Here is a 111,453-nt window from a genome sequence, read left to right as displayed (position 1 = left end):
CGGCCACGTGGTACGGCGGTACGGCCACGAGTGCCGCGTCGCCCTCCTCGGCGGAGGCGAACTCCTGGGTGTTGAGGACGTAGGCCAGCAGGTGCCGGTGGCGCAGGAGTGCCGCCTTGGGCTCGGCGGTGGTGCCGCTCGTGTAGAGGACCACGGCCACGGAGTCCTGGTCCTGGGTCAACTCCGGTGCGTCGGCGTTCTCTTCAGCGCTCAGCAGGGCGTCGAGGTCGGCGGGGCGCAGCACGAGGGCACCGGGGTGGCGGGCCAGGAGGCGGGCCGACTGGTGTTCGCCGAGGCGGTAGTTGAGGGGGATGAACGGGATGCCCGCCAAGGCGGCGCCGAACAGGGCCACCGGGTAGGCCAGGTGACTGGGGCCCAGGTACAGCACGGCCGGACGGCCCCGAAAACGGTGCGCGGCGGCGCGGGCGCGGGCGAGCAGGTCCGAGGCGGTCAGGGAGCGGCCGTTCGCCGTGACCACCGGTCGGTCGCCGCCCGAGGCCACCATCTCGAGAATCATGGTTATATTCATGAGAATGCTATTCTCGTCTAACTAGAGCGCTGTTCGCAAGAGAGGAAATCCTTGATGCAGATCAGTGGGAGCTCCGCGGTGGTCGTCGGCGGGGCGGGCGGCCTGGGCGAGGCCACCGTCCGTCGACTGCACGCGGCGGGAGTGAAGGTCGTCGTCGCCGATCTGGCCGACGAGAAGGGCAAGGCCCTGGAGCAGGAGCTGGGTGTCCGCTACGTGCGCACCGACGCCACCTCGGAGGACGACGTACAAGCGGCCCTGGCCGAGGCGGAGTCGGCGGGACCGCTGCGGATCTCGGTGGACGCGCACGGCGGTCCGGCGAGCGGTGGCCGGCTCGTCGGCAAGGACGGCTCACCCCTCGACCTCGCGGGCTTTCGCACGACGATCGACGTGTATCTCACCGGCGTGTTCAATGTGCTGCGCCTGGCCGCCGCCGCGATCGCCCGCCAGGAGCCGCTGGACGGCGGCCGGGGCGTCATCGTCAATACGGCCTCGATCGCCGCGTACGAGGGCCAGATCGGCCAACTCCCTTACGCGGCGGCCAAGGGCGGGGTCGTCAGCATGACCCTGGTCGCCGCCCGCGACCTCTCCCCGCTCGGCATCCGGGTCGTCACGATCGCGCCGGGCACCTTCAACACCCCGGCGTACGGCAAATCGGGCGACCAGCTGGAGGCGTACTGGGGGCCGCAGATCCCGTACCCGAAGCGCATGGGGCTGCCGGTCGAGTACGCGGGTCTCGTGCAGCACATCGTCGAGAACGACTATCTCAACGGCGAGGTCGTCCGTCTCGACGGCGCCCTCCGCTTCCCGCCGAAGTAACCGGCATGAGTCAGGTGCCGGGCATGAATGGCCAGTTGAAGGGCAAGGTTGCGTTCGTCGCGGGCGCCAGCCGCGGCATCGGCCGTACGGTCGCGGTGGCGCTCGCGGAGGCGGGCGCCTCGGTGGCCGTAGCCGCGCGTTCGGAGCAGGAGGGCCGGCTGCCCGGGACGATCCACTCGGTCGCGGACCGGATCACCGCGGCGGGCGGACGTGCCCTGCCGGTGCCCTGTGACGTGAGCGACGAGGCGTCGGTGGACGCGGCCGTCGCCGCCACGGTCGCGGAGTTCGGCGGAATCGACATTCTCATCGCCAATGCCGGGGTGCTGTGGCTGGGCCCGGTCGAGTCGACGCCGCTCAAGCGCTGGAAGTTGTCGCTGGACGTCAATCTGACCGGGGTGTTCCTGGTGACCCGGGCGGTGATTCCGCACGTACGCGCACGTGGCGGTGGTTCGCTGGTGGCCGTGACGACCGGCGGAGTGGGCATGACGGACCGGGGCGCGAACGCGTACTGGGTGTCCAAAGCGGCGGTCGAGCGTCTCTACTTGGGTCTCGCCGCCGACTTGAAGCAGGACAACATCGCGGTCAACTGCCTTGCTCCGTCACGGGTGGTGCTCACGGAAGGGTGGCAGGCGGGTGGCGGGGGCCGGGAGATCCCGCCGGAGATGGTGGAGCCGCCGGAGGCGATGGCTCGGGCCGCGGTCCTCCTCGCGGGCCAGGACGCCACCGGCCTCACGGGAACCGTCCAGCGCTCGGAATCCCTTGCCTGAAAGGCAGTTGGCCTGCGGGCTCCCTGGGATGCGCATGACTGTTCGGCATCTTCCGGGGCACTCGGGAGACAACGGCGCAGCGACCGGGATCACCGGTGGCGCGCCGTCTATCCGTAGGGGTTAACAGATGCTTGCATTCGTGGCGGCCGCACTCTTCTTCATCGCCTTCATCATCCGTGTCACCGAGACATCGACCCAGATCGTCTTCAGCTCGACGAGCCTGATGCTTCTCGGGCTCGCCTTCCTCGCCGCGCATTCGGCCGGCGTGGGGTCCGGCTGGTCCGCCCGTCGCAGCAGCGGACGTCGGCGCTGAGGAGGAGGCGCGCTGCTTCCACGGCGCGCCTCCTCCGGCATCCCCCGGCCGGTCACCGCCCGGCGCGTTCTCGCACCGCCGCACAGACCCCACCGTCGACGAGAACGTCGATTCCGGAAACGAAAGCGGCCTCGTCCGACAGTAGGAACGCCACCGCAGCCGCGACGTCCTCGGCCCGGCCCACCCGCCCGAGCGGCGTCTGCTCCACCAGAGCGGCCATGGCGGGCTGGGCCGAGGCCTCCTGTTGTCCCTGAGGGGTGTCGATGACACCCGGCGAGACCGAACACACCCGGGCACCGTACGGCCCGAGCCGCACCGCCTCCCGCCGTACGAACCGGTGCACCCCGTGCTTGGCCCACGCGTACGCGAGACCGGTGTTCTCCACGGCGGGCCCGAGGGCCTCGCGCAGCCGGTCGAGAAAGTCGTCCCGGAGCGGATCGTCGAGGATCGCCGCCACGGCGGGATCGGCCTCCAGGTTGCCGAGGAGCGGGGCCATCGAGGCGAAGCACACCAACGCGGTCCCCTCGGTGGCGAGCGGGCGGAGTGCCTCGGCCAGGCGTGCGGTGCCGACGAGGTCGACCTCGAAGATGCGCCGCCAGTCGGCCATGGTGGGCGAGATCCCGGCGGCATGGGAGACGGCCCTCAGCGGGCCCAACTCGGCGACGCGGGCGGTGAGTCGGGACAGTCCGGCCCGGTCGGTGATGTCGAGGACGAAGGGTTCGACCTCGATCTCCCCGCCTGCGGCGGCCAGTTCCTTCGCCGCGGCGGTCAGGGCCAGCTCGTCCCGGTCCACCAGCAGCAAGGTGTCCACCAGTTCGGTGAGCCGCCGCGCGCAGGCCAGTCCCATGCCACGCCCGGCCCCGGTCGCGATGCCTACGGCGGTCATGCGTCTCCTCCTCCGTGACCCCAGAGCTTCTCCAGCCCCGGCCGCGCCACCCGGTCCACGAGTTCCACGAGCAGACCGCTCGGGCCGCGCAGGAAGGCGAAGGGCGCGCCGCCGGAGCCGGACCGGCTCGCCTCGGTCACAAAGCCCTGCCCGGTGAGTTCGGCCGCGTCCGCGGCGACGTCGTCGGACCAGTAGCCGACGTGGTGCACACCGCCACCGGCCACCGGTTCCCACAGCGTTCCCGGGACACGGCGGACGATCTCCAGCCGGGGCACCGTCCGGGAGTAGGCGCAGCTGATGTCGAGAACGGCGTTTCCGGTCGGCAGCGTCAGCGGTACGGCCCCGCCGATCTCGGCGCACCACTCGTACCCGAACGCGGCCGAGAACTCGGCCAGCACCCCCTCGAAGTCCTCGACGACAAGCCCGAGATGGAACTGATCCTCCGCCCTCACGACTCGCCCACCGCCCCGGAAACGTCATGCTCACCCAGGCGGGGCGGCGGCCCGTAGTCCGGCTCGTAGCCCTCGACCCGTACGGAACTGCGCACCAGCCGGAAGTCCCCGGCCGTCACCACAGCCTCCGGTGTCGCCGCCAGCGCCTGCGGCAGCGTGCGTACGGCGGCGGCCGGCACCCCGAGCGGACGCAGCCGCGCCTCCCAGGCCGCGGCGGTGTCACCCGCCAGGGCATCCGTCACCGCGGCCAGCACCTCCTCGCGGCGGTCAGCGCGTTCGGCCATGGTGGGGAATCCCTGGACACCGGCCTCGGCGGCGAAGGATTTCCAGAAACCGTCGTGGGTGATGAAGAGCGCCAAGTAGCCCTCGGCGGTGGGAAAGAGCTGGGCCGGCACGTAGTAGGAGTGCGCGCCGAGCGGCAGCCGACGCGGTTCGACGCCCTCGTTGAGGTAGGCGGAGGCACGGTAGTTGAGCTGAGAGAGCATCACATCCCTTAGCGACACCTCCACTTGACCACCCTGCCCGGAGACGATCTGGGCGAGGAGCCCCAACGCGGCCGTCAGGCCTGAGGAGTTGTCGGCCGAGGAGTAACCGGGCAGCGTCGGCGGGTCGTCCGGGGCGCCGGTGAGGGCGGCGACTCCCGTGGCGGCCTGGACCACGTAGTCGAAGGCGGGCTCGTCGCCCGCGTCCAGGCCGTAGCCGGTGAGCGCGACGCAGACGATCCGGTCGTTCCACTTGCGCAGCACGTCGTAGGTCAGGCCCAGTCGGTGGATCGCCGACGGTTTGAGGTTGACGAGCAACGCGTGCGCGTCGGCGACGAGTTCACCGAGCCGGGCCTGTCCTTCGTCGGTCGTGAGGTCGAGGCGGATGCTGCGCTTGCCGCGGTTGAGGCTGGCGAAGTAGGCGTCGCTCACCTGTCGGGAGATGTCCCCGCCGGGCGGTTCGATCTTGGTGACCTCGGCGCCGAGGTCGGCGAGCATCATCGTGGCGTAGGGGCCGGCCAGCATGTGGCCGACCTCCAGGATGCGGATGCCGTCGAGCGGACCGGCGGTCATCGCAGGTCCGCGGCGAGGGCGGCGAGCATGTCGCGGGTGCGGTACTTGGAGGCGACCAGCTCGTCGCGGTTGTCGCCGATGGGCAGCAGCCGTACGGACAGGTCGGTGACCCCGGCGTCCGCGAACCGCTTGAAGCGGGCGGCAATGGCGTTCTCGTCGCCCGCCGCGCACAGGTCTCCGACGTCGCGGGCGTCGCCGTATTCGAGAACGCGTTGGTAGTTGGGCGAGATCTCGGCCTCGCCGAGGATCCGGTTGGCGCGTTCGCGGGCCTCGTCGACCCGGTCGGGACTGCACAGGCAGACCGGGATGCCCGCGACGATCCGCGGTGCCGGGCGTCCGGCGCTCTCGGCGGCCTTGGTGATGCGGGGGACGACGTGTTCGGCGACGGCGCGTTCGTCGGCCATCCACAGCACGGTCCCGTCGGCCCGTTCCCCGGCGAGGCGCAGCATGACCGGGCCGAGGGCCGCGATCAGGACCGGCAGCGGGGAGACCGGGGCGAGGGTGAGCGGATTGTGGACGGTGAAAGTGCCGTTCTCGACCTCGACCATGTCCGTTCCGCCGAACGCGGCGTCCAGGACGTCCAGGTAGTCCCGGGTGAAGGCGGCCGGTTTCTCGTACGGCAGACCCAGCATGTCCCGAATGATCCAGTGGTGGGACGGGCCGAGCCCCAGGGCGAGCCGTCCGCCTGCCGCTGCCTGGGCCGAAATCGCCTGCCGGGCAAGGGCGATGGGGTGCTGGGCCTGCAACGGGACGACGGCGGTGCCGAGTTCGATCCGCTCGGTGCGCGCGCCCATCAGCGCGATCGCGGTGAGCGCGTCGAAGTCGGTCGGGATCTGCGGCACCCACACGGTGTCGAAGCCCGCCTTCTCGGCCCATGTCACGTCGTCGATCATCCGTGTGACCTTGCGGACCGAGTCCCCGCGCTCGGGCCCGATCATCACTCCGATGCGCACGCTGCCTCCAGGTGTTCGGGTCGCCGCCGGGTCATGGCGAGGTGACGGATGTCAGGGCGCGCATCTTGGCCACGAGGGCGTCGAGCGGGGTGCCCGTGGGGAAGACCGCGGCGGCTCCCGCGGTGAGCAGCTTCGGTACGTCGGCCGGCGGGATGGTGCCGCCCACGACCACGGCGATGTCCTCGGCGCCCGTGGCGCGCAGTGCCTCGATCACGCGGGTGGTCAGGGCGAGGTGCGCGCCGGAGAGGATGCTGAGGCCGACGACGGCCACGTCCTCCTGGACGGCGACGGCCACGATGTCGTCCACGCGCTGCCGGATCCCGGTGAAGATGACCTCGAAGCCCGCGTCGCGCAGGGTCCGAGCGACGATCTTGGCGCCGCGGTCGTGTCCGTCGAGCCCCGGTTTGGCGACCAGTACGCGGGCTTTCATCAGAACACCACCGGTTGCTGGAACTCGCCCCAGACCGCCTTGAGGGCGGCCACCATCTCGCCGACCGTGCAGTAGGCGTTGGCGCAGTCGATCAGGATGGGCATGAGGTTCTCGGTACCTTCCGCGGCGCGGGTCAGTTCGGCGAGGCGCTGCCGTACGACGGAGGCGTCGCGGGTGGCCTTGACGTCGGCGAGCCGTTTCAGCTGCCGGTCGCGGCCCTCCGCGTCGAGTTCGTACGTGGCGAGGTCGGGCGGGGGTTCGTCCGCCACGAAACGGTTGACGCCGACGACCGGGCGGGTGCCGGCCTCGACCTCGCGGTGCAACTGGTAGGCCTCGTCGGCGATGAGGGTCTGCAGATAGCCGTCCTCGATGGCGCGGACCATGCCGCCGTAGCGCTCCAGGTCGTCCATGATCTCGACGATGCGGGCCTCGGTGGCGTCGGTGAGCGCCTCGACGAAGTACGAGCCACCGAGCGGGTCCGCGACCCTGGTGACGCCCGTCTCATGAGCGAGAATCTGCTGGGTGCGCAGGGCGAGTGTCGCCGACTCCTCGCTGGGCAGGGCGAACGGTTCGTCCCAGGCGGCCGTGAACATCGACTGGACTCCGCCGAGGACCGAGGCGAGTGCCTCGTAGGCGACGCGGACGGTGTTGTTCTGTGCCTGGGGCGCGTAGAGGGAGGCGCCTCCGGCGACGCAGCCGAAGCGGAACATGGCCGCCTTGTCGCTGTCCGCTCCGTACCGCTCGCGCACGATGGTGGCCCAACGCCTGCGTCCGGCACGGTACTTGGCGACCTCCTCGAAGAAGTCGCCGTGCGTGTAGAAGAAGAAGGAGACCTGCGGGGCGAACTGATCGATCGTCATACGGCCGCGGGCCAGCACCGTGTCGCAGTAGGTGACCCCGTCCGCGAGTGTGAAGGCCATCTCCTGTACGGCGTTGGCGCCGGCGTCGCGGAAGTGCGAGCCGGCGACCGAGATCGCGTTGAAGCGCGGCACTTCGGCCGCGCAGAACTCGATGGTGTCGGCGATGAGCCGCAGCGACGGTTCGGCCGGCCAGATCCAAGTGCCCCTGGACGCGTACTCCTTGAGGATGTCGTTCTGGATCGTCCCGGTGAGTTTCGCCCGGGGCACGCCCGCCCGTTCGGCCGCGGCGACGTAGAAGGCGAGCAGGATCGCGGCGGTGCCGTTGATGGTGAAGCTGGTGCTGATCCTGTCGAGGGGGATGCCCTCGAAGAGGACCTCGGCGTCGGCGAGCGTGTCGACGGCGACGCCCACCCGGCCCACCTCCTCGGCCACTTCGGGATCGTCGGAGTCGTAGCCGCACTGCGTGGGCAGGTCGAGCGCCACGGAGAGTCCGGTGCCGCCCTGTCGGAGGAGGTAGTGGTAGCGGCGGTTGGAGGATTCGGCGGTGCCGAAGCCGGAGTACTGGCGCAGTGTCCACAGCCGTCCCCGGTAGCCGGTGGCGTAATTGCCGCGTGTGAAGGGGAAGTTGCCCGGCGCGGGCGGCGGGGTGTCGACGTCGTCGGGGCCGTAGACCGGTTTGAGGGGCAGGCCGGACGCGGTCCGGACGAGGTCGTCGCCCTGGGGCGGTGTGGGAGGCGTCATCGCAGGAGGTCCTTCATCACTTTTCCGGTGGCGTTCAGTGGCAGTTCCGTGCGGAACTCCACGGTCCGGGGCACCTTGAACCCGGCCATGCGGAGCCGGCTCCACTCGATCAACTCGTCGGCGGTCAGCGGCTGTCGGAGGACGACGAAGGCCTTGCCGACCTGTCCCATCCGTTCGTCGGGGACGCCGATGACGGCGGCCTGGGCGACCGCCGGGTGTTCCATCAGGAAGCCCTCGATCTCGGCCGGGTAGGCGTTGAAGCCGCCGACGATGAACATGTCCTTCTTGCGTCCGACGATCCTCAGGTAGCCGCGCTCGTCGAGCGTGCCGAGGTCCCCGGTGTGCAGCCAGCCGTCCTCGTCGATGGCTTCGGCGGTGGCGTCGGGGTCGTTGAAGTAACCGCGCATCACGCTGTAGCCGCGGACCAACACCTCCCCGTCGTCGGCGACTTGGACCTCGACGCCGTCGCAGGGGGTGCCTACGGTGGTCGCGATGTCCTCGAAGGAGTCGCCGGGTCGGGTGGCGGTGGCGGTGCCCGCCTCGGTCAGGCCGTAACCGGTCATGATCGAGGTGAAGGGGAGTTCGGTCATCACCCGGCGGATCAGTTCGACGGGGATGTCGGCGGACCCGGTGACCGCAACTCGCAGTGAGGACAGGTCTCTTGTGCCGCGGTCGGTGAGCAGGGAGTGGTAGAGCGTGGGCGGGCCGGGCAGGACCGTCACCTTCTCGCGCTCGACCAGGTCGAGGACGGTGTCCACGTCGAAGACGGGTACGGGGAGGATGGTCATGCCGCGGATGAGCGAGGCGACCATGCCCGCCTTGAAGCCGAAGATGTGGAAGAACGGGTTGACGATCAGGTAGCGGTCGCCCTCCCTGACCCCGGCCAGGTCGCACCACTCGGCGTACAGCCGGAGTGTCTGGGCGTGGGTCATCAGGACGCCCTTGGGCCGGCCGGTGGTGCCCGAGGTGAAGACGATGTCGCTGACCTGGTCGCCGGTGACCTTCCGCTCGAAAGGTGAACCGCTCGCCAGGAAGCCGGACTTGAGGTCGATGACCGGCACCCCGGGCGGTGCCTCGAAGTCCAGGCCCAGGAAACCCTCCTGAATGAGAACGGCCTTCGCACCGCTGCGAACGATGATGTCGTGCGCCTCGTCCGCCTTGAACCGGGTGTTGACGGGCACCACCACACCGCCCGCGGTCATGAGACCGAAGGCGGCGACGATCCACTCCGCGGAGTTCGGCCCCCAGATCGCGACCCGGTCGCCCTGCTCCACCCCGGCCGACGCGAACGCACCCGCAGCCACACGCACCCGCTCGACCAGCTCGGTGAACGTGAGGCGGAGCGGGCCGTCCACCACGGCTTCGGCGTCACCGAAGCGGTCGGCCGCGCTCAGCACCATCTGCGGGATGCTCTCCCAGGTCATACGCCGATCAACCGGGCGAGGTTGCCGCCCATGATCTTGGCCTGGTCGGCCTCCTTCATGCCCTGGATCGCGTCGATGTAGGAGACCGGGTCGGCCAGCCCCTCGGGGTGCGGGTAGTCGGACCCGAACAGGACGCGCTCGACGCCGACGACCTCGGAGAGCGCGGCCATGTCCTCCTCCCAGAACGGGCTGATGTGGATGCGGTTCCTGACCTCTTCGACCGGGTCGCCGAGGAAGCCTTTCGGCTGCTTCTTGTAGGTGCTGCCCAGTTGGTCGAGCAGCGGCAGTAGCCAGGAAGAGCCGTTCTCGATGACCGAGACCTTCAGTTCCGGGAAGCGGAACAGGGCTCCGTGGCAGACCCAGGACGCGACCGCGTCGGTGACCGGGCGCCACTCGGACATCATCCGGAAGACCTGCGCCTGGAACGGCGTCATCTCCTGGCTCTTGCCCTCCCAGTCGCTGGAGTAGCGCGAGTAGCCGCTGTCGGAGGAGTGCATGGCGACCAGCACGCCCGCTTCCTCGACCCGCTTCCAGAACGGGTCGAACTCCGGCAGCGCGAAGGACCGCGACCCGCCGTAGCCGGGGACCGGGGCGGGCCGGACGAGGATGGCGCGCGCTCCGCGCTCCAGGCACCACTCCAGTTCGGCGATCGCCTTGTCCAGGATCGGCAGGCTGATCACCGGGGTGGTGAAAATGCGGTTCTTGTAGTTGAACTGCCAGGTCTCGTGCAGCCATTGGTTGAGGGCGTGGACGACGACGTGGATCAACTCCGGGTCGTCCCGCATCCGTTCCTCGACGAGGCTGGCGAGCGTCGGGAACATCAGGGTCTGCTGGATGCCCAGGTCGTCCATGAGCGCCAGGCGCGGCCCGGGCTCGCGGAACGCGGGGATCGACCGCATCGGCTCGCCGAACAGCTCCCGGTGGGACTTGCCCTCCGGGTTCCCCTCGCGGAAGTAGTCCTCCCACGCGCCGGGCCGGGCGACGACCTCGAAAGTGGGGTTGGGGATGTAGTCGCTGATCTGACCGCGGATGGCGATCTTCGTACGGCCCTTCACCTGCACGTACTGGATGGCGCTCGCGTACTGCTTGGGCAGGTACCGGGTGAGCGCATCCTCCGTCTCGTACAGGTGGTTGTCCGCGTCGAACAGTGGATACGGCGGCACGCGCGATGGCATGAGATCCTCCTTCGCAGATTGCGAGAATCCTATTCTCACTCCTGATGGGCGGCAATATCCTTGCGGAGAACGAACTTCCGGACCTTGCCGCTGGCGGTCCGCGGGAAGTCCTCGACGAGGTGCAGTTCCTCCGGCCACTTCTGCCGGGCCAGGCCCGCCGCGGCGAAGTGGACGCGCAGGTCGTCGAGGGTGGGTTCGGGGTGGCCGGGCCGCAGTCGCAGGACGGCTGCCGCGCGCTCTCCGAGGCGGGCGTCCGGGGCGGCCACGACCGCGGCCTCGGCGACGGCCGGCAGAGCGAGGAGAACCTCCTCCACCTCCAGTGCGCCGATGTTCTCGCCGCCGCGGATGATGATGTCCGCCTTGCGGTCGGTGATGGTCAGGTAGCCGTCCTCGTCGAACTCACCGATGTCGCCGGTGCGGTACCAGCCGTCCTCGTCGAAGGCGCGCTCGGTGAGGGCCGGGTCGGTGTAGCCGAGGCACAGGTCCGGGCCGCGGCTGAGGATCTCGCCGTCCTCGGCGAGCCGGATCTCCACCCCGTCGAGCGCGTCCCCGTCGGTGTAGAGCCGCTTGTCCTCGGGCGCGGTGTGGGCCGAGGCGGTGATCGAGGGGTGCTCGGTGCTGCCGTAGGCGCGGAAGACCGTGATGCCGAGGTCGGCGAGGCGTCTGGTCACCGCGTTCGGTACGGCGGCGCCGCCGAGGCCCGCGTACTTCATGCGCGTGAGGTGGCCGGGCGTGAAGTCGGGGTGGTCGAGGAGGCTCGTCATGTAGTAAGCGGCGCCGCCTCCGACGGTCAGGCCGTCGCGGGCCATCAACGCCAGGGCGAGGCCCGGGTCCCAGGTGTCGGCGAGGTTCACCGGGCTGCCGTCGAGGACGGGGATCAGGAAGGCGTTCACCATGCCGATGAAGTGGCCGACGGGCGCGGAGGTGAGCTGGTCACCCCGGTCGGGCGGGTAACGGCCGGCGAGTTGGCGGGTCTCGAAGCCCAGGGTGCGGTGGCTGTGCACAACTCCCTTGGGGTCGCGGGTCGTTCCGGAGGTGAAGGCGATCAGCGCGGGTCCGGACGGGTCCGTCGGTACCACGCCGACGAGCGGTTCGTCGGCGAGCAGTTCGTCGAAGTCCCGCCCTACGACGCCGACCACGGGGATCTTCGCGCTCAGCTCGGGGTCGTGGTGCAGGTGCCCGAACCGTTCGGCGGTGACGAAGACCTTGGGCTGGACCGTGTCGAGGATGTAGCCGACTTCCTTGCGGCCGTAGAAGTGGACGATCGGCACCACGACCGCGCCGAGGAAGGCCGACGCCCAGAAGACCGCCGCCGCCTCCATCCAGTTGGGCAGTTGGAGTGCCACGACGTCACCGGGGCCGATGCCCCGCTCGCGCAGTCCGGCGGCCAGTCGGCGGGCCGTCAGTTCGACGTCTCCGAAGGTCCCCTCCCAGGGTCGCACCGCCGAGTGCACGCGGAACGCGGCCCCCGGGGCGGCCGCCAGTCCCCGCGCCAGCAGGTCACCGATCGTCTCACTGGTCCACCAGCCCTCCGCCTCATAGCGGTTGACGAGTTCAGCGGGGATCGTTCGCACGACAGGAACTTCCTCTCGTCATTGAGAATTGCACTCTCTCAGAGCGAGAAGGTAAATTCCATACATGGGACGAGACCACGGGTTCCACCCGGTGCGGATCACACGGATCATCCAGGAGACGCCCGACACACGGACGTACGTACTCGACGCGCCCTTCCCGTACCGGGCGGGCCAGTTCGTGACGATCAAGGCCTGTGGCACGCTGCGCAGTTACTCCATGTCCAGTTCGCCGGAGACGGACACCGAGCTGATGACGACGGTGAAGCGGGTTCCGGGGGGTCTGGTGTCCAACTGGATGCACGACCATCTGGCGCCCGGTGACGTCGTCGAAACCACGCTGCCCGCAGGGGTGTTCTGTCTGCGAGAGGACGACGAGGCAGGCGGGGCAAGGGAGTTCGCGGCTCCGGTGGTGGCGTTCTGCGGGGGCAGCGGGATCACACCGATCCTGTCGCTCGCCAAATCGGCGCTGGCCGGGACCGGGCGTCCGGTGCGAGTCCTGGCCGCCGACCGGGACGCCGGTTCCGTCATCTTCGCCGCCGCGCTGGGCGAGTTGGCCGAGCGGTATCCGGGACGGTTCGAAGTCCGGCACCATCTCGACGACCGGCAGGGGTTCGTCGCCGCGGACCAGGTGCGGGAGTTCGCGGGCGGCGACACGGACGCGGATTTCTACCTCTGTGGTCCCGCGCCCTTCATGGAGTTGGTGGAGAACGCGCTTCTCGCCCACGGGGTCGCCCCGGAGCGGATCTTCGTCGAGCGGTTCGCGCAGACCGCCGCCGATCAGCCGCTCCACGAGAACCCCGAGCAGGAATCCGAGGAACCCGCCGAACAGGACGGCACCCTCACGCTCGTGCTCTCCGGCAAGCGGCACACGCTCGCGCAGCGCTCCGGCGAGACGTTTCTGGAGAGCGCGCGTCGGGCAGGTCTGGCCCCGCCGTTCTCCTGCGAGGCGGGCAACTGCGCCACCTGCATCGCCCAAGTCACCGCGGGCGAGGCCAAGATGCGCGTCAACAACGCGCTCGACGAGGACGAGATCGCCGAGGGCTGGGTCCTGACCTGCCAGGGCGAGCCGACCACACCGCACGTCACTGTCGAATACGAGGACTGAGGCCATGGACGTAGATCTCGAACTCGACGAGGGCCTGGCGGTCGTCACCATCGACCGGCCGCACGCCCGCAACGCCATCGCCCCGACCACGATGGACGAACTCGACAAGGCGCTCGACGCGGCCGCGGGCGCCAAGGCCCTGGTCATCACCGGTGCCGGCGACCGGGCGTTCGTCTCCGGCGGGGACCTGAAACAGCTGAGTGCGATCCGGACCGAGGAGGACGCGATGGCCATGGCCCTGCGGATGAGGGGGATCTGCGATCGCATCGCGGCCTTCCCGGGACCGGTGATCGCCGCGTTGAACGGGCACGCGTTCGGCGGCGGCGCCGAGGTCGCGGTGGCCGCCGACATCCGGGTCGCCGCCGACGACATCAGGATCGGCTTCAACCAGGTGGCCCTGGCCATCATGCCCGCGTGGGGCGGCGCCGAGCGCCTGGCCCAACTCGTCGGCAAAGGGCGGGCGTTGATGCTCGCCGGTGCCGGGACGGTCCTCGACGCGGCCGAGGCCCAGCGCGTCGGACTGCTCGAACTGGTGCTGCCGCGCGCCGAGTTCGCCGAGGGCTGGCGCACCCTGGCCAGATCCCTCGCGACCAATCCGGCACGGGAGATCAAACGCGTGATGAGCGGAGCCTTCCCGGAGGAGGAGGCGGCCCGCGCCTTCGCCCGCCTGTGGGTGTCCGACGAGCACTGGCAGGCAGCGGAGAGGGTGATGTCCCGTGGGTGACACACGAGTTGGGGCGAACGGAGCGGGCACCGACCTGACCGACGTACGGGCGGACACGGACCGTGCGGCGGCCGGCGACGGGCGGGTGCGGGTCGAGTCGAGCCCGGTGGGGCCGATCGTACGGCCGCCGGACGCGAGCGATCTCGTCATCCTGTATCTGCACGGAGACCGGCAGTTGTCGGGTTCGCCGGAGTCGGCGGTGGACCTGGCCGAGCGACTCGCCCTGCGGACAGGGGCAGTTGTGGTGTGCCCGCGGTACCGGTCGTCGTTCCCGGGGGCGTTGGACGACGTGCACGCCGTATACAGCTCGTGTCAGGCCCGCGGTCCGGTGGCGCTGGCCGGTGAGCGGTTGGGGGCCGGGCTCGCGGCCTCGCTGCTGGTGCGGCTGCGGGACATGGGGGCGCCGGAGCCGGACTGCGCCGTGCTGATGTCGGCGCTGCTCGATCTGACGCTGGACGCACCGAGTCTGCTGTTCAACGCGGCCGCCGATCCGGGCTTCGACATCGACGAACTCCGGTTGCACGCCGCCCGGTTCGCGGGTGGCGCCGACCGGACCAACCCGCTGCTGAGCCCGCTGCACGCCAACCTGCACGGGCTGCCGCCGATCCAGCTCCTGGTCGCCGGTACCGATCCGCTGCTGGACGACTCCCTGTCGTTCGCGGCCCGCGCGGCGCACTCCGGTGTCACGGTGGATCTCCGGGTACGGCCGGACGGGGTGAGTCTGCATCCGGAGAGCGTCACCGCGATGGCCGATTTCATACAGGCGTGGGCCCGAGCAGCACGCCCATGACATCGCGGATGATCTCGGGGTAGTCGGTCTGCTCCTCGTCGAGCATCCACTGCTGCTGGACCCCTTCGAGCATCGCCACCACGGCGGTGGCGGCGGCTCGGGGGGTCAGGCCGCTGGGTACGTGGTCCCCGTAGAGCGCGGTGAGGTGCTCGACGGTGTGGTCCTGGATCGACCGGTAGTAGTCGTGGCAGAACCGCTGTGCCTCGTCGCTGCCGGTGACGCCCTCGGCGACGAGAACGCTGTGGATCTGGGCGAGACCGGGATTCTTGTGGTCGTAGGTGATGACCTCGGCAAGCAGCCCGGGCAGGTCCTCGCCGGCGTCCGCGTGCAGGGCGGCCAGGTGTTCGCGGGCGAGGTCCTCGCGGAGTTGGACGAGGGCGAGGAGAAGCCGCTTCTTGCTGGGGAAGTAGTGCAGCACGCCCTGTCGGGTCAGGCCGGCGCGCTCGGCCACGGCGTCGATGGATGCCTTCTTGTAGCCCCGCTCGGCGAACACCCCCAGCGCGGCGACAAGAATCTCCTCGTGTCGGGCCGTCGTCATTGAGCACCCCTTCCACCACGGCAACACCCAGGTGACATTACGGTTGCCGTCGCGATCGGGCGACCCTTCCGGCCATGGCATTACCCTTCCGGGGCCATGCTTCGTTCGTTCTCACGCGCCCCGGGACGGTGGCTCGAAGCCCGCGATGATCACGGCGTTCGTGTCGGCCGCGGCCTGCCGCAGGGGCTTCGCCCGCCCGTACGCCTCCGACTCGTACCAGGCCCTCGCGGCTTCGACGCTCTCAAATTCGAGAACGACGGTCCGGTCGCCGTGCCACTCGCCTTCGAGGAGCTGCGGCCGGCCGTCGACCGCGAGGACGGAGGCGCCGCCCTCGGCCATCGACGCACCGGCCGCCCGGCTGTAGGCGTCCATCCCGGCCGGGTCCTTGATGGACTCGGTCAGGATGACGTACCCCTTGGGCATCCGGTTCTCCTCAGTTCACTGTGATCGCGCGCTCGGGGCAGCTGCCGATGGCGGTGCGGACCTGTTCCTCGTACTCGGCGGGGACCTCGGGGGTCAGCACCTCGGCGTACCCGTCGTCGGTCAGGTCGAACACCTCGGGGCAGATCGACCAGCAGATCCCGTGACCCCGGCAACGGTCCGCGTCCACGACGGCTTTCATCGGGCGGACTCCTCGGACGGCTCGGACTCCTCGACGAGTGTGAACTCCAGGTTGAGATGGGTGAGTCCGCGCAGGATGTACGTCGGCAGGTAACGGAAGTTCCGCGCGTCGGCGGGGCCGTGCACGCTCTCCGAGATCCTGATGTCCGTCGTACGGTCGAGCATGCGCTCGATGCCCACCCGGGCCTCGGCGCGGGCGAGCGGGGCGCCGGGGCAGGTGTGGGGGCCGCGGCCGAACGCGAGGTGGTGGCGGGCGTTGGCGCGGGCCGGGTCGAAGGTCTCCGGTTCCTCGAAGTGGCGCGGGTCGCGGTTCGCGGCGCCGTTGAGGACCATGAGGGTGGTGCCGGCGGGGATGTCGACGCCGCCTACCGTGGACGGGACGCGGGACAGCCGGAAGTCGCCCTTGATGGGGCTCTCGGTGCGCAGCGTCTCCTCGATGAAGTTCGGGATGCGGTCGCGCTCGGCGCGCAACAGCCGCTGCAGACCGGGGTCTTCGGCGATCAGCTTGAGCGCGTTGCTCAGCAGCCGGACGGTGGTCTCCTGGCCGGCCGCGAAGAGGTTGGTGGCGACGCGGGCCACGTCGGCGACGTCGGGGGTCGAGCCGTCGGCGAACGTCGCGGTGGCGAGACCCGTGATCACGTCCTCGCGGGGTTCGCGGCGGCGCTCCTCGACATAGGCCGAGAACTGCCCGTACAGGTACTCCAGCGGCGAGTGCTGCACCTCGCCGTCCGTGCTCCCGATGCCGCCCCGCGGCTGGTGCTCGAGGCCCTCGACGAACGTGTTGCGGTCCTCGTCGGGCACACCGAGCAGGTCGGCGATGACCCTCAGGGTGAACGGGCCGGCGAATCCGCTGATGAAGTCGCCCTCGCCGGCGGCGAGATACGCGTCCAACTGGGCGTCGGCGAGGTGCCACATCGACGCCTCGTTCTCCTTGAGGCGACGCGGGGTGATCAGCCGCATCAGCAGTCCGCGGTGGTCCGTGTGCATGGGCGGGTCGAGCGTCGGCAACTGGTCGCTCATCGGGAGCCGGTCGCGGTACTGCTCGATCAGCGCGCTCACGTCGTCGCCCACGAGCGGGACCGGGAACCCGGGGAAGGGGCCGGTCACCGAGAGGCAGGACGAGTAGGTGTCGGGGTCGTTGAGGACCTGGATCGCCTCGTCGTACCCGGTCACCATCGTCACGTCGTGATGGCTCTCCCGTTGCACCGGGCACTTCCCGCGCAGGGCCGCCAAGTAGGGATAGGGGTCCGCGACGACTTCGTCGTCCTGGAAGAAGTCGATCGCCTCGAAGTCCTTCACGGTGTGCACGGTTCCCTTCCGTCACCAGTCTGAAGACGAGCGACGATATCAATGTTCTCCGTTGGCGAGAAGGTCGTTTTCGCTTTCATGGAGAGGGAGTTGCCGGTGCCGTCAGACGTCCCTGGCCCATACGGTCGAGGGCCGCGTCGGCCGCCGTCAGCACAGTGCCCGTCGCGGCGCCCGCCGTGTCGGCGAGGTCGGCCAGCAACCTCACGTCCTTACGGAGCAGCGGTCCGGCGCGTTCAGCTAGACGGTCGAGTGTGCCGCCGGCGGCCTTCACGCGTTCGAGCGCGAAGCTCGATCCGCTGCCGTGCAGGACGACTTCGGCGAGGGCACCTCGGTCGATGCCGAACTCCGGTGCCAGGGCCAGTGTGTCGGACGCGGTCGCCAAGTTGGCGGTGAACAACAGGTTGTTGAGGAGCTTGGTGATCTGTCCGGAGCCGAGCGGGCCCATGTGGACGACCGGATCGCCGAACGTCTCGAACACCTTGCGGCAGTAGGCGACCGTGCCGGACTCGCCGCCCGCCATCACCAGCAGACGGCCCTCGGCGGCCGCCTTTCCGCCGCCGCTGACGGGTGCGTCGACCACGGAGACGCCGTGCGCCGCGGCGCGTTCGGCGAGCCGCCTGCACGTGTCGGGGTGGACGGTGCTGTGGACGGCGATCACCCCGCCCCGGCGCAGACCTCTCAGCACGCCCTGCTCGCCCGTGACAACCTGTTCGACATCGGCGTCGTCGACGACACAGACGCACACCAGGTCGCTGGCGGCGGCCAGTTCGACGGGGGACGCGGCCCGCTGAGCCGCCGTGTCCGCGAACGCGGAGAGCGTGGCCGGGCGGCGCGCCCAGAGCGTGGTGGCGAAGCCCGCGTCGATGATCCGGCGCGCCATGGGAGCGCCCTGGCTGCCCAGCCCGATGAATCCGACGCGCATCAGCGGGCCTCCTGGTCGACCGACTCGGGGGTGTTCTGGGGCGCCGGCTCCGCGACGAGGCTCTGAGGCTCGGCGCCCACTTCGGACTCGGCTTCGGCTTCGGACTCGGCTTCGGACTCGGCTTCGGCTTCGGCTTCGGGCCCTGCGTCGGCCTTCGGTTCCGGTCGCCAGAACGTGCCCAGCAGTCCACCGGTCGCCACCACGGCCACGCCCAACGCGGTGCCGCCGCCGGTCCAGCCGGTCAGGTCGATGCCGGCCGCGTGGTCGAGGGACCAGCGGCCGGGGCCCAGTACCGCGAGGGCCAGGGCGACGACAGCGAGCGTGAGGACGTACTCGTAGCCGTCCTTGAAGACGAAGAACCCGTTGGGCCGGTGGGCGAGCAGCCCCGCGACCAGCATCACGGAGATCACGGCGGCGCAGGCCAGCGGGGTGAGCAGGCCCAGGACGAGGAGAGCGCCCGCGCCGACCTCGGTGAGGACGCTCATCCAGGCCTGCAACACGCCCTGTCTCAGGCCGAGTCCGGTGAACCAGCGGGCGGTGCCCTCGATACGGCCGCCGCCTCGCCAGTGGTTGAGCCCGTGCATGATCATGATCAGCCCTACGGCCACGCGTACGAGCAGCAGTACCGCGACGTCGGCGTCACTCATCCGGCCCTCCTCGGGAGACGGTCGATCCCTTCGTTGTCGTATCCGCCGTTCTCGGACGCGAGAACACACTCCTCGACGAACGAGAGGATCTTCAGGTGGTAGCCGGTCGCGGTGTGCCCGATGCTCAAGTTGTGGCCGCTGTCGGCCTGTTCGTCGGTGACCACCCGCGGGGAGTCGGTGAACAGGCCCGCGATGTCGGCCATGGCCTCGGGCCCGGAACTCCACACGCGCTCGTGGTCACCGAGCGTGTAGTGCACGGGAATCCGCACACGGGCGGCGACTTCGGCGAACTCCCGCGGCCAGCGGCGGGCGACGGTCGACTCGTACGGCGGCCCGGGTGACTGGATGCGAGGGGCACCGATGACCTCGTCCGGGTACAGGCGCGACGGTTCCCACAGCAGGTCGCGCAGGCCGGGTCCGGACCGTCGCGGCACCGCCGGGTCCCGTCGCCGGAAGTCGAGGATCTCGACGGCGCCGGGAGCGTGGTGGCGTCCGGTACCGGCGATCTCCAGACCGAGAAGGTCATTCCGGCGTTCGTCACCGGCCATGTGCACACCCAGGGCGCAGCCGATCGAGTGGGCCCAGAGGAACAGTCCCGCCCCGCGCGGACGCGAGGCCAGCAGCCGGTCCACCGCCGCGTAGGCGAGGTCGACGCGCCGTGCGGGGGACGCCATGGTCTCGCCGTACGGAGCCGAACTCCCGTATCCCGGGCGGTCGATGGCGACGACCGTGAAGTCCAGTGCCGCCGCGGTGCGCAGGAGGGACAGGCGGGGCCGGCCCGGGTAGTCGAAGTAGTTCGACGTCACCGCTCCCCCGTGCAGGGCGACGACGACCGCGCGCGGTTCGCGGACCTCGCACAGCAGCCCGGACATGGGGATGCCGTCGACATCGACGACGCGCGAAACGACCTCCGTGGTACGGGAGTTCATCCGTCCGCCCGGAAGAGGATCACGCCGCTCGGGGTGAGTCCGCCACTGCTCGCCACCGCGACCCGCGCGCCGGGTATCTGGCGCGGCCCGGCCGCGCCGCGCAGTTGGGTGATCGCCTCGTGGACCAGACCCATGCCGTGGGTGCGGCCGTGGGAGAGCTGTCCGCCGTGGGTGTTCAGGGGCAGTACGCCGTCCCGTGCGATGTTCTTGCCTCCGTCCAGGAAGTCCTTGGCCTCGCCGATGCCGCAGAACCCCAGCCCCTCCAGCCAGGAGAGGCAGTTGAATGTGAAGCCGTCGTACAGCTCGGCCACGTCGACGTCTTCGGGACGCAGCGCGGTGCGGGACCACAAGTGGGCGGACTGGCCCAGGACTTGGGGTTCGTGGGTGAGCGTGCTCTGGTCCCATTCGAGGCGTTCCAGGATCTGGGTGCCAACCGCCTCGACATAGACGGGTGGTTGGGCAAGATCCCGGGCCGCGTCGACCGCCGACACGATCACGGCGACCGCTCCGTCGCAGGGCACGTCACAGTCGTAGAGGCCGAACGGGGTGGTGATGGGGCGGGCGTTGAGGTAGTCGTCCATCGTCATCGGGGCGCGGTAGATCGCCGTGGGGTTGAGTGCCGCGTTGGACCGCTGGTTGAGGGCGATCCAGCCGAGGGTCTCGCGGGTGGTGCCGTAGCGGTGGAAGTGGCGTTGGGCGTTCTGCGCGAGGGTGTGGGCGGCCGAGATCGCTCCGAACGGCTTCATCCAGCCGTCCAGTCGGCGCGGCGGTTCCTGCGCGATCCGGCCGCGGCGCACGAGTTCGCCGTACGACGCCTCCCAGACCGTGCGGAAGCACAGCACATGGCGGGCCAGGCCGCCCGCGACGGCGAGCATCGCGGAGATGAGTGAGCCGCAGGGGCCGAAGGTCTCGCTGCCGCCGTTGTACCAGGTCGGTTCCAGGCCGAGGGCCGACTCCAGGGCGGTCACGCCTCCTTCGCCGAAGCCGCCGTAGGCGGCACCGGCGCCCGGGTAGGTGGCGAGGCCGTCGATGTCGTCGACGGTCAACCCGGCGTCGGCGATGGCGCGTTGGCAGGCCTGGACGGTCAGGGACACCGGGGGGACCAGGAGACGGCGGCCGATCTCGGACATGCCGATGCCGGTGACCGCGACCTTGTCCTCGAACTTCTCCGTGGTCACCATCGGCCGTACGCGGCGGGCGAGTTGGTGGGTCTCGACCTCGGCGAGCGGCAGGGGGTCGGTGGCCGGGTGGTCGCGGGCGGGGCGGAAGAGGGGCAGCCAGGCGTCCTCGACCTGTTCGAAGACGACCTCCATCCGCATGCCCAACTCCAGCTCGTCGGGGGCGCATTGGACGGCGTTGGTGGTGAGCCGGACCCGGGGGTCCTCTTCGACGGCGACCTGGGCCACGACGTAGGGCGCGGGCAGGCCGGGCAGGGCGAAGCGGTGGTTGACGGTGAAGCCGATCAGCGTCGCGCGGCCGGAGACGGCCCGGACGCCGATGTCGTGCCCGTGGCAGTACCGGCAGACCGGCTGCGGCGGATGGATGAGGGCCGCGCAGGACCCGCACTCCGCCAGCCGCAGCCGGCCGTCCGCGCCGGAGGCCCAGAAGAATTCGTTCTCCTCGGTGACCAACGGCCCCGGGCGGATTGGGGAGTTCATGTGCCGATCCGTGCCTTCGCCGTGCGGACGGTGACCGGTTCGGCGAGGCGCTGTTCGTCGCAGGCCTTCTGGAGTTCGGCGAGGGTCTCGTCGAGTCCGGCGCCGAGCCGCTTGCCCGGGGTGAAGGTCGCGGGGAGGTGGCGCATGCCCTGGATGACGCCGATGGTCTCGTAGTGCACGGCGCCTTCGGGGTCGCACGCGTAGTCGGGCATCCGGTCGAGTACGGCCGTGACCATCCGCTTGAACACCGTGCGGGCCACGTTGGAGCCGATGCAGCGGTGGATGCCGAGGCCGAAGCTGCTGTGCCGGTTGCCCTTGCGTTCCATGTCGATCGAGTCCGGGTCGGGGAAGACCGACGGGTCCCGATTGGCCATCGCCCAGGAGAGCCAGAGGCGTTCGCCCTCCTTGAACTCGGTGCCGGCGATCTCGCAGTCGGCCGTGATGGTGCGTCCGTCGCCGGGGGCCGGGGTGTAGAAGCGCAGGAACTCCTCGGTGGCGGAGTCCAGCAGGGTCTTGCGGTCGCGGCTCAACCGGGCTCGTTCGTCGGGGTGTTGGGAGAGCCATTCGAGGGAGTGGGCGGTGAGCGCAGTCGTGGTGTCGAAGCCGCCGCCGATCAACAGGGCGCACACGCCGAGGAGTTCGCCGTCGTCGGGGTTGCGGCCGTTGATGTCGGCGCGGACCAGCGCGTCCACCAGGCCCGGGCGGGGGTTTCGGCGGATCTCCGCGAGCTGGGCCATGAGGTCCATGCCCATCTTGCGGCTCAGGTCCAACACCCTTGGCATGTCAGGCGAGTTGGGCGGGGTGTAGACGGAGGCGTGGGCCGGTTCGTTGTAGATCGTCCAGTGCTCCAGCGGGATGCCCATCATCGCGAGCGTGAGTACGGCCGGGACGATGTTGGCGAGGTCGTCGACAAAGTCGATGCGGCCCGACTCGATCTTCTCGTCGATGCTGGCGCGCACGATCTCGTCGACGAACGGGATCCAGCGCTGGATGGCCGCCGGTGACAGATACGGGTTGAGGGTCTGCCGGTAGTAGCGCTGGTCCGGCGGGTCCATCTCCAGGAACCCGCCCCGGCCCTTCCGCTCGGGGGGCGGCGCGGGGATGGAGATCCCGTTGTATCCGCGCCGCTCCCCTTTCACGTCATGGTCGTTGGAGAGGAACTCCGCGGACCTCGCGAGTTCGAAGACCTCGCGGTTGCCGCTGGCGACCCAGTGGCCGCCGTGGGTCTCCGTCCAGGCGATCGGGCACTGCCCGTGCAGCTCGTGGGTGATGTCCTCGAACCGGTCGCGGTAGTCGGGTGTGTGCCGGTCGAAGTGCACCTGGGGGTGCTTGCGGCCGGCGTCGTCGTCGACGGCCGCGTCTTCCGTGGTCATGCGGAATCCTCTCCTGCTCGGTGGATGAGGTGGGGGTTCAGGAGATGAGGGAGATCGCCCGTTCCGGACAGGACAGGACCGCCTCGCGGACGGCCGACTCCTGGTCGGCGGGGACTTCTTCCTGGACGACCGAGGAGTGTCCGTCGATCTCGCTGAGTTCGAAGGTGTCCGGAGCGCGCATCGCGCAGAGCGTGTGGCCCTGACAGCGCTCCGGGTCGACTCGTACCTTCACGGTCCTTCCTTCCTGCCGTGGTGAACGCCGGCGTGGTGAACGGGGGTTCTGGCGTGGCTACTTGAGGTCGGCGAGCGACTTGCCGACATCGGCGAGCGTCGGCGGCTTGCCGTAGTTGCCCTTGTACTTGTAGACGGGCGCGTCGCAGCGGTAGGCGCCGTCGGTCGGCTTGAAGTCCGCGGGAACCCAGCCGCTGGTGGTGGCCTTCTCGACGTTGAAGCACTTCACGGGCTCGTCGGGCTTGGTCAGGTTCACCGGGGCCTGGAGGCCTCCCCCGGTCCACTCGCTCTGCTTCTTGGCGTTGGCGAGGACACAACTGCGGGTCAGTTCGGCGCAGTCACGGGCCGAGGTGGCGAACAGCAGCCAGGTGGAGAAGGCGTGCACGGCGGGCAGGGTGATCTGCGCGTCGGGCGCGTACTTCTTGAACAGGGCGACCATTTCCTTGGTCGCCGGGTTGTCGTCCGCCTTCTCCAGCGGGTAAGTCCCGTCGATGCTCGCGAAGTTGGTCTGCGAGCTCAGCGCGGTGTCGGCCAGCTTGAGGAACGCGGGGCCGTAGGCGTTGTTGTTGGCGTCGATCCAGTCGAGCTTGTAGTCGATGTTGGTGAGCGCCTGCTCCAGCTTCGCCAGCTGGGTGAAGTCCCCCAGGAAGACAAGGCCTTTGACCTTCTTCGTCTTGATGGACTGGGCGTACGGCGTCCAGTCGGAGACGCCCTGCGCGGGGTAGAGGTCGGAGTAGGTGACCTTGCCGCCCATCGCGGTGAGGACTTCCTTGTCCTGCGCCGCGATGACCTTGGTGACGGGCACGTCCCCGGTGATGATGCCGACGCCGCTCGCCGACGAGGGGTAGGCCTCCTTCAACAGCCAGGAGTAGTAGCCGGCGTAAGGCGCGTATCCGGACGAGGCCCCCTGGGTCATGACCTGGAGATCGGCGCCGACCTCGGAGGTGACCTGAGCCGGGAACTCGGGGAGCAGGCACTTCAGCCGGGTCTTGACGCCGAGGCCGTCGAGGGCCGCGCCGCCTCCGACCTCGAAGAAGTCGGTGCGGCAGGCCGAGATCATCTGCTGGTTGACCTGCATGAGCGCGGAGTCGTGCGTCACGGGGGTGATCTTGCGTCCGTTGATGCCGCCGGCGGCGTTGCACCAGGAGGTGAAGACCTTCGCCGCGTTCTCGAACTCCGGGTTCTTGGTGAACCCGACGTCGGTGAAGACGCCGACCTTGATGTCGGAGCTGGTGACACCCTGGCTGGTGACGGTCTTGGCCGTCCCCTTCCCGCACACGGACTTCAGCGTGCCGAAGTCCGCGGTGGCGGTGTCGGCGGCTCCGGTGGTGGAAGGGCTGCTGGTGTCCGCGGACTTGGTGCGGCCGGAGCATCCGGCCGCGGCCGCGAGGGCCAGGACGAGCGCGGGGATGAGCAAGCGTCTCATCGGTTCTCCTCGTTGAGAATGAGTCCCGCTGTCGGGTGATCAGGTGACCGCGCCCGCCGCCTTGAGCGCGATGATGCGGTCCCAGTCCAGGCCCAGTTCGAGGAGGATCTCCTCGGTCTGGGCGGCGAACTCGGGTGCGGGCCCGAGTTGTGGGGCGTGCACGTCGAACTGCACGGGGCTGGCGACCAGTTCGAGCTCTCCGGCCTGCAGGAGGTACTCGTTCGCTCTGATCTGCGGGTCGTCGCCCACTTGCAGGGAGTCCTGCACCGGGGCCCACGGCCCGGCCAGGGTGGTGAAGCGCCCGCTCCACTCCGCGAGGGTGCGGGTGGCGATGACCTCGCGCAGGATCTTGACGGCCTCGGCCGTGTGGGAAACGAGGTTCTCGGCCGTGTCGAAGCGGGGGTCGTCGGCGAGTTCGGGGCGGTCGATGTGCCGGCACACATCGGCCCAGAACTTGCCGGGCTGCATCATGACGAACGCCAGATGGTGGCCGTCGGCGGTCTCGTACAGCCCGGACAGGGGGTTGGTGACGGAGCCGTGGGTGCCGACGGGCGGCGGGATCCAGGGCTTGCCGAGGTGCAGGGAGAGCGCGGTGGCGTGGCCCATCGCCCACAGTCCGCTGCCGAGCAGGGAGACGTCCACGACCGACGGCTCACCGGTGCGCTCGCGTTTCAGGAGCGCGGCCGCGATGCCGCCGGCGAGGTTGGTGCCGGAGATGGTGTCGCCGTAGGCCGGGGCGGGCGGGTTGATGATGCCGTCGGTGCCTTCGGGGGTGATGCTCGCGGCGGTGCCGGCGCGGGCCCAGAACGCCGTCATGTCGTAGCCACCCTTCCCCGCCTCCGCTCCGCGCGGGCCGAAGGCGCTGCCCCGGGCGTAGATGATCCGGGGGTTGACGCTACGGATGTCGTCGACGTCGATGCCGAACCGCTCCCGGTGACCGGGAAGGAAGCTGGTCAGGAACACGTCCGCGCGCCGGGCGAGGTCGAGGAGAACGTCCTTTCCCTCGGGGCGGGAGATGTCGAGGCCGAGGCTGCGCTTGCCGCGGTTGGCGTGCTCGACGTTGGGGTTGGGGTCGCCCTCGACGCGCATCGTGCCGGTCTGCCGCAGACCGCGTTGCGGGTCGCCGGTAACGGCGTGCTCGACCTTGATGACGTCCGCTCCCCAGTCGGAGAGGACGGCTCCTGCCGAGGGCACGAAGCCGTACATGGCGACCTCGAGGACGCGGATGCCTTCGAGCGGCATCATGACCGGACCACGACCGCGAACGCCTTGTACTCCAGGAACTCCTCAAGACCGGCCACACCGCTCTCGCGGCCGATGCCCGACTGCTTGTAGCCGCCGAACGGCACGTCCGCGGCGAAGTAGTTGCCGCCGTTGATGCTGAAGGTGCCGGTACGGATCCGGCGGGCGAGCGCGATGGCCCGCTCGTCGTCGGCACTCTGGATGCCGCCGGAGAGGCCGAAGATGGAGTTGTTGGCGATGCGGACGGCATCGTCATCGTCGTCGTACGGAATCACCACGAGCACGGGGCCGAAGACCTCGTCCTGGGCGATCTCGCTGTCCGGATCGACGTTGCTGAGGAGGGTCGGCCTGTAGAAGAAGCCGGGATCGATCTTCTCGCCTCCGGTAACGAGGTTCGCGCCTGCCGCTACGGCCCTCTCGACCATGCCGTCGACCTTCTCGCGCTGGCGCTCACTGATGAGCGGGCCCGCGAAGGTCTTGGGGTCGGCGGGGTCGCCGAGCGGGATGCGGCCGAGGCCCGCCGCGACCATGGCGACGATCTCGTCGTGGTGCTCCCTGGGCACGAGCAGCCGTGAGGTGAGCGCGCAACCCTGCCCCGAGTGGGAGCAGATGGTGCCGGCCGCGAACATGGCGGCGGTGGCGAGGTCGGCGTCGTCGAGGACGATCATGGCGGACTTGCCGCCGAGTTCCAGGAAGACCTTCTTCACTGTGCGGCTCGCGGCCTCCATGATGCGACGGCCGGTCGCGGTGGACCCGGTGAAGGTGATCATGTCGACGTCGGGGTGCGTGGTGAGTGTCTCGCCGACGTCGGCGCCGGAGGACGTGAGGACGTTGACCACACCGGGCGGTATGTCCGTGTGCTCCGCGATGAGTTGACCGAGGAACAGGGTCGTCAGCGGGGTGTCCGGAGCACCCTTGAGGACGACCGTGCAGCCGGCCGCGAGCGCGGGGGCGAGCTTCGCCAGGGCGAGTTGGTTCGGGTAGTTGTAGGCGATGATCGCCGCTACGACCCCGGCGGCCTCCTTCTCCACCCAGCGCCGGTGACGCTGGCCGCGGCTCTCGGACTCGCCGAGCTCCTCGGTCAGCGGGTACTTGCGCAGCAGGTCCGCGTAGTAGCGCACCAGCTTGACGGGGTCGTCGAGTTGGGGGCCGTAGGTGAGCATGCGGGGCGCGCCGACCTCGGCGATCGTGAGCTCGCGCAGTTCCTCGACGTGGTCGGTGAGCGCCTGGTGCAGCTGGTCGAGACAGCGGATGCGCAGCTGTACGTCGGTGGACCAGGCGGTGGTGTCGAAGGCGGTGCGGGCCGCTGCTACGGCTGCCTCGGCCTGGGCGGTGGTGGCGTCGGGGGCGTGGCCGTAGACCTCGCCGGTCGCGGGGTTGAGGGAGGCGAACGTCCGCTCCGCGTCGACGAGTTGGCCGTCGATGAGCAGGCGGGTCACAGCCGAACCACCTGTCCGCCGTCGACGCTGATGGTCTGGCCGGTGAGCCAGCCCGCGTCGTCGGAGAGCAGGAACAGCACGGTGGGGGTCAGGTCGCCGGGCGTGCCCATCCGTTTGATGGCCAGGGCCTGGGTCATCCGCTCCTGGAACTCGACCGGTACGACCGTGGCCGTGGCCTCGGTGTCGGTGGGGCCGGGGGCGATGCCGTTGACGCGGATGCCCCGACCGCCGAGTTCGGCGGCGAGCGAGGCGGTGAGGTGGTTGATGCCGATCTTGGCCAGGCCGTAGTAGCCGCTGGCCATGTAGGCGGCAGCGGACGACTGGTTGACGATCGCGGCGCCCTCGGTCAGGTGCGGGACGACGGCCCGGGTGACGTAGAGGGCGCCCATCAGGTTCACCTGGATGAAGCGGTTGAGGTAGTCGAGGTCGACGGTGGTCAGGCCCTCGCGCCGCATGCTGTGGTAGATCGCGGCGTTGTTGATCAGGTAGTCGATGCGGCCGAACTCGGCGACGGTGGCGGCGGCCAGCGCGTCGGCCGAGGCGGGGTCTCCGACGTCGACCTTGACGAAGAGCGCGGAGTCCAGTTCCTTGGCGACCCGCTGTCCCTGCTCCTCGTTGATGTCGGCGACCACGACCCGTGCTCCCTCGGCGGCCAGCGCCCGGGCGTAGTCCTCGCCGATTCCCTGTCCCGCTCCGGTGACGATCGCCACCTTGTCCTGGAACCGCATCCTGTTCTCCTCGCATGGATGGGCGGCTTGCTCCAATGAAGCGGAAACTACATTCTCCTTATACGCGAATCAACCATCCGACAGCGAGAATGTCATCCTGACGACTTGCTGACAGACCCACGGAGCGCGGCGAACAGCCCCCGCCTGCGCGGGACTTCCGGAAGCACCGGAGACGAGAATACGCTTCTCAGATCCGGAAGGGAGATTTTCATGATCGAGACGAAGGGGGTTCCGGCATGAGGACAGCCCTCGTCACAGGCGGCGGCTCCGGCATCGGACAAGCCATCGCACAGCGCCTGGAGGCCGACGGACTCCAGGTCGCCACCCTCGACCTCAACCCGTCCGACAGGGGCTTCTCCCGGAAGGCCGACGTCTCCGACCGGGCCCAGGTGGACGAGGCGCTGACCGAGATCCGGGAGCAGCTCGGCCCGGTCACGGTCCTGGTCAACGCGGCCGGGATGGAGGGCTACAAGCGCTTCACCAACCTCACCTTCGAGGCCTGGCAGCGGGTCATCGACGTCAACCTCAACGGCGTCTTCCACTGCGTCCAGGCCGTGCTGCCCGACATGGTGGAGGCCGGCTGGGGCCGGATCGTCAACATCTCCTCGTCCAGCGCGCAGTCCGGCCAGCAGTTCATGACGCACTACGTGGCCGCCAAGGCCGCGGTCAACGGGCTGACCAAGGCGCTTGCCCTGGAGCTCGGCCCGCAGGGCATCACCGTCAACGCGGTTCCGCCCGGCTTCATCGACACACCCATGCTGCGCCGCTCCGAGGAGCGTCAACTCCTCGGCGGGACGGTCGAGGAGCACATCCAGCGCACTCCGGTACGGCGGGTCGGGCGCCCGGAGGACATCGCCGCGGCCTGCGCCTTCCTCGCCTCCGAGGAGGCCGGCTACATCACCGGTCAGATCCTGGGCGTGAACGGCGGGCGGAACACGTGAGCGAGCACGACCGGCACGACGAGAACGGCGAGACGGCCACCGGGCACAGCGGGCACGGCGACCACGGCGGGTCCGCCGGCGAGAACGGCGTCCGCATCCCACCGGTGCCGTACGAAGACTGGGACCACGACCTGTTCTCGGTCATCAACCCCCACCGGAAGCTGCCGGAGGCCAACGTTCTCGGGATCTTCCAGCGGCATCCGGCCCTGGCCCGCGCGTTCCTGACGTTCAACATGCACCTCAACACCACGACCCTGCCGGTGCGCGTCCGCGAGCTGGCCGTGCTGCGCGTGGCCTGGCGGCGGGGCAGCAGGTACGAGTGGGCGAGCCATGTCCTGATCGCCCGGAAGGCCGGGGTGACCGAGGTCGAGATCGACGAAGTCCGCACGGGCGCCGACACGTTGCTCAACCGGGCGGTGGACGAACTGGACACCGACTCGGGCCTGTCGGACGCGAGCTATGCCGCGCTCGCCGCCGACCTGGACGAACACCAGCTGATGGACCTGGTGTTCACGATCGGCGCCTACACGATGCTCACGATGGCCCTCAACACCTTCGGCGTGGAACTCGACCCCGCGATCTCGGAAGAGAACTTCAGTTTCCCAAAACGAGAATGGTATTCTCACAAGCGAGAGGGGTGATCCCATGCCACACTTCGCCAAGCCCGAGGCCGGGAGCTGGACCGAGAACTACCCCGAGCTGGGCACCAGCCCGGTCAACTACGAGGACTCCATCGACCCCGCGTACTACGAGGCCGAGAAGGAAGCGATCTTCAAGAGGACCTGGCTGAACGTCGGCCGGGTCGAGCAAGTGCCCAAGGTCGGCAGCTACTTCACGAAGGAGCTGGCCGTCGCCGACACCTCACTGGTGATCGTGCGGGGCAAGGACAAGGAGATCCGCGCCTTCCACAACGTCTGCCGCCACCGCGGCAACAAGCTCGTGTGGAACGACTATCCGGGCGAGGAGGTCAAGGGCACCTGCCGCCAGTTCACCTGCAAGTACCACGCCTGGCGCTACAGCCTCGACGGCGATCTGACCTTCGTCCAGCAGGAGCAGGAGTTCTTCGACCTGGACAAGGCGGACTACGGCCTCAAGCTGGTCCGCTGCGAGGTCTGGGAGGGGTTCGTCTTCGTCAACCTCGACCCGGACGCCCAGCCGCTCAAGGAGTATCTGGGCGAGTTCGCGAAGGGCCTGGAGGGCTACCCCTTCCACGAGATGACCGAGGTCTTCACGTACAAGGCCGAGATCGGCAGCAACTGGAAGCTGTTCATCGACGCGTTCGCGGAGTTCTACCACGCGCCCGTCCTGCACATGAAGCAGGCCGTCAAGGACGAGGCCGACAAGCTCTTCAACGTCGGGTACGAGGCGCTGCACTACGAGATCCACCCCCCGCACTCGATGATCTCCTCCTGGGGAGGCATGTCCCCGCCCAAGGACCTGACGATCGTCAAGCCCATCGAACGCGCCCTGCGCAGCGGCCTGTTCGGGCCGTGGGAGGCGCCCGACATCGAGGGCCTGGACAATCTGCCGACGGGCCTCAACCCGGGACGGCACCGCGCGTGGGGCAACGATTCCTTCGAGTTCTTCCCCAACATGACCCTGCTGATCTGGAAGCCCGGCTGGTACCTGACGTACCACTACTGGCCGACGGCGGTGGACAAGCACCTCTTCGAGGCCAACCTGTACTTCGTGCCCGCCAAGACGGCGCGCGAGCGGCTCAAGCAGGAGCTGGCGGCGGTGACGTTCAAGGAGTACGCCCTCCAGGACGGCAACACCCTCGAAGCCACCCAGACGATGCTCAAGAGCCGGGTCGTCACCGAATTCCCGCTCTGCGACCAGGAGTTGCTGCTCCGCCATCTGCACAAGACGGTCGCCGACCACGTCAAGGAGCACACCGATGCTGCCCAGTGAGTTCGCGGCGCTCGAGCCGTTCAGCGAGTGGGTCCTGGAGTCCGAGCGCGACCGCTACAGCAAGCGCCTGGCCAGCTCCATGGAGGAGATGCAGGCCTTCTACGACGCCGCGTTCCCGCTGCTGGAACAGGCCTCCGACCACCTCGACAAGTTCCCGCTCTCCGAACTCCCGGAGCAGGAGCGCAACTTGCTCCTCCTGATGTTCTCGCTGGTGAACGTCTCGTTCCCGGTCGAGGTCTGGAAGCAGGCCCGGGTGCCCGACAGCGGGGCCGCCTACATGGACCTCGTCGTCGAGCCGAAGGTCTGACCGGTCGTGCTCACGCTCAAGGCGGCGCGTGTACTGCACGTGGAGACGGGCGAGTTCGAGTCGCCGGGGCTGATCACGGTCGACGGCGACCGCATCACGCACACCGGCGGCGGCACAGGCACCGGGCACGGAGAGATCGAGGTTCTCGATCTCGGCGACGTGACTCTTCTGCCCGGCCTCATGGACATGGAGGTCAACCTCCTGATGGGCGGCCGGGGAGAGACGCTCGCGCTCTCCCCCGTCCAGGACGATCCCCCGCTGCGGATGCTCCGCGCGGTGGGCAACGCCCGGCGGACCCTGCGCGCGGGGTTCACCACGGTCCGCAACCTCGGCCTGTTCGTGAAGACGGGCGGCTATCTGCTGGACGTCGCGCTGGCGAAGGCCATCGACGCCGGCTGGATCGACGGCCCGCGCGTCGTGCCCGCCGGACACGCCATCACCCCGACCGGCGGGCATCTCGACCCCACGATGTTCGCCGGGTACGCCCCCGGAATCATGCCTCTCTCCCTGGAAGAGGGCATTGCCAACGGTGTCGACGAGGTGCGCAAGTCCGTCCGCTACCAGATCAAGCACGGGGCACGGCTCATCAAGGTCTGCGCGTCCGGGGGCGTCATGTCCCACACCGGCACTCCCGGCGCGCAGCACTACTCCGACGAGGAACTGCGCGCCATCGTCGACGAGGCCCACCGGCGCGGACTGAAGGTCGCGGCCCACACCCATGGGGCCGACGCCGTCCGGTCGGCGGTGGAGGCGGGCATCGACTGCATCGAACACGGCTTCCTGCTCGACGACGACACCATCGCGCTGATGGCGGAGAGGGGCACGTTCCTGGTGCCGACCACCGCTCTCATCGAGGGGATGGACATGTCCCATGCCGCGCCCGAACTGAAGGAGAAGGCCGCGGAGATCTTCCCCCGGGCGAAGACCGTGGTGGCCAGGGCCGGCAAGGCGGGTGTCCGGATGGCACTGGGCACGGACGCGCCGGCGATCCCGCACGGCCGCGGCGCGCAGGAGCTGATCGCCCTGGTCGACCGCGGGATGACCCCCTTGGAGGCGCTCCGGGCGGCGACCGTCAACGCCGCGGAGCTGATCGACGTCGACGACAGGGGCCGTATCGCGGAAGGACTGCTCGCCGATCTGATCGCGGTGCCGGGCAATCCGCTGGAGGACGTCTCCGTGATGGCGGACGTGCGGTTCGTGATGAAGGGCGGAAAGGTGTTCCGCGACGAACGCCGCTGACACCAACACCCACTTAGGATACGGGAGTTGATCACACCGGCCCGTCGAGCGGTCGCAGCATCCGCAGGATCATCTCCACCGTGCGCTCGACGGGGCGGTTGCGGGCCGTGACCGTGGACAGGAGGGTGCGGGTCAGGACGGCGCCGAGGAGCATGTCGAAGACGTCGTCCGGGTCCACGGCGGGGTCGACGGTCCCGGTCGGCGCGGCGCGCAGGATGTCCTGGAACTGCGGTCGCGCCGACACACGCAGCAGCATCTCCGGCGGCCGGGGCGTGGTCGACGTCTGGGAGTGCGCGAAGAGACCGGCCGCGGCGGCGCGCGCCGCGGGGGCGCCGAAGGCCGCCAAGTAGGCGCGGACGAACCGGCGGAGGTCGCGTCGCAGATCCCCCGTCGGACGAACGCTCAACGGGCTGAGTCCGGGGAACGTGGCCTCCTCGATCAGCTCGATCCGGGACGGCCAGCGGCGGTAGATGGCGGAGGCGTGCACGCCGGAGTGCTCCGCCACCGCCTGGATCGTCGTCGCGTCGAAACCGCGCTGGACGAGGAGTTCGCGCGTCGCCGCGAGGGCCCGTTCGTTGATGCTCGTGTCCCGTGGGCGGCCCGGGGCGCGGCGCGGTTCTGACATGCCGTGATTGTAATGACCGGGCCGTGTACGGGTGTTGCCGCGTTCTCTCAATTATAGGAGACCGTCTTCTGTAATTCCCGCTGTGTGGCTACAGTCCGAAGGGGACGGACTTCGGTGTGCGGAGGAGTGTCTGATGCGTGCTGCTGTGCTGCGGGGCGGGAGCGTCGAGGCGCGGACCGTCGACGATCCGGTCCCCGGACCGGGCCAACTCCTCGTCCGCTCACTGGCGTGCGGGATCTGCGCGTCGGATCTGCACTTCATGGACCATCCGGAAGCGGGCGCCGACGACGACAGCGGGATGTCGACGTACGACCAGGACGTCGACATCGTCATGGGTCACGAGTACTGCGCCGAGGTCGTGGACTACGGCCCCGGCACCGAGCGCCGGATCCCGGTCGGGACGCGGGTGAGTTCCCTGCCCGTACTGGCGACCCCGGCCGGGCGCAGGATCATCGGCCAGAACCCCGAATCGCCCGGCGGGTTCGGGGAGTTGTTCCTGCTGACCGAGGCCATCACCCGGGTCGTGGTGTCGGACCTGCCGAGCGAGATCGTGTGTGTCGCCGACGCGATCTCAGTGGGCTGGTCGACGGCGTCCCGTGCCCGACTCGCCGCGCACGAGGTGCCGTTGGTCATCGGATGCGGCGCCATCGCCCTCTCGGCGATCGGCCGCCTCAAGAACCTCGGCGTCGGCCCGATCGTGGCGGCCGATCTCGTGGCGTCGCGTCGCGCGACCGCGCTGGCCATGGGCTCCGACGTGGTCGTCGATCCGGCCGAGGTCTCGCCGTTCGAGGCATGGCGCGACGCGGCCGGGAGCCGGTCGAGTTGTGTCGTGTTCGAGTGCGTCGGCGTCCCGGGCGTTCTCGACTCGATCATCAGGGGGTGCGAGCGCGGTACCCGGATCTTCTCCGTCGGCGGTCCGCCGGAGGGCGATCATCTGCACACCCTGACCGCGAAGCGGAAGGGCATCAACATCCAGTTCGGGGGCGGCCCGTCGATGGATCACTGGGACGAGGCGTTCCGGGCGGTCTGTTCCGGGAGCCTCGATGTCGGGCCGATGCTCGGCCACACCGTCGGGCTCGACGGGGTGCCGGCCGCGCTCGACGCCGCACGGGACGCCGACGGGCCCGCCCGCATCATCGTCGTACCAGGGAGCTGAACGCCCATGAGCGTGACCGCCGAACTTGCCCAACTGCGCGCCATCGTCAAGTCGTTGGCGGCGAGGGTACGCGCCTTGGAGGACCAGGCCGAGATCGCCCAGCTCGTCGCCCAGTACGGGCCCGCGGTCGACAGCGGTTCAGGTGAAGCCGCTGCCGCCCTCTGGACCGAGGACGGCGTTTTCGACGCGATTCCCCACCTGCGGATGGAGGGCCGGGACGGCATCGTCGGCATGGTCCACGGCGCCGGGCACCAGAGTGTGATCCACAACGGCTGCGGTCACGTGCTGACCGCGCCGCACGTGGTCGTCGACGGCGATCACGCGACCGGCCGCAGCCACGCGCTCCATCTGCGCTGGGACGCCGACGCGGGCCGGTTCTGGGTGTTCCAGGTCTCGGCCAACACCTGGCGCTGGGTGCGGACTTCGGAGGGCTGGCGCATCGCCGAGCGGGTCAACGCCAACCTCGACGGCACCGAGGGTCCCCGCGCGATGCTGGCGCCCGCCGTCAAGGCCACCGCCTTGGAGGAGAGTTGAGGATCGGTGTGATCGGGTCGGGCCGCATGGGGCGGCCGATCGTCGACCGCCTCATGGCCGCTGGTCACGACGTCACGATGCACACGCGCCGCCCCGAGACTCGCGTCATCGCCCGGAAGGCCGGGGCGAGTTGGGGCGACACGATCGAGGAGACCGTGCGCGGCGCCGACGCCGTGGTCGTCGTCGTGCTGACGGACGAGCAGGTGCGTTCGGTGTGTCTCGGCCCGGACGGCGCCCTCGCGGCGATGGCAGCGGGGGCGACGCTCGTCCAGCACACCACCTCCGATCCCGAGACCGCCCGGCTGCTCTTCGAGGCGGGCGCGGAGCGCGGTGTCGGGGTGCTGGACGCCGCGCTCTCGGGCGGGCCGCACGACATCGCCGCGGGCCGCCTCACGCTGTGGGTCGGCGGGGACGAGGCCCAACTGGAGCGGACACGCGCGCTGTTGGAGGCCTACGCCTCGCCGATCCTGTTCGTGGGACCGGCCGGCAACGGTCAGCGGGTCAAGCTCGTCAACAACGCCCTGTTCGTGGCGCAGGTCGGTCTCGCCGTCGACGCGGTGCGGGTGGCGGGGTCGCTGGGCATCGACGAGAAGGCGATTCTCGCCGCGCTGCAGCACGGCAGCGGGGCCAGTCGGGCGCTCGGTGTCGTCGCCGGTGGCGGGTCGGTCGACTCGGTGGCGGAGCGGTTGGCGGACCTGATGAGCAAGGACGTCGCCGTGGTGCGTGAGGTGGCGCGCAGCACCGGTGCCGACCTTGGGATCATAGGGACGGTGCTGTCGTCGGACGCGGTCGAGAAGAAGGTTCTCCGCCGGTCGTCGTCATGACAGAGGTTCCTGACCTCCCTTTCCATACGGCCGAGTTGCTCTGAACACCCCGGAACAAGGAGTACGAAGTGGCTGAATCACTCACGAGCAGGTACGGGCCGTGGGGTGTCATCGCCGGTGGGTCGGACGGGGTGGGTGCCGCGTTCGCCCACCGGTTGGCCGCCCAGGGGATGAACGTCGTGCTGGTGGCCCGGCGCCTGCCCGTGCTGGAGGCGTCCGCCGACGAGATCCGGGCCCGGTACGGCGTCGAGGTCCGTACGGTCGCGCTCGACCTCAGCTCCTCAAGTGCCTTGGCGGAGTTGGAGGATGCGACCGCCGGTCTGGAGGTCGGGCTGTTCGTGTACAACGCCGGCAGCGACGACCGCAGCGTGCCGTTCCTCGACAAGGACCTCGACATCCATCTGGGGCTGGTGCGGCGCAACTGCACGGCCGTACTCGAAGCGGCGTACCGGTTCGGTGGCCCGATGGTGGCGCGCAAGCGCGGGGCCGTGGTCCTGGTGACGTCGGGCGCCGCGTGGGCGGGTGGCGCCACGCTGGCCGCCTACGGCGCGTCGAAGGCCTTCGACCTCATCCTCGCGGAGAGCCTGTGGGCGGAGTGGAAGGACAGCGGGGTGGATGTCCTCGGGCTGGTGCTCGGCAGGACCGACACCCCGTCCCTACGCCGGACCGAAGGCGTCCAAGGGAGCTCCTACGGCGGCGACTTGGCCGATCCGGACGACGTGGCCGCCGAGGCGCTCGACCATCTCTCCGACGGTCCGACCTGGATCTGCGGCAGCCCCATTCCGACCGGCGGTTCACCGTTCGGGGCGTTGAGCCGCCGCGACGCGGTGCTGGCGATGAGCCGGGGCGCGACCGCGCACAAGGAGCAGTGAGACCGGTCCCGGTCCGGCCCATCCGTCCGGCGGACTACTGGCCCTTGATGCGTTCCTTCATGGCGTCGAGCTGCGTGAGAATGGGATATCCGGTCACGCTCAGCGCGTTTCCGTGTCCCGTCTCATGGATGTCGAACACGGACTGGATGGCGGCGTAGAAGCCCTGGACGTCGAGGCTCTGGTTGACGGCCCGCTTCGCCTGGCGCAGTCCGAAGGACGGCATGGTGGCAATCTGGTGGGCCAGCTCCAGTGCCTCGGTGCCCAGTCGGTCCAGTGGCACGACCTTGTTCACCATGCCGACCTTCTCCGCCTCCTCGGCGGTGACGGCGCGTCCGGTGAAGAGGATCTCCTTCGCCTTGCGCGGGCCCAACTCCCAGGTGTGGCCGTGGTATTCGACTCCCCCGATGCCCATGTGGACGACGGGGTCGGAGAATTCGGCGTTCTCGGCGGCCACGATCAGGTCGCAGGGCCAGCACAGCATCAGTCCGCCCGCGATGCACTTGCCCTGCACGGCGGCGATCGTCGGCTTGGGCACGTTGCGCCAGCGCAGGGTGTACTCCAGGTACCGGCGGGTCTCGGCGCTGTAGATCCACTCCAGGGTGATCTCCTTCGGCGCCGGCCACCGGTCCTTCAGGTCGTGCCCCGACGAGAAGTGCTTGCCGTTGGCCCTCAGGAGAATGACCTTCACGTCTTCGTCGGCCGCGGCCCGGCTCCAGGCCGCGTCGAGGGCGTCGAGGAGCGCGCTGTTCTGCGCGTTGGCGACCTCCGGCCGGTTGAGGGTGATGATCCCCACCCGGCCGTCGACCTCGTACAGGATCTCGTCCATGCGTCTCGTCCTCTGTCGGCTCTGGGATGTCGGCTCTGTGGACCGACCGGCTCTAGCGGGGCAGGCCGAGGATGCGCTCGGCGATGATGTTGCGCTGGATCTCGGAGGTGCCGCCGGCGATCGTCCCGCCGAAGCTGCGCGCGTACCGCTCGAACCAACTGGCGTTGAACGTCTGCAGGTTCATATGGGTGTACGGCCCTGTCTGCACCGGATGCAACAGCGCCTCGGTCCCGTGCTGTTCGAGGGCGTGCAGCTCGGCGTTCTGCGCGGCCTCGGAACCGAGCAGCTTGAGCACCGAGATCTCCACCGGGTTCCGGTCGGGCCCGAGCAGCCGGTAGCCGAGCAACCGCAGTGCCTGGACGTCCATTTGGAGGGTCGCGTACCACTCCTCGTCGCAGGCCGCGTCCTGGATCAGGGCGTCCATCCGCTCGGCGTAGTGCACCCACAGCAGGGTCCGTTCGTGCCCGAGCGAGCCGTTGGCCACGCGCCAGCCCTCGTTGAGGGGGCCGACGAGGTTCTCCTTCGGGACGTGGACGTCGGTGAAGAACACCTCGTTGAAGTCGAGGTCGTCCGGCGCGGCGATCGACCCGAACGGCCTCCGGACCAGGCCCTCGGAGTCGGTCGGGATGAGCAGGACGCTGATCCCCTTGTGCTTGGGGGCCTCGGGGTCGGTGCGGACGAAGGTGAGCAGGACGTCGGCGTCGTGCGCGCCCGAGGTCCACACCTTCTGCCCATTGACGACGAAGTGGTCGCCCTCGAGAACCGCACGGGTGCGCAGGCCGGCCAGGTCGGAGCCGGCTCCGGGCTCGCTCATGCCGAGCGAGGCGGTGATCTCGGCGCGAAGCAGGGGTACGGCCCAGTCGCGCTTCTGCTCCTCGGTCCCGAAGGTCAACAGCGAGGCCGCGATGATGTTGAGGCCCTGCGGGTTGAAGCTGTGGTAGATCCGGCGCCGGGACAACTCCTCGAGGTGGGCGACCACTTGGGGCAGTGTCGCGTTGCGGCCGCCGTACTCGGGCGGCTTGGCGGGCAGCAGCCAGCCCGTGTCGAAGAGCTTGCGCTGCCAACGCCGGGCCCAATCCGGTATGTCCGCACTGGACCTGGAGCGGACCGTGGCCTCTTCGGGGGTGGGCAGATGGGCGTCGAGGAAGTCGCTGAAATCGGCGCGGAACTTCTCGACCTCGGGGTCGGGGGCGAGCCTCATACCAGCAGCGCCTTCCTGTGCTCGGACGCCGTACCGAGGAGCAGGTCCCCGGCCTTGGCCCGCTTGAGATGGATCTGCAGCTCGTTCTCCCACGTGTAGCCCATGGCCCCGAACAGCTGGAAGCCGTTGCGGAAACACACCCGTTGACAGTCGCCCGCGGCGGCCTTGGCCATCGCGGCGGCCCGGCCGCGGCGGGGGTCGTCCTCGGCGATGGTGAGTGCGGAGAAGTAGGCGAGCACCTTGGCTCGTTCGATGGCGACGTACATGTCGGCGGCCTTGTGCTTGACGGCCTGGAACGAGCCGATGGGGACGCCGAATTGATGCCGTTGCTTCACATGGGCGACGACCAGGTCGAGGATGCGCCGGCAACTGCCGACCGTGCTGACCGCCAGACCCGTCAGAGCCAGGTCCGGAACTCCGGCGACCAGGTCCCGCGCGTCCACCCGGGCGACATGCAGGGTCGGGTCGAACACGGACAGCCGCTCGGCCGCAAGGTCCTTTCCGTCCCGTACGACCACGCCCTCGGAGGTGAGAAGGGCGATCTCGTCCACGCGGTCGGCGTCGAGCACGAACTTCCCCTCCCCGTCGAAGACACCGGTGCCCGAACCGCGCGGCAGTCGTCCGGCCAGCGGCGCGAACCAGGTGGCCGTCGCGAGGAAGGGCGTCGGATCGGCGGCGTACCCCAACTCCTCCAGGACGATGGCCAGTTCCACCGGAGGGGCCTCCAGCCAGCCCAACTCCAGGTAGGTGTCCCAGAGTTGCTTCTCGGGCAGGGACCGTGACTTGGTGACCGTCTCGCGGACCACTCGCTGGAGCAGCCGCTGTTCGTCGTCGAACTCAAACTCCATGCGCGACCTCCAGAAGGACCTTGCCGATGGCGCTGCGCCCCAGGCTGAGAGCCTCGGCGACGTCGGCGAGCGGATACACGGCGTGGACGCGGGGCCGGATCCTCCCGGCGGCGAACAGTCCGTGGAGTTCGGTGCGGGCGGCGACCAGGTCGTCCCGCCGGTGCCGCGCCCAGCCGCCGAGGTCGAAGCCGTGCAGGCTGACACCTTTGAGCAGGGGGAGGTTGAGCGGGATCCGCGGGATCTCCCCGCTCGCGAACCCCACGCTCACGAACCGCCCGCCCCAGCGCATGGCCCGCAACGCCTCTTCCGCGTACGGCCCGCCGACCGGGTCGATCACGACATCGGCGCCGCCCGCGTCCCGCAGAGTCCGCTTCAAGTCGTCGTACGGCAGGGTCACTTGTGCGCCCTGCTCGGCGCACACCGCCCGCTTCTCCTCCGTCGAGGCGACGGCGACGACCTCCGCGCCGAGCAGCGCGGCGAGTTCGACGGCGGCGAGGCCGACCCCGCCGGCCGCGCCGAGGACGGCGACGCGTTCGCCGGGCTGTACGTCGGCGACCAGGCGGAGGGCGTCGTAGGCGGTGGCGTGGCTGACGCCGAAGGCCGCCGCGCGTTCGGTGGGGATGCCGTCGGGGATACGGCTCAGTCCGACGGAACGGGCGGTGACGCGTTCGGCGAAGGCGCCGACGAACATCGAGCCGAAGACCCGCTCGCCCTTCTCGAATCCGTTGACGGATGCGGCGACCACGCCGGCGAACTCGCTGCCGGGGGTGAAGGGCGGTTCCGCCTTCACCTGGTAGGCGCCGTCGATGACGAGGACGTCGGCGAAGTTGACGGCGGCGTAGTGCACGTCGACCGGGACACCGCTCTCCTCCTCGGTGAACTCCGGCCCTGGGAAAGGCGGTTCGGGGATGTCCTCGACGACCACCGGGCCGCCGACAGCGTTACAGCGGGCGGCTCTCATAGCCGGGTCGTCGCGGCGAGTTCGGCCGCCTGGGCGGCCATCTGCAGGACGACGTCGCCGTAGTGGGCCATCTTCGGGTTGCCGCCCTCGCCCTTCGTGTGACGGGCGTAGCCGCCTTCGAGGACGACGGCCATCTTGAAGCGGGCGAGGATCACATAATAGTCGATCTCGCTGACGTCGCGGCCGCTGACCTTGGCGTAGTGCTCCAGCAGGTCGGCGCGGTCGGGCATGCCGGTGTAGTCGACGTAGCCCTTCTGGGTGCGGTCCTCGTCGGCGTCCGGCCAGCCCATGACGACCCAGCCGAGGTCGAGCAACGGGTCGCCGACGGTGGCCATTTCGAAGTCGACCAGGGCGGCGAGCCTGGCGGGTGCGCCGTGCTGGAACATGACGTTGGCGAACTGGTAGTCGCCGTGGATGATGCCGGGTTCCCAGTGCGCGGGACGGTGCTCTCGCAGCCAGGCAGCGGCGTTCTCCAGGCCGGGTATCTCACGGAACTTGAACTTGGCGAGGTGGGCGAGCCAGCGGTCTACCTGCCGGTCGTGGAAGCCGTCGGGGCGGCCGAAGCCTTCCAGCCCCTGGGCCCGCCAGTCCACGTTGCCCAACTTGGCTATGCCCTCGACGAGTTGGTACGCGAGGCCGGGGCGCAACGACAGATCGCTGAGGAACGGCTCGGGCCAGCCGTCGGTGTTCATCGGTGACCAGCCGTCGACGTGCGCCATGAGGTAGAAACAGGAGCCGAGCACGCTCGTGTCGTCGCACACGGCGATCGCCTCGGGATGCGGGACGTCCGTGCCGTTGAGCGCGTTGAGAATGCGGTATTCACGGAGCATGGTCTCGTTGCGCCCCGGCGGAACCTTCTCCGGCGGTTTGCGCAGCACCATGCTCCGGTCGCCGCGCCGGATGCCGTAGATGTCGTTGGAGGTGCCGCCGGAGATGTACGACGTCTCGACGGGTTCGCCGGGGGCGATGCCCCGGTCGTCCAGCCAGCGGGCGAGCGATTCCGTGTTCGCGAGCGTCACAGCAGGTCCTCCAACTGCTTCCGGGCCCATTCCCGGCGGGTGGGCAGATGCTGGGTGGGCCACAGGCCGGGGGCCGCTTCGTAGCCGCGCAGGACGTCACGGGCGACCGTGATCTTGTGGACCTCGGTGGGGCCGTCGACGACCGCCATGACGGCAGCGCCGTTCCACATGTCCGAGAACGGCATTTCGTTCGACACACCGAGCGCACCGTGCAGATGCATCGAGCGGTACACGACGTCGTGCAGCACCTTCGGGGTGAGGAACTTGATGGCGGCGATGTCCTTACGGACCCGCTTGTAGTCCTGGTACCGGTCGATCTGCCAGGCGGTGTAGAGCACGAAGAGCCGGAACTGGGCGAGTTGGGCGTAGGAGTCGGCGAGGTCGGCGCGCACGAGCTGCTTGTCCGCGAGGCGCTCGCCCTGGGTCTCGCGGGACAGGGCCCGCTCGGCCATCATGTCGAGCGCCTTCTGGCTCTGGCCCACGACCCGCATCGCGTGGTGGACGCGGCCGCCGCCGAGCCGGGTCTGGGCGATCGCGAAGGCCTGGCCCTCGCCGCCGAGCAGCGCGTCGGCGGGGACGCGGACGCCGTCGTAGGCGATGAGTGCGTGCATGCCCTCGTCGGTGGCCTCGCCCATGATGCCGAGGTGGCGCTCGATGCGGACGCCGGGGGTGTCGCTGGGTACGAGGAACATCGACATGCCCTTGTAGGGGCTGACGTCAGGGTTCGTCACGGCCATCACGATGACGAACTTCGAGGTGCGGGCGTTGGAGGAGAAGAACTTGCGGCCGGTGATGACCCAGTCGTCGCCGTCGCGTTCGGCGCGGGTGGTGAACATCGTGGGGTCGGCGCCGGCCTGTGGTTCGGTCATGGAGAAGCAGGAGAAGCACTCGCCTTCGAGCAGCGGCTGGAGGTAGCGCTCCTTCTGCTCGTCGGTGCCGTAGCGGGCGATGATCTCGGCGTTGCCGGTGTCGGGTGCGGCGGTGCCGAAGATGACGGGGGCCCAACTCGACTGGCCCAGGATCTCGTTGATGAGCGCCAGCTTGACCTGGCCGAAGCCGCGGCCGCCGAGTTCGGGTCCGAGGTGCGGTGCCCACAGGCCCTCGTCGCGGACCTGTTGCTTCAACGCCCGGACTATGGGGCCGAGTTCGTCGTCGAGCGGGTGGTAGGCCCGGTCGGGATGGAGCAGGTCCAGCGGCTCGACGCGCTCGGAGCGGAACCGTCGGATCCACTCCAGTTTCTCCTCGAACTCCGGCTCGGTGGAAAAGTCCCATGCCATGTCAGACGAACCTCCTGCCAACCCGGACGGATGGCGGTGAGAATATCATTCTCATCTCACGCAAGTAAGGGTCTCGAAACTTGCAGTGCGTCCTTCGGTAGGGGAAGCCGGGGTGTTACCGCTGAAGTGGAGTATCGTTCTTCAAGTGACAGCTGTCCCCGAAGAACAACCAGCCTGGCGCCAGCGCGCCGTTGAGCGTTCCACCCGTGCCGCCAAGCTCCGCGCCGAACAACGTGTGCAGCGCTTCCTCGACGCGGCACAGGAACTCATCGCGGAGAAGCGGACGACGGACTTCACGGTCCAGGAGGTCGTGGACCGCTCCAAACAGTCACTGCGCAGCTTCTACCAGCACTTCGACGGCAAACACGAGCTGCTGCTCGCCCTGTTCGAGGACGCGCTGTCCAAGTCGGCGGCGGAGATCCGCGAATCGGCCGGCTCCCTGTCCGATCCGCTCCAGGCGCTGCAGCTCGGCGTGACGATGCTGTTCGAGCAGTCGCTGTCCAACCCCGGCGTGGAGCGCCCCCTGTTCAGCGACTTCGCGCTCCAACTCCTCGTGAAGCATCCCGCGCAGGTGGCGACCGCTCACCTCCCCCTGCACCAGGTGTTCACGGACTTGGTCGAGCAGGCCGAGGACGCCGGCGTCATCCCCGCCGGAAAGCCCCGCCGTCAGGCCTCGATCCTGATGCAGACGGTCATGTTCGTCGCACAGGGCAACGGCGTTCCGGCCGGCAGCCACGCGGCCCCGGTCACCGCCGAGGAGGTCTGGCAGTTCTGTCTCGGCGGGCTCTCGGGCGTCCCCGTGCACAACTGACGGACGGCTGACGGGTATCCGACGAGCATCCGTCGGCGCAATTGACGCTCTCCACAGCGGAGAGTACGGTTCTCGCCCACCAGAACGAGGGGTGGGCGATGACCGAGCCGCTACGGCATGGAGTGCAGCGCTACCGGGTCGTGCAGTGGGCCACCGGGAACATCGGCGCCCGCACGATGCGTGCCGTACTGGAGCACCCGAACCTGACCTTGGCCGGGGTGTATGTCCACACCCCGGCCAAAGCAGGCCTGGACGCAGGTGAGTTGAGCGGGGGCAGGCTCGGCACCACCGGGATCCTCTCGACGCACGACATCGACGAGATCCTCGCGCTCGGCGCCGACTGCGTGCTTTACACCCCGCGCACCTGTGATTTCGACGAGGTGTGCACTCTGCTCTCGTCAGGCGTGAACGTCGTGTCGACGCGCGGCGAGTTCCATCACGCGCCCAGCCTGGACCCGGTCACGCGGAAGCGGATCGAGGACGCGTGCGACCGGGGCGGGACCTCGGTGCACAGCACGGGCAGCAGTCCCGGATTCATCACGGAGGCGTTGCCGCTCGCGCTCACCTCGATCCAGCGTCGGCTCGACGCGCTGACGATCGACGAGTTCGCGGATCTCTCCCAACGGGACTCCCCCGGGCTGCTGTTCGAGGTGATGGGCTTCGGCCGGCCCCCTGCCGAGTTCGGCGAACAGCGCCTGGCAGGACTGCGCGACAGCTTCGGCCCGTCCTTGCGGCTGCTCGCGGAGGCGCTCTCGACACCGCTCGACTCGGTGGAGGCGATCGGTGAGGTCGCAACTGCCCGGCACACCACCCGGATTGCCGCGGGCACGCTGCCCTTGGGCACGGTGGCCGCGCAGCGCATCACCGTGTCCGGCCTGCGGAAGGGCCGGCCCCTGCTGCGGTTCCGCGCCAACTGGTACTGCACCACCGACCTCGACCCCGCCTGGGATCTCCGCGCGACCGGCTGGCATGTCGCGGTCGAGGGGGACGCGCCGCTCGACATCGACCTGCGGTTCCCTGTGCCGCTCGACCGGATGGCGGCGATGTCCCCGTCGTACACCGCGAACCGTGCGGTGAACGCCGTGCCGTTCGTCTGCGCGGCGGCCCCCGGAATCCGCTCGACGGCCGACCTCCCGCAGATCGTCGCCGACCTCGGGTGACGGGGCCGACCTCGGGTGACGTCGGGGACACCTGCCTCCGGAGAACTCAGACCGTGCCGGCCGGGGCGACGACCTCGGCCTCGCCGTCCTCGTCGATCGCGTACTTCAGGAAGTCGTCGACCATGCGGTGGAACAGCGTCGCCAGTTCCTGCAGTTCGTCCGTCGACCACTCCGAGAGGGCCATTTGCATGCCGCGCGCACCGGCGTCCCGGACGTTGCTGACGGCCTTCCGGCCGGCCTCGGTCAGTTCGATCCGCTGGGCGCGCCGGTCGTCGGGGTCGGGCACGCGGGTGACGTAGCCGGACTTCTGGAGCTGCTGCACCGTCCGCGTCACATGCGAGGCCTCGACCCCGAGGCGGTGGGCCAGCTCCCCGGGGCGCAGCGGGTCGGAGTCGGCGACCTGCCGCAGCAACGCCACCGCCGCGCGGTCCAGAGGCACACCGGCGAGGGCCATCAGCCGGTCGTGCTGGCGGGCGCGCGTGCTCAGGTAGGTGATCCGAGTGAGGGCTCGCTCGATCTCGGTCACCTCCGGGGAGGCGGGGGCTTCGGGGATCGGTGGTGTGGACATGGGACCCACTTTACCATATTGTTGCGTAACTCAAGTAAGTTACTGCATTCGTTTGGCGCGCGTACTGCGGAGAGAGTACTTGCCGGGCGTTCCGCCGCCTCGCCGCCCCCGCTCCCCGCCCAGAACCCGCCCCCCGCGCCCACCTCAGCGAAGCGTCACCAGCGCTTCTGGCTCGCGAAGAACCGCTCGTAGAAGTCCACCTTGGCCGCGTCCGCGAGGGCGAGCGTGCCGAAGCGGTCGCCGAGTTCCGTCGTGGTCGCGAAGCGGTGGTTGGCCGCGGGCCAGCGGGTGAGGCCGTGGCCGTTGGGGTCGCCGTGGGTCGCGAAGTTCACCACGTAGTCGGACAGGGTGTCGGCGACCGTGCGGTCCGCGTCGGTCCAGGGCAGGTTCGTGGCGTAGAGGTTGTCGAAGACGTAGTTGATCTCCGAACCGTGGTAGGCACCACGGGAGTTGGCGCCGGTGGCGGTCGGCGGGACGTGCTCCCAGTAGTACGTGAAGACCGGGCTCTTCGCCGTCTTCGCCCACTCCGCCGCCCACAGGTTCGCGGAGACGCGGGAGCCCTCACGGGCGGAGGCGTTGCGGGCCTGGCCCGCCTCCGTGTCGGTGGTGGCGGGGTAGAGCTTCAGGAACTCGTCGGCGAGAGTGCCGTACTCCTTCTCGGCGGTACTCAGATAGTCCGCGAGCTTCACGGTCGGGGTCGGGGAGGCGCCGTTCTCGTCCTTGTTGCCGCCGGCCAGCACGGGCACGTCGTTCAAATGGCCGCCCGCCAGGGCCTGTTCGTACGTCCACGGCTTGACCCAGCCGTCGAGGACCGGGCGGAACTCCGGCGGGTTGCCGTTCACCGGACCGCTGACCGAGGTGTCGTTCGCGTTCTGACCCGCCATCAACTTCGCGCTGTCCAGGGCCCGGAGAGCGGTCAGCGAGGTGGCGCCGAGCGCTGCGGCGTACGCGGTGCCCTGACTCTCGGCCGTCTCGAGCGTGCGGTACGACGCTGCCAGCGCGGCGATCTCCGGGTCGCCGGTGGCTCGGGCGCCGGCGCTCTCGGAGATCGCGCCCTGGAACAGGCCCTCGGCGAGCGGGGAGTAGATGAGGTGCATTACCGAGGCGCCGCCCGCGGACTGGCCGGCGATGGTCACGCGGTTCGGGTCGCCGCCGAACGCGGAGATGTTGCGCCGAACCCAGCGCAGGGCCGAAATCTGGTCCAGGAGACCGTAGTTGCCCGATGCCTGGTGGCCGGACTCCGCGCTGAGTTCGGGGGTGGAGAGGAAACCGAACGCGCCGGTGCGGTAGTTGAGGGTCACCACGACCAGGCCCTTGGCGGCGAGACCCGCGCCGTCGAAGCCCGGGTCGGAGGCGTAGCCGCCGGTGAACCGGCCGCCGTAGATCCAGACCAGGACCGGGCGCTTCTCGTGTGAACTCGCCGCTCCGGTCCAGACGTTGAGGTTGAGGCAGTCCTCGCTCATCGTGACCGAGGACGAACCCATCATCTGCTGGGGGCAGATGTCCCCGAAAGTGTCCGCGACGCGCACGCCGGTCCAGGGCGTCGCCGGCTGCGGGGGACGCCAGCGGTTGGCGCCCGCCGTGGTCGCCGCGTACGGCAGTCCCTTGAACACGGTCACGCCGGAGACGAGCGAGGCCACGCCGGACACGCGGCCGGTGTCGATCCGGAGGGGGCCGGTGAGCGGGATTCCGGAGGTCTTGCGGTCCGCCGCGTCGGCACTCGTCCCTGCACCGACGAGTGCGGCCGTCGCGGCGACGGTCAGCGACCCGTTGACAAAGGTCCGGCGGTTCATGGCGTTCGAAAGCATGGGGGGCTCCCTGGTCTAGGTACTTGCGAACGTAAATTCCGCCGACCTGAAGCGCCAACAATATTGTCAACTTCAGAGCGGATCCACAGCATGCTCCCGCAGCGGCCCCACGGACAGGCCGCGCATCGCGCAGGTGTCGAGGATGCGGGGCACGGCGCCGAGGGTGGCGCGCCAACTGCCGGGTGCCGAGGTGCAGTCGGAGTCGTGCAGCAGGACGGTGCCGCCGCCGCGCAGGTCCGCGGTGACCGTCCGGTGGACCGACTCCGGTGTGGCGCGCGCCCTCCAGTCCTCGCCCCATGCCGTCCACAGCACCGGCGTGAGGTCCAGGCCGCGGGCCGCGAGGTGGGCGGCGGTCGACATCACGCCGTAGGGCGGGCGGAAGAGCCGAGGCACGCGCCCGGTGAGGTCGCCGACCGTGTCGCGGGCGCGGGCCAGGTCGTCGCGGGTGGCGCGGGGTCCGCGCAGCAGCAGCGGGCGGTGGAGCCAGCCGTGAACGGCGATCTCGTGTCCGGCAGCGGCGATCTCGCGGACCAGACCCGGAGCGCGTACCGCTTGGTTGCCGAGAAGGAAGAACGTGGCGTGCACCCGGCGCTCATCGAGGAGGCGCAGGAACAGCGGGGTCGACAGCGGGTCCGGTCCGTCGTCGAAGGTGAGCGCCACATGATCCGGCCGGCCGCGGCCGGCGAGGCGGGGCATTACGCGGTTGCGCAGCGGGCCGTAGGTCGAGAGGACGGGCGCGGCGTACGCGGCGGCGAGGATCGGGAGTGCGGGGAGCGCGACGCGGGCGGTCGTACGGAGGAGACGGGTGGCTGTCATGCGTGGTGCCCCTTCGCGTGGCCCTGATGGGGCACTCGCCCCGTGTGATGTGCGTGGCTCAGGTCGTCGAGGTCAAGGCCCTGGCCTATCGCGTGCATCAGGCCCGGGCCGCTCTCGGTCGTGGCGACCGCCGTGCCGACCGCGCCCGCCCAGACCACGCAGGCCAGGGCGGTGGTGGTCGCGAGCCGTCGGGCAGCCGGACGGGCGACGCGCCGAGCGGCGGGTGGGGTGGCCCGCTGGGCCATGGGCGCGGCGATGCGCTCGGTACCCGCCCGGCAGATCCTGGCCGTCTCGGCGGCCGGGTCCCGGTCCGGGCCGTGGGGCTCGTCCGCGAACAGGGCGAGGCCCGCCTCTCGCTGCAACAGTCCTCGCGGGCCGTCGATCAACTCGCTCAGTACGTGCTTGAGTTGGGCCGGTTCCCGGATCCACGCGGCGACGCCCGCCTCGTCCAGGGCGGCCGCGTTGGTGAGGCCGTGGCCGGGTATGCAGCCGTAGCTGGCGACGGGCAGGCCGGCGGCGAAGGCCTCCAGGGAGGTCAGGCCGCCGGCGTTCTGCACCAGGACATCGGCGGCGTGCATCAGGCCGGGCATGTCGTCGACCCAGCCGTGGACGTGTTCGATGCCGTCCGCACGGAGCTGGTCGGCCAGTGTCTCGTTGCGGCCGCAGACCACGAGCGGTACGGCCGCGCCGCAGTCGCGCAGGTCCCGGGCGACCTCACGGACCGGGCCCACGCCCCAGGAACCGGCAACGAGCAGGGCCAGCGGGGCAGTTGGAGGCAGGCCGAAGCGGGCGCGGGCCGCGGCGCGTCCCGTCGCGTCCACGGGGTGGAAGCGCGGGTCGGCGACCGGGCCGCACACGCGGACGTCCCGCGCGCCGGCGGCCCGGGCCTGCGCGGCGGGGACGGCGTGCAGCGCGAGGTGGACGTCGACGCCGTCGGCCACCCACAGCGGGTGCACCGAGAAGTCGGTGAGGTAGGTGAGGACGGGGACGGTGAGCCGGCCGTCGAGCCGGAGGTTGCCCAGGACCCGGCTCGCGCCCGGGTAGGTCGACACGACGGCAGCCGTGTCGGCGGGCAGGGCGCGCAGCAGCCGTTCCTCGGCGGAGCGCAGCAGCGCCCTCGCGGCGGGCCCGCCGCCGCCCGCGCGCTCGGTGCTGCTGTAGATCCGCTGGTAGGCCCACGGCGCCCGGACGAGCAGACGGTGGTAGCCGTCCCGCACGAGCCGGCCGAGCCGGGCGGGCAGTACGTCCAGCAGGTCGAACCGGTCGACCGTGAGACCGGCCGCCACCAGCCGCCGCTCCAGTTCGGCGGCAGCGCCGTCGTGACCGGCTCCGATGCTCGCCGAGACGATCACGACACGCTCGGCCGCCGCCGGACGGCGCACCGGATTTCCGAGGTCGGGCATGGGCTTTTTCCTCCGCGGGTGGAGTGGAGCGGCGAAACTCTACAACATGTAGTAGGTAATCTCGTACAACATGTAGTAGATCGCGTCCGCAAAGCCCTTGATCGACGCCCTGGCCGATCCCTCCGGCCCTTCGGTCCATTCCTTCGAGCCCTTGGCGCACTTCCTACAGGCCGTAGTAGGTGCGCGGGTAGGCTGTGACGCCGAGCGGTGAAAGGCGGTGGGGTGAACAGTGCACGACCGGAAGAACGACGAGCCCGGCACGACGTCCGGCAGGCGGGCGCGCGGTGAGCTGGAGAGCGGGGTTCTCGCCGCCCTCTACGGTGCCGACACGCCGCAGACCGCACGCCAGGTCAAGGATCGGCTGCCCGGAGACCTCGCGTACACGACCGTGCTGACGATCCTGTCGCGCCTGTACGACAAGGGGATGCTCGTCCGGCAGCGCGCGGGCCGCGGGTACGCGTACGCGCCCGCCCGGGACGAGGCGAGCCACACCGCGGAGCGGATGCGCTCGCTGCTCGAACACGGCACCGACCGCGAGGCCGTACTCACCCGCTTCGTCTCCGAACTCTCCGCGCAGGACGAGCAGTTGCTGCAGCGACTGCTTTCCGGGCACGACGGGCCGCACCCCGCCGGCCGCGCCGACGAAGGATCGTGAGCCGGTGCTCATCAGTGTGTACGTCCCCCTACTGATCACCATGGTCCTCGCGGTGTTCGCACCCCGCGCCGCCCGCCGGCTGGCCCCGCGCCCGGCCGCCTGGTCGCTGGCCTCCGCCGCGCTGGTGGCGTCGCTGGGCTGGCTGGGTTCACTGGCGTTGCTTGCGTTCGCCGGACTGGTGCAGATCCCGGAGGTCGCCGAGGAGGGCCGGTGGTCGGTCGCGGCCGTGCGCGCCTCCGACCCGGTCTACCTCACGGTCGCCGGGGCCGCCGCACTCGCCCTCCTCGCGTCCGTCACCGGCCTCGTCGTTGCCGGAACACGTCAGCTACGGCATCTGCGCTGGGCCCGCCGAGAGTGCCGCCTCCTGCCCGGTGACACGGAGTTGGCCGTCCTGGACATCGAGTCGCCGGAGGCGTTCGCGCTGCCGGGGGCGCCCGGGCGGATCGTGGTGTCGAGTGCGATGCTGCGCTGCCTCGGCGACCGCGAACGCGAGGCGCTCCTCGCCCACGAGCGGGCGCATCTGCGCGGCCGCCACCATCTCTTCCAGACCCTCTGGCGGCTCTCCGCCGCCGTAAATCCGTCGCTACGACCGCTGTCCAACGCGGGCGGCTTCGTCCTGGAGCGCTGGGCCGACGAGGAGGCCGCGGTGCGCGTCGGCGATCGTACGGTCGTCGCGCACGCCGTGGGCCGGGCCGCGCTCGCCACCTCGGCGAACCGGTCGCGCCCGGCACTGGCCGCGACCGGCGGAGCGGTACCGCAGCGGGTGCGCGCGCTGCTCGCCCCTCCTCCCCCGCGCCGGGCCCTGCCGTTCGTCGCGGGCGCCGCCCTGCTCGTCGTGTGCTGCGTGAGCCTGGCGGACGCCGCGACCGACAGCGAGGAAATGATCGAGACGGCGCAGCGGGCGGTGTGCGTGACGACGGAGGCGCGGGCGGTTCCGGCCCCGTCGGGCCCGCAGCACGAGGGGCGCTGTGAACACGGACGGTTGAACGGGCCTGTCCAACACCGCTGAACCACCGGCCGATTTTTCCCGCCCCGGAGGGGGTGTCCCGCGGAAGTGTGACACTGACACGAGTAAGTGTCACACTTTCACAGACACCCCAGCCCCCCGAAGCCCGCCGCCCCTGAACAGCGCCGATCACAACATCCACCCGCAATACGCCCGTGTTATCGTCACCCTGCCCATCGCCAGGAATCCTGTTGATCGACACTCTGGCAACGAGACTCGAGTCCCCCGTCGCGCTCACTCCACGAATGGAGCGGCATGTCTGTTCTGGCCCGGCCGGCGGTGGCCGCCTTCGCCGCCAAGTCCCTGCAGCGTCTTTCCGTCATGGCCGACCGGCGCCCGAGCGGGCGTGGTTCCGCCGCCTCCTCGCATCAGCGGCTTCCTGAATTTCCGCGCCGGACACGGGAGTTGACCATCCCGACCAGCATCGCCCCGGCACGCGCCACGGTGTACCTGCCGGCCGGCGAAGGGCCGCCTCCGCCGGTGCACGTGAACTTCCACGGCGGCGGCTACGTCGTACCGCTGACCGAACTCGACGACCCGCTGTGCCGTTTCCTCGCGGCGGAGGCAGGCGTCGTCGTGGTCAACGTCGACTACGTCGTCGCGCCGCAGCACCCGTTCCCCGCGCCGCCCCGGCAGGCGTTCGAGGTGGTTCGGTGGATCGCGGAACACGGCAGCGAGCAGGGCTGGGACGGGGACCGGCTCACCGTGGGCGGGCAGAGCGCCGGGGGCGGGCTCGCGGCGGCGGTGGCCCGGCAGGCGCTGGAGGAGGGCGGTCCCTCGATCGCGCTCCAGGTGCTGCACTATCCGCCGCTGGACCTGGCGACCAGCGCCAAGGACAAGCACGCCGCCATCGCCAAGCCCGTGTTGCGGCCCTGGATGGCGGAGGTCTTCGACACGTCGTACGTCCCGGATCCGAAAGTGCGGGCCGACCGGCTGGTGTCGCCCGCCCATCCGTCGGACACCGCGGACCTGAAGGGAATCGCCCCGGCCCTGGTCATCACGGCGGAGTACGACCTGCTCAAGGCAGAAGGCATCGCCTACGCCGACCGGCTCCGGACGGCGGGCGCCCTGGCCGGGCATGTCGACGTCGCCGGAGCCGACCACGGCTACGACGGCAAGGACGACGAACGGGCCCTGAACACCTACACCCTGATCGCCCGTCAGCTCCGGGATGCCGTCGATACCGCCTGAACTCCCCTCCTGGGCAACGTACTTCGCCGACCATCCCCCTCGGACGGTCGGCGAAGTGGCTCAGAGTCACACCGACGGCACGGGCTCCGGAAGCGTGAGACCGAACTTCCCTGCCGCCTCGATCAGTTCGCGCCAGACCTTGGGCGCGACGGGGATGCCCTTCGCACCACGTCCCTCGGCGACCGTCGCGCTGCGCTCGCCAGGGTAGAAGACGCCCTCGGCGTCGTCCGCCGGCGGCAACTGTTTGAGGGTGGCCAGCGTTTCGTCGACCGCCGCGGTGAAGGCGGCCGGGTCGCCGAAGGCCGCCGGGTCGAGGGCGATGAGGAGGGCGTTCTGGCGGTGCTTGCGGCCCTGGGGGTCGTCCGAGTGGAACGCGGCGAAGATCGGCGCACCGACCAGCACGCTGGTGAGCAGCTCGAACGCGAGGGACATCCCGGACCCCTTGGCGCCGCCCAACGGCAGGGGCATGACGGCCAGTTCGGGGTCGGTGGTCGGGGTGCCGTCCGCGGTTGCCGCCGCGCCCTCGGGCAGCGGGGTGCCGCTCGCCTTCGCCTGGCGGATCTTGCCCAGGGCGATGGTGGCGGTGGCCATGTCGAGCAGCAGCGGGGCGTGGGACTCCGCCGGTACGGCGATGGCGAGCGGGCTGGTCGCCACCGCGGCGCCCTTGACGCCGGTGTACCCCATGTTGGGCATTCCGGAGACGTAGCCGATGCCGACGAGTCCCTGCTCGGCGATCTTCGACACGTAGTAGCCGATGGCACCGGTGTGGACGGTGCGGCGGACCCCGACGGCGGCGACTCCGCTGATCCTGGCCCGGGTGACCGCCTCGTCGGCGGCGGCGCTGAGGGCGACCGGGCCGGGGGCGCGGTCGGCGTCAATGACGGCCGCGGCCGGGGCCGTCGACTCGATCCTGATGTCAGCGTCGGGGTTGGCCACTCCCTTGGCCAGCAGTTCCAGGTAGGCGGGGACGCGGGCAATGCCGTGCGAGTCGACGCCGCGCAGTGCGGCCCACACGAACACGTCGGCGGTGGTGCGCGCCTGCTCGGCGTTCAGGCCGCCCTTCTCCAGGAGCGCGGCGGAGAGGGTGCGCAGGTCGTCGGCGGCGACAAGTACCTTGCCCGGCTTGGGCGTTGCGGTGTCGGACATGGTGGCGGGTGCCTTCCTGGTTCAGCGGGTGACGAGGACGTCGACGACGGCGGTGGTGCCCTCCGCCACGGCCTTGAGCGCACGTTCCAGCGCGGGGGCGAGGGCCTCGGGGGCGTCGACGGTCTCGGTGTGCATCCCGAACGGCTCGGCGAACGCGGCGAGTCGGGGCAGCCGGTGCAGATCGGTGCCGAGCCACTCACCGGTGTCGGCTGCGGCGCCCTCGGGGTAGAACCTGCGGTGGTTGAGGTTCATCGACTTGTAGACGCGGTTGTTGAACACCACGATCAGCAAAGGGAGTTCATAGGCGTTCGAGGCGTCGTACGACTGGATCACCGGGTTGTACGTGAACGCGCCGTCGCCGATGGTGAGCACCACCGGGCGTTCCCGCGCGGCGAGTTTGACGCCGAGCGCGACCGCGATGCCCTGGCCGAGGCCGCCCTGGACGTAGAAGTACGAGTCGGGGTCGGCGGTCTGGACATGGCGCTTGACGACACGGCTGTGGGTGATGGTCTCGTCGACGACGATCCCGCCCTGGCCGTCCAGCAGCCTGCGCAGGGTCGCGGCGACGAGGACCGGGTCAACGCCCTTTGCCTGCGCCGCCTTTGCCTCGGCGGCGGCGATCGCGGCCTGTTCGTCGGCGTGCCGTTGCTCCTGGGCCGCACGGCGTACGGCGACGGACGCCTCGTCGAGATCCTTCGCCCGCTTGGCCAGCTGGCGCAGGGTGTTGGCGACGTTGCCTTCCAAGTACGTGTCGGCGAACAGGACTTGGTAGACGACGTGCGGGCGCTGCGGCACTTCGTCGATGACGACGATGGTCGCCTTGGAGGGGCGGCGCGACGGCGGGTAGAAGGGCGCGCGGCAGTTGACGAGGAGGATGAGGTCCGCCTCGTCCATCCACGGGCCGATGTCGCTGCCGGCGTGCAGCGGGTGGGTGCGCGGGAAGTTGCCGCAGACCGCCGAGTCGGGCTCGACGACCGGGATGTTCCATGCCTCGGCGAAGGCGACGAGGGCCTCGAAGCCGCCCGCCTCACGCCCAGCCGTCTCCGTGACGATGACGGGGTTGACCGCCTCGCGGATCAACTGGGCGACAGGATCGACCTCTTCGGGCGAACTGTGCGTCGAGCCGGGCTTCACGATCGGCTTGGCCTCACGGCCGTCCCAGTCCTCCAGGAGGACCTCCAGCGGGACGTTGAGGTACGCCGGTCCCGCCGGGGCCCGCCAGGCCAGCTCCGCCGCGCGCGTCACCATCGTAGGGAGGGTGTGGACGCTGGCGGCCTCGTTGGACCACTTGGTGAAGGGCTGCGCGATCTGGTGCGGGCCGCCGACGATGGACAGGTTGCGGTACCACTGGCCGCCGGGGTCCTGGCCGGGGCCGTCGCCGTACGTGGTCGACTCCGAGGAGCTGACCACCATCGGGACGCCCGCGAGCAGCGCCCCGTGCACGGCCATCGAACCCTGGAGCAGACCGGGGGCCGCGTGCAGCAGCACGCCCTGCGGGCGGCGCTTGACGAGTCCGTAGCCGGTGGCCATGCCGACGGCCACGGTCTCGTGGGTCAGGTCCAGGTACTGCGGGCAGGGCAGTCCGTCGCGGTGCCGGCGGGCGAGGGACTCCCAGACGGGGGCCCACTCGGAGCCCGACGAGCAGAAGATGTAGTCGGCGCCGACGGCGTTGAAGGCGGTGACGAGAGCATCGCCGCCGTCGGCGCCCGCGGTGTTGGTGGTGTCGGTCATCTCTCGTCTGTCCTCAGCCCTCGATCGGCCAGTTCAGGACCTCGGAGATACCGCGGCCCATGATCCATTCAAGCTCCTCGGGCGTGAAGTCCCAGTGCTTGGTGAACTGCTCGATCGTGTCGGTGTACGTGATGCCGTGCCCGAGCAGCCGCGTGATGTCGGTGCCGTAGAAGCAGCGCTGCGGGCCCATCTTGTCGACCATCTCGCGCACGTACTTCTGGATGTTGTTGTTCGGGAACGGCTGCGTGGAGTAGCCCGGGAGCGCCGAGAGCTTCACGTAGATGTTCGGGTGGGCGGCGAGGTCGGCGGTCTCCGAGACCCAGTAGCCGATCGCGTCGTCGACACAGCGGGCCATGATGCCCATGTGGTCGATGATGATCTTCAGCTCGGGGTGCTTGGCGGCGATCTCGCCCAACTCCCGCTTCCAGATGGGCGCGTGGACCATCGTCGGGACGCGCAGTTCCTCGGCGATCGGCCAGTACCAGTCGTTGGTGCCGTCGATCATCCAGTTGCGGTCCTGCGGCCGGTGGAAGGTGAGGCGGGTGCCCTTCACATGCGGGTTCTGCGCGAAGTCCGCCAGCATCGCCTTGCCCTCTTCGGGCTTGTTCTGCGGGATGCGCGCCATGATCCCGAAGCGGTCGGGGTGGGCTTCGCAGGCCTCCAGGGCGTAGTCGATACGGTCGCCCTCCCAGGACGGCGGCAGGATCAGGGCCCGGTTGACGCCGGCCTCGTCCATCAGCTCCAGGGCCTCCTCGTAGGAGAAGGGGTCCTCGCGGTGTCCGTTGAGGCGGATGCGCTCCCGCGCGCCCGGGACCCAGGGGCGGTCCGGGGTCTCTTCCTTCCAGATGTGGATCTGCGTGTCGACAACGAACATGTCCTGAGCTCTTTCTCTCGAAGGTCTTACGAAGGTCTTGCGAAGGGGCCGGTGAGGTGGGGTTACGGAAGGAACGCTAGGCGGGTCGCGAGGCCTTGCCGAGCCCCGGGAGCGCAAGCAGTAGTTGCGCGGAACACCGCTGTACGCAGGGCATTCTCAGGTTGCGGACGGGTTGTCGAACACGGCGCCGACGATGTGCTCGGCGATCGCCATGGAGGCCGTCGCGGCGGGCGAGGGCGCGTTGCGTACGGCGGTGATCCGGCCGACCTGGTGGATACGGAAGTCGTCCACGAGGGTGCCGTCGGGGTCCAGTGCCTGGGCGCGGACGCCCGCCCCGCCGCGTACGACGTCGGCGACGCCGACACCGGGGACGTACAGCTTGGCGTCCTTCATGAAGGCCTTCGCGGACAGTGAGCCGCGGTACTCCTTGATGCCGGTCCGCCAGTGCTGGGCGGCCATCTTCCAGGAGCCGGGGTAGGCGGCGAGTCCCGCGAGGTCCTTCAGGGAGAAGCGGCTGAGCTTGTAGCCCTCCCTCGCGAGGGCCAGGACGGCGTTCGGGCCGACCTCGACGCTGCCGTCGACCCGCGGGGTGAAGTGCACGCCCAGGAAGGGGTAACGGGGGTCCGGTACCGGGTAGATGAGCCCGCGCACCAGGTTCGTGCGCTCCGGCTTGAGGAGCATGTACTCACCCCGGAACGGGACGATCTTCGGTTCCCTCTTGTCCTGGGCCAACTTCGCCACGGCGTCCGAGTGGAGACCTGCGCAGAGGATCAACCGGTCAACGCGGACGCGTAGTTGGCCCGAGGCGACCTCGATGCCGCCGGGCACATTGGTGATGGAGGTGACCGGAAAGCCGAGCTTCACCTCGCCGCCGGAGGCCTCGATGTCCTTCGCGAACTCCCGGGCGATCGCCGGGTAGTCGGTGATCGCGGTGCGCGGCGAGTGCAGAGCCGCGATACCACCGGCGTGCGGCTCCAGCTCCTTGATCTCCGCCTGGGAGATCTTGCGGAGTTCGGGCACGTGGTTGTTCCGGGCCCGCTCGTAGAGGCTCTCCATCCGGCCCAGTTCGTCCGGCCGTACGGCCACGACGAGCTTGCCGATCTCGTCGTACGGCAGCCCGCGGTCCTGGCAGTACTCACGCAGGATCGATACGCCCCGTACGCACAGGTCGGCCTTGAGGCTGCCCGGCGCGTAGTAGATGCCGGCGTGTACGACCCCGGAGTTGTGGCCGGTCTGGTGGACGGCGACCTCGTGTTCCTTCTCCAGGACCACGACCCGGGTGCCGGGGCGGCGCAGGGCGATCTCGCGGGCGGTGGCCAGGCCCACGATGCCGGCGCCGACGATGCCGATCGTCTCGTCAGCCATCGGCATCCTCCTCTCTGTCGTACCGAATCTCTGTCGTACCGACGTTCTCAGGCGCCGAAGTGGACGGCGACGGTCTTGACGCGGGTGGAGAAGCGCAGGACTTCGTCGCCCTGCTCCTTGTAGCCCGTGCCGGAGTCGTGGAAGCCGCCGAAAGGCAGGTGCACGTCCCAGCCGGGCGTGGTCGCGTTGACCGCGATCTGTCCGCACTCGGCGTCGTCCGCGAAGCGGTAGGCGGAGGCGAGGTCCCGGGTGAACACGGCTGCCGCGAGGCCGAAGTCGGAGTCGTTCACGGCGTCGACGGCCTGCGTGAAGTCGTCCACGGCGCGCACGGCCAGGACCGGGCCGAAGACCTCCTCGCGCCAGATCGCCGTCTCGGCGGTGACATCGGCGAGCACGGTCGGCTGGACGAAGCAGCCGTGCTCGTGGTCGCCCTCGGTGTCCGCGCTGCCGCCGGTGAGGACGGTGGCGCCCTGTTCCACGGCCCCGGCGAGGTGGGCGAGGACGCTGTCGCGCTGCTTGGGGCTGGACAGCGGGCACAGGGTGGTCGCCAGGTCGCTGCCCGGGCCGACCTTCAGCGCCTCGACCTCGGCGACCAGGAGTCGGGTGAACTCCTCGTACACCGGCCGCTCCACGACGACCCGGCTGGTGGCTGTGCAGCGCTGTCCGGCCTGGCCGAACGAAGCCGCTACGACCGTCTTCGCGGCGAACGGCAGGTCGGCATCCTTGAGGACGACGGAGGCGTTCTTGCCACCGAGTTCGCCCTGGAAGCGGACGTTGCGGTCGGCCAGACGGCGGCGGATACGGTTGCCGACCTCGTTGGAGCCGGTGAAGGTGATGGCGACGATGCGCGGGTCGTCGAGGAGCGCCTCCTCGATCTCGGCGGTGCGGCCGGTGACGACGTTCAGGACACCGGCCGGGAGGCCGGCGTCGTGCAGGGCGCGGGCGAAGTGCAGGCCCGACAACGGTGTCTCGGTGGCCGGCTTGAACACGGCCGCGTTGCCGGTGGCGAGCAGCGGGGCGAGCTTGCGGGCCGGGGTGATCAGCGGGTCGTTCCAGGGGCTGATCACGAGGATCACGCCGATCGGCTCGCGCTGGGTGTGCACGCGGGTGTCGGGGCGGGCGTCGTGCAGGAGGGTGCCGTAGCCCTGGCGGGCCAGGCCCGCGTAGTAGTCGAGGAAGTCGGCGGCCTTGAGGGTCTCGCCGCGGGCCTCGGCGCCGGTCTTGCCGTTCTCGGCGGTGACGTCGGCGGCGATCTCGTCGACCCGCTCGCGGATCAGCTTCGCCGCCTCGGTGAAGACCCGGGCCCGTTCGAAGGGGCTCGTGCGCCTCCATACGGCGAAACCGCGCTCGGCGTGGTCGTAGGCGCGGGTGACGTCCTTGGCGGCGAGGGCGGGGATGCGCGCGAGGGGGGTGCGGACATCGGCGGGGTTGTGCACCTCGATCCACTCGCCGGTCGTCACCCACTCTCCACCGGAGAGGGTTTCCAGGCTTCGCATGAAGATCACTTCCTTCGTCCGCCGCGGTGCGGGTCCGCGGTCTGCACAGTCAGCGGCCACAGTGGGCCGAATGCGACAACACACCATGTGGGGGCGGTGCCACCAGCCCCGCGGAGGCAGGCATTGCTTGCGCCGCGCGCAGGTCGGCGGGGGGTTGATCCGTGCTGGAATCGGCGGGCCGGACGGCGACTGCCGACATGCCGCCGGGAGCCGAGGATCCACTGAGGATTCGATGAGGAGAGACACGACATGGCCTACGCCGTCATTGCCCGCTACTTCTGCGAGCCCGCCGACGACGCGACGGTGCGCGCCGCGTTGCTGAAGGTGCGCGAGCTCACCCGTGCCGAGCCGGGGAACCTGGCGTACGAGGTGCACGCCGAGGCGGATGTGCCGGGGAGTTTCGTGCTGTACGAGCAGTACGCCGACCGGGCCGGTTTCGACGCGCACAAGGCGGCCGGGCACTTCGACGAGCTGATCGTGGAGACCATTTGGCCACTGCTGACCGACCGCAAGGTCACGTTCGCCGAGGTGCTCTGAAGGAGCCTTGCCGGGAAGCGTGGCGACGCGCTTCCCGGCCCGTGCGTCAGAACTCGTTGCCCCACACGTACCGTGCGACCGTCTCCACCAACTCGACCTTCCGGCGCTGCTGTTCGGCGCTCAGCAGTGGCCGGCTCGCCACGTCGGCGAAGCCCCGGGACGGTGCTACGGCCCCGTCCTCCAGGTCCTTGAACTCCCCCACCGCGTCGAGCCTGGCCATCACCGTGTCGATGTCCTCCAGCGCGGGCACGGTCGCGTCGACGACACCCAGGCAGAAGTCGCGGTCCTCGGGGAGGGCCTTGACCAGGGCGAGTTCGGCCGGGGTGCCCTGGTCGAAGGGGAGGATCCAGCGGTCGGCACCGATCGCGCCGTAGAGCTGCTCGGCGCGGGCCCAGTCGATCGCGGCGGGGGCGACCGGGCCGGGGGCCAGACCGATTCGTACACCCTCGGGGCGCTCCTCCAGGCGTACCGCCAGGGCGTCCACGGCGAGCGCGTCCGCGAAGGAGAGCGCGCCGGGGTCGGCCGGTTCGGTCGCCAACTGGCCCAGCAGGAGCGGGTTGTTGAGCTGGATCAGGCGTACGCCCTTGGAGACCAGCAGCTCTATCTCGGCGAGGACGATCTCGGCGAGGGCCTCCCCCAACTCCCTTGCGGAGGACGGACCGTGGCCCGGCTGGAAGGTGGTGGCGGCGAGGTACGCGGGCGAGGGCAGCGAGGCCTTCGGGGCGATCACCGTCAGTTCGGTGAGCCGGGCCGTCCAGTCCGCGAGGAGCGGGCCGTTGGCCTTGGGGAGGGACTCCGCGACCCAGCGGGTGAGTCCGTCGGCATCCGTCTCGTCCGTGCGCCGGAGACCTGACACTCCGTCAAGGACCGCGCTGCGGAAGTCCTCCCGGGGGAAGTCGCCGTCGGTGACGACGGTGGAGCGGAGCTTGCGCTGGAGGACGACCGCGTCCTTGACCGCCTGGAGCTCCGCCTCCTTCAGGGCCTCGGGGTCGCCTGCCGCGCGGGCCGCCGTCAGTTCGGCGGGGCGGACCAGGCTGCCGTGGTGGTCGATGCGGTAGTTGAACGTATCCGCCATGGGTCAGGCGTCCTTTCCGGAAGAGGACGACGGGGCCGAGGTCTCGGCCGGCTTGCCCGCGACACCCCAGGCGGCGAACTCCAGTTCGTAGCCGAGCGAGGCGAGGACCTCCTCGGCGATCAGCTGGTCCTCGTCCGCGGTGCCGCCGGCGATGCCGAGGCCGCCGATGATCTCGCCGTCCTTCTTGATGGTGAGGCTGCCCTCGGTGGCCATGATCGGCATGGCGGCGCCGGGGAGTTGGGACAGCTGGGAGAAGAAGACGGGCTGGCTCTCCTGCCACTTCTTCAGCATCTTGCCGGGGCGCTGCATGATGGCCGCCGTGTACGCCTTGGCGCGGGCGATGTCCGGGGTGAGCGGGCGGGCGCCGTCCGGGCGGCGGATGGCGATGGGGAAACCGCCCGCGTCCACGACGGCGACGCTGACCGCTTTCCCGAGGGACTGGGCGCGCTTGTGGGCGGCGTCGATGATCTCCTCGGCGGCGTCCAGGGTGAGGCTGCTCATGCTGCTTCCTTCGGTGCGGTGAGGGTGCGGCGCAGGTGGGCGACGGCGGCGTTGTACTTCACGGGCGTCTCCCAGTACATGGAGTGCGGGGCGTCCGGGACGATCTCCAGGTGCGAGCCGGCCAGCAGTTCGTGGGCGCGGGTCACGGTCTTCACGCTGAGCACCGCGTCCTTCTCGCCGGCGAGGAAGGCGACCTTGACGCCGGAGTCCCGGATGTCGTCCAGGGACGGGCCGTCGGTGTCGAGGTTGCGCAGGTCCTGCATCCTGGCGACGTTGAACGTGCCCATCTGCTGGAAGAGGAAGGTGAGATCGGCGCGTTCCTGCTGGAACCCCTTGGTCAACAGGCGGTCGATGACCGGCAGTTTGACGGCCTCGGCGCGGTCGGCGGCGGCGAGTTCCTTCAGCTCGGGGTGGCTGATGCCGCCCAGCGAGTGGCCGAGCACGACGGAGCCGACGCGCTCGGGGCGGAGCAGCCCCGCACGCAGCGCGGCGACGGAGCCGATGGACTGGCCGACCAACATGGCGTCGGTCAGGTCTTCTTGGTCCAGTACGGCGACGACGTCACCGGGGAAGTCCTGGCCGTCGAACTCGGGCATGGACGAGTCGGACTTGCCGAAGCCGCGCAGGTCCACGGTGACGACCGTGAACTCCTCGCGCAGCGCGGCCACTTGCTGCCACCACGCGGCATGGTGGCCACCGCTACCGTGCACGAACAGGATCGCCGGCCCGCTGCCGTGGCGCTCGTAGTAGATGGAGGTGCCGTCGGAGTCGGCGATGGGCATGGGGGTGAACTCCTGTACGTACGTGACTAGTTGGGGCGGCGGCCGTGGAAGACGAGCTCGATCATGGTGTGATCGGGGTCGTGGATGTAGCAGAACTTCGACTGGTTCTCGGGCCGTTCGATCGGCCGGGTGTGCCGGATGCCGAGGTCCTTGAGGTGGGCGAGGAAGTCGTCCCAGTCGTCGACCTCGACGGCGAAGTGATAGGGCGCCATGCGCTCCATCTCCTCGACGGGGGTGAAGTGCAGGTCGAAGTTGCCCCGGGTCATCAGCACCACACGGGTGTTGGACTTGGGCATGATGCGCTTCATCCCGAAGACCTTCGTGTACCACTCGGCGGTGCGGTCGGGGTCGGTGGTGGGGAAGTTGACGTGGTGGATGTAGCGGGGTGCGCTGCTCATGACGGATTCCCTTCGCTGTGTACGGGGTTGGACAGGACGCCGATGCCGCTGATCTCGATGTCCACGGTGTCCCCGGGTTCGAGTTGGCAGGTGGACTCGGCGCCCATCCACAGCACGTCCCCCGGGTGCATGGTGATGTGCCTGGTGAGTTCGACGATGTGGTCGAAGGGGTCGAAGACCATGTCGCCGGTGGCGAACGAGGCGCGGACCTCCCCGTTCACACGGAGTGTCGTGGTCTGCGCGAGGGCATCGACGTCGGTCTCGATCCAGGGACCCATCGGCTTGAACGTGTCGCTGTTCTTGCTGCGCCAGAACGAACGGTCCTGGTGCTGCCAGGTGCGGGCGCTGACGTCGTTGCCGATCGTCCATCCGAAGACCGACTTGCGGGCCTCGTCGTAGGTGGCGTGCTTCAGGGTGCGGCCGATGACCGCGACGAGTTCGGGCTCGGCCTCGAAGCGGCCCTCGACCCCGGCCGGCTTGACGATGGGTGAACGGTGGCCGGTGAGCGCGTTGTTGGCGCGGTAGCCGGCCTCGGGGCGGGTGGGCGTCTCGGCGCGGGCGTGCGCGATGTGGCGCGGGTAGTTCATGCCGACCGCATAGAACACGGGCGGTACGACGACCGGCAGCCAGTGGGCGTCGGAGACCGGCACCATGCCGATCACAGACGGGCTGCAATCGGTATGCGGCTGCCGACGCGTGGCTTCGAGCGGGGACTCGGACAGCAGCTCGATGTGCTCCTCCCCCACGCGGCCCCACACCGCCCGGCCGCCGACCTCAACGCGCGTGTACCTCATGGCGGTTCAGCCCGCCAGCAGGTGCGAGACGCGCTTGGTGATCAGGTAGGCGTCGAGGGCTTCGGGGCCGCCCTCCCTGCCGTAGCCGCTCTCCTTGACCCCGCCGGAGGGGGCCTCGGCGACGGAGCCGCCGCAGTGGTTGATGGAGAGGATGCCGGCCTCCAGCGTGTCCGCGAGCTTCTCGGCGGTGGCGGCGGACTCGGTGAAGCCGTAGGCGGCGAGGCCGTAGGGAAGGGAGTTGGCGAGGGCGAGGGTCTCGTCCAGGTCGGTGAACGGGACGATCGGGGCGAGCGGGCCGAAGGGTTCCTCGTGCATCAGCCGCGCGTCCGCCGGTACGTCGGTGAGGACGGTCGGGGCGTAGAAGTAGCCGTCGCGCTCCGGGCGTTGGCCGCCGGTGAGCACCTTGGCGCCGCGTTCCACGGCGTCGGCGACCAAGGTCTCCATGGCCTGCAGCCGGCGCTCGTTGGCGAGCGGGCCCATGGTGGTGTCGGCGTCGAGGCCGTCTCCTACGGTGACTTCCTGGGCGGCCTTCACGAACTCGGCGGTGAACGCCTCGACGATGCTCGCGTGGACGAAGAAGCGGCTCGGGGAGGTGCACACCTGGCCGGCGTTGAAGAACTTCGCCTGGGCCGCCTTGCGGGCGGACTTCACGGGGTCGGCGTCCGCGCAGACGATGACCGGGGCGTGGCCGCCGAGTTCCATCAGGGTGGGCTTCATGACCTCGCCGGCCTGGGCGGCGAGGAGTTTGCCGACCGGGACCGAGCCGGTGAAGGCGACCAGGCGGATCTTCGGCGAGGGGATCAAGTGGGCGGAGACTTCGGCCGGTTCACCGAAGACGAGGTTGAGGACACCGGCGGGAAGTCCCGCGTCGGCGTAGCAGGCGACCAGCGCGGCGGCCGTGCCCGGGGTCTCCTCGGAGGCCTTGATGACGATCGAGCAGCCCGCGGACAGGGCGGAGGAGAGCTTGCGGTTGGGGCCGCCGACGGGGAAGTTCCAGGGCACGAACGCGGCGACGGGGCCGACCGGTTCGCGGCGGACGGTGAGGACGGTGCCGGGTGCGGACGGGATGATGCGGCCGTAGGCGCGGCGGGCGTCCTCGATGTGCCAGCGCAGGGTGTCGGCTGTGCGCAGGGCCTCGGTGGTGCCCTCGCGGAGGGGCTTGCCCTGTTCCTGGGCCATGATCCGGCCGATGTCGGGGGCGCGTTCGGTGATGAGGTCGGCGGCGGCGTGCAGGATCGCTGAGCGCTTGGCTGTCGGGGTGGCACGCCAGGTCCGGAAGCCCTCGGTGGCCGCGTCGAGGGCGCGGTCGAGGTCGGCGGTGGTGGCGAGGGGTACGTCGCCGATCACCTTCTCGGTGGCCGGGTTCACGATCGGGGCGGTCCGTCCGGTGCCGCCCTGGCACCACTCGCCCGCGATGTACATGCGGACGGCGGGGTAGCCGTGGTCGGAGGTCATGAGTGGGTGCCCTCTCAGGCTGGGGAGGAGAGTCAGGTGGCGGGGGCGTCCTGCTGGTCGCGGTTGGAGCGCAGCGCCCAGATGTGGTGCGGCGGGGTCGTCTCGTGGACGCGGGTCTCGTAGGTGTCGTCGACGCGGTCCATGTCCGCCGCGTACTCGACGCGGCCGCCGCACGGGGCGTGCAGGAAGCGGAAGACGTTCGAGCCGACGGTGTGGCGGCCGAGCTTGCGGGCCTCCCGCCAGCCGCGCTCGATCATGTGGTTGCCGCCCTCGATGACGTCGTCGAAGCCGGGGACCTCGTAGGCGATGTGGTTGATGCCGGCGCGGTCGGGGCGGTGGCACAGCAGCATGGTGTGCTGGTCGTCGTCGCCCGGTGCCTGCATGAAGACGCCCATCGGTTCGACGATGTCGGTGGGCCGGAAGCCGAGCCGCTCGGTGTAGAAGGCGACGGCTTCCTCACGGCCCTCCTTGACGATGTTCAGCGCGACATGGCACATGCGCAGCGGGAAGGCCCGGGTGAGCGGTTCCAGCGCGGTGTTCCAGCGGTCGACGCTGCCCAGCGCGTTGGCGGGGCGGGGGGTGACGTCCGCGTGCTTCGGGCGGGCCAGGGTGAGTCCGACGCCGAAGCCGCTCTCGTCCACGGTGCGGAAGACCCCGTCGGCGCTCTCGTGGACCTTGCGGTCACGGGCCGCGGCGGCGACGAGCCGGGCCAGTTCCTCCCGAGTGTCGACGCCCCAGACCACCTCGCGGATGGTCGGCCCTGCCTCCACCGGCGGCGGCAGCAGGGGGCCGGGCACGGTGTCCAGGTGGAGGGTCTGCCCGGTGAGGGTCTCGAAGACCGCGTGCTCCTCGGTCCGCTCCAGCAGGAACAGCCCGAAGTCGCCGAAGAAACGGACACATTCGTCTACGTCGTCGATCCCGTACGTGACGGATTCGATTCTCTGGATTCCCATGGATGCCTCGTTTCGCGGGTCGCCCGGCGAGCCTAGATTTCGGGGCGGGAAGGCCTCAATGGTCCGGGCTCGTCTGAATTCGCAATCGTTTCTTGCGGCTAGGGCCTGTCCGGCGGATCAGGTCGCAGGAAATCATCGATGCCTGATCAGCACCGGTGAGCGGGGTGCGGTGCGTGCAGCTGCAAGGCGGAGGAGGGAGTCGACGCGGAGCGTCGGCGACCGACGACAACGCCGCTGGGGTCCCCCCACGTCTTTAAGGCAGTGGGGGAGTGCGTGCCACACCCCGCGTCTGCGACGGGATCCGCCGGACAGGCCCTACGACTCGATGGCCGGAATGGGATTCTGTGCGAACCATTCGGCGAGGAAGTCCAGGAACACGCTGACCTTGCGCGGGGTGGCCTGGCCGGGGCCGTAGATCGCGAACAGGGGGCGGTCTGGGACCGCCAGCTCGGGGAGCAGGACCTGGAGGGCGCCGGTCATCAGGTCGTCGTAGGCCGGGCGCTGGGGCAGCAGGGCGATGCCGCGGCCGTGGACGGCGGCCTTCTGGAGGGCGATGTACGAGTTGGACGAGAAGGCGATGTTGCGGATCTTGTGCAGGGTGGAGGCGTGGCCGTGGCCGATGCGCCAGACCGGGTCGTTGACGTGGACGAGGCAGTCGTGGTGCGCGAGGCCGTTGGGCTCGGTGAGCGGGCCGCCGCGCTCCAGGTACTTCTCGGAGGCGCAGAGCACGAAGGGCAGCGAGGCGATCTTCTTGAGGCGGACGCTGGAGTCGCGCAGGTCGCGGGTGTGGAAGGCGACGTCGAAGCCGCTGTCCAGGAAGTCGTACGTCCGGTCGGACATGCCTCCGAGCTCGAAGCGGACGTGGATCTTGGGATGGGCGGCGGAGAAGGCGGCGATCGCGTCCCCGAGGTCCAGGCTGCCTATCCACTTCGGGCAGATGATGCTCAGGGTGCCCTCGGCGCGGTCGTGGAGGTGCGAGATGACGGCGTCCTCGGCCTCGATCTCGTCGAGGATGCGGGCCGCGAACTCGGCGTACTTCAGCCCCGGTTCGGTGAGGCTGACCGAGCGGGCGGTGCGGTTGACCAGGCGGACGCCCACCTGCCGCTCCAGCTCGGCGACGTGACGCGACACGAGCGAGCCCGACGAGCCCAGTTTCTTCGCCGCGCCGCTGAAACTCCCGGCCTGCGCGACGGTGACGAAGCTGTGCATGAGGAGCAGTCGATCCATGATTCCTCCGGAGGCCCACGTGTGCCAGGGGTGGGCCCCGGCCGCGGTGCCGGTCGTACTGATGGGTCCGACCCCGGCCGGGATGTCCTGGTGGCGGCTCCACTTGGACATTCCGGCGATGTGACGGACAGGCGGCTCGGACAACAATGAGACAGGTGTCGCTCCCGGCACCGGACTCCCCCGCTTCAGGCGGTACTCGTTACTTCGGGCAGTACTGGGGGGCCTTGCTCAGGTTGTCCTCGGTCACCAACAAAAGAGGAATGTTGGCAATTTTGTCAACCTTTTTCTTGGCCAACAGACCGACCGCGTTCTTCACTGCGGTCTGTCCTATCGCCATGGCCGAGTTGGCCACGGTGGCGGAGAGCCGTCCGTCCTTGACGGCGGCCAGGCCCTCGTCCGTGCCGTTGACGGTGACGATCTTCACGTCCTTCTTGCCGGCCGCGTCGAACGCCTTGCGGGCGGCCAGCGCCATGTCCTCGGAGGCGACGAACGCGTACTGCAGGTTCGGGTGCGCCTGGATCATGTTCTCCGCCACGTCCTGTGCCTTCACCGGGTTGAACATGCCCGGCTGGTTCGCGACCACCTTCGCGGTGCTCGGCAGCGCCTTGGTGGACCCGCTCACCAGCAGGTCGGAGGCGGCGCCGGGCGCGCCCGCGATCACGCCGGCCTCGACGCTCTTGCCGCCCGCGTCGGTCGCGACCCAGCCGGCGTCCAGGGCGCCGACCTTGGTGAGGTCGACGACGGCCGCGCCGAGGATGTCGTTCACGTCGCTGGTGGCCACGGAGGTCAGGTAGATCGGTATGTTCGCGGCCTTCGCCTTGGCGATGTCGCCCTTCAGCGCGTCCACGTTGACCGTCTGCACGATCAGCGCGCTCACACTGCGCGAGGTCATGTCCTCGATGTTGGACAGTTCGGTGGTGGAATTCTGGTGCGAGTTGGCGGTGAAGACCTTCGCGTTCTGCGTCTTGGCCGTCTGCTCGACCGCTTTCTGGAGACAGCTGTGGAACTCGGTGTCACCGCCGTTTGACCTCGACGGTGCCGGCGTCGGACTGGTGGACCCCCGAAAGGACCTGCACCAGCGTCGACTTGCCGGCCCCGTTCATGCCCATCAGCGCGTGGACCTCGCCCGGGTACAGGTCGAGGTCCACGCCCTTCAGCGCGGCCGCGCCACCGAAGCTCTTCGTGACCCCCCGGACGCGAAGTACCGCATCTCCCCCCGGAGTTGTCACGGCCGCGACTCGGTGCCGTCGGTGCCGTCCGGGGCGACACGGCCGTAGCCGCGAATGTCCGGGAACGGGGGTTCCTTGTCGGCCTGGAGGTCCACCTGGAAGGTGTTCAGGCACATGCCGAGCATGGTGAAGTTGCCGAGCGCACCGATGGTGTCGACCAGGCCCTTGGAGCCGAAGTGCTCCAGTGCGGCGGCGAAGGTCTCGTCGGTGACGAAGTGGTCGTCGAGGATCTCCCGGCAGAACCGGTAGAAGGCCTGGTCGGCCTCGTTGTCGAAGACGGCCTCGCGCTTCTCGGCGATCGCCTTGACGGCGGCCTCCGGGATGCCGGCCTCGATCGCCTGGTGCACATGGGCGTTCCAGGAGTACTGCGCGTCCCAGTTCCGGGCGGCCATCAGCAGCGTGAGTTCGCTCAGGTGCTTGGGGAGGCTGGAGTCGAACCGGGCGAAGGCGCCGAGGGATTCGGCCCGTTCGCACATCTCCGGGCTGTGCAGCCAGACCCGGAAGGGTCCGCGGACGGCACCGCGCCGACCGGCGATACGGGCGGCCAGTTCCTGCTGGCGCGGGTCCATTTCCTCTTCGGTGAGAACGGGGAGCCTCATGGGGCCTGTACCTGCCTTTTCTTTCCGGCGCGTTACGTGCACGGTTCGTGAATCCGTGCGATGCGTGCCGACGCTACAGCCGGGTCCGGGAAGCTCACCCCCCTGGAAATGCAAGGTAAAGCTGCACGCCAGAGGGCACCCATTCCCGCGCGCGAGGCCTAATGTCATGCGACGCAGAAGCGTGTAAGCGGAAAGGAAATCCGGATGACCACGATCATCAAGGTCGCGTCCGTGCCCGTGCTCGACCGGGGCGGTGCCGTCGTCACGACACCTCTCGTCACGACGCCGTCGGCGGGCGGGGAGAACCGGATCACCAGTGGGATGAGCGTGTACCCGGTCGGCTCCGGGGCGCCGTTGCACTCGCACAACTGCGACGAGCACGTGACCATCCTGGAGGGCCGCGCGGAGGTCGTGGTCGACGGCGAGGTGACGAAGCTGGAGCAGTACGACACCACGTACGTCCCCTCGCCGATCCCCCACCTGTTCCGGAACATCGGCGACACCCCGCTGCGCATCCTGTGGGTGTACTCGTCGGGGTACGTCACGCGGACGTTCACCGAGACGGGGAAGACGGTGGAACACCTGTCGGCGGAGGACCAGATGGGCAAGGACTGAGGCACACCCTCGTCAACCGGCCCGCGTCTGCGCCCACTTGGGCCGCAGGCGCTTCTTCGTGTCCGGGCAGAGCGACGTGACCGCACAGACCGACGCCGGCCCCGCATCCCCTGCGGTGGCCGGCGTCCGGTCCTCGTCCCCGCGCACCCGGGACAGATGTCCCGGGTCAGTGACTGGCGACCAACTCCGGCTCCACGCCGGTCCGTTCGCCCTGCTTCGAGCTGCGCAACGCCGCGATGCCGATGAACACCATCGACGAGAGACCGGCGATGGCGAAGGACGTGAAGCCCCAGTCGCCGTTGCCCGAGGCGAGCAGTTGGCCGCCGAGCCACGGGCCGAAGACAGCGCCGAAGCGGCCCATGCCGGAGGTCCAACCGACCGCGGTGGCACGGTTGTCGGGGGTCGAGCGGATCGAGACCGTCGCGTAGATCATCGTCTGGGCGCTGTTGAGGAAGACGCCGGTGAGGAAGACGACCAGCATCGTGACGGCCTGGTTCATGTGGACACCGAGCAGGAAGACGCCCACGGCGGTGAGCGCGAACCAGATCGACGAGATGCGCGGGGCACCGAAGCGGTCGGCGGCGCGGCCGGCGGCGAGCATGCCCACGATGCCGCCGAGGTTGAAGACGACGACGAAGGTGAGGGCGTCGGCGAGCGCGTAGCCCTCGGAACGCATCAGGGTGGGCAGCCAGGTGGCGACGCCGTAGACGAGGAGCAGGCCGCCGAAGGAGGCGAGCCAGTACAGCAGGGTCTGGAGCCACTCGCCCCCGCGGAAGAGGGCGAGCAGGGCGTCCCAGCGGTCGGCGGCCGTCTTCTTGCCGGTGGCGGCGGGCAGTTGGACCTCGAAGCGTTCGGCGAGGGCGTGGGCCTCGTCGGTGCGGCCCTTGGCGACCAGGAAGCTCAGCGACTCGGGCAGGAACTTCAGCAGCACCGGGACGAAGAGCAGCGGAACGACGCAGACCCAGAAGGCCGCGCGCCAACCCACCGGATCCACCAGCCACTTGGCCACGTAGGCGGAGAGGATGCCGCCGGCGTGGTGGGCGGTCATCAGCATGCCGATGGTGAGGGCGGTCCGGCCGCGCGGGGCGTAGTCGGAGACCATGCTGATCGCGGTGGGCAGCAGACCGCCGAGGCCGACGCCGGCGAGGGTGCGGCCGAGGCCGAAGACCTCGACGCTGCCCGAGACCGCGCAGATGCCGGAGGCGAGCGAGAAGAGCGTCACGCAGCCGATCATCAGCTGCTTGCGGCCGATCCGGTCCGCGACCGTGCCCGCGGTCAGGGCGCCCACCAGCATGCCGAAGGTGGCGTAGCTGCCGAGGTCGCCGGCCTGGTCGGCGGTAAGACCGAAGGTCTTCGTCTCCAGCAGGTGCGGCAGCACCGAGCCGTAGATGAACATGTCGAGGCCGTCGAAGAGCACCGCCAGCCAGCACAGACCGATGACCAGGAGGGCCAGTCTGCCGGCGCGCGCGGACACGGTGGGCGAGGGGGATGAGGAGGGGGAGGAAGACATCGTTGGTTACCTCTCGTGCTTGGTGCGCTAGACGCTAAGGAGCCACCCCCTGGATAGTCAACGTTTTTGTCAACAATCTCATCGACAATCGCTGAGGGATGGCTCCCGTGTCGCGTTCAGCGGCTCTCGCGCACCGGTCAGGGCCTTCTGCGCACCGCTCAGCCGACCGGCGGAGTCCCGTGCGTATGGAAGGACTCGATGGTCTTCAGGCCCCAGGCCTGCCCCTTCTTCCGCTCGTCCTCGGTCCAGGTGATCAGCGGCCAGTCGGGCGCCAGGACGAGTCGGGTGAGCGGGTTGCACAGCTCGATGCGGTTGCCACCGGGCTCGTAGACGTAGAGGAAGAACGTCTGCTGGATGGCGTGCTTGTGCGGGCCCGTCTCGATGAACACGCCGGTGTCGATGGCGAGATCGGCCGCGCGCAGGATGTCCTCGCGGGTGTCGGTCGCGAAGGCGATGTGATGCAGCCGCCCGGTCGAACCGGTCCAGTCCTCGGTGTAGACGACGTCGTACGACTTGTTCGTGTACGTCAGCCAACGCGCCGCGATCCGGCCGCTGTTGAGCCGGATCTGCTCGGTCGGCCGCGCGCCCAGCACCTGTTGCTGGAACTCGGCACTCGACAGCACGTCCGCGGCAAGGAAGTTGATGTGGTCAAGGCGCCGAACTCCGACGCCCCGGTTGGGCTTGGCCTGCGGCTGGTTCTTCAGCGCGGGCTTCAGCTCGTCGGGGGCCTGGTAGTACTCGCTCTCCCAGTACAGGGCGTGCTCGTGGCCGTCCGGGTCGGTGGTGACGTAGAGCTTGCCGATGCCCGGTTCGTCCTCGACCCACCTGCCGGTGCCGCCCGCTTCCTCGATCGCCTTGATACGGCGCTGGAGGGCCTCCTCGCTGGAGGTGCGCAGGGCGAGGCGGCCGAGGCCGGGCTGTTCGCGGGCGGTGAGGACCAGGCTGTGGTGCTCGTAGTCGTCGTAGGTCCGGAGGTGGACGGTGTCGCCGTCCTGGCCGTTGACGGTGAGGCCCAGGTAGTCGGTGAAGAAGGCGACACTGGTATCCAGGTCCGGGGTGAAGAGCTGGGCGTGGCCGATATGGGCGATGTCACCGAGCGGCGGAGCCATCGTTGCCTCCAAGGGGGCGTGCGGGTGCGGGAGTTGCGGCGGCGGGCCGGGGGAAGACCGTGCCGTCGAAGATCTTTCGTGCAGTGCGGACGACCGCGGTTCTGCGGACCACGGGAGCGGAACCCTCGGATCCGGCGTCCACGCTAGTTTCGATGTCTAGGAATCCGCTGGGATGCTCGATGCGAATTCGGTCACTTTGTACGGGTATCTCCGCGATGCCCTCCCCCACCCCGCCGGGGACGAGGAGCCCCGCCGCCACGCTCGCGGCGCCCAGGACGCCGATGGAGGTGTGGCAGCGCACCGGAATGAAGGTGCGGGTCATCACCGCGCCGCCGTCCGTGGGCGGCGCGAGCAGGCTGAGCTTGGGGATCGTGGCGTGTTCGACGTCACCGAGGCCCATCAACTTTCCGGCCGCCAGGCGGATCTCCCGTAGGCGGGCGGCGAGAGTGGCGTTCTCCTCCAGGTCGGCGGGCGTCTCGTACCCCGCGACGTCCAGTGCGGCGGCCGGGATGAGGACGACCGGCATGCCGTTGTCGACGCACGTCACCTCGGTGCCGGCGATCACGTCACGGATGCGGCCGGTCGGGAGAAGCGGGTTGCCGCCCTGCGGAAACTCGATCACCACCGGTGCAGCCGTGCCGGGCACACCGGATATCTCCGCCGTACCGGAGTAGTCGACCCGCCCGCCCGGAGTCGGGAAGCTCGCGATCGCCAGTTCCCCGGTGTTGAGCATCCGGATGCGGACGGAGGTCTCGCCGTCACCGGGGGCCACGAGCCCCCGCTCCACGGCGAACGGGCCTATACCGGCGAGGATGTTGCCGCAGTTCTGACGATCCGTCACCTCGGGTCGGTCGACGGCGACTTGCAGGAACAGGTAGTCGACGTCGGCCTCGGGGTCTTCCGAGGCGGAGACCACGGCCACCTTGCTGGTGAGCGGGTGGGCGCCGCCCAGGCCGTCGATCTGGCGCGGGTCGGGGCTGCCCATGACGCGCAGCAGCAGGTCGTCGCGTTCGGCGGTGTCGGCGGGGAGGTCCTCGGCAAGGAAGTAGGCGCCCTTGGAGGTGCCGCCGCGCATCAGCATGCAGCGGACCTCCGCGGGCCCGGTCACGACCCGGCTCCGGTGTACTCCTCGTACGACCGGTACTCGACGCCGAGTTGCTTGAGGGTGTCGCGCAACCCGTAGCGGTCCAGGCCGAGTTGGCCCTCCAGGAAGGCGGCACGAGTGGCCGCTTCCTTGGCCTCGCGGGCCTCCGACTTCTCGGCGGTCTCGCGGGCCTTCTCGCGCGGTACGACCACGACGCCGTCGTCGTCGGCGACGATCACGTCACCGGGGCGGACGACCTGGCCGTCGATGGCGATCGGCACGTTGACCGAGCCGCCGGTGGCCTTGACGGTGCCCTGTGAGGAGACGGCGCGGGACCAGGCGGCGAAGCCCATGTCGCGCAGTTCCTGGGTGTCGCGGATGCCGGTGTTGAGGACGACTCCGCGCACCCCGCGCTTCTGCAGCGCGGTGGCGAAGAGCTCGCCGAACAGGCCGTCCGTGCACGGGGAGGTGGTGGTGACGACCAGAATGTCGCCCTCGCCGCACTGCTCCACGGCCGCGTGGATCATGAGGTTGTCGCCGGGCCAGCTGAGCACGGTCACGGCGGTGCCCGCGACGCGAACTCCCTGCTGCACAGGGCGGATTGAGGGTCCGAGGAGGCCGGTGCGGCCCATGGCCTCGCTGACGGTGGCGACACCGAAGGCGGCCAGCGCCTCGACGTCCTTCGCGTCCGCCTTCGGGGGGTTGGTGACGATCACGCCGCCCATGGTTATGCCAGCTCCTTCGCGATCTGCGGGTACGGGCGCATGTACGCCTCGGCCATCGTCTTGTGGGCCAGGCCCAGGTTCGGGCCGGCGTTGCGCTTGAGCTGGACGCCTCGGCGGACGGCCAGGTCGGTGTAGTAGTCCCACAGGTGCTGCTGGGCGCCGAGGCACTCCATCGCCATGCGCTTGGTGTCCCAGACCTCGGTGATGTCGAGGAGGACCTCGGGCTTGAAGCCGCTCATCTCGGGCTGGTGCGGCTCGAAGTAGAAGACCGGCGGGGCACCGATGATCTCGCCCTCGCCGGGGTAGCCGATGGCCTGCGCGAGGACGCGGGCCTCCAGCGCCATCCGGTTGGCGGCCGGGTGGTCGCCGTTGTACGGATCCTCGGTGGGGTGGGTGAGCACGACGTCGGGCTGCGTGGCCCGGTAGACCTCGACGAGTCGGTCGGTCAGCTCGGCGGTGGCGACCAGGGGGTAGTCGCCCGCGTCGAAGAAGCGGACCTCGGCGCCGAGGGTGGCCGCGGCCCGCTCGGCCTCGTCCCGGCGTATCGCCTTGATCTCGTCCAGCTTCTTGCCCTCGCGCCAGGCCTTCGCGGACTCACCGCGCTCGCCGAAGGTCAGACAGGCGATGGTGACCTTCTCGCCGCGGGCGGCGGCCAGGGCGATGGCTCCGCCCGCCCGCCAGACGAAGTCCCCGGCGTGCGCCGTGACGACGAGTGTCGATCGTGGGGTGGCGGGCGCGTTGCCGTGCGTCATGACTCGAATCTCCTTGATGGACAGGTGTGCGCCCGCCCCAGGTGCGCCGATGCGCCGCGCGTCAGTCGCGCAACGCCTCGATCACACTGGTGAGATGGGCGCGGACGGCCGCCTCGGCCGCCTGGGGGTCCCTGGCCGTGATCGCCTCGATCATCGCCAGATGCTGACTCAGGGACTGCTGCGGACGCCCCGGCCGCAGCGCCAACTGGAAGCGGTGACGCACCAGTTGGGCATTCAGCCGCTCCAGCAGGGCCACGGCCGTCTGCTGGCCGGAGAACTCCCTCACCTTGTGGTGGAGTTCGCTGTTGAGCTCGGAGTAGGTGACCGGCTCACCGTCGGCCACGGCCTTGGTCATGGCCCGGCCCAGGTCCGTCAGTTCGGTCAACTGCTCGTCGCCGGCCGCGACGGCCGCCTTGGCCGCGCACAGTCCCTCCAGGACCATGCGGCACTCCGTGATGGCGACCGCTTCCTCCACGGTCACCACCCGCACCCGGGAACCCCGGTTGCGGATCCGCTCGACCAGCCCTTCGGCCGCCAGATCGATCAGCGCCGCCCGGATGCTGGCCCGCGTCACATCGAACTGCTCGGCGAGTTCGTTCTCCACCAACCGCTGTGCCGGTGCCATGTCGCCCTGCAGGATCGCCTGCCGCAGCTGCGTGAGCGCATGCTGCTTGGCCTGCTCCCCGGTGCTCGGACGGGCTTCTTTCGGCATCGTTGCCCTCCCTGAGTGAGTGCCTGTCGAACCTAAATCTAGCCAAACAAGATTGTCAACAATTTTGTCCGCTGTATTGCAGGCATGCTTCCGCCCATACTTACCGCAGACACGCCACTGCCCGCCCATGGACCGGCCATGGACGGGCAGTGGACAGCGGATTTCTCCAGCCTACTCAGGCTTTCTACGGCTTGTGACGCCCGCAGCTCATCGACTTGCCGTTCTTGGTCTCGCACCACTCCTGGTAGCCGGAGGTGAAGGACCCCGCCCACTTGAAGTGGTCGTCCGGCAGCCTGTCGGGCGGGTGGGCGCGGTAGTTGGCCGCGTCCTTCTTGTCGCCCGAGCCGTCGTAGGCGACGAGTTGCGGGTACGGGTAGACGGGCCGCGTGTACTCGACGGTGGGTGCGGTGCTGCTGGCACCGGCAGATGCCTTGGTGTCGCTGCCGCCGAGCTGGCCGCCGGCCGGTCCCCCGGGCTGATTGCCCCCACTCGTCTTGGACGCGATGACGGCGCCGGGGGTCCTGCCGGTCTCCCGCCAGGAGATCAGCGGGCTCAGCAGGTCGAAGCTGTCGGGCCCGTCACCGCCGCCGCAGTGGTTGACGCCGGGGAAGAGGTACAGGCGGTAGAAGTCGTCGGCCTTGCCCTGCCCCATGGTGTCGATCACGGCCTGGCGGTAGGCGCGGGTGCCCGTGGGCGGGATGTTGGGGTCGGTCAGCCCGTGCCACTGGATGAGCTTGCCGCCCGCCTCGTGGAACTTGGTGAGGTCGGGGTCGGTGGCGTCGTAGATCCCCGAGACCTCCCGCTGGTAGGCCTTGAAGGTGTCCACGGTGAACAGGGACGCGTCGAGCTTCAGCGTGGGATCGGCCTCCCACTTGCCGACCCAGCGCAGGAAACCGAGCCCGATCCCGTACAGCTGCACCGAACTCTGCCCCTGACCGGCCTTCGGGACGAACAGCCCCTCCCAGGCGGCCTCGGAGCCGTAGGGCTGGCCGCCCGTGTAGAGATGGGTCCCGTCCGGGGCGGTCACACCCGCGTACGCCTTCCGTACGACATCGACCTGCTCGGAGGTCAGACAGCCCGAACTGTCCTTGTTGTCGGCGCACTTGAGGCTCGCCGGGTCGAAGGCGCAGGTCGCCGGGTCCTGGATGAGGTCGTTGTTCAGCTTCGGGTCGGCGCACTTCGCGATGACGGCCTTGTGCAGCATGGCGAGCTTCGAGGCGGGCAGGATCGTCGAGCCGTCCGCGCGGAAGTCGATCGTCGAGAGGTACGCCTCCTGCATGGCGTTGAGCGCGGTCTGGTTGAAGGCCGGGGCTCCGACCAGGGCGGCGCTGAAGTCGCCGGGGTAGCGCTGCACCTCCATCAGCGTCTCGCGCCCGCCGTCCGAGCAGCCGTCGTAGTAGGAGTACGTCGGCTCGGCTCCGTAGAACGCCTTGGTGATCGCCTTGGCCGCGGTGGCGAAGGCGTGCTCGGAGCGGTATCCGAAGTCGACCTTGAGCTGGGGGTTCGTCGCCCATACCTCGGCGGAGCCGCCGACCATGCCGGAGGTGGAGACATGGCCCTGGTTGTCCTGGCCGAGGGCGAAGGAGCCGTCGGTGACGGGGGCGCAGTCGGTCGAGGCGGCGGGCTGGGCGCTGACGCCGACCATGCCGCAGTAGCCGCCGCAGCCCTCCTGGAGGTAGCGCTGCCGGTACGTCTTCGTCGGCAGCCGCAGTTCGAACTGGATCTGCGGGGCGACCGTGCCCTTGACGTCGCAGTACTCGTACGCGTTCGAGCCGCTCTTGGCCACCACGCTCGCGGAGGCGACGGAGGTCGCTGCGTCGTCGAGCGTGCCGAAGTCCTTCTGCGGCAGGTCCGCACACGAGATCTTCGGCCTGGTGACCGGCAGGTTCTTGCCCACGTCACCGCCGACGGACGAACTCGTCGACACCTTCGTGACCCGCGCGCCGGCGTCGGCGTCCGCAGAGAACGTGTCGGGCAGCAGCGCGAGGCCGGTGACGAGGGCCGCGGCGATGACGGCCACCAGGATGACGATCCGCGTCCGCTTCGACGAGTGGGCATGACCAGGGCTCATGGTGTCAGCGTCGAGTCGGCCCCCGGCGGAGGCCACCGCCGTGGGCCACAAGGGTGACAGGATCAGGCCTCGCGGTAGAGGGCGGTGAGCAGTTCCAGCACGGCCTGGGTGGCGGGGTGCGGGTCGTCCTTCCACCAGGCGAGCCGTACGGCGATGGGCTCGCCGTCGCGCACCGGCCGGTAGACAACTCCGGGCCTCTGGTACTGGTTGGCGGTCGCCTCCGCTGTCATGCCGACGCTGCGGCCGGTGGCGATCACGGTGAGCCAGTCGTCCACGTCGTGGGTGTCCTCGGTGGCCGGGCGGGAGTCGGGCGGCCACAGGTCGGCGGTCGTGGTGCCGGTACGGCGGTCGACTAGGAGGGTGCGCCCCGCGAGGTCGGCCAGCCGGACCGAGCGGCGGCGGGCGAGGGGATCGTCGGAGGCCATGGCGCACAGTCGGCGCTCCAGCCCGACGATGGCCGACTCGAACCGCCGGTCGTCCAACGGCCTGCGTACTACGGCGAGTTCGCAGGCGCCTTCCCCGAGTCCTGCGGTGGCCGAGTTGACGCGGACCAGGTGCAGGTCGGTCTCCGGGTGCGTCCGGCTCCAGCGGCGCTGGAAGGGCAGCGTGTGCCGGCCGAGCGCCGACCAGGCGTAGCCGATGCGCAGATGGACATGGCCCGAGGTGGCGTCGCGGACCAGGTCGTCGACCTCGGCGAGCACCCGCCGGGCGTGTGCGACCACCCGCAGCCCGGTGCCGGTCGGGGTCACCGCCCGCGAGGTGCGCCTCAACAGACGCACGCCCAGGGCGCGTTCGAGCGAGGCGAGGGTGCGGGAGACGGCCGCCTGGGAGACGCCGAGCGTGGCGGCGGCGTCGGTGAAGGTGCCCTCGTCGACGATCGCGACGAGGCAGCGCAGCTGTCGCAGCTCCAGATCCATGACTCCAGCGTATAGATCGTCCCGCTCATGCATTTTGCGCAAGTGCCGATCAGGCGCACGATCGGACCATGCCCGGAGCCTCCTCAGCGACAACTCCCTTGCCCACCGCGTCACATGGCACCCCGCCGCCGTCCCGCGTGGGCCTGGCCGGTGTCGCCACCATGGCCGGCAGCGGGCTGTCCAACCAGCTCGGCGCGGCGATCGGCTCCCTCGCCTTCCCGGTCATCGGGCCCGTCGGGGTCGTCGCGGTGCGGCAGTACGTCGCCGCCGCCGTCCTGTTCGCCGTGGGCAGGCCCCGGTTGCGGGAGTTCGTCTGGCGGCAGTGGTGGCCGGTGCTGCTGCTGGCCGTGGTGTTCGGGACGATGAACCTGTCCCTGTACACGGCGATCGACCGTGTCGGCCTCGGTCTGGCGGTGACGCTGGAGTTCCTGGGCCCGCTGTCCATCGCGCTGGCCGCGACCCGGCGCCGCGTGGACGCCTGCTGTGCACTGATCGCGGTGGCGGGCGTGGTGACTCTGATGCGGCCGCGCCCCTCGGCCGACCATCTGGGCATGGGGCTCGGGCTGCTGGCCGCCACGTGCTGGGCCTCCTACATCCTGCTCAACCGGACTGTCGGACGCCGCATCCCCGGAGCGCAGGGTTCGGCGACGGCGGCCGGGGTGTCCGCGCTGATGTTCCTGCCGGTCGGGATCGTCGTCGCGGTCCGGCATCCGCCGACCCTCACGGCGGCCGCGTGCGCGGTGGCGGCCGGGGTGCTGTCGTCGGCGGTGCCGTATCTGGCCGATCTGTTCACGCTGCGCCGGGTGCCGGCTCCGGCCTTCGGGCTGTTCATGAGCGTCAATCCGGTGCTCGCGGCCGTGGTCGGGTGGATCGGCCTCGGGCAGCGGCTGGGCTGGGCGGAGTGGGCGGGCATCGGTGCCGTCGTGGCCGCGAACGCGCTGAGCATTCTCACGTCACGGGACTGAACGGCCGAGACCCGCCCGCCCTTGTCACTCGGCGAGGACGTCCCGCATGCCGCTGCCCTCCCGCCACTGCCTGAGCAGCGCGTGGAAGTCGATGACATGGACCGTGCCCAGCAGGTCGACCTCCAGGACTGTCCGCGCGGACGCGATCGAGGCGGAGACCCCTGCCGTGTGCGCCACGGCGATCACCCGGCCCTCACCGGCTGCCGTCTGGGCCAGCTTGTCGACGGCCGTACGGTCGGAGATGTCGGTGAGGATGCCGTGTGCCGCGTAGCCCTCGGCGGTCAACGCGGCGACGGTGCGGCCGAGTTGACCGCGTGAGGCGTCGGCGAGGAACAGGGTGCGGCCGCTGCCGAGGCGGCGTGCGATCGCCGTCCCCATGCCTCCGGCACCGGTGACCACGACGACGTCGCGGGGTTCCTCAGACGGTCGTTGCGCCATGGACGGCCTCCTGCCAGCTCGCTCCGGCCACGATGGCCTGTCGCCATACGCGGATCGCCTTGGGCGGCATGCCGACCGCGAGGGCGCCGGTGAGCCGGTCGCCGGTGCGGTAGGCGGCCACGAACCGCCGCTCGCCCCAGTCCCCGTCCACCACGGCGACTTCGTCGTGGCCGCGCAGATAGCCGTAGGCCTGGATCTTCATGTCGTACTGGTCGGACCAGAAGTACGGCACGGGCGAGAACGCCTTGCGCGCCCGCGAGTTGAGGAGGTTGCGGGCGGCGGCCATGCCCTGTTCGGCGGCGTTGGTGCGGTGCTCGATCCGCATCGAGGTGCCGAAGAGCGGGTTGTACCAGCGGGCGACGTCACCGGCCGCGTAGACGTTCTTGGCGGCCTCGCAGTACTCGTCGCACACCACGCCGTCGCCCACGGACAGTCCGCTGTCGGCGAGCCACTCGGTGTTGGGCAGCGAGCCGATCGCGACGAGCACCTCGTCGGCCTCGACCTCCTCGCCGGTCCTGAGCCGTACGCCCTCGTCGGTCACCTCGGTGACGGAGACACCGGTGCGCAGGTTCACGCCGTGGTCCACGTGCGCCTGGGCCAGCACCTGTCCGACCGTCGCGCCGACCGCGTGCGCCAGGGGCACGGGGGCCGGTTCCAGCAGGGTCACTTCGGCGCCCAGCCGCCACGCCACGGCGGCGGCCTCCGCGCCGAGGAAACCGGCGCCGACCACCACCAACTTCCGCCCGGGACCGAGCCGTTCGCGCAGCGTGAGCGCGTCGTCGAGCGTGCGCAGCACATGCGCGCCCTCGCCCGGCAGCCGCCGGGGCCGCACCCCGGTGGCGATGATCAGCCCGTCGTACGACACCTGCGCGCCGTCCGCGAGCCACACCTCCTGCGCGGCGACATCGAGCGCGGTCGCGGCGACCCCGAGGCGCAGGTCGAGGTCGAGCCCGCTCAGGTCGGCCGGGGTGCGCAGGGCGATCCGGTCGGGTTCCCACTCGGCGGCGAGGACCTGCTTGGACAGCGGCGGCCGGTCGTAGGGCAGGTGCGGTTCATCGCCCACCAGGGTCAGCGTGCCGGTGTAGCCCTCGCGGCGGAGTGTCTCGGCCGCCGCGAGTCCGGCGGCCGAGGCTCCGACGACGACGATCCGTGTCACTGCTCCACCAGTCGGATGGCCGCGGCCGGGCAGACCGCCACGGCTTCCCGTACGTCATCGAGGAGTTCGGCCCCGGGCTGCTCCTCCAGGAGGATCGCCACGCCGTCGTCGTCACGCTGGTCGAAGACGTCGGGGGCGGCGACCACGCACTGCCCGGAGGCGACGCATTTCGGTTCGTCGAGTTCGACCTTCATGGCTGGGTCCTTTGCTCTCGGTTGCTCTTGGTTCGTTCGTGAGGGGGTTGGTCACCAGGCGACGGGCAGGCAGGCCACGCCGTAGGTGGTGCCGGTGCGGTCGAAGGCCAACTGCTCGACGGGGGCGGCCAGTCGGAGGGTCGGGATGCGGCGGTAGAGGGTGCCGTAGACGACCTGGAGTTCGAGGCGGGCGAGGTTCTGGCCGAGGCACTGGTGGGGGCCGTAGCCGAAGCCCTGGTGCTGGCGCGCGGAGCGGGTGATGTCGAGGCGGTCGGCCTCGGGGAAGGCCTCGGGGTCCCAGTTCGCGGCGTGCAGGTCGAAGATCATGCCCTCGCCGGCGCGGATGGTGACGCCCCCGATCTCGATGTCCTCCTTGGCGACGCGGCGGACGCCGGTCTGCACGATGGTGAGGTAGCGGAGCAGTTCGTCGACCGCGCCGGCGATGACCTTCGGGTCGTCCGTGTCGCGCACCAGGGCGAGTTGGCCGGGGTTCTGGAGCAGGGCGAGCGTGCCGAGGCTGATCATCGTGGCGGTGGTCTCGTGCCCGGCGATGAGCATGGCGACGCCCATGTGGACGGCCTCGGTGCGGGTCATCTCGCCGTTGTTGACGCGCCCGGCCATCTCGGACAGCACACCCTCGGCCGGGCTCTCCAGCCGCAGCCCGATGAGCTTGTCCAGATAGGCCGCCAGGGCGCCGCTCGCCGCCCGCGCCTCCTCGGGCGACGCGGCGCTGTCGAGCGCGATGCTGCTGTTGCGCTGGAAGAAGTCGTGGTCCTCGTACGGCACGCCGAGCAGCTCGGCGATGACCAGCGAGGGGACGGGCAGCGCGAGCGCGGTGAGCAGGTCGGCCGGGTGGGGGCCGGCCAGCATGTCGTCGATCAGCTCGTCGACGATCTTCTGGACGGGCGCCCGCATGGCCTCGATCCGCTTGACGACGAACGGCGCGTTGACCGTCCGGCGCAGCCGGGTGTGCTCGGGCGCGTCGGTGTTGGTGATCATCCGCGGGGTGTGCGGGGCGATCTCGGCGCGGTGCGCGTTGACGTAGGGGAAGCCGGCTTCCAGGTCGTCGTCGCTGACGCGTGGGTCGGTGAGCAGGGCGCGCTGGTCGGCGTGGCGGGTGATCAGCCAGGGCGTGGTGCCGTTCCAGATGCGGACGCGGCTGATCGGTTTCCCGTCGCGCAGCCCGTGCACGGCGGGCGGCGGGGCGAGGGGGCAGCGCGCGTCCCGCTGCATCGGGTACTCGGGGGCCGCCGCCGTGTCGGGCGCGGTGTCGGTCAGGGTGTCGGCCATGTCTCTCCTCGGTGGTGGGGGGGCTCTGCGTGGGGGCGGAGCGCGCCGGGGTACTGGGATCGAGGCCTCGATGAGCACATGCAAACAGAGCGCGCTGACGCCTTCCGGTCAGCTCCCTGACAACAACCTGACGTGGCCCGGATCACATGTCAGCACTGTTGCCATGAACCGGACAGAGATGTCAGGGAGGGTCAACTCAGGTGAATTGACGGCGAGTTGACCGATGGAGTCGTGACACCACCGACGCGCGAAGGCAACGAGAAAAGGGCGGCGCCACGTCACTGTGACACCGCCCCGCACCCTGCTTCACAGGGTGTCCGTATTTGCTCCGCACATCCCATGCAACTCCCCGGCGGGGCACTCACGCGTTCACGCCTCGCCGGCCGCCCGTCCGAGCCAGTAGCCGAAACCCCGGCGCGTATGGATGAGCGCCGGGCCTTCCTGGTCCACCTTGCGCCTGAGGCGGGAGACGAGCTGCTCCATCGCGTTGTGGCCGCGGAAGTCGCCCCAGACGTACCGGCTGATCTGCTCCTTGGACAGCACCTTGTGCGCGTTGACGAGGAGGTGGCGCAGCAGTCGGTACTCCGCGGGCGTGAGGTCGAGGGTGTGCCGTCCGCGCCTCGCCTGACAGGTGGTGTCGTCCAGGACGAGGTCGGCGTAGTGCAGCGCGCCGTCCCGTCCGCCGCCCCGACCGCGCAGTAACACCTGGATACGGGCGAGCACCTCGGCGATCCGGAAGGGCTTGGTGACGTAGTCCCGCTCTCCCGCGCCCAGTTCGGGCAGCAGCTTGTCGAGGGCGTCCCAGCCGGTGAGCAGGAGGACGGGCGGGCGGTGGGTGACGAGTCGGCGGCCCTGCGCGAGGGCGTCCATCTCGGGCAACTCCGCGTCGATGACGACCAGTTCGAACCGCTGCTCCGCGAGCCGGGAGACCACCTCGGTGCCGTTGCCGGCCGTCCTGATCCGGTAGCCCGCCAACTCCAGTGTCGTGGAGAGGAGTTCGGCGTTGTCCGGCTCGTCCACGGCGACGAGCAGATGCTGCCCGCCACCGCGGGCGAGCGATCGTGTCTCACTGATGCTGTCGTACGTGGACATGAGCATCACCCTACCGTCCTGCTTGCCTGACTCAAGCAATATACATTCGATTGCTTGACTCAAGTAAGTCAGATACGCTTGCCTAACTCAAGGAAGCCCGCCGTAAGGGTGGGCCACCAGGAGTCAGGAGCACAGCTGAGCTCTCGCTCACCAGAGCCGGGGCCGCCTTGAGCGGAAGGCGGCCCCCGCGCCGAACCCGTGGGGACGGGGGTCGGCGCTGTCCCGGACCCGGTCGCCGGCCACTCCCCCAGATCGGCGCCGGGTCCGCGGACAAACCCTCTCGCCCACCTCGGGACGACCGCGGCGGACCCGCGAAGAACCAAGGAGTACGCCATGCACGGCATCGGTCTTGAAGGGCGCAGTGTCGTCGTCACCGGGGCGGGATCCGGGATCGGGCGGGCGGCCGCGCTGCAGTTCGCGCTCGCGGGTGCCCGGGTCGTGGTGGCGGACCTCGACCGGGCGGGCGCCGAGCGGACGGTCGAGGAGATCGAGCACGACGGTGGCTCCGCCGTGCGTGTCGTCGGCGAGCTGAGCGACCAGGCGGTGGTGGACGAGGTCGTCGCCACCGCCGTCGACGGGTTCGGCGGGCTGGACGTGCTGATCAACAACGCCGGGATCATGGACCGGATGTCGGCCCTCGCGGACACCGGCGACGCCGAGTGGGAGCGGGTCGTGCGCGTCAATCTGACGGCGCCCTTCCTGCTCACCCGGGCCGCGCTGCCGCACATGCTGGCCGCCGGGCGCGGCGCGATCGTCTTCACCGCCGCCGAGGCCGGCCTGCGTGGCAGCGCGGCGGGCGCCGCCTGCACCGCCGCCAAGCACGGCATCGTCGGCCTGGTGAAGTCCCTCGCCGTGATGTACCGGGGGCAGGGAATCCGCGCCAACGCGATCGCCCCCGGGGCCACCGCGACCGGCATCACCTACGACGTCGACGCGCGGGCCCACGGCCCCGGGGTGATCGGACCCGGGCTCGTGGTCTCCGACCGGATCGCCTTCCCGGAGGAGCAGGCGGCCGCGCTCGTCTTCCTTGCCTCCGACGCGGCCCGGCACATCAACGGCGCCGTGCTGCCCGTCGACGACGGCTGGAGTGCCGTATGACGGGCGCGCCGGGACTGGTCACAGGGGCCCAACGGCCGCCATGCGGCGGGCAGTTCGTGGAAGCCGTAGACGGGGCCGTCGTGTTTGAACGGGATCTAGTCGAGGCCGGTGCTCCTGCGGCAGTTGGAGACGGCGTGGACACTGAGCTCGGCGAACGGCCGCTCCGCCTTGGTGCGGATCAACTCCCTTGTGCCGCCGACCTGTTCGGGCGAACGTCAGGTCACTCGCCTGCGGGTCCGATACAGGCTGACGCCCGCGCCCAGCGCGACGGCGCCCATGCCCACGGCGGTCAGCACGGCCTGCGTGCCGTCGGCGACGAAGGGCGCGGCCGTGGCGACGAGCAGGTTGAACAGGAACAGGAACCACAGCACGGGTCTCGACGCGAGCAGCGGCGTCATGGGTGGTTTCCTCCGGATCGAGAAGACTTGGATCTTGGCTGACGTGTTGCCTCAACGATTCCGTCGTCCGCGCGACGCCACGAGGGAGCGATCTCCCGGACCCGCGGTGCAGCGGGCTACACCCGTGCCGGGTCGTCGGCCCCCGCATGCCCGGACCGATGCGCCTAACCTGATCTCCATGCGCGCTACCGTGCGGCAGGCCGCCCGAGCCACCCTCCAGCTGGTCCTCTCCGCCGCGATGGCCTTCGGGTCGTACATATTCGTCACCGTGCTCCTGATCACCGCGATCGCCACGGCCGCGGTGGTCGGCGCGTTCATGCTCCCGGAGACGGTGCTGCTGATACGGCGGATCGCGGGGGCCAAGCGGCACCAGGCGGGCAGGTGGACGGGCCGGAAGATCCCCGAGGCGTACCAGCCGCTCACCGGCACCGTGCGCGAGCGGGTGCGCACGGCGGTCCGCGACCCGAGCACGCTGACCGACTTCCGCTGGATGGTCGCCTACTACGCCTACGGCACGCTGCCCGTGCTGATGCTGCCGCTGTGGCCGCTGGGTCTGGTCGTCGACGGGGTGTGGTGCGGGCTGTTGCGTCGCCGGGCCGTCGTCCTGCCGTTGATCAGCCGGCTCGCGGATCTCGACGCGCACTGGTCCACCGTCCTGCTGAAGCCCTCACCGAAGGCCCAACTGGCCGTACGGGTCGAGGAGTTGGTGCAGACCCGGGCGGGCGCGATCGCCGCGCACGGCGCCGAGCTGCGCCGGATCGAACGCGATCTGCACGACGGCACGCAGGCGAGGCTGGTGTCGCTCTCCATGCGGATCGGTCTCGCCAAGCGGGCCTACGACCAGGATCCGGAGGCGGCGCGCAGGATGCTCGACGACGCGCAGACGCTGGCCGAGGAGGCGCTGACGGATCTGCGGCACGTGGTGCGCGCGATCCATCCGCCGATCCTCACCGACCGCGGTCTGGTCGGCGCGGTGCGCGCGCTCGCCGCCAGCAGCGCGCTCACCGTCACCGTGACCGTGGACGGGCTGACCGACGGACACGACGGGCCGCGGGCCCCGGCGGCGGTGGAGGCGGCCGCGTACTTCGTGATCGCCGAGTCGCTGACCAACGCGGCCAAGTACAGCGGCGCCGACCGCGCCGACGTCCGTCTCGCCCGCGCCCGCACCGGACTGCGTGTCCGGGTGCGCGACGAGGGCCGGGGCGGAGCCGACGAGGCGGGGGGTTCGGGGCTGCTGGGCATGCAGCGCCGGGTCGCCGCGCTCGACGGCAGTGTGACTGTGACCAGCCCCGTGGGGGGACCTACCGTGATCGAAGTGGAGCTGCCGTGCGTCTGGTGAGCGTAGTTGAGGCGGAACTGTCGTGAGAGTGGTGCTCGCCGAGGACAACGCCCTGCTCAGAGAGGGCCTGGTCCTGCTGCTGACCTCGGCGGGGCACGAGGTCGTGGCCGTAGCCGGGAGCGGGCCGGAGGTGCTGCCCGCGCTGCTCGAACACCGGCCGGACGTGGCCGTGCTCGACGTGCGGATGCCGCCGGGCTTCCGTGACGAGGGGCTGCGGGCCGCGCTGGAGGCACGGGAGAAGATCCCGGGGCTGCCGGTGCTGGTGCTGTCGCAGTACGTCGAGGAGTCGTACGCCGCCGAGCTGTTGGGCATCGGTGCCAGCGGAATCGGCTACCTGCTCAAGGACCGGATCGGCCGCGTGGACGAGTTCCTCGACGCGCTGGACCGGGTCGCGGCGGGCGGTACGGCGCTCGACCCCGAGGTGGTGACCGAACTGCTGACCCGGCGCCGCAATTCGCCGTTGGACTCGCTGACCCCGCGCGAGCGCGAGGTCCTCAAGCTGATGGCGGAGGGCCACGACAACACGACGATCGCCAAGACCCTGGTCGTCACGGAACGCGCGGTCAGCAAGCACATCGGCAATGTGTTCCTCAAGCTGAGCCTGCCACCGAGCGACAGCGGGCACCGCCGGGTGCTGGCGGTGCTGGCGTATCTGCAGAACGTGTGACGCGCGCCGCCGGTCGTCCCCGGGGATGAGGCAGCCGGCGGCGCGTACCGCGTTCCCCGTAGCGGCGATCTGCGGAGTGAGCAGCCGCGATGGTCGGCAGACGCACGACGACGGGACGGGGGGCCGGCTGGAAGTCTGGACCGGTCCCCGAGCAGCGGATGTGGAGCACTCCGTCCCGTGACCGCCCTCCTACTACTGCTGGGCCCTCCGGCGCTGCCGCCCCTCGCCCCAGGAGCCCCACCGGAGACACCCATGAACGACAGCCTGCAGCGCTACGCGGACGAGCACATCCGCACCGTCGACACCATGTCGGCCGTCCTGCTGTTCGCCATGTTCCTCTTCGGCAGCGAGCTGGGCGCCCCCGGCGGTCCCCGGCCGGACGCGGTGGGGCCCACGATCACGCTCGCCGCCGTCTCGTGCGCGGCCCTGCTCCGGCAGCGGAGTCGTCCTCGTACGGTCGTCGCGGTCACAGCGGTGGGGGCTGCCGGGGCGAGTGCGCTGGGCCACCTGCTCACCCCGCTGCTCCTGGGCCCCCTGATGCTGGCGCTGTACCGGCTGGCCGTGCTCACCGGCCGCGGCACGGCCCGCCGTTGCTTCTTCGCCTCGGTCGCGCTGGTGGTCACCACGGCCACGGTGGTGGACCCGGTGCATCACCCCTGGCCGTTCAGAACCGTCGGCCCGGCCGCCTGGCTGCTGTTGCCGGTCGTCGCCGGGAACGCGGTCCGGCTGCGGGACGCGTACCTGGAGGCGGTGCAGGCGCGGGCCGAGTACGCGGAGCGCAGCCGGGAGGAAGAAGCGCGGCACCGGGTGGCGGAGGAACGGATGCGTATCGCAAGGGAGTTGCACGATGTCGTCGCCCATCATCTGGCGCTGGCCCACGCGCAGGCCGGTACCGCGGCGCACCTCGCGCGCACGCACCCCGACCATGTGCGGAAGATCCTGGTCGAACTCGCCAGTACAACGTCCTCAGCGCTGCGTGAGATGAAGGGCACGGTGGGGCTGCTACGCCAGCGCGACGATCCCGGTACGCCTCTGTCCCCGAGCCCAGGGCTGGCCCAACTCGCGGAACTGAGCCGGGCATTCGCGTCCGCAGGGCTCACGGTGACCGTGACGACAGAGGGCGAGACGCGCCGGCTGTCACCCGGGGTGGACCTGACGGCCTACCGCATCGTGCAGGAGGCCCTCACCAACGTCAGCAAGCACGCCTCGAGTCGGTCGGCGCGGGTGCGATTGCGGTACTCCTACGACCGGTTGACCGTCACGGTGACTGATGACGGGATGGGTACCGGGGGCGGCGACGGGGCGAACGCGGTGACAGCCACCGCACCAGCACCCGCCCACGGCCTCGGACTCAACGGGATACGCAAGCGCGCCCGATCCGCCGACAGCACCCTCCGGGCCGAGCACCCTGCCGAGAGCCGCGACGGAGGCAGCCCGACGCCGGTCACCGCCCGCGGCTTCGGGCTGATCGGCATGCGTGAGCGCGCCCGGTCCGTCGGTGGCGTCCTCCAGGCCGGGCATCGTGTCGCGGGTGGTTTCGAAGTCACCACCGAACTGCCGCTGTACCCCAGCGCCCCGGAATCAGAAGAAAGAACCCCATGACCATCCGCGTGCTGCTCGCCGACGACCAGGCCCTTCTGCGGGCCACCTTCCGCATCCTGATCGACACCTGCGAGGACATGGAGGTGGTCGCCGAGGCGGCCGACGGCGCCGAGGCGATCCTGCTGGCCGGTGAACACCGCCCCGACCTCGTCCTGATGGACATCCGCATGCCCGGCACCGACGGTCTGACCGCCACGACCGTGATCTGCGCCGACCCGGCGCTGTCCGACACCCGCGTCCTCATCCTCACCACCTTCGAGGTCGACGAGTACGTGGCACAGGCACTCCGGGCAGGCGCGAGCGGCTTCCTCGGCAAGGACGTCACCGCCGACGCGCTGCTGTCGGGCATCCGCACGGTCGCGTCCGGCGAGTCACTGCTCTCCCCGCTCGCCACCCGCACCCTGATCGCCCGCTTCCTGGCCACGCCCGCACAGGGCGCCCGACTGGCCACGCCCGGCCGACTCGGCGCCCTCACCGCCCGCGAGCGCGAGATCATGGCCATGGCCGCCGAAGGCCGCTCCAACGACGAGATCGCCGAGAAGCTGTACGTCAGCCCGCTGACCGTACGCACGCATGTGCACCGCGCCATGGCCAAGCTCGACGCCCGCGACCGCGCCCAACTCGTCGTGATGGCCTACCAGTCGGGGCTGGTGCAGGCGCCGCCCTCACCCATGCCCGAGTTCTGAGTCGACGGCCGCCAAGGGGATCGGGGCCGTTCAGGCGAACCCGTACCGAAAAGCGCATGGCACCGCCCGACCCCGTCGACACCTGTGCGGTGACCCTGCCACCGCCCCTCCCCCACATCCCACCCATGCTCGCCACCCCCGGCCCCCTCCCGCCCACCGCCCAGGACTCCCAGTGGGCCTACGAGACCAAACAGGACGGCCAGCGCGTACTCGTCTACCTCGCCGGCGACGGCAGCGTCCTCCTCCGCGCCCGCTCCGGCGAGGACATCACCGCCGCGTACCCCGAACTACTCCCCCTCGCCCGGGAGTTGGGCACCACCCCGGCGATCCTCGACGGCGAGGTGCTCGCCCTGGACGAACAGGGCCGCGCCGACTTCCAGTTGCTGCAGGGCCGGATGGGCCTGGCCGGGTCGCCGGCGCAGGCGGCACGCCGAGCCGCCGAAACGCCCGTCCACCTCGTGCTGTTCGACATCCCCCACCTCGGACAGCCACTCCTCACCCTCCCCTACGCCCACCGACGCACCACCCTCGAACAGCTCGACCTCAACGGCCCGTACTGGTCAACTCCCGCCGCCCTCACCGGACATGGCGCCGAAGCGCTTCAAGCAACCCGCGAGCACGGACTGGAAGGCCTCGTCTGCAAGCGGCTGGACTCGGTGTACGAACCCGGGGTCCGTTCCCGCGCCTGGATCAAGCTCCGCAACCTGCGCAGCGAGGACGTGCTCGTCGGCGGCTGGGTGCCCGGCAAGGGGCGCCTGACGGGCCTGCCCGGCGCGGTACTGGTGGGGCAGCGCGCGGCCGGCCGGCTGCGGTACGTCGGCAATGTCGGCACCGGCTGGAACGAGAGCGAACGCGCCGAACTCGCCGTACTCCTGGAGGCGGCCGGGACCGACACGTCCCCCTTCGACCCCGTACCGCCGGTGGCCGGCGCGCGCTGGGTGGTGCCCCGGCTCGTCGGCGAGGTCCGCTACAGCACCCGCACCCGGGCCGGGATGCTCCGCCAGCCCTCCTGGCTGAGGCTCCGCCCGGATCTCGCACCGGAGGAGTCGGCGGCGGATCTGCCCGAGCGTTAAGGAAGTTGCGTAGATCAATTATTGGGCCGCCCGTTACCGAAGTGACATCCCACCCCCTTGGCGCGTACATGGAAAGTCGGCACCATGAAAGCCCTTTCCCCCCATAGCCGTTGGGCTGCATCCAAGAGGAGGACGCAGTGTCGTCCCAGAAGTCCCGCACCCGCCGCGGAAGGTGGCTCGTCGGCCTCGGCGGTGCCGCCGCGCTCGTCATCGCTTTCCCCTCCGCAGCCTTCGCCGCCCCGCCCACCGCGCTGCCCGCGAACGCCGAAGCCGCCGAGCAGACGTATCTGCCCGCCTTCGACTACGACACGGACGGCTGCTACCCGACGCCCGCGATCGGCCCGGACGGGACGATCAACGGCGGCCTGAACCCGACGGGTTCGCTCAGCGGCGAGTGCCACGACGCCTCGGACCTCGACAACACCAACAGCTACTCGCGCTACAAGTGCAACAACGGCTGGTGCGCCTACATGTACGGCCTGTACTTCGAGAAGGACCAGGCCGTCGCCAACTCCAGCATCGGCGGGCACCGCAACGACTGGGAACACGTCGTGGTGTGGGTGCAGAACGGCACGATCCAGTACGTGTCGACGTCCAACCACGGTTCGTTCACCGTGCACGCGGCCTCCGACGTCCGCTTCGACGGCACGCACGCCAAGATCGTCTACCACAAGGACGGCATCGGCACGCACGACTTCCGGTTGGGGAACGCGAACGACGAGCCGCCGGAGAACGACAAGCACACCTGGCAGTACCCGCCGCTCGTCGGCTGGAACGGCTACCCGGCGGGCCTGCGCGACAAGTTGAGCGCCTACGACTTCGGCAGCGCCAACTTCGGGCTCAAGGACGCGAACTTCGCGGCCCACCTCACGTCGGCCGAGCCGTCCGGAATCACGTTCGACCCCAACGCCTGACCGAACCGTCCAGGGGGCACCATCGTTCTCAGGGCTCCCGGAGTCATCTCGACCCCGGGAGCCCGAGAGGACGGAACGTGGCAGCTGAACGCGGGATCTCGCGGCGGGCTCTCCTGATCGCGCTGGGCATCGCCGGGGCGACGGCGGTCCCGGCGGGTGCGCAGGGCCCGGCTCCCGGGAACGGATACACCATGCCCACCCTCGCCTTCGACGACCAGGCCGTCCACCGTCGCCTCGGCACCGTCTACGCCTCCGCGCTCAGATCCGTGTCCGGCGCCAACACCATCGGCGCCGACCGCTCGGTGTACGACAAGGCGGGCCTGCTGTCCTACCCGCCCGGCACCGTCGTCCGGGCGGGCGGCGGCTATCCCGCGCCGCAGCGCTGGACCCGGGACGCGGCCGTCAACGCGTGGAGCGGGGTGAGCCTGCTGGCGCCGGACGTCGGCCGCAACACCCTGTGGTCCGTGGTCGACCGCGCCCGGGACGGGTTCGTCGTCCAACAGGACAACCAGTGGTGGGACCAGATCGTGTGGGTCCTGGCCGCGCACCACCACTACCTGGTCACCGGCGACCGGGACTTCCTCACCCGGGCCTACGACACGTCCACGCACACCCTCGCGGCCCGCCGCGCCCAGCACTACAACCCGTCGTTCGGCCTCTTCGAAGGCCCCGGCTTCATGAACGACGGCATCTCCGGCTACCCCAGCCCGCCCGCCTCGACGTCCGTGCACTCGTCCTTCGTCCTCGACCACCCCCACGCCGACAAGCTGATGTGCCTGTCGACCAACTCCCTCTACCACGGCGCCCAACTCGCCCTCGCCGCCATGTCCGAGGCCCTCGGCCACCCCGTACAGGCCGCCTCGTTCCGCTCCGACGCGGAGCACCTGCGCACGGCGATCGACAAGCACCTGTGGCGCGCGGACGCCGGCACCTACGCCTATCTCGTGCACGGCGAGGGCGCCCGTGCCGGGCACGTCGACACCTCGCAGGAGGGCGCGGGCCTGGCCCTCGCGATCCTCCTGGGCGTCGCCGACCAGGAACGCGCCGTGCAGCTCCTCGACTCCACACACTGGCAGCCGTACGGCATCGTCAACGTCTGGCCGCACTTCCCGCGCTTCGACGACCGGCATCCGGGACGACACAACGTGATGGTCTGGCCGATGGTCCACGGGCTGTACGGCCAGGCCGCCGCCGACGCGGGTCGCCCCGAGCCGTTCGCCCTCGCCGTCGACACCCTCGCCGATCTGATCACGGCGAGCGGCGGCTTCTACGAGCTGTACAACTCCGTGTCCGGCGCGGTGGACGGCGGCTGGCAGGGCGGCGCGAGCGGGCACGCCGACCACTTCGTGTCCCAGCCCGACCAGACCTGGTCGGCGACGGCGTATCTCCGTCTGATCCACGACGGCCTGTTCGGCCTGACCTTCACGGACGACTCGCTACGGCTGAGCCCGTGCCTGCCGTCGAACTGGGGGGCGGTGAGTCTGCGTGGGCTGCCGTATCGGGGGATGACGCTGGACGTGACGTTGAGCGGGGGTGGGAGTCGGGTGCGGTCCTGCACGGTCGACGGGGTGTCGGGGGAACCGGTCGTGGCCGCCGGTGGGCGGGGACGTCGCGTGATCTCTATCGTGCTGGCCGACTGAGCGCTCCGGTGGTTGGGGGGATGTGCGGCTCCACCGCGGGGCCTCGACGGGTCGTCGTTCGGCTGCCGCGCCGTTGGGGCTGGTCGCGCAGTTCCCCGTGCCCCTACGGAGCGCCGCCCAGGCCGTGCCCGAATCGCTTGGGTCCTCGGGACTAGGACCGGAGGTGGGTGCCACTTCCGCCTCCGGTCTGTTCTGCGGACGCGGCCGCGCACCTAGCGTGCTGGGCATGGATACGACCGGAACGTTGGACGAAGCATTCGGACGGCTGCACTCCACCGGGCCCGAGCGCGAGGGGTGGCTCAGTAACCACGCCCCGATGGTCGCCGAGGCGCTTGCCGCGCGCGGGCAGGCGGGGGCCGTCCATCGCTGGCTCGATCTCTATCGGGACAAGTTGGAGGACTTCCCCGATCCGGTGGCTGCTGTCACAGACGCCAACTGGGCTGCCGCGCTGGGGGATTCACGCCGGGCCGCCGACTGGATCGGCTACTTCTCCCGCGCCCTCGCCGAGCGGCCCTGGCAGGACGTGCTGGCCGTGTGGTGGCCGCGGCTGCTGCCCGGGATCGCCGCGGGCGCCACCCATCCGGTCATCCGCGTCGGGCATGCCGTACGGGCCCTCGGTGTCGAGGAGAACGAACCCCGGCTTACCGAACTCGCTCACGGGCTGGGCTATTGGGCGGCCCGGCATCAACCCGTGTCGGGGATCGCGGAGTTGGCCGCCGGTCCCACCGCCGCCGGTGCCCTTGATGACGTGCCGCCGATCGCGGGAGGGGTGGTCGGGTTCCGGGCGCGGCTGGACGCCGTACGTCAACTGCCCGTCTGGGCGGGCGAGGTGAGCGATCCGGACGTGGCGCGGGAGCGGCTCGTCGAGTTGGTGCGTGCGGCCGTGCATCGTTACGCCACCCACGGGCACGGGGAGCCGACCATGCTGGTGCACGCGGCGACGGCGCCCAACGCCGTGCTGCGCGCCCTGGACGCGCTCCCCCGCGAGCTGTGGGCGCCGAGTCTGCACGCGGCGTGGACGGCGTCGGCTGCCGTCACCGCGATGTACGCCCCGAGGGAGGCGATCGACTACGTTCCGGCCTCGCGGGTTACGGCCGCAGAGGTGATGGAGCGGGCCCTGGCGCATGGGGACGAGCACGTGATCAAGTTGACGGACACGGCCCTGGATGTCGGGGACGAGCGGGCTCTCGCCGCCGCTCTGCGGGCCGTGGAGATCAGTGAGCCCCTTGTGCGGGGGCGGGCCTGAACCTGTTGCCAGGTGTACCCATCGGTCAACACGGGCATGCCGGACGGTCTATCGTGTCCGCATGTCCGTGCCCGAACTGATCCGTATCGTCTCCCGCGACTCGCCCATGGCGCTGGCCCAAGTGGAGCGTGTGAGCGCCGAGTTGGCCGTCCTTCATCCGCAGGTGCGCACCCAGGTCGTGCCGGTCAAGACGACCGGTGACAAGTGGATGGGCGATCTGTCCCTGGTCGAGGGCAAGGGGGCGTTCACCAAGGAGGTGGACGCCGCGCTGCTCGCCGGTGTGGCGGATCTCGCGGTGCACTGTGTGAAGGACGTGCCCGCCGACCGTCCACTGCCGGCCGGTACGACGTTCGCCGCGTTCCTGAAGCGGGACGACATCCGTGACGCCCTGGTCCACCCGGGCGGGCTGACCCTCGACGAGCTGCCGGCCGGGACGCGGATTGGCACCTCGTCGGTCCGCCGGGTCGCCCAACTCGCGGCCACGCATCCAGAGTTGGAGTGCGTGCCGTTCCGCGGCAACGTCAACCGGCGGCTGGCGAAGCTCGCGGCGGGTGAGGCCGACGCGCTGCTCGTCGCGATGTCCGGCCTGGAGCGGATCGACCGGCGTGACGTGATCAGCGAGGTGCTGTCGCCCGAGGTGATGATGCCGCCGATCGGCGCGGGCATCCTCGCCCTGCAGTGCCGTGAGGGCGACACCGACGTCATCGACACGGTGAGCGGGCTCGGTCACCCGGAGACGCATCGCGAGGCGACCGCGGAGCGCATGTTCCTGCACGTCCTCCAGGGGCACTGCAACAGCCCGATCTCCGGGTACGCGCAGGTGGACCGGAGCGGTGAACTGTCGCTGCGCGCCTGTGTGTTCACCCCGGACGGCAAGACCCGGCTGAACGCCCACGAGTGGGCGGGCCGCCTCGACCCGGCGACGCTCGGCACCTCGGTGGCCGTGGCGCTGCTGCGGCAGGGTGCCCGGGAGATCATCGACGGCATCCCGCACTGAGGCGGGAGACTCCAAGGGCGCCCGGGCTCCGCGTGGTCCCGGAGTTTCAGGGCGTGCCGGGTTCCGCCTGGTCCCGGAGGAAGTTGCTCACCTGGTGCGCCAGGCCGTCCCGCCCCGCACCACCGGCGGCGACGGCCGCCTCGCACAGACCGATGCCGCCCGCCCACAGCCGCCGTTCGGTCCACTCCTCCTCCACCCGCAGCTGGACCTGTACGTCCACCTGCTTCAAGGAGGCCTCGGGACCGGCCGCGTACACGACGGCGGTGGCACGGCGCAGCGGATGGACGTCGAAGCCCTCGATGAACTGCGAGCTGCGCCAGTCGATGAAGGCGCTCTCGCCGTCGGGGCCGACCCTGACGTCGATCTGACCGTCCTCCAGGTGGATGCCGTAGTGCCGCGCGCCGCGGTTCTCGACGGTGACACGGAGCGTGAAGTAGGTCAGCCCTTCGGCGGCATCGTCGCGTCCGCGTGGCGGCTCGGCGGCGGCCAGGCTGTGGACGCGGACACGCAGACCGGCATGTTCGTCGTACTCCTGCCAGTCCCCGACCACGTTCGGCTCGTACACAGTGCACCCTCTCGACCTCAGAGAGCTGCTTCCTATCTGTGTGCTCAGCGCACTGTCAAATGAGCAGAATGCGCTGTGGCCAGCGTTTTCGACCGCTTGATCACTGATCAAGCCGTGCGCAGCAGGAATCCGCTTTCCGGCCATCGAATCCCGGTCGGGAGCGTGCCGCACATCACGTCCGCCACAAGATCAGCGGGCGAGCCGTCCGAGCAGGGAGGAAGCGGCGGCGATGCCCAGCGCGGCGGCCACCAACAACACGGCGAAGTCGGTGCCCACATGGGACGGGGTGCCGAGCAGGAGCCCCCGTAGCGCGTCCACTTCGTAGCTCAACGGGTTCACCTTGCTCACCGCCTGCAGCCAGCCCGGCATGATCGCCACCGGGTAGAGGGCGTTGGACCCGAAGAACAGCGGCATGGTGATCGCCTGTCCGAAACCCATCAGCCGGTCCCTGCTGAGCACGATGCCGGCGATGGTCATCGACAGACAGGAGAAGAAGGCCGAGCCGAGGATCACGATCGCCCCGACGCCGATCAGCTTCAGCGGGTTCCAGGTCAGTGCGACTCCGAGGATCGCCGCGATGACGACCACGACGACGGCCTGGATCAGCGACTTCACCCCGGCCGCGAAGGCCTTGCCGGTGATGAGTGCCGAGCGGGGGGTGGGGGTGACGAGGAGCTTGTTGAGGATGCCCGCGTCACGCTCCCAGATGATCTGGATGCCGTAGAAGATGGCGATGAACATCGCGGACTGGGCGATGATGCCCGGGGCCAGGTAGTCGATGTACGGGATGCCGCCGGTGGGGATCGCCTTGATGCGGGTGAAGGTCTGGCCGAAGATCAGCAGCCACAGGGCGGGTTGGACGGCGCGGGTGTACAACTCGGTGCGGTCATGGCGGAGTTTCTGGAGTTCGACCGCGCACATGGCGATCACGCGGGCGGGCAACAGCCGCCATCCGGCCCGGGGTTGGGGCGGGGTCAGGAGAAGGTTCAGGTCGTTCTCAAGGGCTGGGTCAGCCGACGCGGTTCGCGGTGCGGCGGGTGCTTCGGACATCGCGGAAACCTCCTGACTGGTCTTCGAGACCGCTGCCGGCTATGTCCCGGAAGACGTCCTCGAGGGTGGGCAGCGGATCGGTGGCGGGCGCTCCGTCGGCGCGGCGGCGTTCGCCGAGGCCCTCACGGAGCTGCTCGGGGGTGCCCAGGGCGCGGATGCGGCCGCGGTGCATGAGGCCGACACGGTCGCAGTACTGGTCGGCCTCGTCCATGTAGTGCGTGGTGACCAGGACGGTCATGCCGGTCGCCTCGCGCACGGCGTTGATGTGCTCCCACACGCTCGTGCGGGCGATCGGGTCGAGGCCGATCGTGGGCTCGTCCAGGATGAGCAGGCGGGGCGCGCTGACCAGGGCCTGCGCGAGTTCGAGGCGGCGGACCATGCCCCCGGAGTAGGTGTTGGCGAGCCGGTCGGCGGCGTCGGTCAGGTCGACCGCCCGCAGCGCCTGGGCGACGCGTGCGGCGCGTTCCTTGCGCGGCACGTCGAAGACGCGGGCGAAGAGAGCGACGTTCTCGCGTCCGGTGAGCCCGCTGTCGGCGGACAGCTGCTGCGGGACGTAGCCGAGCATGCGGCGCACCGACATCTGTTCCTTGGCCGTGTCGTGGCCGAAGACGTGGACCATGCCCGCCGGGACCGGCAGGAGGGTGGTGATACAGCGGATCGCCGTGGTCTTCCCGGCGCCGTTGGGGCCGAGCAGTCCGAAGACCTCGCCCTCCCCCACGGACAGGTCGAGCCCGTCGACCGCGGTCGTCTCGCCGAAGGAATAGGCGAGCCGGGTACAGCTGACGGCCGCGGGCCGCCCGGTGGCGATGTCAGTGGCGGTGTCGGTGGCAGCGTCGATGGACGGCGTCATGACTCCTCGGCCTCCTCGTGCAGATTGACGGCCAGTTGGCGCAGGGCCGGGATCGCCGCGCGCAGCGCGTCCCGGTCCGCCTGGTCGAGACGGTCCACCTGGCCACGGACGAGAGCCGCGCGCCGTTCGTGCCAGTCGCTGAGGCGGGTCTTGGCCGTCTCGGTGAGCTGGAGGCGGGCGGCGCGCCGGTCGGCGGGGTCCGTCTCGCGGATCAGGAAGCCGTCCCGGGCCAGCTGGTTGACGAGCGTCGACACCGAGTTGCTCGCCAGGAACAGCTCCTTGGCCGCGTCCGAGATGCCGATGCCGGGCCGGACCTCGACCAGCCGCAGCAGCTCCACCTCGGCGCCACGCAGCCGCGGCAGGGTCATCTCGCTGCGCAGTCGCCTGCGGATCAGCCGCTGGACACCGACGAGCGCGTCGGCCAGCTCTTCCGGGAAGTTCTCCGTCTCCACACTCTGGAGATTACCTCTTTAGCAGAGGTAACTAACCCAAAAGGATGGTCAAGACACCGGCTCGGGAGGCAGCGGGGCCGCTTCCGGTTGGACACTGGTGGAGACCGGTGGCCGCCGGTCCACGAGATCGGAACGCGACTGCCATGAACCACGACAGGAAAACGTCCCCCGGAGAACCGGACGCCGTCTCCACCCGTTCGGTGTTCGGCGCCCCCTGCTGGGTGAGTCTCACGAGCCGCGACGTGGAGTCGACCGAGGACTTCTACGAGGCCGTCTTCGGCTGGAAGTGGCGCTCGGCCAGTCTCGGCGACCGCTTCCGGATCGCCACGGCGAACGACATCCCGGTGGCCGGTCTGGCCGCGGTCGCCTCCATGTGGCAGGTCGCGGTGGCGTGGACGCCGTACTTCGCCGTGCCCGACGCGGATGTGGCCGCGGCCCGGGTCCGGGAGCGCGGCGGCACGGTCGCCGTGGGGCCGCTCTCCTTCCCGCCCGGCCGGGCGGCCCTGCTCGGCGACCGGGACGGCGCGACCTTCGGCATCTGGGAGGGCGACCTCATCCGCGGCTGGGAGACATGGCGCCGCTCGGCCCCCGCCTTCGTCCGGCTGCGCACCCGCGACGCCTTCGACGCGGCGATCTTCTACGGTGAGGTCCTCGACTGGGCCTCGGCGGACCCGCAGAGCTGTGACGTGCAGTACGAGGGCGGCGAGGTCGTCCTGCGCAGCGGCGGGAACGTCGTGGCCCGCATCGAGTCGGGCGCCCTGGAGGCGGCTCCCGACCCGACGGTCCGCCCCAACTGGCAGGTCCACTTCTCGGTCTCGGACATCAGGTCCTGCGCCCGGGTCACGGAGGCGCACGGCGGCAGCGTCCTGCGCGAGAACGCCACCGAGGCCGTCCTGCGCGACCCCGACGGCGCCCGCTTCACGGTCACCTCCCGCGACGCCCCCTGACCCTGCCCTCCTCCCGGGCGGGCCGCGACAACAGCACGAGACTGCGCGCCTCTACGGCCATCTCGGTGCCGGCCTTGTGTTCCGTCTCGTCCGGGCCGCCCTGCGGCTCGGCGGTGTCGATCAGGGTCGTCCAGCGTTCGCCGTAGGCGATGTCGGGCAGGCGAAAGCCGACGGGCTCCCAGTAGCTGTTCAGCAGGAGCAGGAACGAGTCGTCGACTACGGGTCCGCCGTGCGGATCGCGTTCGGCGATGGCGTCGCCGTTGAGGAACACGCCCACGCAGTGCGCGTCGGAGCGCTGCCAGTCCAGGTCGGCCATCTCGCGGGCGTCGGGCAGCAGCCACACCAGGTCGGGCAGCGGCTGACCCGCGTGCACGGCGGTCTCGCCCCGGAAGAACCGGCGCCGGCGCAACACCGGATGCGCGGCGCGCAGCCCGATGACATACCGCGTGAAGTCGGCGAGTTCACGCTGTTCGTCGCTCAACTCCCAGTCGACCCACGAGACTTCGTTGTCCTGGCAGTAGGCGTTGTTGTTGCCGCGCTGGGTACGCCCCAGCTCGTCGCCGTGGCCGAGCATCGGGATGCCCTGCGAAAGGAGCAGCGTGGCAAGGAAGTTGCGCTGCTGACGCCCGCGCAGCTCCAGCACGGCGGGATCGTCGGTCTCCCCCTCGGCCCCGCAGTTCCAGGACCGGTTGGTGCTCTCACCGTCCCGATTCCCCTCCCCATTGGCCTCGTTGCGCTTGTCGTTGTACGAGACGAGGTCGCGCAGCGTGAACCCGTCGTGCGCGGTGACGAAGTTGACGCTGGCGCGCGGTCGCCTACGGCTGTGCTGGTACAGGTCGGAGGACCCGGTGAGCCGGGACGCGAACTCGCCGAGCGTGTGCTCGCCGCCCCGCCAGAAGTCCCGTACGGCGTCCCGGTACTTGCCGTTCCACTCCGACCACAGCGGCGGGAAGTTGCCCACCTGGTAGCCGCCCTCCCCCACGTCCCACGGTTCGGCGATGAGCTTGACGCGGCTGATCACCGGGTCCTGCTGGATCAGGTCGAAGAACGCCGACAGTCGGTCGACCTCGTGGAACTGCCGGGCCAGGGTGGCCGCGAGGTCGAAGCGGAAGCCGTCGACGTGCATCTCGGTGACCCAGTAGCGCAGCGAGTCCATGATCAGCTGAAGGACGTAAGGGTGCCGCATCAGCAGGCTGTTCCCGGTGCCCGTCGTGTCGTAGTAGTGGCCCCAATCGCCGTCCACCAGACGGTAGTAGGAGGCGTTGTCGATGCCGCGGAAGGAGAGGGTGGGGCCCTTCTCGTTGCCCTCGGCGGTGTGGTTGTAGACGACGTCGAGGATGACTTCGAGCCCGGCGGCGTGCAGCGCCTTCACCATCGACTTGAACTCGGTGACCTGGCGCCCGCGTTCGCGGTGCGCGGCGTAGGCGTTGTGGGGCGCGAAGAAGCCGATGGTGTTGTAGCCCCAGTAGTTGGAGAGGCCGCGGTCCTGGAGCACACCGTCCTGCACGAACTGGTGCACCGGCATCAACTCGACGGCCGTCACACCGAGTTGGACGAGATGCTCGACGACGGCCGGGTGCGCGAGTCCCGCGTACGTCCCGCGGAGTTCCTCGGGGACCTCCGGGTGGGTGCGGGTCAGCCCCTTCACATGGGCTTCGTAGATCACGGTGTCGGCGTACGAGCGCCGGGGCGGGCGGTCGTCGCCCCAGTCGAAGGCCGGGTCGGTGACCACGCCGAGCATGCCGTGCCCGGCGCTGTCGCCGGGGGCGGGTCCGGCCGAACGCTCGTACAGCGAGGGGTCGTTGTCGATCTGGCCGTCCACCGCCCGGGCGTACGGATCGAGGAGCAGCTTCGCCGGATTGCAGCGGTGTCCGAGGGCCGGAGCCCATGGACCGTGCACCCGGTAGCCGTAGCGCTGCCCCGGCCCGATGCCCGGCAGATAGCAGTGCCACACGAAGCCGTCGGCCTCGGTGAGCCGGATGTCGCGGTGCCGGCCGTCGTCGCCGACGAGGACGAGGTCGACGCGTTCGGCGACCTCGCTGAACAGGGCGAAGTTGGTGCCCGTCCCGTCGTACGCGGCCCCCAGGGGAAAGGGGTGCCCGTTCCAGACGGGCACCCCTTTCCGGGACGGGCGCGCGGTCACTTGGCGTCCTCCAGGACGCCGTGCGCCGGACGGACCGGCAGGGCGGCCGGCACCTCGCGGGGAAGTCGAAGCGTCTCCCGCAGCCGCGGCGCGGGCGTCCTCGGGACGCGCGGGACGCGTTCGCCGCTGCGGGCGCGCTGCGAGAACCAGATGACCTTGCTTCCGGTGTCGGTGGCGCAGCAGCCCCAGCCGTCGCTCATCGCGGCGATCCGGGCGAGGCAGGCGCGCAGCTCCAGGTCCGGGCGCAGATCGCGGTCGTTGTCGCCGATGGCGGTGATCAGGTGCTGGCCGTTCCACCACAGCTCTATGGACGTCTGCTTGTCCGTGGCGTGCTCGTCGATGGCCCGCAGCAGCAGCTCGGCGCCGCGACAGACGGGCTCCACGAGGATCTCCAGGTCCCACAGCCGGAGGTGCGCGGCCAGAATCCGCCTGACCTGCCCGACCCGTTCCTGACTGACGTCCACATCGAGGTGGTAGTAGCACGGCACTGCGGTCTTCATCTTCGTTGGCTCCTCACCGGCGGAACTCTCGCTCCGCCTCTGCCCCCTGCGGGGCCCGGCCCCGAACACGAAGCGTGAGCACTGATCGCTTCTGAGTCAGCTCCACTGTGCGAGCGCTAGGCCATTCGTGCAACACGAGCGACGGGTGAGGTAGTTGAAGAACCAACAAGACGCTGGGTCATCACCTGTGCACCATGAGTGAAAGCCTCGACTGCCGTGACGGAGCCATGCCGCTCCGGGTACGGCCGCCACCCGACGGTCGGGAACCGCGGTCCGCCGAGGCGAAAGGTGAACGGCGCCATGCTGCTACCCGCCAAAGCCGAAGTCGCCCGCCAACTCCGGCGCTATCGGGCGTGGGAACGCGTGATGCTCGCATCGCCGGGCGACCGGACGGTACGGGCCACCTTCGAGGACTCGGGCTACACCTTGTGCGTGCTGATGGGTGAACGCTGCGCGCGCGAGGCCGCCGAAGCCGCCGAGCGCTTTCTGCGCGGCAGCCAGGGCACGTACCAGCAGGAGCAGAACGCCCGCCCCCGTACGGCGGCCGTCGTGCACCGCGGGCCGCCCGTCGCGGTCGATGAACGTTCCCCTGCGGGAAGGTAGTCCCCCTTCCGGCGCAGCCAGCATCCACGGCCGGGCGAACAGCCCGGCCTCCGGCACGACGGAGGTGAGACCCATGAACGCGACCCCGGCAGGCATCGGCCGCATTCCGGTACGTGACGTACGCCCGTCCGTGGACAGCGGCGCGCGCCCGGCGAAGGCGGTGGTCGGCGAGACGTTCCAGGTCACCGCCACCGTCTTCCGTGAGGGCCACGACACGATCGGCGCCAACGTCGTGCTCCACGACCCGGACGGCCGCCCCGGCCCCTGGACCCCGATGCGCGAACTCGCCCCCGGCAGCGACCGCTGGGGCGCCGAGGTCACTCCGGACGCGGCGGGCCGTTGGTCCTACGTCGTGGAGGCCTGGGGCGACCCCATCGCGACCTGGCGCCGGGCCGCCCGCATCAAGATCCCGGCCGGCATCGACATCGGCCTGATGCTGGAGGAGGGCGCGGAGCTGTACACCCGAGCCGCCACCGGGGCCCCCGAGGAACCGGCCCGCGCCACGATGCTGGCCGCCGCGGAGACACTGCGCGACGACACACTGCCGGTGGGGACGCGGTTCGTGGCCGCGTTGACGCCGGGCGTGGACCAAGTGCTGGAGCGGTATCCCTTGCGGGAGTTGGTGACGGTCTCCGGGCCCAGGTCTCTGGTGGTCGAGCGGGAACGGGCCCTCTACGGCGCCTGGTACGAGTTCTTCCCGCGCTCCGAAGGCACCCCGGCCCAGCCCCACGGCACGTTCCGCACAGCGGCGAAACGCCTGGACGGCATCGCCGCGATGGGCTTCGACGTCGTGTACCTGCCGCCGATCCATCCGATCGGGACGACCTTCCGCAAGGGCCCGAACAACACCCTGTCCGCGGGGCGCGAAGACGTCGGCGTCCCCTGGGCCATCGGCTCCCCCGAGGGCGGTCACGACGCGATCCACCCGCAGCTGGGCACGCTGGAGGACTTCGACGCGTTCGTCGCCCGGGCCGCAGAGCTGGGGATGGAGATCGCGCTCGACTTCGCGCTCCAGTGCTCCCCGGACCACCCGTGGGTGGAGAAGCACCCGGAGTGGTTCCACCACCGCCCCGACGGGACGATCGCCTACGCGGAGAACCCGCCGAAGAAGTACCAGGACATCTACCCGATCGCCTTCGACCGGGACATGGACGGGCTCATCGCGGAGACCGTGCGGGTGCTGCGGCACTGGATGGACCACGGCGTGCGGATCTTCCGCGTCGACAACCCGCACACCAAGCCCGTCGTGTTCTGGGAGCGGGTGATCGCGGACATCAACGGCACCGACCCCGACATCATCTTCCTGGCCGAGGCGTTCACCCGTCCCGCGATGATGCACACCCTCGCGCAGATCGGGTTCCAGCAGTCGTACACCTACTTCACCTGGCGCAACACCAAGCAGGAACTCACCGAATACCTCAGCGAGTTGTCCGGTGAGGCGGCTGCCTACATGCGGCCGAACCTGTTCGTGAACACCCCGGACATCCTGCACGAGTTCCTCCAGGACGGCGGCCGGCCGGCCTTCGAACTGCGCGCGGTACTGGCCGCCACCCTCGCCCCGACATGGGGTGTCTACAGTGGCTACGAACTCTGCGAGAACGCCCCTCTCCGGCCGGGCAGCGAGGAGTACCTCGACTCGGAGAAGTACCGACTCCGCCCGCGTGACTGGGAGTCCGCCGAGCGGGAAGGACGTAGCATCGCGCCATTGCTGGGCGAGCTCAACGACATCCGGCGCCGTCACCCCTCGCTGCACCAGCTCAGGAATCTCCGCTTCCACCGGACGGACAACGACGCGCTGATCGCGTACAGCAAGACCACGGATGTGGACACGGTTCTGATGGTCGTCAACCTGGATCCGCGCCACACCCAGGAGGCCACGGTCTCGTTGGACATGCCGCAACTCGGCCTGGAACCAAACGAATCCATGTCGGTGTACGACGAACTGACGGGTGAGTCCTATCAGTGGGGCAGGACCAACTATGTGCGTCTCGAACCCGGCCGGGCTCCCGCGCACGTGTTCCACGTCCGGCGGTCCACACAGAGCGGAGGGTCAAGAGCTTCATGACTGTCAACGAACCGGTCCACGACACCTTCGAGGACACTCCCGCCAAGGACCGGGACCCCGAGTGGTTCAAACGCGCCGTCTTCTACGAGGTCCTGGTCCGCTCCTTCCAGGACAGCAACGGCGACGGCGTCGGTGACCTCAAGGGCATCACCGCCAAACTCGACTACCTCCAGTGGCTCGGCGTCGACTGCCTCTGGCTGCCACCCTTCTTCAAATCCCCACTCCGCGACGGCGGTTACGACGTCTCCGACTACACCGCCGTACTCCCCGAATTCGGCGACCTCGCCGACTTCGTCGAGTTCGTCGACTCCGCCCACCAACGCGGCATGCGCGTCATCATCGACTTCGTCATGAACCACACCAGCGACCAGCACCCGTGGTTCCAGGAGTCCCGAAAAGACCCCGACGGGCCGTACGGCGACTACTACATGTGGGCCGACGACGACAAGCAGTACCCCGACGCCCGCATCATCTTCGTCGACACCGAAGCCTCCAACTGGACCTTCGACCCCGTCCGCAAGCAGTACTTCTGGCACCGCTTCTTCTCCCACCAGCCGGACCTCAACTACGAGAACCCGGCCGTGCAGGAAGAGATCCTGGCCGCCCTCCGCTTCTGGCTCGACCTCGGCATCGACGGCTTCCGCCTCGATGCCGTCCCCTATCTCTATGCGGCCGAAGGCACCAACTGCGAGAACCTGCCCGCCAGTCACGACTTCCTGAAGCGCGTCCGCCGGGAGATCGACGCGATGTATCCGGACACCGTGCTGCTGGCGGAGGCGAACCAGTGGCCCGAGGACGTCGTCGACTACTTCGGCGATTACCAGAGCGGCGGGGACGAGTGCCACATGGCATTTCATTTCCCCGTCATGCCACGGATCTTCATGGCCGTGCGCCGTGAGTCCCGCTACCCCGTGTCCGAAATTCTTGCCAAGACCCCCGCGATTCCCTCGGGTTGTCAGTGGGGCATCTTCCTTCGCAACCACGACGAGTTGACCCTGGAGATGGTCACCGACGAGGAACGCGACTACATGTGGGCCGAGTACGCCAAGGACCCCCGCATGCGCGCCAACATCGGCATCCGCAGGCGCCTCGCGACCCTCTTGGACAACGACCGCAATCAGATCGAGCTGTTCACGGCCCTGCTCCTGTCGTTGCCCGGTTCGCCGATCCTCTACTACGGCGACGAGATCGGCATGGGCGACAACATCTGGCTCGGCGACCGCGACGCCGTCCGCACCCCCATGCAGTGGACCCCCGACCGGAACGCGGGCTTCTCCTCCTGCGACCCGGGCCGCCTCTTCCTGCCGGCCATCATGGACCCGGTCTACGGCTATCAAGTCACCAACGTCGAGGCCTCGATGTCGTCGCCCTCCTCGCTGCTGCACTGGACGCGCCGCATGATCGAGATCCGTAAGCAGAACCCGGCGTTCGGCCTCGGCTCGTACACGGAGCTCCAGTCGTCGAACCCGGCGGTGATCGCGTTCCTGCGCGAGTACGAGGACGACCTCGTCCTGTGTGTGCACAACTTCTCGCGGTTCGCGCAGCCCACCATGCTCGATCTGCGGGAGTTCGACGGCCGGCATCCCGTGGAGCTGATCGGCGGGGTGCGGTTCCCGGCCATCGGTGAACTGCCGTATCTGCTGACGCTCGCGGGGCACGGCTTCTACTGGTTCCGGCTCCCGCGAGCCGCTCCCCGCATCGGCCGACGACTTTGAGGATGTGCCGGCGAAAGGACGCGTCACCATGCCGAAGACCGCACCGCTTCGACTGAGCAGCCCCGGCGTCGACAGGCCTCCGGCCACGCTCGCCGGGCTGCTGCGCGAATGGCTGCCCGGGCAGCGCTGGTTCGCCGGCAAGGACCGGCCGGTGGCCGACCTCGACGTGCTGTCCACGACCGAACTCTTCCCGGGCTGCCTGCACGTGCTGGTCCACGCCTCGCATACGCCGGTGCCCTCGCCGGGTGGCACTCCCCCGCCCGGCGACTGCTATCAACTCCTGCTCGGCGTACGGGACCACGTCTCCCCGCGCCTCGCCCGGGCGTACATCGGGCGTGTGCAGGAAGGTCGGTTGGCGGGTCTCGCGGTCTACGACGCGCTACAGGATCCGCGGTCGGCGGAGCTGTTGCTGGAGCGGCTGCGGCATCCGGGTACGACGGGTCCCCTGCACTTCGAGGCGGACCCGTCGGTGTCCGTGCCCGCCGGACTCACGCCTCGGCTGCTGGGCGCCGAGCAGTCCAACTCCTCGCTGGTGTACGGCGATCGGTTCATCCTGAAGGTGTTCCGGCGTATCCAGCCCGGCGTCAATCCGGACCTGGAACTGCCGGGGGCGCTGGCCGCGCAGGGCTGCAAGCGGGTCCCGGCGCCGGTGGCGTGGTTCCGGACGGCGGAGCCGCGGGCCGCGACGCTCGGCGTGCTCCAGCCGTTCCTGCCGGACGCCTCCGACGGCTGGGCGCTGGCGCTGCACGCACTCGCCGCCGGTGACGAATTCACCACGGAGGCCTACGAGTTGGGGCAGGCGACCGCCGATGTCCATCTCGCGCTGGCCGCGGCCTTTCCGTCCGACGGCCGTCCCCTCGCCGAGAACGACCGTACGGCGGCGGCGATGACCGAGCGGCTGGAGGCAGCCGCGCACTCCGTGCCCGCCCTGCGGCCGTTCGTGCCGGGGCTGCGGACCGCGTTCGGCGCGCTCGTCGGCCGCGATGCCGGGCCGCCCGCCCAGCGCATCCACGGCGATCTGCATCTCGGCCAGGTACTGCGGGCCGGCCGCGACTGGTTCGTCATCGACTTCGAGGGCGAGCCGTCCAAGCCGCTGGCCGAGCGGCGCAGCGCGCAGTCCCCGGTGCGGGACATCGCCGGCATGCTGCGGTCCTTCGACTACGCGGCACGACAGCGCCGCCCCTGGCGCCCGGAGTGGGCACGCCGCTGCCGGGAGGCCTTCTGCGCGGGCTATGCGGCCCGGGCCGGCTGGGACCCCCGCACCAAGCACGCCCTGCTGCGCGCCTACGAGACCGACCGCGCCGTGTATGAAGTGCTGTACGAGGCCAGACACCGTCCGGACTGGCTTCCCGTACCCATGGCGGCGATCGAGCGTCTCGCCGTCCGAGGAGGCTGAACTCCGTGGCCCTGCGCGACACTTCACCTCAGGAGGCGGGCGGTCCGCCCACGACCGCCGCCCCGGAAACGGCCGAACCGACCGGGCCCTCCACACCGGACGCCCGGGGCTCGGCCGTGCCCGGCCTGCCGGAAAACGGCGACCGGACGACCGTGGCCGAGGCACCGAAGGCGAACGGCTCGCCCACGACAGCCGGCTCGGGAACGGGCGAACCGAGCGGACTCCCCGCACCGGGCACCCGGGCCCCGGCCGCGCCCGGCTCACCGGAGACCGCCGACCGGACCGTGACCGAAGCGCCGAAGACGAACAACTCGCCCACGACCGCCGGCCGAGCGCACGAGGGCCTGCCCGCGGCCGCCTCCCCGCACGCGGCCGCCTCGCCCACGACCGATCCTGTTCCTCTGGGCACGGCCGGCCCCACGGCATCCGCCCCGCTGGACCCCGCCGACCGCGACCGCCTCCTCTCCGGTGCCCACCACGACCCGCACGCGCTGCTCGGCGCGCATGCGGTGCCGGGTGGGATCGTCTTCCGGGCGTTGCGTCCGTACGCCCGTGCCGTGAGCGTCGTGATCGACGGAACGCGCAGCGCGCTCGCCTCGGACGGCGGCGGCCTCTTCTCCGCCGTGCTCCCGCTCGACGCGCTCCCGGCGTACACGCTGCTGGTGTCGTACGCGGAGGGCGACGAACACGAGGTCCACGACCCGTACCGTTTCCTCCCCGCCCTCGGCGAGCTCGACCTGCACCTCATCAAGGAGGGGCGCCACGAGGAGCTGTGGAAGGCGCTCGGCGCGGAGCCGATGACGCACGGCGGAGTGGCCGGTACCCGCTTCACCGTGTGGGCGCCGAACGCCCAAGGGGTGCGTGTCGCCGGGGAGTTCAGCTCCTGGGACGGTACGGCCTTCCCGATGCGGTCGCTCGGTTCGTCGGGTGTGTGGGAGCTGTTCCTGCCGGGTGTGGGCGAGGACGCACGCTACAAGTTTGAGATCACCTCCCGGCACGGCGAGCGTTTCCTCAAGGCCGATCCAATGGCCCGCCGTACGGAGGTGCCGCCCGCCACGGCGTCCGTCGTGACGGCCTCGCACTACAAGTGGGGTGACGAGGCCTGGCTCGCCCGGCGGACGGAGACCCCGGTCCACGAGGCGCCGTTCTCCGTCTATGAGGTCCACCTGGCGTCCTGGCGACAGGGCTTGACGTACCGTCAGCTCGCCGTCGAACTCCCCGCCTATGTGAACGAACTGGGCTTCACCCACGTCGAGTTCATGCCGGTGGCCGAGCATCCCTTCGGCGGTTCCTGGGGTTACCAGGTCACCGGCTTCTACGCGCCGACCTCCCGCATGGGCACCCCGGACGACTTCAAGTTCCTCGTCGACGCGTTCCACCAGGCCGGTATCGGCGTGATCATGGACTGGGTTCCGGCGCATTTCCCCAAGGACGACTGGGCGTTGGCCCGGTTCGACGGGGAGCCGCTGTACGAACCCGGGGACGCGCGGCGGGCCGAGCATCCGGACTGGGGGACGTACGAGTTCGACCTCGGGCGTACCGAGGTGCGCAACTTCCTTGTGGCGAACGCCGTTTACTGGTGCCAGGAGTTCCACATCGACGGTCTGCGCGTGGACGCGGTCGCCTCGATGCTCTACCTCGACTACTCGCGCGACTCGGGCCAGTGGACCCCGAACGTCCATGGCGGGCGTGAGGACCTGGACGCGATGGCGTTCCTCCAGGAGATGAACGCGACCGTGTACCGCAGGGTGCCCGGAGTCGTGACGATCGCCGAGGAGTCCACCGCCTGGGACGGGGTGACGCGGCCGACCGACACCGGCGGTCTCGGCTTCGGGTTCAAGTGGAACATGGGCTGGATGCACGACTCGCTCGACTACATGTCGCACGAGCCCGTGCACCGCAAGTTCCACCACAACGAGATGACGTTCTCGATGGTCTACGCGTACAGCGAGAACTACGTCCTCCCGATCTCCCACGACGAAGTCGTCCACGGGAAGCAGGCGTTGGTGTCCAAGATGCCCGGCGACTGGTGGCAACAACGCGCCAACCACCGTGCGTATCTGGGATTCATGTGGGCCCACCCCGGCAAGCAACTCCTCTTCATGGGCCAGGAGTTCGCCCAGGGCGCCGAGTGGTCCGAATCCCACGGCCCCGACTGGTGGCTGCTCGACCCCGCTTACGAGGCCGCGCCCGATCACCGCGGCGTCCAGGACCTCGTCCGCGACCTCAACACCGCCTACCGGGCGACCCCCGCCCTCTGGCAGCGCGACACCGACCCCGGCGGCTTCCGTTGGGTGATGGGCGACGCGGCCGAGGACAACGTCTTCGCGTTCCTGAGGTTCGACGCGGAGGGCTCCCCGCTCCTCGCCGTCAGCAACTTCTCCCCCGTCGTGCGCGGTGACTACCGTCTCGGCGTCCCCGACGAGATCCCGGCCTGGCAGGAGACCCTCAACACGGACTCCGCGCGCTACGGCGGCAGCGATGTGAGGAACCCCGACCCGATCAAACCGGAGGACGGGCATATCCGGCTCACGCTCCCGCCCCTCGCGACGGTGTGGCTGACACCGGGGTGACATGCTGCTCCCATGCCGACGCCGATTCCCCCCGATACCGCCCAAGTAACCGGCCTGCACCTTGAGTTGCGGGCCGTCACGCAGGAAGTGCGCGGCGCCGGGCGGGTGTTGGACGACGTGTCCTTCGAGGTCGAGGCCGGGCGGCTGACGGTCATCGCGGGGAGCAGCGGCGCGGGCAAGACGGTGCTGCTGCAGACTCTCGCGGGACTGCAGCGCCCGACCATCGGGGACGTACGGCACGACGGGGCCCAACCCGTTCCGCCGGGACCGGAGTTCGGGTTCGTGCCGCAGGAGGACGTGATCCACCGCGAGCTGCCCTTGCGGCGCACGCTGGAGTACGCGGGACGGCTGAGGATGCCGGGCGAGACGGTCTCGGCGCGGGTAACGGAGGTGCTCGACGTCCTCGGTCTTGCCCAGCGCGCGGACACACCGGTGCGCGCGTTGAGCGGCGGGGAACGCAAACGGGCTTGTATCGCCGCCGAGTTGCTGACCCGGCCCAGGGTGCTCTTCCTCGACGAACCCACGTCCGGGCTCGATCCGGTGACGGGCGCCGCGCTGCTGGCGACCCTGCGCGCCCTCGCCGAGTCCGGGACCACCGTCGTCCTCACCACCCACGTCCTGGCCGATCTGCCCCGCTGCGATCAGGTCGTGTTCCTGTCGCCGGGCGGGGCGGTCGCCTTCGTGGGGGCGCCGGACGCGCTGCTCGGGGCGTTCGGAGCGGAGACGGCGGAGGACGTGTACGCGGCGGTGGCGGAAGGGAAGCGTGCCGAGCGGGCCGCCCCGGTGCAGCGTACGAAACCGGCCCCGGCGCCTGTCGCGCACCGTCCACGGCGCGTCGGCGCCGTACGTCAGTGGGCGCTGCTGACCCGTCGTACGACGGCGCTGTTGGTGCACAACCGGCTGTCGGTCGCCGTGTTCGTGGGGTCGCCGGTGATGATCGTGGCGATGTTCGCGGTGCTGTTCCGGGCGGGTGCGTTCGACCCGGCGGCACCCGATCCGGGGTCCACGGCGATGATCATGTTCTGGATCGCGTTCGGGGCGTTCTTCTTCGGGCTGACATACGGACTGCTGCAGATCTGCGCGGAGTTGGCGGTGCTGCGCCGTGAGTGGCTGGCCGGGGTGCGGATCGGGCCGTACGTCGCCTCGAAGTTGACCACCGTCCTGCCGGTACTGGCCGCGGCGGACGCGCTGCTGCTGGCGGTGCTGCGCGCGCTGGACCGGTTGCCGGCGGCGGGCTGGGACACGTACGGCTCGCTGTTCCTCACGAGTGTGCTGGCCTCGGCCGCCGCGCTCGCCCTGGGGCTGCTCACGTCGGCCGCGGTCACTGATCCCGGCCAGGCGACCCTGATGCTGCCGCTGCTCTGCTTCCCGCAGGTGTTGTTCTCGGGAGCCTTCGTGCCGGTGCCACGGATGGCGGCGGCCGGGCAGGCGATCAGCTGGGCGATGACCAACCGCTGGGCCTTCGAGGCGCTGGGCGGCGCGATCGGCCTGGAGAGTCTGTGGCGCGACGGCAACTCCCCCGCTGGACCACCGCTGTTGCGCTCGTACGGCGACTCGTTCGCGCATCCGGCGGGGCGCGGCTGGCTGATCCTCGCGGGGTTCACCGTGCTGTTCCTGGCGGCGACTTGGGCGGTGCTGGTGCGCAAGTGCCGTCAGGGGGTGGCCGCGGCCCGTACCGGGCGGTGAGACGCCGGTCCGTCGTTCAGCAGCCCGCCCGGTCGGCGAGGCCGGCCACCGTGGGTACGCGGTCGCGGTAGGTGTCCGCGACGAACTCCAGGAACGTCTCCACGTCCCTGGGCTGCGAGGAGACGCCCACCGAGACCCGGACCGCGCCGGCGGACGGCAGCCCCAGGACGTCCAGGTACTCCTCCAGGGAGCCCAGCGGTCTGCGGGCCGCCGAGCGCAGGCTGTGCAACGGCAGGGCGAACGCGGCTTCTCCGGCGCCCGGGTTGCAGAAGCAGCCGTAGCGGAGGGAGATGCGGTGGTCGGCGCTGTCCTGGGAGACGACGCGTTCGTCGATCACGCGGCCGTCCGCGTCGAGGAGGTTGAGGGCGACGGTTCCGCCACGGGTGGGGCCGGTGTCGGTGGGGCCGTAGACCCGGGTCATCGGGGTGCCGTCGGTGTGGCGCAACTCGGCGACGCCAGCGAGGAGTTGGGCGGTCAGGCGGGTCACGTGGTCGTGGACACGGTTCATGCCGATGGTGTCGATCCAGTCCAGGCCGGCCGTGATGTCGGGTATGGAGAGGAAGTTGACGGTGCCGTCCTCGAAGGCCGCCTCGCCGTCCGCGAGGACGTGCCATTGTGCCTGGGCGCTCGCGGCGTAGATGGTGCCGCCGGAGAACCAGGGGCGGCGCAGCCGGGCAAGGGCCTCGCGGCGGACGACGAGGCTGCCTATGCCGGTGGGGTAGCCGAACACCTTGTACCAGCTGACCACGGTGAAGTCCGGGTGGTGGCGGGACAGGTCGAGGGGGTTGGTCGGCACGAACGCGGCGGCGTCCAGCAGGACGTCGTAGCCGTGTTCGTGGGC

Annotated in this window: 112 protein-coding genes and 1 pseudogene (2 of these 113 only partly in view); 41 read left to right on the top strand and 72 right to left on the bottom strand. The window is 70.0% G+C overall.

What is annotated here, in order from left to right:
* On the bottom strand, positions 1 to 517 hold the beginning of the coding sequence (locus OG504_RS49450; RefSeq protein WP_405995713.1) for a class I adenylate-forming enzyme family protein. The gene continues 929 nt to the left of window position 1, outside the view; 517 of the gene's 1,446 nt are visible here — the first part of the coding sequence; its start codon is at positions 515 to 517; its stop codon lies off the left edge, out of view.
* A gap of 66 nt (positions 518 to 583) precedes the next feature.
* Between OG504_RS49450 and OG504_RS49445 the strand changes: the two genes are divergently transcribed.
* The 3 genes from OG504_RS49445 to OG504_RS49435 all read left to right on the top strand — a co-directional run bounded on the left by OG504_RS49445 (position 584) and on the right by OG504_RS49435 (position 2,425).
* Entirely contained in the window at positions 584 to 1,345 is a 762-nt protein-coding gene (locus tag OG504_RS49445) for an SDR family NAD(P)-dependent oxidoreductase (protein WP_405995712.1), read from the top strand.
* Positions 1,346 to 1,368: 23 nt separating this feature from the next.
* Positions 1,369 to 2,112: an SDR family NAD(P)-dependent oxidoreductase gene (locus OG504_RS49440; protein WP_405995711.1), complete on the top strand. Its 744-nt coding sequence runs from the start codon at positions 1,369 to 1,371 to the stop codon at positions 2,110 to 2,112.
* A 127-nt stretch (positions 2,113 to 2,239) separates the two neighbouring features.
* On the top strand, positions 2,240 to 2,425 hold the full coding sequence (locus OG504_RS49435; protein WP_328685609.1) for a hypothetical protein: 186 nt from the start codon (positions 2,240 to 2,242) through the stop codon (positions 2,423 to 2,425).
* A gap of 52 nt (positions 2,426 to 2,477) precedes the next feature.
* On the opposite strand, the gene OG504_RS49430 is transcribed toward OG504_RS49435, so the two are convergent.
* The 9 genes from OG504_RS49430 to OG504_RS49390 are packed head-to-tail and all read right to left on the bottom strand — an operon-like array spanning position 2,478 to position 11,975.
* Complete coding sequence (locus OG504_RS49430) at positions 2,478 to 3,311, bottom strand: SDR family oxidoreductase (protein ID WP_405995710.1); 834 nt, start codon at positions 3,309 to 3,311, stop codon at positions 2,478 to 2,480.
* Complete coding sequence (locus OG504_RS49425; protein WP_405995709.1) at positions 3,308 to 3,763, bottom strand: VOC family protein; 456 nt, start codon at positions 3,761 to 3,763, stop codon at positions 3,308 to 3,310. The genes OG504_RS49430 and OG504_RS49425 overlap by 4 nt, the downstream gene beginning before the upstream one ends.
* Positions 3,760 to 4,818: a CaiB/BaiF CoA transferase family protein gene (locus OG504_RS49420; RefSeq protein ID WP_405995708.1), complete on the bottom strand. Its 1,059-nt coding sequence runs from the start codon at positions 4,816 to 4,818 to the stop codon at positions 3,760 to 3,762. Before OG504_RS49420 ends, OG504_RS49425 begins: the two co-directional genes overlap by 4 nt.
* On the bottom strand, positions 4,815 to 5,771 hold the full coding sequence (locus tag OG504_RS49415) for an LLM class F420-dependent oxidoreductase (RefSeq protein ID WP_405995707.1): 957 nt from the start codon (positions 5,769 to 5,771) through the stop codon (positions 4,815 to 4,817). The genes OG504_RS49420 and OG504_RS49415 overlap by 4 nt, the downstream gene beginning before the upstream one ends.
* Positions 5,772 to 5,802: 31 nt before the next feature.
* On the bottom strand, positions 5,803 to 6,201 hold the full coding sequence (locus OG504_RS49410; protein ID WP_405995706.1) for a cobalamin B12-binding domain-containing protein: 399 nt from the start codon (positions 6,199 to 6,201) through the stop codon (positions 5,803 to 5,805).
* Positions 6,201 to 7,802 (bottom strand): methylmalonyl-CoA mutase family protein, encoded by a 1,602-nt coding sequence (locus OG504_RS49405; RefSeq protein WP_405995705.1) that lies wholly within the window; start codon positions 7,800 to 7,802, stop codon positions 6,201 to 6,203. Before OG504_RS49405 ends, OG504_RS49410 begins: the two co-directional genes overlap by 1 nt.
* Positions 7,799 to 9,226, bottom strand: coding sequence for a FadD3 family acyl-CoA ligase (locus OG504_RS49400; RefSeq protein ID WP_405995704.1), 1,428 nt, complete (start codon positions 9,224 to 9,226; stop codon positions 7,799 to 7,801). The genes OG504_RS49405 and OG504_RS49400 overlap by 4 nt, the downstream gene beginning before the upstream one ends.
* Complete coding sequence (locus OG504_RS49395; RefSeq protein WP_200676589.1) at positions 9,223 to 10,401, bottom strand: amidohydrolase family protein; 1,179 nt, start codon at positions 10,399 to 10,401, stop codon at positions 9,223 to 9,225. Before OG504_RS49395 ends, OG504_RS49400 begins: the two co-directional genes overlap by 4 nt.
* Positions 10,402 to 10,436: 35 nt before the next feature.
* Positions 10,437 to 11,975, bottom strand: coding sequence for an AMP-binding protein (locus OG504_RS49390; protein ID WP_405995703.1), 1,539 nt, complete (start codon positions 11,973 to 11,975; stop codon positions 10,437 to 10,439).
* Between the two features lie 64 nt (positions 11,976 to 12,039).
* Between OG504_RS49390 and OG504_RS49385 the strand changes: the two genes are divergently transcribed.
* From OG504_RS49385 to OG504_RS49375, 3 genes are read left to right on the top strand one after another with little or no spacing between them, the layout of a single operon-like run.
* Positions 12,040 to 13,080 carry a 2Fe-2S iron-sulfur cluster-binding protein gene (locus OG504_RS49385; RefSeq protein ID WP_405995702.1) on the top strand — a complete coding sequence of 347 codons (1,041 nt, stop codon included), beginning with the start codon at positions 12,040 to 12,042 and terminating at the stop codon, positions 13,078 to 13,080.
* A 4-nt stretch (positions 13,081 to 13,084) separates the two neighbouring features.
* A complete protein-coding gene (locus OG504_RS49380) occupies positions 13,085 to 13,804 on the top strand; it encodes an enoyl-CoA hydratase/isomerase family protein (RefSeq protein WP_405995701.1) in 720 nt (239 codons plus the stop codon).
* Complete coding sequence (locus tag OG504_RS49375) at positions 13,797 to 14,594, top strand: alpha/beta hydrolase fold domain-containing protein (RefSeq protein ID WP_405995700.1); 798 nt, start codon at positions 13,797 to 13,799, stop codon at positions 14,592 to 14,594. Before OG504_RS49380 ends, OG504_RS49375 begins: the two co-directional genes overlap by 8 nt.
* Here the strand turns inward: OG504_RS49375 and OG504_RS49370 are convergent.
* The 14 genes from OG504_RS49370 to OG504_RS49305 form a co-directional block, all read right to left on the bottom strand.
* On the bottom strand, positions 14,560 to 15,132 hold the full coding sequence (locus OG504_RS49370; RefSeq protein ID WP_405995699.1) for a TetR/AcrR family transcriptional regulator: 573 nt from the start codon (positions 15,130 to 15,132) through the stop codon (positions 14,560 to 14,562). The two genes, OG504_RS49375 and OG504_RS49370, sit on opposite strands and share 35 nt — an antisense overlap.
* Before the next feature lie 111 nt (positions 15,133 to 15,243).
* On the bottom strand, positions 15,244 to 15,555 hold the full coding sequence (locus tag OG504_RS49365) for a DUF1330 domain-containing protein (RefSeq protein WP_405995698.1): 312 nt from the start codon (positions 15,553 to 15,555) through the stop codon (positions 15,244 to 15,246).
* 10 nt (positions 15,556 to 15,565) lie between these two features.
* Positions 15,566 to 15,754 carry a ferredoxin gene (locus tag OG504_RS49360; protein ID WP_405995697.1) on the bottom strand — a complete coding sequence of 63 codons (189 nt, stop codon included), beginning with the start codon at positions 15,752 to 15,754 and terminating at the stop codon, positions 15,566 to 15,568.
* Positions 15,751 to 17,061 (bottom strand): cytochrome P450, encoded by a 1,311-nt coding sequence (locus OG504_RS49355; RefSeq protein WP_405995696.1) that lies wholly within the window; start codon positions 17,059 to 17,061, stop codon positions 15,751 to 15,753. The genes OG504_RS49360 and OG504_RS49355 overlap by 4 nt, the downstream gene beginning before the upstream one ends.
* Positions 17,062 to 17,137: 76 nt before the next feature.
* On the bottom strand, positions 17,138 to 17,983 hold the full coding sequence (locus OG504_RS49350; protein ID WP_405995695.1) for an NAD(P)-dependent oxidoreductase: 846 nt from the start codon (positions 17,981 to 17,983) through the stop codon (positions 17,138 to 17,140).
* Positions 17,983 to 18,630, bottom strand: coding sequence for a DoxX family protein (locus tag OG504_RS49345; RefSeq protein WP_405995694.1), 648 nt, complete (start codon positions 18,628 to 18,630; stop codon positions 17,983 to 17,985). Before OG504_RS49345 ends, OG504_RS49350 begins: the two co-directional genes overlap by 1 nt.
* Entirely contained in the window at positions 18,627 to 19,559 is a 933-nt protein-coding gene (locus OG504_RS49340) for an alpha/beta hydrolase (protein ID WP_405995693.1), read from the bottom strand. Before OG504_RS49340 ends, OG504_RS49345 begins: the two co-directional genes overlap by 4 nt.
* Positions 19,556 to 21,217 (bottom strand): thiolase C-terminal domain-containing protein, encoded by a 1,662-nt coding sequence (locus OG504_RS49335; protein ID WP_405995692.1) that lies wholly within the window; start codon positions 21,215 to 21,217, stop codon positions 19,556 to 19,558. Before OG504_RS49335 ends, OG504_RS49340 begins: the two co-directional genes overlap by 4 nt.
* Entirely contained in the window at positions 21,214 to 22,590 is a 1,377-nt protein-coding gene (locus tag OG504_RS49330; protein WP_405995691.1) for a cytochrome P450, read from the bottom strand. Before OG504_RS49330 ends, OG504_RS49335 begins: the two co-directional genes overlap by 4 nt.
* 37 nt (positions 22,591 to 22,627) lie before the next feature.
* A complete protein-coding gene (locus OG504_RS49325; protein WP_033282948.1) occupies positions 22,628 to 22,822 on the bottom strand; it encodes a ferredoxin in 195 nt (64 codons plus the stop codon).
* A 57-nt stretch (positions 22,823 to 22,879) separates the two neighbouring features.
* Positions 22,880 to 24,247, bottom strand: a complete 1,368-nt coding sequence (locus tag OG504_RS49320) for an ABC transporter substrate-binding protein (RefSeq protein WP_405995690.1) — start codon at positions 24,245 to 24,247, stop codon at positions 22,880 to 22,882.
* Positions 24,248 to 24,286: 39 nt separating this feature from the next.
* On the bottom strand, positions 24,287 to 25,492 hold the full coding sequence (locus OG504_RS49315) for a CaiB/BaiF CoA transferase family protein (protein ID WP_405995689.1): 1,206 nt from the start codon (positions 25,490 to 25,492) through the stop codon (positions 24,287 to 24,289).
* Positions 25,489 to 26,928: an aldehyde dehydrogenase family protein gene (locus OG504_RS49310; protein ID WP_405995688.1), complete on the bottom strand. Its 1,440-nt coding sequence runs from the start codon at positions 26,926 to 26,928 to the stop codon at positions 25,489 to 25,491. Before OG504_RS49310 ends, OG504_RS49315 begins: the two co-directional genes overlap by 4 nt.
* A complete protein-coding gene (locus OG504_RS49305) occupies positions 26,925 to 27,656 on the bottom strand; it encodes an SDR family oxidoreductase (protein WP_262062210.1) in 732 nt (243 codons plus the stop codon). Before OG504_RS49305 ends, OG504_RS49310 begins: the two co-directional genes overlap by 4 nt.
* Positions 27,657 to 27,892: 236 nt before the next feature.
* On the opposite strand from OG504_RS49305, the gene OG504_RS49300 reads away from it, so the two are divergent.
* From OG504_RS49300 to OG504_RS49280, 5 genes are read left to right on the top strand one after another with little or no spacing between them, the layout of a single operon-like run.
* Positions 27,893 to 28,597, top strand: coding sequence for an SDR family NAD(P)-dependent oxidoreductase (locus OG504_RS49300; protein ID WP_405995687.1), 705 nt, complete (start codon positions 27,893 to 27,895; stop codon positions 28,595 to 28,597).
* Entirely contained in the window at positions 28,594 to 29,238 is a 645-nt protein-coding gene (locus OG504_RS49295; RefSeq protein WP_405995686.1) for a carboxymuconolactone decarboxylase family protein, read from the top strand. Before OG504_RS49300 ends, OG504_RS49295 begins: the two co-directional genes overlap by 4 nt.
* Before the next feature lie 4 nt (positions 29,239 to 29,242).
* A complete protein-coding gene (locus tag OG504_RS49290) occupies positions 29,243 to 30,508 on the top strand; it encodes an aromatic ring-hydroxylating dioxygenase subunit alpha (RefSeq protein ID WP_405995685.1) in 1,266 nt (421 codons plus the stop codon).
* Entirely contained in the window at positions 30,495 to 30,815 is a 321-nt protein-coding gene (locus OG504_RS49285; protein ID WP_033282941.1) for a hypothetical protein, read from the top strand. Before OG504_RS49290 ends, OG504_RS49285 begins: the two co-directional genes overlap by 14 nt.
* Before the next feature lie 6 nt (positions 30,816 to 30,821).
* The gene (locus OG504_RS49280) at positions 30,822 to 32,054 is read left to right on the top strand and encodes an amidohydrolase family protein (protein ID WP_405995684.1); all 1,233 of its coding nucleotides are present in this window, start codon (positions 30,822 to 30,824) and stop codon (positions 32,052 to 32,054) included.
* Positions 32,055 to 32,085: 31 nt separating this feature from the next.
* On the opposite strand, the gene OG504_RS49275 is transcribed toward OG504_RS49280, so the two are convergent.
* On the bottom strand, positions 32,086 to 32,679 hold the full coding sequence (locus OG504_RS49275) for a TetR/AcrR family transcriptional regulator (protein WP_405995683.1): 594 nt from the start codon (positions 32,677 to 32,679) through the stop codon (positions 32,086 to 32,088).
* Positions 32,680 to 32,812: 133 nt separating this feature from the next.
* Between OG504_RS49275 and OG504_RS49270 the strand changes: the two genes are divergently transcribed.
* The 4 genes from OG504_RS49270 to OG504_RS49255 all read left to right on the top strand — a co-directional run bounded on the left by OG504_RS49270 (position 32,813) and on the right by OG504_RS49255 (position 36,065).
* Complete coding sequence (locus tag OG504_RS49270) at positions 32,813 to 33,835, top strand: zinc-binding dehydrogenase (RefSeq protein ID WP_405995682.1); 1,023 nt, start codon at positions 32,813 to 32,815, stop codon at positions 33,833 to 33,835.
* A 6-nt stretch (positions 33,836 to 33,841) separates the two neighbouring features.
* Positions 33,842 to 34,369, top strand: a complete 528-nt coding sequence (locus tag OG504_RS49265; RefSeq protein ID WP_405995681.1) for a nuclear transport factor 2 family protein — start codon at positions 33,842 to 33,844, stop codon at positions 34,367 to 34,369.
* Positions 34,366 to 35,193, top strand: a complete 828-nt coding sequence (locus OG504_RS49260) for an NAD(P)-dependent oxidoreductase (protein WP_405995680.1) — start codon at positions 34,366 to 34,368, stop codon at positions 35,191 to 35,193. The genes OG504_RS49265 and OG504_RS49260 overlap by 4 nt, the downstream gene beginning before the upstream one ends.
* A gap of 68 nt (positions 35,194 to 35,261) precedes the next feature.
* Positions 35,262 to 36,065: an SDR family NAD(P)-dependent oxidoreductase gene (locus OG504_RS49255; RefSeq protein WP_405995679.1), complete on the top strand. Its 804-nt coding sequence runs from the start codon at positions 35,262 to 35,264 to the stop codon at positions 36,063 to 36,065.
* Between the two features lie 34 nt (positions 36,066 to 36,099).
* Here OG504_RS49255 and OG504_RS49250 read toward each other — a convergent pair whose 3' ends face one another.
* Genes OG504_RS49250 through OG504_RS49225 form a run of 6 tightly spaced genes read right to left on the bottom strand, consistent with a single transcriptional unit; the run spans position 36,100 to position 42,197 of the window.
* A complete protein-coding gene (locus OG504_RS49250; protein WP_405995678.1) occupies positions 36,100 to 36,891 on the bottom strand; it encodes an enoyl-CoA hydratase in 792 nt (263 codons plus the stop codon).
* 52 nt (positions 36,892 to 36,943) lie between these two features.
* Positions 36,944 to 38,092 carry an acyl-CoA dehydrogenase family protein gene (locus tag OG504_RS49245; protein ID WP_405995677.1) on the bottom strand — a complete coding sequence of 383 codons (1,149 nt, stop codon included), beginning with the start codon at positions 38,090 to 38,092 and terminating at the stop codon, positions 36,944 to 36,946.
* On the bottom strand, positions 38,089 to 38,940 hold the full coding sequence (locus OG504_RS49240) for an acyl-CoA dehydrogenase family protein (protein WP_405995676.1): 852 nt from the start codon (positions 38,938 to 38,940) through the stop codon (positions 38,089 to 38,091). The genes OG504_RS49245 and OG504_RS49240 overlap by 4 nt, the downstream gene beginning before the upstream one ends.
* A complete protein-coding gene (locus tag OG504_RS49235; protein WP_405995675.1) occupies positions 38,930 to 39,901 on the bottom strand; it encodes an NADPH:quinone oxidoreductase family protein in 972 nt (323 codons plus the stop codon). Before OG504_RS49235 ends, OG504_RS49240 begins: the two co-directional genes overlap by 11 nt.
* Positions 39,898 to 40,920 carry a phosphotransferase family protein gene (locus tag OG504_RS49230; RefSeq protein WP_405995674.1) on the bottom strand — a complete coding sequence of 341 codons (1,023 nt, stop codon included), beginning with the start codon at positions 40,918 to 40,920 and terminating at the stop codon, positions 39,898 to 39,900. The genes OG504_RS49235 and OG504_RS49230 overlap by 4 nt, the downstream gene beginning before the upstream one ends.
* On the bottom strand, positions 40,917 to 42,197 hold the full coding sequence (locus OG504_RS49225) for an acyl-CoA dehydrogenase family protein (RefSeq protein WP_405995673.1): 1,281 nt from the start codon (positions 42,195 to 42,197) through the stop codon (positions 40,917 to 40,919). The genes OG504_RS49230 and OG504_RS49225 overlap by 4 nt, the downstream gene beginning before the upstream one ends.
* 145 nt (positions 42,198 to 42,342) lie before the next feature.
* Here OG504_RS49225 and OG504_RS49220 point away from each other — a divergent pair, with 145 nt between their 5' ends.
* Positions 42,343 to 43,008 carry a TetR/AcrR family transcriptional regulator gene (locus tag OG504_RS49220; RefSeq protein ID WP_405995672.1) on the top strand — a complete coding sequence of 222 codons (666 nt, stop codon included), beginning with the start codon at positions 42,343 to 42,345 and terminating at the stop codon, positions 43,006 to 43,008.
* A 98-nt stretch (positions 43,009 to 43,106) separates the two neighbouring features.
* On the top strand, positions 43,107 to 44,168 hold the full coding sequence (locus OG504_RS49215) for a dihydrodipicolinate reductase (RefSeq protein WP_405995671.1): 1,062 nt from the start codon (positions 43,107 to 43,109) through the stop codon (positions 44,166 to 44,168).
* A 46-nt stretch (positions 44,169 to 44,214) separates the two neighbouring features.
* On the opposite strand, the gene OG504_RS49210 is transcribed toward OG504_RS49215, so the two are convergent.
* The 4 genes from OG504_RS49210 to OG504_RS49195 all read right to left on the bottom strand — a co-directional run bounded on the left by OG504_RS49210 (position 44,215) and on the right by OG504_RS49195 (position 48,763).
* The gene (locus OG504_RS49210) at positions 44,215 to 44,736 is read right to left on the bottom strand and encodes a MarR family winged helix-turn-helix transcriptional regulator (protein WP_405995670.1); all 522 of its coding nucleotides are present in this window, start codon (positions 44,734 to 44,736) and stop codon (positions 44,215 to 44,217) included.
* Between the two features lie 155 nt (positions 44,737 to 44,891).
* Positions 44,892 to 46,544 carry a carboxylesterase/lipase family protein gene (locus OG504_RS49205; protein ID WP_405995669.1) on the bottom strand — a complete coding sequence of 551 codons (1,653 nt, stop codon included), beginning with the start codon at positions 46,542 to 46,544 and terminating at the stop codon, positions 44,892 to 44,894.
* 72 nt (positions 46,545 to 46,616) lie between these two features.
* Positions 46,617 to 47,360 carry a polysaccharide deacetylase family protein gene (locus OG504_RS49200; RefSeq protein ID WP_405995668.1) on the bottom strand — a complete coding sequence of 248 codons (744 nt, stop codon included), beginning with the start codon at positions 47,358 to 47,360 and terminating at the stop codon, positions 46,617 to 46,619.
* The gene (locus tag OG504_RS49195; protein ID WP_405995667.1) at positions 47,357 to 48,763 is read right to left on the bottom strand and encodes a glycosyltransferase; all 1,407 of its coding nucleotides are present in this window, start codon (positions 48,761 to 48,763) and stop codon (positions 47,357 to 47,359) included. The genes OG504_RS49200 and OG504_RS49195 overlap by 4 nt, the downstream gene beginning before the upstream one ends.
* Positions 48,764 to 48,992: 229 nt before the next feature.
* Between OG504_RS49195 and OG504_RS49190 the strand changes: the two genes are divergently transcribed.
* The 3 genes from OG504_RS49190 (at position 48,993) to OG504_RS49180 (ending at position 51,615) form a co-directional block, all read left to right on the top strand.
* Complete coding sequence (locus OG504_RS49190) at positions 48,993 to 49,418, top strand: BlaI/MecI/CopY family transcriptional regulator (RefSeq protein ID WP_405995666.1); 426 nt, start codon at positions 48,993 to 48,995, stop codon at positions 49,416 to 49,418.
* A gap of 4 nt (positions 49,419 to 49,422) precedes the next feature.
* A complete protein-coding gene (locus OG504_RS49185) occupies positions 49,423 to 50,427 on the top strand; it encodes a M56 family metallopeptidase (RefSeq protein ID WP_405995665.1) in 1,005 nt (334 codons plus the stop codon).
* A gap of 252 nt (positions 50,428 to 50,679) precedes the next feature.
* Positions 50,680 to 51,615 (top strand): alpha/beta hydrolase fold domain-containing protein, encoded by a 936-nt coding sequence (locus tag OG504_RS49180; protein ID WP_405995664.1) that lies wholly within the window; start codon positions 50,680 to 50,682, stop codon positions 51,613 to 51,615.
* A 66-nt stretch (positions 51,616 to 51,681) separates the two neighbouring features.
* Here the strand turns inward: OG504_RS49180 and OG504_RS49175 are convergent, their stop codons facing one another.
* From OG504_RS49175 to OG504_RS49155, 5 genes are all read right to left on the bottom strand, one after another.
* Positions 51,682 to 52,761, bottom strand: a complete 1,080-nt coding sequence (locus OG504_RS49175; RefSeq protein WP_405995663.1) for an Ldh family oxidoreductase — start codon at positions 52,759 to 52,761, stop codon at positions 51,682 to 51,684.
* Between the two features lie 21 nt (positions 52,762 to 52,782).
* On the bottom strand, positions 52,783 to 54,492 hold the full coding sequence (locus tag OG504_RS49170) for a thiamine pyrophosphate-dependent enzyme (protein ID WP_405995662.1): 1,710 nt from the start codon (positions 54,490 to 54,492) through the stop codon (positions 52,783 to 52,785).
* Positions 54,493 to 54,505: 13 nt separating this feature from the next.
* Entirely contained in the window at positions 54,506 to 55,366 is an 861-nt protein-coding gene (locus OG504_RS49165; protein ID WP_033282910.1) for an amidohydrolase, read from the bottom strand.
* A gap of 156 nt (positions 55,367 to 55,522) precedes the next feature.
* Complete coding sequence (gene lhgO, locus OG504_RS49160) at positions 55,523 to 56,731, bottom strand: L-2-hydroxyglutarate oxidase (protein ID WP_405995661.1); 1,209 nt, start codon at positions 56,729 to 56,731, stop codon at positions 55,523 to 55,525.
* A gap of 47 nt (positions 56,732 to 56,778) precedes the next feature.
* Positions 56,779 to 58,227, bottom strand: a complete 1,449-nt coding sequence (locus OG504_RS49155) for an aldehyde dehydrogenase family protein (protein ID WP_405995660.1) — start codon at positions 58,225 to 58,227, stop codon at positions 56,779 to 56,781.
* 249 nt (positions 58,228 to 58,476) lie between these two features.
* On the opposite strand from OG504_RS49155, the gene OG504_RS49150 reads away from it, so the two are divergent.
* Entirely contained in the window at positions 58,477 to 58,764 is a 288-nt protein-coding gene (locus OG504_RS49150; RefSeq protein WP_405995659.1) for a putative quinol monooxygenase, read from the top strand.
* 46 nt (positions 58,765 to 58,810) lie between these two features.
* Here the strand turns inward: OG504_RS49150 and OG504_RS49145 are convergent, their stop codons facing one another.
* From OG504_RS49145 to OG504_RS49110, 8 genes are all read right to left on the bottom strand, one after another.
* Positions 58,811 to 59,839 carry a methionine synthase II (cobalamin-independent)-like protein gene (locus OG504_RS49145; protein ID WP_405995658.1) on the bottom strand — a complete coding sequence of 343 codons (1,029 nt, stop codon included), beginning with the start codon at positions 59,837 to 59,839 and terminating at the stop codon, positions 58,811 to 58,813.
* A gap of 3 nt (positions 59,840 to 59,842) precedes the next feature.
* Positions 59,843 to 60,340, bottom strand: a complete 498-nt coding sequence (locus tag OG504_RS49140; RefSeq protein ID WP_405995657.1) for a heme-binding protein — start codon at positions 60,338 to 60,340, stop codon at positions 59,843 to 59,845.
* A complete protein-coding gene (locus OG504_RS49135) occupies positions 60,337 to 61,122 on the bottom strand; it encodes an alpha/beta fold hydrolase (protein WP_405995656.1) in 786 nt (261 codons plus the stop codon). Before OG504_RS49135 ends, OG504_RS49140 begins: the two co-directional genes overlap by 4 nt.
* A gap of 26 nt (positions 61,123 to 61,148) precedes the next feature.
* Positions 61,149 to 61,520 (bottom strand): VOC family protein, encoded by a 372-nt coding sequence (locus tag OG504_RS49130; RefSeq protein ID WP_019069936.1) that lies wholly within the window; start codon positions 61,518 to 61,520, stop codon positions 61,149 to 61,151.
* A complete protein-coding gene (locus OG504_RS49125; protein WP_405995655.1) occupies positions 61,517 to 62,314 on the bottom strand; it encodes a fumarylacetoacetate hydrolase family protein in 798 nt (265 codons plus the stop codon). The genes OG504_RS49130 and OG504_RS49125 overlap by 4 nt, the downstream gene beginning before the upstream one ends.
* Before the next feature lie 6 nt (positions 62,315 to 62,320).
* Positions 62,321 to 63,769 carry an NAD-dependent succinate-semialdehyde dehydrogenase gene (locus tag OG504_RS49120; protein ID WP_405995654.1) on the bottom strand — a complete coding sequence of 483 codons (1,449 nt, stop codon included), beginning with the start codon at positions 63,767 to 63,769 and terminating at the stop codon, positions 62,321 to 62,323.
* 32 nt (positions 63,770 to 63,801) lie between these two features.
* Positions 63,802 to 64,722, bottom strand: a complete 921-nt coding sequence (locus OG504_RS49115; protein WP_405995653.1) for a VOC family protein — start codon at positions 64,720 to 64,722, stop codon at positions 63,802 to 63,804.
* 315 nt (positions 64,723 to 65,037) lie between these two features.
* Positions 65,038 to 65,949, bottom strand: coding sequence for a LysR family transcriptional regulator (locus tag OG504_RS49110; protein WP_405995652.1), 912 nt, complete (start codon positions 65,947 to 65,949; stop codon positions 65,038 to 65,040).
* On the opposite strand from OG504_RS49110, the gene OG504_RS49105 reads away from it, so the two are divergent.
* Positions 65,948 to 66,073: a hypothetical protein gene (locus tag OG504_RS49105; protein WP_366430726.1), complete on the top strand. Its 126-nt coding sequence runs from the start codon at positions 65,948 to 65,950 to the stop codon at positions 66,071 to 66,073. The genes OG504_RS49110 and OG504_RS49105 overlap by 2 nt on opposite strands.
* 75 nt (positions 66,074 to 66,148) lie before the next feature.
* Here OG504_RS49105 and OG504_RS49100 read toward each other — a convergent pair.
* From OG504_RS49100 to OG504_RS49090, 3 genes and pseudogenes are all read right to left on the bottom strand, one after another.
* Positions 66,149 to 66,907, bottom strand: a pseudogene (locus OG504_RS49100) (sugar ABC transporter substrate-binding protein); the annotation flags it as partial.
* A gap of 55 nt (positions 66,908 to 66,962) precedes the next feature.
* On the bottom strand, positions 66,963 to 67,178 hold the full coding sequence (locus OG504_RS49095; protein WP_405995651.1) for an ATP-binding cassette domain-containing protein: 216 nt from the start codon (positions 67,176 to 67,178) through the stop codon (positions 66,963 to 66,965).
* Positions 67,175 to 67,747, bottom strand: coding sequence for a carboxymuconolactone decarboxylase family protein (locus tag OG504_RS49090; protein WP_405996616.1), 573 nt, complete (start codon positions 67,745 to 67,747; stop codon positions 67,175 to 67,177). Before OG504_RS49090 ends, OG504_RS49095 begins: the two co-directional genes overlap by 4 nt.
* A 234-nt stretch (positions 67,748 to 67,981) precedes the next feature.
* Here OG504_RS49090 and OG504_RS49085 point away from each other — a divergent pair, with 234 nt between their 5' ends.
* Positions 67,982 to 68,392, top strand: a complete 411-nt coding sequence (locus OG504_RS49085) for a cupin domain-containing protein (RefSeq protein ID WP_033282897.1) — start codon at positions 67,982 to 67,984, stop codon at positions 68,390 to 68,392.
* A 166-nt stretch (positions 68,393 to 68,558) separates the two neighbouring features.
* Here the strand turns inward: OG504_RS49085 and OG504_RS49080 are convergent, their stop codons facing one another.
* The 8 genes from OG504_RS49080 to OG504_RS49045 form a co-directional block, all read right to left on the bottom strand.
* The gene (locus tag OG504_RS49080) at positions 68,559 to 69,902 is read right to left on the bottom strand and encodes an MFS transporter (protein ID WP_405995650.1); all 1,344 of its coding nucleotides are present in this window, start codon (positions 69,900 to 69,902) and stop codon (positions 68,559 to 68,561) included.
* Between the two features lie 158 nt (positions 69,903 to 70,060).
* Complete coding sequence (locus OG504_RS49075; RefSeq protein ID WP_405995649.1) at positions 70,061 to 71,011, bottom strand: catechol 2,3-dioxygenase; 951 nt, start codon at positions 71,009 to 71,011, stop codon at positions 70,061 to 70,063.
* Complete coding sequence (locus tag OG504_RS49070) at positions 70,992 to 72,119, bottom strand: 4-oxalomesaconate tautomerase (protein WP_405995648.1); 1,128 nt, start codon at positions 72,117 to 72,119, stop codon at positions 70,992 to 70,994. Before OG504_RS49070 ends, OG504_RS49075 begins: the two co-directional genes overlap by 20 nt.
* On the bottom strand, positions 72,116 to 72,820 hold the full coding sequence (locus OG504_RS49065) for a 4-carboxy-4-hydroxy-2-oxoadipate aldolase/oxaloacetate decarboxylase (RefSeq protein ID WP_317771749.1): 705 nt from the start codon (positions 72,818 to 72,820) through the stop codon (positions 72,116 to 72,118). Before OG504_RS49065 ends, OG504_RS49070 begins: the two co-directional genes overlap by 4 nt.
* 2 nt (positions 72,821 to 72,822) lie before the next feature.
* The gene (locus tag OG504_RS49060) at positions 72,823 to 73,572 is read right to left on the bottom strand and encodes a PIG-L deacetylase family protein (RefSeq protein WP_405995647.1); all 750 of its coding nucleotides are present in this window, start codon (positions 73,570 to 73,572) and stop codon (positions 72,823 to 72,825) included.
* A gap of 61 nt (positions 73,573 to 73,633) precedes the next feature.
* Positions 73,634 to 74,284 (bottom strand): GntR family transcriptional regulator, encoded by a 651-nt coding sequence (locus OG504_RS49055; protein WP_366095109.1) that lies wholly within the window; start codon positions 74,282 to 74,284, stop codon positions 73,634 to 73,636.
* Between the two features lie 184 nt (positions 74,285 to 74,468).
* Positions 74,469 to 76,355 carry a tannase/feruloyl esterase family alpha/beta hydrolase gene (locus OG504_RS49050; protein ID WP_405995646.1) on the bottom strand — a complete coding sequence of 629 codons (1,887 nt, stop codon included), beginning with the start codon at positions 76,353 to 76,355 and terminating at the stop codon, positions 74,469 to 74,471.
* 62 nt (positions 76,356 to 76,417) lie between these two features.
* Complete coding sequence (locus OG504_RS49045; RefSeq protein ID WP_405995645.1) at positions 76,418 to 77,272, bottom strand: LysR family transcriptional regulator; 855 nt, start codon at positions 77,270 to 77,272, stop codon at positions 76,418 to 76,420.
* Positions 77,273 to 77,340: 68 nt separating this feature from the next.
* Between OG504_RS49045 and OG504_RS49040 the strand changes: the two genes are divergently transcribed.
* Positions 77,341 to 78,237, top strand: a complete 897-nt coding sequence (locus tag OG504_RS49040; RefSeq protein WP_405995644.1) for an EamA family transporter — start codon at positions 77,341 to 77,343, stop codon at positions 78,235 to 78,237.
* A gap of 24 nt (positions 78,238 to 78,261) precedes the next feature.
* Here OG504_RS49040 and OG504_RS49035 read toward each other — a convergent pair whose 3' ends face one another.
* The 5 genes from OG504_RS49035 to OG504_RS49015 form a co-directional block, all read right to left on the bottom strand.
* On the bottom strand, positions 78,262 to 78,675 hold the full coding sequence (locus OG504_RS49035) for an SDR family NAD(P)-dependent oxidoreductase (protein WP_405995643.1): 414 nt from the start codon (positions 78,673 to 78,675) through the stop codon (positions 78,262 to 78,264).
* Positions 78,656 to 79,831 (bottom strand): NAD(P)/FAD-dependent oxidoreductase, encoded by a 1,176-nt coding sequence (locus OG504_RS49030; protein WP_405995642.1) that lies wholly within the window; start codon positions 79,829 to 79,831, stop codon positions 78,656 to 78,658. Before OG504_RS49030 ends, OG504_RS49035 begins: the two co-directional genes overlap by 20 nt.
* Positions 79,828 to 80,025: a ferredoxin gene (locus tag OG504_RS49025; protein WP_033282886.1), complete on the bottom strand. Its 198-nt coding sequence runs from the start codon at positions 80,023 to 80,025 to the stop codon at positions 79,828 to 79,830. Before OG504_RS49025 ends, OG504_RS49030 begins: the two co-directional genes overlap by 4 nt.
* A 51-nt stretch (positions 80,026 to 80,076) precedes the next feature.
* Entirely contained in the window at positions 80,077 to 81,315 is a 1,239-nt protein-coding gene (locus OG504_RS49020; RefSeq protein WP_405995641.1) for a cytochrome P450, read from the bottom strand.
* Between the two features lie 369 nt (positions 81,316 to 81,684).
* Entirely contained in the window at positions 81,685 to 82,407 is a 723-nt protein-coding gene (locus tag OG504_RS49015; RefSeq protein ID WP_405995640.1) for a response regulator transcription factor, read from the bottom strand.
* A gap of 333 nt (positions 82,408 to 82,740) precedes the next feature.
* Here OG504_RS49015 and OG504_RS49010 point away from each other — a divergent pair, with 333 nt between their 5' ends.
* A complete protein-coding gene (locus OG504_RS49010; protein ID WP_405995639.1) occupies positions 82,741 to 83,505 on the top strand; it encodes an SDR family NAD(P)-dependent oxidoreductase in 765 nt (254 codons plus the stop codon).
* Between the two features lie 215 nt (positions 83,506 to 83,720).
* Here the strand turns inward: OG504_RS49010 and OG504_RS49005 are convergent, their stop codons facing one another.
* Positions 83,721 to 83,903: a hypothetical protein gene (locus tag OG504_RS49005; protein WP_405995638.1), complete on the bottom strand. Its 183-nt coding sequence runs from the start codon at positions 83,901 to 83,903 to the stop codon at positions 83,721 to 83,723.
* 178 nt (positions 83,904 to 84,081) lie between these two features.
* On the opposite strand from OG504_RS49005, the gene OG504_RS49000 reads away from it, so the two are divergent.
* The 9 genes from OG504_RS49000 to hemC all read left to right on the top strand — a co-directional run bounded on the left by OG504_RS49000 (position 84,082) and on the right by hemC (position 94,067).
* Positions 84,082 to 85,242, top strand: a complete 1,161-nt coding sequence (locus OG504_RS49000) for a histidine kinase (protein WP_405995637.1) — start codon at positions 84,082 to 84,084, stop codon at positions 85,240 to 85,242.
* A 22-nt stretch (positions 85,243 to 85,264) separates the two neighbouring features.
* Positions 85,265 to 85,909: a response regulator gene (locus OG504_RS48995; protein ID WP_405995636.1), complete on the top strand. Its 645-nt coding sequence runs from the start codon at positions 85,265 to 85,267 to the stop codon at positions 85,907 to 85,909.
* Between the two features lie 252 nt (positions 85,910 to 86,161).
* Positions 86,162 to 87,511 carry a sensor histidine kinase gene (locus tag OG504_RS48990; RefSeq protein WP_405995635.1) on the top strand — a complete coding sequence of 450 codons (1,350 nt, stop codon included), beginning with the start codon at positions 86,162 to 86,164 and terminating at the stop codon, positions 87,509 to 87,511.
* Entirely contained in the window at positions 87,508 to 88,197 is a 690-nt protein-coding gene (locus OG504_RS48985) for a response regulator (RefSeq protein ID WP_405995634.1), read from the top strand. Before OG504_RS48990 ends, OG504_RS48985 begins: the two co-directional genes overlap by 4 nt.
* Before the next feature lie 56 nt (positions 88,198 to 88,253).
* Positions 88,254 to 89,270, top strand: coding sequence for an ATP-dependent DNA ligase (locus tag OG504_RS48980; RefSeq protein ID WP_405995633.1), 1,017 nt, complete (start codon positions 88,254 to 88,256; stop codon positions 89,268 to 89,270).
* A 137-nt stretch (positions 89,271 to 89,407) separates the two neighbouring features.
* Positions 89,408 to 90,184 carry an NPP1 family protein gene (locus tag OG504_RS48975; protein ID WP_405995632.1) on the top strand — a complete coding sequence of 259 codons (777 nt, stop codon included), beginning with the start codon at positions 89,408 to 89,410 and terminating at the stop codon, positions 90,182 to 90,184.
* A 77-nt stretch (positions 90,185 to 90,261) separates the two neighbouring features.
* Positions 90,262 to 91,824 (top strand): MGH1-like glycoside hydrolase domain-containing protein, encoded by a 1,563-nt coding sequence (locus OG504_RS48970; protein WP_405995631.1) that lies wholly within the window; start codon positions 90,262 to 90,264, stop codon positions 91,822 to 91,824.
* Between the two features lie 226 nt (positions 91,825 to 92,050).
* Positions 92,051 to 93,070 (top strand): questin oxidase family protein, encoded by a 1,020-nt coding sequence (locus OG504_RS48965; protein ID WP_405995630.1) that lies wholly within the window; start codon positions 92,051 to 92,053, stop codon positions 93,068 to 93,070.
* Positions 93,071 to 93,131: 61 nt separating this feature from the next.
* Entirely contained in the window at positions 93,132 to 94,067 is a 936-nt protein-coding gene (gene hemC / locus OG504_RS48960) for a hydroxymethylbilane synthase (RefSeq protein ID WP_405995629.1), read from the top strand.
* A gap of 46 nt (positions 94,068 to 94,113) precedes the next feature.
* Here hemC and OG504_RS48955 read toward each other — a convergent pair whose 3' ends face one another.
* The 4 genes from OG504_RS48955 to OG504_RS48940 form a co-directional block, all read right to left on the bottom strand.
* A complete protein-coding gene (locus tag OG504_RS48955; RefSeq protein ID WP_405995628.1) occupies positions 94,114 to 94,632 on the bottom strand; it encodes a hypothetical protein in 519 nt (172 codons plus the stop codon).
* 189 nt (positions 94,633 to 94,821) lie between these two features.
* Positions 94,822 to 95,682 (bottom strand): ABC transporter permease, encoded by an 861-nt coding sequence (locus tag OG504_RS48950; protein WP_390162876.1) that lies wholly within the window; start codon positions 95,680 to 95,682, stop codon positions 94,822 to 94,824.
* Positions 95,642 to 96,532 carry an ABC transporter ATP-binding protein gene (locus OG504_RS48945; RefSeq protein WP_405995627.1) on the bottom strand — a complete coding sequence of 297 codons (891 nt, stop codon included), beginning with the start codon at positions 96,530 to 96,532 and terminating at the stop codon, positions 95,642 to 95,644. Before OG504_RS48945 ends, OG504_RS48950 begins: the two co-directional genes overlap by 41 nt.
* The gene (locus OG504_RS48940) at positions 96,529 to 96,984 is read right to left on the bottom strand and encodes a MarR family winged helix-turn-helix transcriptional regulator (RefSeq protein ID WP_405995626.1); all 456 of its coding nucleotides are present in this window, start codon (positions 96,982 to 96,984) and stop codon (positions 96,529 to 96,531) included. Before OG504_RS48940 ends, OG504_RS48945 begins: the two co-directional genes overlap by 4 nt.
* Before the next feature lie 143 nt (positions 96,985 to 97,127).
* Between OG504_RS48940 and OG504_RS48935 the strand changes: the two genes are divergently transcribed.
* Positions 97,128 to 97,931, top strand: a complete 804-nt coding sequence (locus OG504_RS48935; protein WP_405995625.1) for a VOC family protein — start codon at positions 97,128 to 97,130, stop codon at positions 97,929 to 97,931.
* On the opposite strand, the gene glgX is transcribed toward OG504_RS48935, so the two are convergent.
* Positions 97,909 to 100,074: a glycogen debranching protein GlgX gene (glgX, locus tag OG504_RS48930; protein WP_405995624.1), complete on the bottom strand. Its 2,166-nt coding sequence runs from the start codon at positions 100,072 to 100,074 to the stop codon at positions 97,909 to 97,911. The two genes, OG504_RS48935 and glgX, sit on opposite strands and share 23 nt — an antisense overlap.
* The gene (locus OG504_RS48925; RefSeq protein ID WP_405995623.1) at positions 100,071 to 100,574 is read right to left on the bottom strand and encodes a pep a2; all 504 of its coding nucleotides are present in this window, start codon (positions 100,572 to 100,574) and stop codon (positions 100,071 to 100,073) included. The genes glgX and OG504_RS48925 overlap by 4 nt, the downstream gene beginning before the upstream one ends.
* A gap of 300 nt (positions 100,575 to 100,874) precedes the next feature.
* Here OG504_RS48925 and OG504_RS48920 point away from each other — a divergent pair, with 300 nt between their 5' ends.
* The 6 genes from OG504_RS48920 to OG504_RS48895 all read left to right on the top strand — a co-directional run bounded on the left by OG504_RS48920 (position 100,875) and on the right by OG504_RS48895 (position 110,612).
* On the top strand, positions 100,875 to 101,177 hold the full coding sequence (locus tag OG504_RS48920) for a DUF5133 domain-containing protein (protein ID WP_405995622.1): 303 nt from the start codon (positions 100,875 to 100,877) through the stop codon (positions 101,175 to 101,177).
* 73 nt (positions 101,178 to 101,250) lie between these two features.
* Positions 101,251 to 103,242: an alpha-1,4-glucan--maltose-1-phosphate maltosyltransferase gene (locus OG504_RS48915; RefSeq protein ID WP_405995621.1), complete on the top strand. Its 1,992-nt coding sequence runs from the start codon at positions 101,251 to 101,253 to the stop codon at positions 103,240 to 103,242.
* Positions 103,239 to 104,957, top strand: coding sequence for a maltose alpha-D-glucosyltransferase (gene treS, locus OG504_RS48910; RefSeq protein WP_405995620.1), 1,719 nt, complete (start codon positions 103,239 to 103,241; stop codon positions 104,955 to 104,957). Before OG504_RS48915 ends, treS begins: the two co-directional genes overlap by 4 nt.
* A 28-nt stretch (positions 104,958 to 104,985) precedes the next feature.
* Positions 104,986 to 106,353: a maltokinase N-terminal cap-like domain-containing protein gene (locus tag OG504_RS48905; RefSeq protein WP_405995619.1), complete on the top strand. Its 1,368-nt coding sequence runs from the start codon at positions 104,986 to 104,988 to the stop codon at positions 106,351 to 106,353.
* Positions 106,354 to 106,754: 401 nt separating this feature from the next.
* Complete coding sequence (gene glgB, locus OG504_RS48900) at positions 106,755 to 108,926, top strand: 1,4-alpha-glucan branching enzyme (protein ID WP_405996615.1); 2,172 nt, start codon at positions 106,755 to 106,757, stop codon at positions 108,924 to 108,926.
* Positions 108,927 to 108,938: 12 nt separating this feature from the next.
* Positions 108,939 to 110,612 carry an ATP-binding cassette domain-containing protein gene (locus OG504_RS48895; protein WP_405995618.1) on the top strand — a complete coding sequence of 558 codons (1,674 nt, stop codon included), beginning with the start codon at positions 108,939 to 108,941 and terminating at the stop codon, positions 110,610 to 110,612.
* A 16-nt stretch (positions 110,613 to 110,628) separates the two neighbouring features.
* On the opposite strand, the gene OG504_RS48890 is transcribed toward OG504_RS48895, so the two are convergent.
* Positions 110,629 to 111,453, bottom strand: partial view of an aminotransferase class V-fold PLP-dependent enzyme gene (locus OG504_RS48890; RefSeq protein WP_405995617.1) — the 3' portion only. 567 nt of this gene lie beyond the right edge of the window; 825 of the gene's 1,392 nt are visible here — the last part of the coding sequence; its start codon lies beyond the right edge, outside the window — the gene reads right to left on this strand; its stop codon occupies positions 110,629 to 110,631.

This window comes from Streptomyces sp. NBC_00986 (assembly GCF_045162565.1).
Classification (GTDB): Bacteria; Actinomycetota; Actinomycetes; order Streptomycetales; family Streptomycetaceae; genus Streptomyces.
This window is presented reverse-complemented; position numbering and strand designations above follow the sequence as displayed.

Coding starts and splice junctions, on each gene's coding strand:
- OG504_RS49235 (WP_405995675.1), bottom strand. CDS start 39,901: ATGAGAGCCGCCCGCTGTAACGCTGTCGGCGGCCCGGTGGTCGTCGAG.
- OG504_RS49130 (WP_019069936.1), bottom strand. CDS start 61,520: ATGAGCAGCGCACCCCGCTACATCCACCACGTCAACTTCCCCACCACC.
- OG504_RS49000 (WP_405995637.1), top strand. CDS start 84,082: ATGCGCGCTACCGTGCGGCAGGCCGCCCGAGCCACCCTCCAGCTGGTC.
- OG504_RS49170 (WP_405995662.1), bottom strand. CDS start 54,492: ATGACCGACACCACCAACACCGCGGGCGCCGACGGCGGCGATGCTCTC.
- OG504_RS48990 (WP_405995635.1), top strand. CDS start 86,162: ATGAACGACAGCCTGCAGCGCTACGCGGACGAGCACATCCGCACCGTC.
- OG504_RS49435 (WP_328685609.1), top strand. CDS start 2,240: ATGCTTGCATTCGTGGCGGCCGCACTCTTCTTCATCGCCTTCATCATC.
- OG504_RS49155 (WP_405995660.1), bottom strand. CDS start 58,227: ATGCGAAGCCTGGAAACCCTCTCCGGTGGAGAGTGGGTGACGACCGGC.
- OG504_RS49265 (WP_405995681.1), top strand. CDS start 33,842: ATGAGCGTGACCGCCGAACTTGCCCAACTGCGCGCCATCGTCAAGTCG.
- OG504_RS49080 (WP_405995650.1), bottom strand. CDS start 69,902: ATGTCTTCCTCCCCCTCCTCATCCCCCTCGCCCACCGTGTCCGCGCGC.
- OG504_RS49240 (WP_405995676.1), bottom strand. CDS start 38,940: ATGGAGTTTGAGTTCGACGACGAACAGCGGCTGCTCCAGCGAGTGGTC.
- OG504_RS49360 (WP_405995697.1), bottom strand. CDS start 15,754: ATGAAAGCCGTCGTGGACGCGGACCGTTGCCGGGGTCACGGGATCTGC.
- OG504_RS49395 (WP_200676589.1), bottom strand. CDS start 10,401: ATGCCATCGCGCGTGCCGCCGTATCCACTGTTCGACGCGGACAACCAC.
- OG504_RS49445 (WP_405995712.1), top strand. CDS start 584: ATGCAGATCAGTGGGAGCTCCGCGGTGGTCGTCGGCGGGGCGGGCGGC.
- OG504_RS49045 (WP_405995645.1), bottom strand. CDS start 77,272: ATGGATCTGGAGCTGCGACAGCTGCGCTGCCTCGTCGCGATCGTCGAC.
- OG504_RS48915 (WP_405995621.1), top strand. CDS start 101,251: ATGAACGCGACCCCGGCAGGCATCGGCCGCATTCCGGTACGTGACGTA.
- OG504_RS49165 (WP_033282910.1), bottom strand. CDS start 55,366: ATGTTCGTTGTCGACACGCAGATCCACATCTGGAAGGAAGAGACCCCG.
- OG504_RS49410 (WP_405995706.1), bottom strand. CDS start 6,201: ATGAAAGCCCGCGTACTGGTCGCCAAACCGGGGCTCGACGGACACGAC.
- OG504_RS49055 (WP_366095109.1), bottom strand. CDS start 74,284: ATGCCGAAAGAAGCCCGTCCGAGCACCGGGGAGCAGGCCAAGCAGCAT.
- OG504_RS49115 (WP_405995653.1), bottom strand. CDS start 64,722: ATGGGAATCCAGAGAATCGAATCCGTCACGTACGGGATCGACGACGTA.
- OG504_RS49305 (WP_262062210.1), bottom strand. CDS start 27,656: ATGCGGTTCCAGGACAAGGTGGCGATCGTCACCGGAGCGGGACAGGGA.
- OG504_RS49015 (WP_405995640.1), bottom strand. CDS start 82,407: ATGTCCACGTACGACAGCATCAGTGAGACACGATCGCTCGCCCGCGGT.
- OG504_RS49035 (WP_405995643.1), bottom strand. CDS start 78,675: ATGGCGCAACGACCGTCTGAGGAACCCCGCGACGTCGTCGTGGTCACC.
- OG504_RS49195 (WP_405995667.1), bottom strand. CDS start 48,763: ATGCCCGACCTCGGAAATCCGGTGCGCCGTCCGGCGGCGGCCGAGCGT.
- OG504_RS49380 (WP_405995701.1), top strand. CDS start 13,085: ATGGACGTAGATCTCGAACTCGACGAGGGCCTGGCGGTCGTCACCATC.
- OG504_RS48920 (WP_405995622.1), top strand. CDS start 100,875: ATGCTGCTACCCGCCAAAGCCGAAGTCGCCCGCCAACTCCGGCGCTAT.
- OG504_RS49145 (WP_405995658.1), bottom strand. CDS start 59,839: ATGGCGGATACGTTCAACTACCGCATCGACCACCACGGCAGCCTGGTC.
- OG504_RS49315 (WP_405995689.1), bottom strand. CDS start 25,492: ATGATGCCGCTCGAAGGCATCCGCGTCCTCGAGGTCGCCATGTACGGC.
- treS (WP_405995620.1), top strand. CDS start 103,239: ATGACTGTCAACGAACCGGTCCACGACACCTTCGAGGACACTCCCGCC.
- OG504_RS48965 (WP_405995630.1), top strand. CDS start 92,051: ATGGATACGACCGGAACGTTGGACGAAGCATTCGGACGGCTGCACTCC.
- OG504_RS49025 (WP_033282886.1), bottom strand. CDS start 80,025: ATGAAGGTCGAACTCGACGAACCGAAATGCGTCGCCTCCGGGCAGTGC.
- OG504_RS48905 (WP_405995619.1), top strand. CDS start 104,986: ATGCCGAAGACCGCACCGCTTCGACTGAGCAGCCCCGGCGTCGACAGG.
- OG504_RS49075 (WP_405995649.1), bottom strand. CDS start 71,011: ATGGCTCCGCCGCTCGGTGACATCGCCCATATCGGCCACGCCCAGCTC.
- OG504_RS49225 (WP_405995673.1), bottom strand. CDS start 42,197: ATGGCATGGGACTTTTCCACCGAGCCGGAGTTCGAGGAGAAACTGGAG.
- OG504_RS49275 (WP_405995683.1), bottom strand. CDS start 32,679: ATGTCAGAACCGCGCCGCGCCCCGGGCCGCCCACGGGACACGAGCATC.
- OG504_RS49020 (WP_405995641.1), bottom strand. CDS start 81,315: ATGGCCGACACCCTGACCGACACCGCGCCCGACACGGCGGCGGCCCCC.
- OG504_RS49335 (WP_405995692.1), bottom strand. CDS start 21,217: ATGAACTCCCCAATCCGCCCGGGGCCGTTGGTCACCGAGGAGAACGAA.
- OG504_RS49090 (WP_405996616.1), bottom strand. CDS start 67,747: ATGGACCCGCGCCAGCAGGAACTGGCCGCCCGTATCGCCGGTCGGCGC.
- OG504_RS48945 (WP_405995627.1), bottom strand. CDS start 96,532: ATGACGCCGTCCATCGACGCTGCCACCGACACCGCCACTGACATCGCC.
- OG504_RS49385 (WP_405995702.1), top strand. CDS start 12,040: ATGGGACGAGACCACGGGTTCCACCCGGTGCGGATCACACGGATCATC.
- OG504_RS49430 (WP_405995710.1), bottom strand. CDS start 3,311: ATGACCGCCGTAGGCATCGCGACCGGGGCCGGGCGTGGCATGGGACTG.
- OG504_RS49270 (WP_405995682.1), top strand. CDS start 32,813: ATGCGTGCTGCTGTGCTGCGGGGCGGGAGCGTCGAGGCGCGGACCGTC.
- OG504_RS49060 (WP_405995647.1), bottom strand. CDS start 73,572: ATGACGCACGGCAACGCGCCCGCCACCCCACGATCGACACTCGTCGTC.
- OG504_RS49010 (WP_405995639.1), top strand. CDS start 82,741: ATGCACGGCATCGGTCTTGAAGGGCGCAGTGTCGTCGTCACCGGGGCG.
- OG504_RS49320 (WP_405995690.1), bottom strand. CDS start 24,247: ATGAGACGCTTGCTCATCCCCGCGCTCGTCCTGGCCCTCGCGGCCGCG.
- lhgO (WP_405995661.1), bottom strand. CDS start 56,731: ATGGCTGACGAGACGATCGGCATCGTCGGCGCCGGCATCGTGGGCCTG.
- OG504_RS49120 (WP_405995654.1), bottom strand. CDS start 63,769: ATGACCTCCGACCACGGCTACCCCGCCGTCCGCATGTACATCGCGGGC.
- OG504_RS49040 (WP_405995644.1), top strand. CDS start 77,341: ATGCCCGGAGCCTCCTCAGCGACAACTCCCTTGCCCACCGCGTCACAT.
- hemC (WP_405995629.1), top strand. CDS start 93,132: ATGTCCGTGCCCGAACTGATCCGTATCGTCTCCCGCGACTCGCCCATG.
- OG504_RS49065 (WP_317771749.1), bottom strand. CDS start 72,820: ATGGGCGGCGTGATCGTCACCAACCCCCCGAAGGCGGACGCGAAGGAC.
- OG504_RS49300 (WP_405995687.1), top strand. CDS start 27,893: ATGAGGACAGCCCTCGTCACAGGCGGCGGCTCCGGCATCGGACAAGCC.
- OG504_RS49150 (WP_405995659.1), top strand. CDS start 58,477: ATGGCCTACGCCGTCATTGCCCGCTACTTCTGCGAGCCCGCCGACGAC.
- OG504_RS49330 (WP_405995691.1), bottom strand. CDS start 22,590: ATGACCACGGAAGACGCGGCCGTCGACGACGACGCCGGCCGCAAGCAC.
- OG504_RS49085 (WP_033282897.1), top strand. CDS start 67,982: ATGACCACGATCATCAAGGTCGCGTCCGTGCCCGTGCTCGACCGGGGC.
- OG504_RS48950 (WP_390162876.1), bottom strand. CDS start 95,682: ATGTCCGAAGCACCCGCCGCACCGCGAACCGCGTCGGCTGACCCAGCC.
- OG504_RS49340 (WP_405995693.1), bottom strand. CDS start 19,559: ATGAACTCCCGTACCACGGAGGTCGTTTCGCGCGTCGTCGATGTCGAC.
- OG504_RS49290 (WP_405995685.1), top strand. CDS start 29,243: ATGCCACACTTCGCCAAGCCCGAGGCCGGGAGCTGGACCGAGAACTAC.
- OG504_RS48925 (WP_405995623.1), bottom strand. CDS start 100,574: ATGAAGACCGCAGTGCCGTGCTACTACCACCTCGATGTGGACGTCAGT.
- OG504_RS49140 (WP_405995657.1), bottom strand. CDS start 60,340: ATGAGCAGCCTCACCCTGGACGCCGCCGAGGAGATCATCGACGCCGCC.
- OG504_RS49370 (WP_405995699.1), bottom strand. CDS start 15,132: ATGACGACGGCCCGACACGAGGAGATTCTTGTCGCCGCGCTGGGGGTG.
- OG504_RS49285 (WP_033282941.1), top strand. CDS start 30,495: ATGCTGCCCAGTGAGTTCGCGGCGCTCGAGCCGTTCAGCGAGTGGGTC.
- OG504_RS49105 (WP_366430726.1), top strand. CDS start 65,948: ATGATTCCTCCGGAGGCCCACGTGTGCCAGGGGTGGGCCCCGGCCGCG.
- OG504_RS49135 (WP_405995656.1), bottom strand. CDS start 61,122: ATGCCCATCGCCGACTCCGACGGCACCTCCATCTACTACGAGCGCCAC.
- OG504_RS49350 (WP_405995695.1), bottom strand. CDS start 17,983: ATGCGCGTCGGATTCATCGGGCTGGGCAGCCAGGGCGCTCCCATGGCG.
- OG504_RS49215 (WP_405995671.1), top strand. CDS start 43,107: ATGACCGAGCCGCTACGGCATGGAGTGCAGCGCTACCGGGTCGTGCAG.
- OG504_RS49400 (WP_405995704.1), bottom strand. CDS start 9,226: ATGACCTGGGAGAGCATCCCGCAGATGGTGCTGAGCGCGGCCGACCGC.
- OG504_RS49005 (WP_405995638.1), bottom strand. CDS start 83,903: ATGACGCCGCTGCTCGCGTCGAGACCCGTGCTGTGGTTCCTGTTCCTG.
- OG504_RS49420 (WP_405995708.1), bottom strand. CDS start 4,818: ATGACCGCCGGTCCGCTCGACGGCATCCGCATCCTGGAGGTCGGCCAC.
- OG504_RS49125 (WP_405995655.1), bottom strand. CDS start 62,314: ATGAGGTACACGCGCGTTGAGGTCGGCGGCCGGGCGGTGTGGGGCCGC.
- OG504_RS49180 (WP_405995664.1), top strand. CDS start 50,680: ATGTCTGTTCTGGCCCGGCCGGCGGTGGCCGCCTTCGCCGCCAAGTCC.
- OG504_RS48935 (WP_405995625.1), top strand. CDS start 97,128: ATGAACCACGACAGGAAAACGTCCCCCGGAGAACCGGACGCCGTCTCC.
- OG504_RS48980 (WP_405995633.1), top strand. CDS start 88,254: ATGGCACCGCCCGACCCCGTCGACACCTGTGCGGTGACCCTGCCACCG.
- OG504_RS49205 (WP_405995669.1), bottom strand. CDS start 46,544: ATGCTTTCGAACGCCATGAACCGCCGGACCTTTGTCAACGGGTCGCTG.
- OG504_RS49345 (WP_405995694.1), bottom strand. CDS start 18,630: ATGAGTGACGCCGACGTCGCGGTACTGCTGCTCGTACGCGTGGCCGTA.
- OG504_RS49245 (WP_405995677.1), bottom strand. CDS start 38,092: ATGAGGCTCGCCCCCGACCCCGAGGTCGAGAAGTTCCGCGCCGATTTC.
- OG504_RS49175 (WP_405995663.1), bottom strand. CDS start 52,761: ATGTCCGACACCGCAACGCCCAAGCCGGGCAAGGTACTTGTCGCCGCC.
- OG504_RS48895 (WP_405995618.1), top strand. CDS start 108,939: ATGCCGACGCCGATTCCCCCCGATACCGCCCAAGTAACCGGCCTGCAC.
- OG504_RS49365 (WP_405995698.1), bottom strand. CDS start 15,555: ATGCCCAAGGGGTACGTCATCCTGACCGAGTCCATCAAGGACCCGGCC.
- OG504_RS49200 (WP_405995668.1), bottom strand. CDS start 47,360: ATGACAGCCACCCGTCTCCTCCGTACGACCGCCCGCGTCGCGCTCCCC.
- OG504_RS49250 (WP_405995678.1), bottom strand. CDS start 36,891: ATGGACGAGATCCTGTACGAGGTCGACGGCCGGGTGGGGATCATCACC.
- OG504_RS49440 (WP_405995711.1), top strand. CDS start 1,369: ATGAATGGCCAGTTGAAGGGCAAGGTTGCGTTCGTCGCGGGCGCCAGC.
- OG504_RS48985 (WP_405995634.1), top strand. CDS start 87,508: ATGACCATCCGCGTGCTGCTCGCCGACGACCAGGCCCTTCTGCGGGCC.
- OG504_RS49110 (WP_405995652.1), bottom strand. CDS start 65,949: ATGGATCGACTGCTCCTCATGCACAGCTTCGTCACCGTCGCGCAGGCC.
- OG504_RS49050 (WP_405995646.1), bottom strand. CDS start 76,355: ATGAGCCCTGGTCATGCCCACTCGTCGAAGCGGACGCGGATCGTCATC.
- OG504_RS49405 (WP_405995705.1), bottom strand. CDS start 7,802: ATGACGCCTCCCACACCGCCCCAGGGCGACGACCTCGTCCGGACCGCG.
- OG504_RS49210 (WP_405995670.1), bottom strand. CDS start 44,736: ATGTCCACACCACCGATCCCCGAAGCCCCCGCCTCCCCGGAGGTGACC.